Raw genomic sequence first — 114,275 nt, forward strand, 5'->3', positions numbered from 1 at the left:
ACACCCCGACCGGCGCTCAGGACAAGGTCGCCGCCACGATCACCGCCCATCCGGGGGTCAAGCACTGGATCGTCTGGGGCTGCAACGACGAGAACGTCCAAGGCGGCGTCACCGCCCTGCAGAACGCGGGTATCGGCCCGAGCGACATCATCGGCGTCGGCCTCGGCGCCTACCTCGCCTGCAAGGACTGGAAGTCCGGCAAGCCGTCCGGCATGAAGGCGGCGCTGTTCATCAACGGCAAGGACGTCGGCGCCCTCGCCGTCCAGACCATGTACGACCGCCTCAAGCGCGGCAAGGGCTTCCCCGCCGAGGCGTTCGCCCCGACCCGGATGGTCGACGCCACCACGTGGCGGGCCGCTGGCGTCTCCTGCAACTGACGCGCCCCGTCCCGTCCCACCCCTCCGCGCATCAGTGAGGCTCCATGACCACCGTCGCAGCCACCGGCCTGTCCGCCGAGAACGTCTCCAAGCGCTTCGGCGCCGTCCACGCACTCCACGGCGTCACCCTGCACTTCCCGCCCGGGCAGGTCACCGCCCTGATGGGCGAGAACGGTGCCGGCAAGTCCACCCTGCTGCGCATCCTGACCGGCGACCACCGGCCGACCGACGGGCGGGTGCTGCTGGACGGGACGCAGCTCACCCTCGCCTCGCCGATCGACGCCCGCCGGGCCGGGATACGGATCATCCCGCAGGAGCCGGAGATCATCCCGCACGTCTCGGTCGCCGAGAACGTGTACGTCGGCTCGCTGCCCCGCCACGCCGGGCGCCGACTCGACCGGGCAGAGCTGCGCCGCCGGATCACCGCCGACCTGGCGCGGCTCGGCTTCGCCAAGATCCTCGACCCCGACCTGCCCGGCTTCCGGCTGACCGCCGCCCAGAGCCAGTTGGTGGAGATCTTACGAGCCCTCACCGGCGGCACCCCGCCCCGCGCGATCGCCTTCGACGAGCCGACCTCCTCGCTCTCCGAGCACGAGACCGAGGCACTGTTCACCCTGATCGGGCGTCTGCGCGACCAGGGCATCGCCGTCGTCTACGTGTCGCACCGGATGAAGGAGATCTTCCGCCTCGCCGACCGCATCGCCGTCCTGCGCGACGGCCGGGTCGCGGGCGTCGTCGACGCCTCCGCCACCACCGAGGCGGAGGTCGTCCGCCTGATGGTCGGCCGTGACCTGGCCGGCCTGTTCGCCCGGCAGGAGGTCGCCACCGACCGCGTGGTGCTCGACGTCCGGGGCCTCACCACCGAGGACGTCCGCGACGTGAACCTTCAGGTCCGGGCCGGGGAGGTGGTCGCCCTGGCCGGACTGATCGGCGCCGGCCGCTCCGAACTCGCCCTCGCCCTCGCAGGGGACACGCCGATCCGTTCCGGCACCGTCACCCTCGACGGCAGACGGCTGGACCTGCGCAGCCCGCGCGACGCCATCGCCGCGGGAATCGGTCTGGCCCCGGAGGAGCGCAAGGCCCAGGCCCTGTTCCTGCACCGCACCATCCGCGAGAACACCGCGCTGGTCAGCCACCGCCGGCTGCGTCGCCTTCGCTTCGTCAGGAAGTCCCAGGAGCGCGCCCTCGCCCAGGAGTTCGCCGACCGTCTGCGGGTTCGCGCGCCGTCCGTCGAGACCGAGCTTCGCGCACTGTCCGGCGGCAACCAGCAGAAGGTCGTCCTGGCTCGTTGGCTGGCCCGGAGGCCCAACCTGCTGATCCTCGACGAGCCCACCCGTGGCGTGGACATCGGTGCCAAGGCGGAGATCTACCGGATCATCGCCGACCTGGCCCGCGAGGGTATCGCCGTCTTGGTGGTCTCCTCCGAACTGCCCGAGGTGCTCGGCCTCGCCGATCGCGTCCTGGTGCTGCAGAACGGACGCATCACCGGCGAACTCGGCCGGTCCGAGGCCTCCGAGGAGGCGATCCTCGCCCTCGCCATGGCCGACGACCTCACGGCCCTCGCCCCCGGCAGCGCTGACACCGACCCCCCGACCACCGCGACCGGAGCCGCCCGATGAGCGCCACCACCGCCCCGAGCACCCAGCACCCGCCGAACGGGACCGGACGCGGCCCGCTCCCGCGCGCCCCGCGCGCACTCCTCGCCTCGATCGGCGGGCAGAACGTCGGCCTCCTCGGCGCCCTCGCCGTCGTGGTAGCCCTGTTCGGGTGGCTCGACCCCCACTTCCTCGGCTGGGACAACATCCGTGTGATCGGCGAGGCGGCCACCATCGCAGGACTGCTCGCCGTGGTGCAGACCGTTGTCATCATCTGCGGCGGCCTCGACATCTCCGTCGGCTCCCAGACCGGCCTCGCCTCCGTGGTCAGCGCGATGGTCTTCACCGCCACCGGCTCCAGCGCCCCGCTCGGCATCGGCGCCGCCCTGCTCGCCGGCGCCGCCGTCGGCCTGTTCAACGGCACAGTGATCATCCACGGCCGGGTCAACCCCACCATCGCCACCCTGGCCGGCCTCGCCGCGTACAAGGGTCTCGCCCAACTCGTGTCCGACGGCCGGGCACAGGGCTACGTCCTCGACGACTCCGTGTTCGTCTTCCTCAGCCGGGGCAGAATCGCCGGGCTGCCGACCATGGTCTGGATCCTGGCGCTGGTCGCGGCCGCGGTGCACGTCCTGCTCACGTACACCGACATCGGCCGCAACATCTACGCGCTCGGCGGCAACGACACCGCTGCCCGACTGGCAGGCATCAACCTCAACAAGTACCTGATCTCGGTGTACGCGCTGACCGGCATGGTCGCAGCCCTCGCCGGTGTGCTGCTCACCGCGCGCACCGGCTCCGGGCAGCCGGTCTCCGGAAGCGAGGGCCTGGAACTCCAGTCGATCACCGCGGCCGCGCTCGGCGGCTGCGCCCTCAAGGGCGGCAAGGGCACCGTCGGAGGCACCCTGCTCGCGGTCGCCCTGCTCGGCGCCCTCCAGAACGGGCTCACCGTCCAGGGCATCAACAGCTTCTGGCAGAACGTCGCCCAAGGGCTCCTCCTGGTGGCCGCCGTCGTCATCCAGCAGCGCCGCAACCGCGACCGCGCCGTAGGCCTGCCCACGTAGATCCATGCCTGCCGTTCCCCCACCCATGGGAGCCTCTGTGCATCTCTTCAGCCCCACGGCCCGGTTGTCCGCCCGCCGAACCGCCGTCAGGGCGGGCGGCACCCACAGCCCCGGACGCCCACCCCCCAACCGGCGACGGCTACTACACCGTGGCCGGCGCGGCCAGCGGCAAGGCCCGGGACCTGGCCCTACCAGACCACCTGGCCGCCCGGCACCCATGACGCCCCAGTGGTCCAGCAACCCGGCTCCGACACCACCGCCCAGCAGTGGCCGCCGGTCCGGGTCGACTGACCAACCCCCAGACAGGAGAATCGACTTGGCTCTGTCCACACGCGGGATCCGGCATGCCCTCACCGCGACGACCACCTCGCTGGCCATGCTGTTCGGCGGCGGAGCCCTCGCCGTCACGGCCGCCACCGGCCTCCAACTGAGCGCCGCCCCCTCGGCGGCGGCCGCCGACAACACCCTGGCCCGCACGCCCGCCATGGGCTTCAACAACTGGAACTCCACCCACTGCCGTGCCGAGTTCAACGAGTCCATGGTCATGGGCATCGCGGACATCTTCGTCTCCCAGGGCCTCAAGGACGCCGGCTACCAGTACGTCAACCTCGACGACTGCTGGGCCCTGCCGAACCGCGACGCCTCCGGCAACCTGGTGCCGGACCCGGTCCGCTTCCCGAACGGCATCAAGGCGCTGGCCGACTACGTGCACGGCAAGGGCCTGAAGTTCGGCATCTACTCCAGCGCCGGCACCAAGACCTGCGACACCCTCGGCTTTCCCGGCGGTCTCGGCCACGAGCAGCAGGACGCCAACCTGTGGGCGTCCTGGGGCGTCGACTACCTCAAGTACGACAACTGCAACAACCAGGGTGTCGACGCCCGGCAGCGCTACCGGGCGATGGGCGACGCGCTGAAGGCCACCGGCCGCCCCATCCTCTACAGCATCTGCGAGTGGGGCCAGAACGAGCCGTGGACCTGGGCACAGGACCTCGGCAACTCCTGGCGCACCACAGGGGACATCACCGACTCCTGGTCCAGCATGGTCGGCATCGCGCACGCCAACCAGCCGCTCGCCCCGTACGCCGGTCCGGGCGCCTGGAACGACCCGGACATGCTGGAAGTCGGCAACGGCGGCATGACCGACACCGAGTACCGCACCCACTTCAGCCTCTGGGCCCAGATGTCCGCGCCCCTGCTGATCGGCAGCGACCTACGGAGCGCGAGCGCGCAGACGCTGGCCATCCTGAAGAACACCGACGTGATCGCGGTCGACCAGGATCCGCTGGGAGTGCAGGGAACCGTGCTCTCCAGCAGCGGTGGCCTGGTCGTCATGAGCAAGCCGCTGGCCGACGGCAGCCGGGCGATCACCCTGACCAACGAGACCAGCCAGCCCCGGACCGTCACCACCACCGCGGAGGCCGCCGGGATCGGCGGTGCGCCCTCGTACTCGCTCAAGGACCTGTGGTCCAAGCAGACCACCACGTCGACCGGCTCGGTCAGCGCCTCGGTGCCGTCGCACGGGACCGTGATGTACCGGGTGACCCCGAGCGCGCCGATCGCGCTGCCCGCCGGCCTGCACCAGCTCGGCGACCTGGCGTGGACCTCGGCGACCAACGGCTGGGGCCCGGTGGAGCGCAACAGGAGCAACGGCGAGAGGGGTTCCGGCGACGGGCGCGCCCTCACCGTCGGCGGAACCGCGTACGCCAAGGGCCTGGGCACCCACGCGGCCTCCGAGGTCCGCTACCACCTGGGCGGGACGTGCAAGAACCTCACCGTCGACGTCGGAGTCGACGACGAGTCCGGCAACAACGGCTCGGTGGTCTTCCGGGTGTACCGCGACCAGAGCCTGGCCGCTGACAGCGGGGTGCTCCGGGGCAGCGATCCGGCGAAACGCCTCAGCGTCGACCTCACCGCCGCGAACGACCTGCGGCTGGTGGTCACCGACGCCGGCGACGGCAAGGACTACGACCACGCCGACTGGGCGGGTGCGCGCCTCGCCTGCGGCGACGGGCCGGCCGCCGGCAGCCACGCCCTCGGCGACCTGACCTGGACCAGTGCGGTCAACGGCTGGGGCCCGGTGGAGCGCGACCGCAGCAACGGCGAGCAGGCCGCCGGTGACGGCCGTACCCTGACCATCGGCGGTACGCAGTACGCCAAGGGCCTGGGCACCCACGCCGCCTCCACCGTCACGTACTACCTGGGCGGTTCGTGCACCCGCCTGAGCACCGACGTGGGCGTCGACGACGAGGTCGGCAGCCGTGGCTCGGTGGTCTTCCGGGTGTTCGCGGACGGAACGAAGGTGGCCGAGAGCCCCGCTCTGGGCGGCAGCGCAGCCGCCGCCCACCTCGACGCCCCGCTTACCGGCGCCTACGAGCTCACCCTCCAGGTCGCCGACGCCGGCGACGGCAACGGCTACGACCACGCCGACTGGGCCGCCCCCCTCCTCACCTGCGCCTGATCGCGACGCCCCGGCCGCGGGATGTGCTTCGGCTCTCCGCGGTCGGGGCGTTGCGGGCGGTCGGTCGCGGCCGGACCGTGCAGCCACACGATCACGAGGAGGTCGTGCCATGAGGGTTGCGGAGGGCATGCACCAGGAGGGCCTCCGGACCCAGGCTGACCAGCGGTTTCATGCGGCGAGTGACGGCGTACGTGCCGTGATCAATCGTTGTTCGAATGCGGCTGGTGTGAGGTGGCCGAGGGCGGAGTTCCCATGCCCCCGCGCCCCGTGGCCGCATCCTCCCACCGCGACCGGCCGAGACCGCGATCCTCGTCCGTACGCACCCCTGGACGGCTGCCGTCATCCTCAGTATGGCCGCGTGCCCCCAGTTCGGCGTGCTCGGGCGATCAGCCGCGCCTGTCCGTGACGGCTCTCCAACGATGACGGGGGTGCCGTCCCGCGCCCCGTGGCGCATGGCGTCCTGGGGGTGCAGGGCGAGACAGCCGTTCGTGTCGAGCAGGAGGTTGCCGCCGCGCCGGGTCATGCTGCCGGAGTTGCAGGGGGCCCAGCGGCATCCGATGACGAGCGGGAGCGGGTAGCCGGCGTCCTCCGCAGGAACTTCTGGAGGAGGTAGTTCTCCGCGTCGGTGGCCCGGGCGGAGGAGATCTCGGCGACCGCGTCGGGACCGCCGCCCTCGTCGCCCTGGTCCTGCCGGACCGCTCGGCAGTGCGGCCGGCGCGCCGGCACACGCGGTCGCGGCGCCCGCCCCCTGCGGCACCAAGGTGTCCGACTACACCGGCACCGCCCTCGCCGACACCCCGTTCAAGGGCGAGATCACCATCACTGAGCCCGCCTTCAACGACCGCGCTAGCACCCTCACCCCGACCAGCCCGAACTCCACCCTCCCCAACATCGAGATCACCATCTCGGAGACGGAGACCACCTCGGCAACCGGCGACCTCACCCGGAATCGGGCAGCGCCCAGGACCAGGACCACCCCGCTTCCGAGCCGGGTCTCCACGCCGCCCGCATGCGCGGCACGACGATGTGCGGTACTCCTCGGAGGTGAGAGCCGGTGAGCTTCGGCCGTTAGCCGCCGACGTCCACCGTCCGTCCATCCGGAGTCGCACGAGACGGAGACAGTCGCCATGGGGCCAGTCGGCACGATCGGACTCGACGGCTCACCCGAAATCATGGCCGCCGCTCGCTGGGCGGCCGACGAGACCGAGCGCCGCACGCTCACACTGCGCCTGATGCGCTCCTGGCCTGTGCTCGTCCCCGAACCGGCCCACATCCCCTCGGGGATCGATCGGAACCACGGGGCGAAACGCCTCGCGCACCAAGCTCAGACGGAACTCCAGGAGCTCCATGCAGGCCTCGTGATCGTCAGCAGCCCGGCTGCCGACGACGCCGAGCATGCCCTGCAGAAGCCGGCCTCGGAGTTCGAGCCGACAGTGCTCGGATCACTCGGCCGTCCCCATGGCTGAATCGAACCGCCTCGGGGAGGCGATCACGTCAGCGCGTCAGGACGACGCGTCCGTGCTACGGACCGCCGCCTCCGGCACCGGCGCCGACTCGCTTCCGCGGGCGGCGGTGTACGAGACCCACACCGCGGTGGTGTTCTTCGTCGGCGAGCGGGCCTACAAGCTCAAGAAGCCGGTGGACCTGACGTTCCTGGACTACACCACCGTCGAGGCGCGGCGGGTGGCGTGCGAGCGGGAGGTCGCTCTCAACCGTCGCTTCGCCCCCGACGTCTACCTGGGCGTGGGCGAGTTGAGCGTCCCGCACTCGGCATCACCCGAACCTCTCGTGGTGATGCGACGCATGCCGGCGGAGCGCCGCCTGGCCCGGCTCGTACGGGAGGGCGCGGCTGTCGACGATGACCTGCGGGCCGTCGCCCGACTGCTCGCCACCCACCACGCCAAGGCGGTCCGCACGCCGGACGTGGACGCGCAGGGCACGAGGGACGCACTGTCCTCCCGCTGGGAGGCGAGCTTCGCACAGGTCCGTGCACTCGACGCGGATGGCCACGCGCCCGAGGGCGTGGAGGAGATCGAGGGGCTGGTCCGCCGCTACCTCGCCGGCCGCGAGTCGTTGTTCGACATGCGCATCGAGCAGGGCCGGATCGTCGACGGACACGGCGACCTACTTGCCGAGGACATCTTCTGCCTCGACGACGGCCCCCGGGTGCTGGACTGCCTGGAGTTCGACGACCACCTCCGCTACGTCGACGCCCTCGACGACGCCGCCTTCCTCGCCATGGACCTCGAACAGCTCGACGCACCCGAGGCTGCGGCATTCTTCCTCGCCCGCTACAGCGAGTACTCCGGCGACCCCTCGCCCCCCTCACTGCGCCACCACTACGTCGCCTACCGCGCCTTCGTCCGCGCAAAGGTGGCCCTGATCCAGGAACGCCAAGGTGCGCCCGGCGCCGCCCCCGCCGCACGGCACCTCATCACGACGACTCTGCGTCACCTACGCGCCTCCGTCATCGGCCTCACGCTCGTGGGAGGACTCCCCGGCAGCGGCAAATCCACGCTCTCCGGCGCGCTGGCCGACCGCTTGGGCGTCACCTTGCTCAGCAGCGACCGTCTCCGCAAGGAGCTCGCGGGCATCCCTCCCGACCGGCCCGCTCCCGCCCCCTATGGCGAGGGCCTCTACACACCCGAATGGAGCGGCCACACCTACGAGACGCTGCTCGAGCGCGCGTCCGCCCTGCTCGCCCGCGGCGAATCCGTCGTTCTGGATGCCTCCTGGTCGGACGGGAGGCAGCGCGAAGCCGCTCGGCTCGTGGCCGAGCGAACGAGCGCCGACCTCGTGGCCCTGCACTGCCAGGTCCCGTACGACATGATCGCGGCCCGCCTCGACACCCGGACCGCCGGACCGTCCGACGCCGACCTCGGCGTAGCCACCGCCATGGCCGCTCAGGAGCCGCCCTGGGCAGAGGCCGTCGCGATCGACACGAGCGGTCCCCTGGAGGCCGCTGTCACCCAAGCGCTGTCGGCGGTACGCCCGTACGGCTCCAGCCCCTTGGTCTTCCGGCGGCCCTACATGGCGGCGGACTAGGGTGATCACAGTCCTTGGCGTCGGGCACGTCAAGGTCCATCAGCACCGCCCGGTGGCCGGCAAGGTCAAGACCGTCGGCGTCAAGCGCGAGGGCCGCAAGTGGTTCGTCGTCCTGACCGCCGAGCGGGCACAGACTGAGCCGCTGCCCGCCACGGGGTCCGTGATCGGCATCGACATGGGCACAGCCAACTTCCTCACCGACTCCAACGGTGAGCATGTCCCCAACCCCCGCCACGCCCGCTGCGAGCACGACGTCATCGCGCACGAAGCCCTCAAGATCCGCAACATGCGCAAGGCCCCGCCCCCGAACCCGACCCCGAACAGCCGGTCAGCTTCCTGCCCGACGGGGCCGCCGCCAAGGAGAACCGGCCCACACAGGAAGAGTTCCACTGCCTCTCGTGCGGCCACCAGGCACACGCCGACCACCTGGGAGCACTCAACGTTCTACGGGCCGGGCTGGTCCGTCGCAACGCCGACCAGGCATAGCGAGAAGCCCCCTCCTTCAAGAGGGGGAGGAGTCACGTGCGGCAGGGGTGAGCGTCGGTCTCGTAGTCGGCGTCAGTCGGGCGCCGTGGCGCGCAGGTCGGCCAGCAGCTCGGCCTGGCCCGTGAGTACGCCGGAGAGGATCGAGCGTGCCACCGCGAGCAGTTCGGCCACCTGAGGGTCGGTCAGCGAGTAGAAGACGCCCGAGCCTTCGCGGCGCGCTACGACCAGGTTCGAGCGGCGCAGCACCGCGAGCTGTTGGGAGAGGTGCGCGGCCTCGACCCCGATCTCGGTCAGCATCTCGGACACGCCGTGTTCCCGCACGCTGAGCAGCTCCAGGACGCGGATGCGCACGGGATGTCCGAGCGTTTTGAAGAACTCCGCCTTCAGTTGATAGAGCGGCGCGCTCACCGTGCGCACCGCCCGCGCGCGGGGGAGGCCGCTGGGGCGCCGTGGGGCCGCCGCCGTGCCTGCTCCGTAGATCGCTTCCACCCAGAACTCTTCGCCATGGGGACCATCCTCGCGCCTTCCCGTCGGCCTGACGGCCTCGCGAATTGCTAAGATTGGCAATTGCGAAGGAAGCGGCACGGTGGTCCTCGACCTGTCGCAACTCCTGGGCTGGAGTGTGGAAGGGGAGAGGGCGGTGCTCAGTACGGCCGCCAGGCTGAAGAAGGCCGAGCGTTCGCTCGCCGTCTGCGGTGTCGGCCACCTGGACACCGCGGACGTGTGGACGACCCGCAGGGAGGACACGGGCGTGTACGGGGACGTCGAGACGGCGCTGCGCGCCGTGGCCCGGCCACCGGGCTGACGACGGGTGAAACCCGGGCCCCACTCCTTGCCGCACGGACGAGGAGTGGGGCCCAGGGGTCCAGGTTTGGTGACGGACGGTCACCTCTGATGCGGAGCGGGAACGTTCTGTGTGCCGGGCCACTCGTCGCTGCACCACTCCCGCTGTCCCCGGCCTGCACTGTGGTGGGCGGTGAGCGCCGTCTCCAGGTCGCAGTGGACCGGGATGTCGGGGTGGTCGCCGGTGGGTACCAGGGAACCGTCGGCAGGGATCGCGGCGAGTTCCAGGCCGCGCCCTTCGGCCTCCAGGCGCCGGGCGGCGTCCGCGACCGCCAGCTGCCCGCCGGCCGACCAGCCGCGCAGTGCGGTGAGATCGAGGATGACCGGACCGGTCCCGCGGGCGAGGACCCATCCCACGGCACCGTCGAACCGCCCGATCGCGTCCGCACCCAGGAAGCCGGCGAGGGCGAGCACGCCCAGGCCGGGGTGGGTGGTGTAGCGCCATTCGATGGTCATGTCGTTGCCTTCGTCTTCACAGGGGGAGGGTGATCCACACGGCTTTGCCACCGCCGTCGGCGTCCCGGCGCACGACGCAGGTGCCGCCGGACTCCACCATGACCTCGGCGATGGTGGCCAGCCCGCCCGTCCCGCCGGCGGCGAACACACCGGGGTGGTACGGGTGGCGGTCGTGCACGGCGAAGGCGAGCGTGTACTCGCCGGCTGCGAACGTCACGGTGAGGCTGGGGGAGGAGACGGCCGCGTGCCGGACGCTGTTGGTGACCAGCTCGCTCAGGATCAGCAGGGCCGGCGCCACGGTCGGGTGTGAGGCGGTGATGCCCCACTCGTCGAACGTCATCTCGGCCGTCTCGCGCACCAGCCGCACCGACGCCGGCACGGTCGGCGCCGTCAGTACATGCCGCAACGGAAGCACCTCCACGCCCGTACTCACCTCGTCTCCGGGGTGCCCAGGCGGTAGCCGGCCACGGTCTGTGGGGTGATGCGCAGCAAGGTGTCGTGCGGCCCGTACGCCCAGCCGGGAAGGGTGCGCAGGTAGTGGGCGGCCTCGACCGGGTCGCTGACCGGTTCGGCCGGGCCGGTCACGGTCACGCTCCAGCCCGTGCCCGCGGGCAGCCGGACCTCGTCCGCCTGGTAGGTGAGAAGGGGACGGCCGGCGGCCGCCTCCGCCTGCACAGGGGTGCGGACGATCAGCCGTCCGTACTCGAGGACGTGCACGGCCGGGCGGACGACCGCCTGTCCCCGCTGGATGTGGACGAGGCGTCCGTGGGCGGCGCCTTCGAGCAGCCACAGGGCTTCGGCTCCGGAGACCTCGATCATGCGACGAGTGGTCGGAATCGTCATCGAGGGGCCTCCTCGGTGGCGGTGGGAGCGTGCTGCCGGGGCGCGGCGGACAGTATCCCGACGCCTTTCAGATGGGCCCGGGCCCCGGCGATCGCCTCGGGCGTCGTCGCGAACTCGCGCCCCTTGAGGCGCAGTGCGTCCAGCGCCCCGACGGAGGCGAGGGCCTGCCTCTGGCCAGGGCGTATCCCGGACGTCATCACCACGATCCCGCGCCGGTTCAGCTTCTCGACGGCGTCCTTGAGCACGAGCGCTCCGGTGGCGTCGATGGTGGTGATGCGGGACATGCGCAGAATCACGACCCGGACGTCCGCCACCTCGGTCAGTTCGAGCAGGAAGCGGTGGGCGGCGGCGAAGAAGAGCGGTCCGTCGATCCGGTACGCCACGATGTGCTCGGCGAGCAGCGCGTGCTCCTCCTCGCTGTGCTCGCCGGGCAGGTCGGCACGGAAGTCGACCTCGGCCAGGCGGGCCTGCTTGGCCACGGCCCGCAGGGCGAGAGCGCCGGCCACGACGAATCCGATGATCACCGCGTACACGAGGTCGAGTGCGAGGGTGGCGACGGCGGTCAGCACCAGGACGACGGCGTCGGAACGGGTGGCCTTCGCCATCGCGCGCAGCGAGCCGACCTCGACCATGCGGACCGCGGTGGCGAGCAGGACACCGGCGAGTGCCGCGAGCGGGATCTTCGACACCAAAGGGGCGGCCGCGAAGACGATGATCGCGAGGACGGCGGCGTGCGTGAGGGCGGCGAGCCGGGATGAGGCCCCCGTCCGGACGTTCACCGCGGTGCGGGCGATGGCACCGGTCGCGGGGACGCCCCCGAACAGCGGCGCGGCCAGGTTCGCGAGCCCCTGACCGAACAGCTCCCGGTCCGGGTCGTGCTTCTGCCCCACCGTCATCGCGTCGGCGACCTGCGCGGACAGCAGCGATTCCAAAGCGGCGAGCGCCGCAACGGCCACGGCCGGGGCGAGCAGGGTGCCCAGCGCGGACAGGTCGACGAAGCCGAGCGAAGGGGCGGGCAGTCCGGCGGGCAGGTCGCCGATCGGCGCCGCCGCGTCCAGGTGGAAGACCTGCGCGACGGCCGTGGCGGCGATCACCGCGACGATGGAGAACGGGATGGTGGGCCGCCACCGGGCGCCGCCGAGCATGACGGCGGCGACGCCCAGCGCGAGCCCGAGGGCCGTCCAATTCGGGGCCTGGACGAACGCCTCGACGGCGCGCCACGTCACCTCCAGGACCCGGTCGCCCTCGGGTTTGGGGACCCCGAGGGCACTGGGAACCTGCTGGAGTCCGATGACGAGCGCGATCCCCAGGGTGAAGCCCTCCACCACCGAGGCGGGGAGGTATGCCATGTACCTGCCGGCCCGGGCGAGGGCCAGCCCGATCACGATCACACCGGCGATCAGCCCGACCGTGAGGACACCACCGGGGCCGTACTGCGCCACGATCGGAACGAGGACCACGGTCATCGCCCCGGTCGGCCCGGACACCTGGAGGTTCGAACCACCGAACACGGCGGCGAGCGCCCCGGCCACCACGGCGGTCGCGAGCCCGGCCTCGGCCCCAAGGCCGGAGGAGACGCCGAATCCGAGCGCGAGCGGCAGCGCCACGATCGCGACCGTCAGCCCCGCCAGCAGATCACGCCGAGGATTGCGGGTCATGGCGGCGAAGTCGGCACGCACGGGCAACAAGGAGCGCACCCGGCTCACAACCCTGTTCACTGCGCCGCGACCTCGGCCTCGCGCAACTCTTCCAGCAGTTCGTTCTGCCCCGCCAGCATCTCGGTGAGGATGCGCCGCGCCGCCTGCATGAGATCGGCGACGTCGCCCCCCGCGAGCCGGTAGACCACCGTGGAGCCCTCGCGTGTCGAGGTCACGATCCCCGACCGCCGGAGCACTGCCAGCTGCTGGGAAAGCGCGGGCGGCTCGACCTCGATCGCTGCGAGCAGGTCCCGCACCGCCTGAGGCCCGTCCTGGAGGAGCTCGAGGACACGGATGCGCACCGGGTGCCCCAGCATCCGGAAGAACTCGGCCTTGGCCTGGTACAGCGGAACCGACACGGTCGCGCACTCTCCTCATCGCCCCGTGTGAGCGTGGGGCGTCGATGGGTGCTGCGTCCGCGACTACCTGCGGACACAGCCAATCCATCATGTATCGAATTGCCGAATTATGCAATTCATGGATACGTCTGCACGGGGCGCCTTCGGCGCTGGTCAGGCCTTCTTGACCACGCTGGACTTGAGCTGCATGGGTCCGAAGCCATCAACCTTGCAGTCGATGTCGTGCCCGTCGACGCCGTCCACGAGCCGGATGTTGCGGACCTTGGTGCCGGCCTTGATGCCGGACGGGCTGCCCTTGACCTTCAGCGTCTTGACGACGGTGACGGTGTCGCCGTCGGCGAGGACATTACCCACCGAGTCCTTGATCACCTTTTCGCCGGGCGTGGCGGGCTCACTGGTGGCGTCGGACGTGGCCGGCCACTCATGGCCGCATTCGGGACAGACAAGCAGCGCGCCCATCTCGTACGTATAGGCGCTGGAACACTCGGGGCAATGCGGAAGGCTCTCGTTCATGCGCCGATCTTAGGCCGGACCGAGCGGCGACTCCCACGTGCTCCCGGCCTGTGGGCGCACCGGACCCAAGGGCCGGGTGGTGATCCCACGGCCCGCCGACCGTCGCCCGCGAACGCCTCCACCGCGGCGCCTTCTCAGGGAAGAGCGCTGGTCCGGGGCGTCTGCTGGATCCGCCCTGAGGGCTAGGCCGTGTTTTAGAAGTGGGCTTCGCCGTTCGCCCTGCGCCGTGATGATCGCGGTGTGGGGCGAGGGGATCTTTCTGACGAGCAGTGGGCCGTGCTCGAGCCGATGCTGCCGGTCGCGATGCGGGGCAGGCCGGCGGTGGGGCGGAGGAGGCTGATCGATGGGATCCGGTGGCGGGTTCGTACCGGTGCTCCGTGGCGGGATCTGCCGTCGGAGTACGGGCCGTGGCAAACGGTCTACGGACTCTTCCGCCGCTGGCAACGTGATGGCACCTGGCCCGAATTGCTGACCGGACTGCAGGCCCGGGCGGACGCGGGCGGGCTGATCACGTGGGAGGTCAACGTCGACTCCACGATCTGCCGGGCCCATCAGCACGCTGCAGGCGCCCGCCGCGACGGACAGGCCCAGAAGGAACCGCCGGGCGGCACCCGCAGCGAACCCGACGACCACGGCCTGGGCCGGTCCCGGGGAGGCTTCACCACCAAGATCCACCTGGCCTGCGAGCAAGGCCAGCGGCCGCTGTCTCTACTGGTCACCGCAGGTCAGAGTGGTGACAGTCCTCAGTTCGCCGCCGTCCTGGAAGGCATCCGGGTCCCCCGCACCGGACCGGGCCGTCCCCGTGTCCGTCCCCTGCGAGTGCGGGGCGACAAGGCGTATTCGTCCCAGGCCAACCGGGCCTACCTGCGAAAGCGGGGAATCCGGTGCACGATCCCCGAGCCTGCCGACCAGGTGGCCAACCGCAAGCGGCGGGGGAAGGCCGGCGGGCGGCCTCCGGCGTTCGACCGCGAGGACTACAAGGCCCGGCACGCGGTCGAGTGCGGGATCAACCGGCTCAAGCGCAACCGTGCGGTCGCCACCAGGTTCGACAAACTCGCCGTCCGCTTCGAAGCCACCGTCCTGATCGCCGCGATCGGCGAATGGTTATGACCGGTCTGAGCTGTCGGTTCCTCATGCAATGCTGACCGCGACCAGGATCGACAGGGTGAGGGAGAGACAGCGATGGGGGCTCAGTACTACGGCGCCGACAGCGAGAACGGCGACCGCATCGACGACCCCTCCGAGGACGCGCTGTTCATGATGATCAGCGACCTCAACAACTCCGACAACACCTTCGTCGTCGTCCAGCCCGACGAGGACGACCCCGTCTGGTTCGCCTCCGTGGCCGTCCTCGATGAAGGCGGTTACGAGATCGTCCGCCGTGACACCTCCCGCGACGAGCACGAGGTCACCACGGCGACCAGCATCAGCAACATCGCCCGCGACCTCACCATCTGGATGGCCGCCCGCGACTTCCCCGGACGGCCAACCAAGCAGGTCAGCGAGTTCTAAAACACGACCTAGGCCCCGTGGCTCGCCCCAGGGGGCGGCGGCGTGGTGGGACCTTCGGTCCGCATGACTGTGACAGGGTCCGTGAGATCTTGAAGCGGCGGAGGAGAGGAGCCTCATGTCGCAGCACGCCCGACCGAGCGATTCGGGGTGGCGCCGTTTGGTACCTGGCACGCCTGGAATCGCTGTCCTCGCCCACTACGAGCGCTCCTGGCTGCGCGGCGACCTGCTGGCGGGCGTGACCGTCGTGGCGTATCTCGTGCCGCAGGTCATGGCGTACGCGACCGTGGCGGGGCTGCCGCCCGTCGCCGGGCTGTGGGCGATTCTGCCCGCACTGGCGTCGTACGCGCTGCTCGGCTCGTCACGGCTGTTGTCGGTCGGGCCGGAGTCCACGACCGCGCTGATGACCGCTACCGTTGTCGCACCGCTCGCAGCCGGGGATCCAGGGCGATACGCCGTACTGGCGGCCGCGCTGGCCGTCGCGGTCGGGCTGCTGTGCGTGGCGGCGTGGGCGGCCAGGTTCGGCTTCGTCGCCGATCTCCTCTCGCGGCCGGTCCTGGTCGGCTATCTCGCGGGCGTGGCGCTGATCATGATCGTGGATCAGCTGCCGAAGATGACTGGCGTGAGCACCACTGGGTCAGGCTTCTTTCCGCAGCTGGTGTCCTTCGCGCAGAACCTGTCCGAGGCCCAGCCGGCCACCCTCGTCGTCGCAGTCACCGCCCTCGTCCTCCTCTTCACCCTTCCGCTCTTCCTGCACGCGGTGCCTGGGCCGCTTGTGGTGGTCGGGCTCGGAACCGTGGCGGTGGCGGCGTTCGGTATGGAAGAGCATGGCGTCGCCGTGATCGGAGACGTGCCGGCCGGGCTGCCCCACCCGGCTCTGCCGGCCTTCGACGAGCTGTCGCGGTTGATGGTTCCGGCGCTCGGCCTCCTCCTCGTGGGCTACACGGATGTCATCCTCACCGCGCGCGCCTTCGCCACCGGCGACGAGGTCGGGCGCCTGGACGCCAACCAGGAGTTGCTGGCCCTGGGCGCCGCGAACCTCGGCGCGGGCGTCCTGAGCGGGTTCCCGGTGAGCAGCAGTGCCAGCCGCACTGCGCTGGCGCACTCCACGGGCGCGCGAAGTCAGGTGTACGCGCTGACCGCCGGTGCGGCCGTTCTCGCCGTACTGCTGTTCCTCGGACCGCTGCTGAGCCTCACTCCGGTTGCCGTGTTGGGCGCCCTCGTCGTCTACGCCGCCGTCAAGATGATCGACCTGGCGGGCTTCCGGCGGCTGGCCTCCTTCCGCCGCAGGGAACTCCTGCTGGCCGTCGCCTGCCTGTGCGGCGTGCTGTCCCTGGACATTCTCTACGGGGTGCTGGTGGCGGTCGGCCTGTCGGTGGCCGAGCTGCTGACGCGGGTCGCGCGCCCGCATGATGCCGTCCAGGGGTTGGTTCCCGGCGTGGCCGGCATGCACGACGTCGACGACTATCCGGAAGCCCGTACGATTCCTGGGCTGCTCGTCTACCGGTACGACTCGCCGCTGTTCTTCGCCAACGCGGAGGACTTCCGGCGCCGTGCACTCGCCGCCGTCGCGGAACAGTCCGGGCCCGTCCACTGGTTCGTGCTCAATGCCGAGGCCAATGTGGAGGTGGACATCACCGCGCTGGACTCCGTCGATGAGCTGCGTGGGGAACTGGGCGGTCGCGGAATCGTGTTCGCGATGGCACGTGTGAAACAGGACCTGCGCGACGATCTCGACGCCTATGGGCTGACCGAGTCGGTCGGTGCCGATCTGATCTTCCCGACACTGCCCACGGCGGTGGCCGCGTACCGGGACTGGCAGCGCGCCCGCGAAGGCGGTTCTCCTGAGTAGGAGTCACCGCCGTTCAGCCCGGCTACCGCCAGGCGCAGCGAGGCATGTGGGGCGATGCCGCTTCTGCGAGGAGGTCCGGCGCCCCGTCGGGCAGTTCGGGCGCCGAGAGGTGGTCGGCAGGCGCGTTCCGGTCGGACCCGAGGTCGGCTCCGCAGCGCCGTCGGAGGGACGTGACCCGGTCCAGCGTGGTGCGGCAGCCTCGCGGACGTGGCCGACCACCCTGCCGGCTGCCGGTCGTCAGCGCTCGCCGACCCGGTCCGCGAGGGGTGCGCTTCATTCGGTGACGCGGACCGCGAGCGCCGGGCGGATGGCGGCCGCGCGGCGCGCCGGTCCGATCGTAGCCAGGAGGGACGCGGCGAAGGTGGCTGCGGCCAGGACGCAGATGCTGGTCCATTCGACCGGGAAGCCTCCTTCGAGGCCCTCGAACGCGGCGCTGTTGGCGTACATCAGCCAGGTGGTGAGCACGCCCAGGAGGGAGCCGAGCACGATTCCTTCCACGGCGATGAAGGAGCTCTCCCAGAGGAAGGACCGCTGGACCGTCCGTGCCCGGAAGCCGAGGGCCCGCAGGATGCCTATGGTGCGACGGCGTTCGCGTACGGCTCGGACCATGACGACGCCGAGGCCGGTGATGCCCACGCCGAGGCCCAGGGCGAGGAAGCCCTGCATGAGGCGGAAGAAGGCGGTGCTGGAGTCGAACTGTTGGCGGATGTCAGACTCGATGGGTGTGGCGACCAGGCTGGACGAGAGCTGCTCGCCCTGCAGTCGGGTCGCCAGGGCGTCGGGGGAGGTTCCGGTGCTGGTTCTCACCAGTGCGGAGGCGTTCTGTGCCTGGGCGCCGAAGAGCTCGCGCGTCGCCTGCTCGCCCAGCACCACGGGGTAGGTGGTCGAACTGGCGCCGGTGCCCGGGTAGAAGACCAGCCCGTTGCTGAGCACGCCCGCGATGACCTTCTCCTCGCTGCGGCCCGTGCGGGGGTCTGTCAGGGTGAGGGTGTCCCCGGGGTCGTAGTAGTCGCCGGCAGGGCCGCCGGTGCTGCCGAAATAGCCGTCGAGTACGACGTAGCGAGGGTCGGAGGCGAGGGCCTGCCATACGGCGGCGTCGTTGGCCAGTCCGGGCAGTCGCTCCCGGAACGTGATGCCGGTGATCGCTCCGTCGGGAACGCCGACGACGGCGGTGTCCAGCGGTCGAGAGCTGCGGTGTCCCGGGTCGGTGGCCCGTCCTGCAGCGTTGACCAGCGGTGTGACCGTCGCGATCTCGGGGGCGGAGGGGCCGCCGCGCAGGTCGACGAGCAGTCGGTCGCCTGCGACCTGCGGGTTGTAGTCCAGTCGCAGGGAGTATCCGGCGGTGGCGTCGGCGACGACCCCGTCGACGCCGGCGCGGAGGATCCCCGAGATCTCCGTCAGGAGTACCAGGACGAACACGATCAGCGTGTACATCACCAGCGTCGCGCCGGTCCTGAAGCGCTTGGCCAGCGGGTACGCGACGGCGAGCCGCGCCGCCAGGCCGCCTTCCGTCGGGCGTTCGAGGAATCGTCGTACGGGACGCAGCAGCGTCCTCTGGTTGTCGCTGACGAGGACCACTGCGGAGAAGGCGGAGAGTGCGCCTTGGATGACGTAGACGGACATCGAGGGCGTGTCGAAGATCCTGGGGCGGACGACGGGTGCCAGGAGCGTCCACGCGAGGACGGCTCCTGCGACCGAAGTGGTCACGGTGTGACGGGGAAGAACCAGCAGGAGCGCCGGAGTGGCGAAGGCGAGCGCGAGCGCCGGCATGAGGTACGTCGCGTCGGGCTGGCTGCGCGCCACGGCGGGGACGGCCACGAGCGCGCACAGGAATGCCAGGGTGCTGGAGACCGCGAGCAGCCGGCGGCGCGGTCCCTGTCCGGGCGTGGCGGGGAGGTCGCGGATCGCGGCGATGATGTTGAACCTGCTGATGCGTACGCTGGTGGCCAGGATGGCGGCGAAGGCGATGAGCAGGCCCATGGCCAGACCGTTCAGGACGCTCGTGGGAGTGACGGCGAACGCGATGCGGATGCTGCTTCCGCCGACCGACCAGCCCTGGAAGATCTGCGCGGCCACCACGGCGACGCCCCAGCCGACGGCGACCCCGATGGCCACGCCTGGCAGCGCGGACAGCAACGCGTACGTCGCCCCTTCGAGCGTGAACGAACCGACCAGCCGCGAGCGCTTCATCCCCACGGCCCGCACCATGCCCATCTGGGACTTCCGCTCCTCGCCGAGCATCACGAAGATGTTCACCAGGAGCAGCGCGCCCGCGATGATGCTGAAACTGCCGATCATGAGGAACAGTGCGCCGAGGGAGTCCCCGGCCTGCTTCGCGTCGCGCAGGACCGTCTGCTTCGGTGTCTCGATCTCCGTCTGCCCGGCGAGCGGGCCCAGAGCCTGCCGGATGTCGGCTGTCACCTGGTCAGTCAGGGCTTCGCCGCTTTCGACGCCGCCTCGGTTGGAGACGAAGGTGACCGAGCGCGGTTCCGCACCGGCGGCCCGGGCGGCGGAGTCCAGGGTCCCCGGTGCCAGGAACACGTCGCGGTTCATCCGGCCGCCCAGGCCCACACCGGCCAGGCCCTCTTCCGGCACCACACGCTCGACCCGGTACGTACCCGGAACTCCGAACAGGTACAGCGTGACCGGATCCCCGGCCCCCACGTTCAGGGAACGGGCCAGCGGCTCGTTGACCACGACCTGTCCTGGCTCCGGATTCGGTCCGCCGAGACCGGAATCCCCACCTGGCGCGCCGAAGCGCGCCGCCTTGTCGAAGTCCATCTGCCAGGCCAGGACGCGTGGCTCGGCGACCGTGCGGTCGCCGGCACCGCTGACCGCCGATGCCTGGGTGGCCAGGGCGTTCAGCACTCCGTCGATGTCGGGATCGTCTGCCAGAGGGGCCATCCGTTCCACCACGGCACGCCCGGTCGGGCCGGGGGGTGCGACGACCCGCTCGTCCACGGGCCCCAGGGTCCGGTACGCCTCCTGCCGTACGGAGAAGTTCAGGGTGTCGCCGACGACGAGGGCCCCGATGACGATGGCAGTTCCGAGCATCGATCCGCCGATCACCAGCGCCGCCTCGGTGCGCCGGCGAGCGACCTGCCGGAAGGCCAGCCGCCGTGACACCGGCTGCCGGAGGGCGACCAGCACCAGGGCGGCGAGGGCGAGCGCCAAGGCGGCGAGCAGCGGGATGAGGAGATTCGGGTACATGGTCAGCCCAGAGGGGCGTCGGGGATCGGGGCTCGGGCCGTGACGGTCTGGCGGACGTCGTCGACCAGCTGCCCGTCATGCATGCGGATCAGCCGGGGCGCGCGGGCGCCGATGGCGCTGTCGTGGGTGACCAGGACGATCGTCTGGCCCTCGTCCTGGTTGAGCTCGCACAGCAGGTCCATGACCTGGTCGGCCATTGCACTGTCGAGGTTGCCCGTCGGTTCGTCCGCCCACACGATGGCCGGACGTCCGGCCAGGGCGCGGGCGATGGTCACCCGCTGCTGTTCACCCCCGGACATCTCGCTCGGCCGGTGCTCGACGCGGTGGCCGAGACCCACCCGGTCGAGCATGTCCAGCGCCCTGCGACGCGCTTCACGCGTCCGGGTGCCCACGAGCAGGAGGGGCAGTTCGACGTTCTCCACGGCGGAGAAGACGGGGATGAGGTTGAACGCCTGGAAGACGAACCCCATGGTGTGCGCCCGGTGCTCCGTGCGCGCCGCGTCCGACATCGCGAACAGGTCGTGACCGTCGACCTCCACCCGGCCGGCGTCGATGTCGTCGAGCCCGGACAGACAGTTCAGGAGCGTGGTCTTCCCGGAGCCTGACGGTCCCATGACCGCCACCATCTCCCCGTGGCGCACGATGAGGTCCAGGTCGAGCAGGGCCGTGACCTCCACGGAGCCCGTCCGGTAGATCTTCCGGACCCCGGTGGCGACGAGGAGTCCCTGGTCGGCGTTCATGTCTTCCATACCAACCTCCGGAGGGAACCGGCGGCTACGGCCACCCAGGCCCCGGAAACGGGCCGAACGGCCCAATCGCCGGTCATCGGAAGGCCGGGACGAGCGGTTCCCGCCGCCGCGGTCAGGCGTCCGCGGTCGCCCGGGCGCTTCGCCGGACAGCGGTGGCGGCCAGGGTTCCCGCGCCGGTCGCGGTGACGGCGAGGAGGACGAACCCCCACGTGTAGTCGTGTGCGATGCTGTCGACCGCTCCCATCACGAGGGGCGGGAAGAAGCCGCCGAGACCGCCCGCCGCCCCGACCACTCCCGTCACCGAGCCGACCCGCTCGGCCGGAACCAGACGTGCCACGAGCGCGAAGACCGCCCCGGACCCGGCGCCCAGGCCGGCGGCCATGCCGAAGAAGGCCGCCGTTCCCACGGGGACCAGTTCCGCCTCGAACGCCGCGATCAGGGCGGACACCGCAACGAGCCCGTACGAGACCGTCAGTACAGGTACGGGGTGGATACGGTCCGACAGCCAGCCCCCCACCGGCCGCATCGCCACGGCGAGGACGACGAATCCCGCGGTCCGCAGTGCCGCGTCGGAGCGCCCGAGCTCGTACGCCCTGGTGAGATAGGTCGGAAGGTAGACGCTGAACGCGACGAACCCTCCGAAGGAAACGGCGTACAGGAACGCCAGCTGCCAGGTGGCCGGTGTACGCATGGCCAGTGCTGTGCGCGATAACAGCGACCCCGACGCCGTCGCGCGCCCTGGCCTGTCGCGGATCAGGAACCAGGCCACCCCGGCGTACACGGCGAGGAAGGCGGCCACGAGATCGAAGGGGAAGGCACGTCCGACGGCGTCGGTGAGCTGGACGGTGGTGAACGCCGACAGGGCCGTTCCAGCGGTGCCGATGCCGAAGATCCCGAGGGCGAAGCCTCGGCGTGCGGGTGGGTACCAGGCGTTGACGAACGGCACTCCGACGGCGAAGGCCGTTCCCCCGATCCCGAGGAGGAAGCCGCCCGCGAGCACCTCGGCGAACGAGTCGGCCAGGTGACCCAGGTACAGCACGGGGAGGATCGTCAGGGCCGCGACGAGGGGAAAGACCCGGCGCGCACCCCAGCGGTCCGTCAGCGCTCCCGCCGGGATCCGGCCCAGCGCGCCGACCACCACGGGCACGGCGACCACCAGTGACTGCGCGAAGGAACTGAGGCCTAGGTCGTCCCGCAGCCGCGGGCCGAGCGGGCCCAGCAGCGCCCATGCCCAGAAACAGAGGGCGAACCCGACGGTGGCGAGGAACAGCATCTGCCACGGTCGCGGTGCGTCCACGACGGGCGGGATCCCCGAGTTCCGGACCATGGTGGCCTCCCGGCGGTGATCCGCGTCGGCGGGCGCGGGCTTGCTGTTCCCACCCTCCGGCCTTCGGGATCCCGGCTCCAGGGGCCGCTTGTTCCCTTCCGTGCCCGTCCGGCCCCCCGCCAGGGACCGGACGGCCCTGTGCCGGGCCTCCTGGGGCGGCACACGGTGGTGGCGGACGGACCGGATGCAGGGGCGTCCGGTTCCTGCCGGCCCGGCCGTCGGGAGTGTGAGTGGCGATGATGTTCTGGTACGGCGACGGCATGAACGGATGGGGCTGGTTCGCCATGACAGCCGGGATGGTGCTGTTCTGGGGCCTTCTCATCACCGTCGCGGTGATGCTCTTCCGTACCCTGGGCCGTCCCGCGGAACGGCCGTCTGGGTCTCGGCCTGCCACGTCGGCCGAGCAGATCCTGGGCGAGCGACTGGCGCGCGGTGAGATCGACGAGGACGAGTACCGCCGGCGCCTGACCGCCCTGCGCAGCGCGGAACCGTGAACCCCGCGACCGGTCGGGATGCGAGTGGGGACGTGGCCGGTCACGCTGGGATCATGGCGGGTCGGATACCCGGGGAGCCGGGCGGACGCATGGACGCGCTCCGTGAGCTGACCGCACGGCACGGAGGGCGCGGGGGGCTGCTGTCGGCCGGGCTTGAGCGCGCCAGGTCGGGTACCGCCGAAGGGCCCGAGGAATGGGCACCCCAAGCTGCGGAGGCAGCCCTACTCCCGGCCGCCGCAGGACTCGGCCCCGCCACCTTCTTCGCCGATCTCGCCGCCCCACGCGGAGAGCGGCACGTGCGGGTGTGCACCGCCACGGCGTGCTTCGCCGCGCGGGGCGGACGGCACCTGGCGGAGGTCGAATGGGCACTCGGAGTGGTGGCGGGCACGGTCGACGAGGGCGGTTCCACCTCGCTGCAGACTGTGCACTGCGTCGGCTTCTGCTACGCAGGCCCCGCCGCCCTCGACGGCACCCTGCCCCGCACCGGCCCGGACCTGGCCGACCAACTCGCCGGGCGGACGGATCCGCGGGCGCCGGGCATCCCCGCGGCCGACACCACCGGGGCGCCCGTCCTGCTCGCCGGGATCGTGGGAGGGCACTCCGCATGGGACGTGTGGCGCGAGGCGGTGGCCGGGCTGCGGCCCGAGGACGTACGGGAGGAGACCGCCCTCGCCGGACTGCGCGGGCGAGGCGGCGCCGGATTTCCGGTGGCCGACAAGTGGGCCGCAGTCGCGGGGAAGCCCGACACGGTCGTCGTCGCCAACGGGGACGAGGGTGACCCCGGCTCGTACGCCGACCGGCTGCTCATGGAGGAGGACCCCGAGCGCGTCCTCACGGGACTCGCCCTGGCCTGCTTTGCCTGCGGCGCCCGGCGCGGGACGGTCCTGGTCCGCTCCGAGTACCCGAAAGCCACGGCCCGGCTCCGGCACGAGGTGGAGCGCGCGATGGAGGCGGGGGACTTGGCCCCCTCGGTCGAGACAGCCGGCCCACGGCCGTTCGTCGAGATCGTCGAAGGAGCAGGCTCCTACGTCTCCGGCGAGGAGACCGCCCTCATCGCCCGCCTCGAAGGCGCTCGGGGTTGTGCCAGGCCGAGGCCCCCGTACCCCACGGACCACGGCCTGTGGGACGCGCCGACGGTGGTCAACAATGTGGAGACCCTGGCGGCCGCGCCCTGGATCGTCGCCCACGGCGGAGCGTCCTACGTCCGACGCGGCGTAACGGACGAGACCGGCACCAAACTCGTGTGCCTGTCGGAGCGCTTCGCCCGACCCGGTGCCTACGAGGTCGAACTCGGCACTCCTGTGGACGAGATCGTCACCCGGTTCGGCGGTGGCCTCAAGGATGGCCGCGAGCTCGTCGCCCTCCAGATCGGCGGGCCCCTGGGCGGCTTCCTCGCCGGGACCGCTCTCGACGTCCCGCTCACCACGGCAGCGCTCGCCGAGCACGGTGCCGCCCTCGGTCACGCCGGCATGGTCGCCTTCGATGCCGACACCGATCCCTACGAAATCTTGCGGCACGTATGGGAGTTCGCCGCCGACGAGAGCTGTGGAGCCTGCTCGCCCTGTCGGGTCGGCACCCGGCGAGGGCTCGCACTCGCGCAGGGCCTGCGCGGGCCGGGGGAGTCATACGAACCACTGGCACGGCTGATGGGCGAGGCCAGTCTCTGCGCGTTCGGCCGCCGCGTTCCCGCCGCCGTCCGCAGCCTGGCCCGCGCCTACGGGCCGGCCCTGGAAGGATGGGACCGATGACCCGGCTCCAGGTCGACGGCGTGCCGGTCGAACTGCCGGCCGGGTCCTCACTGCTCGACGCGGTACGTGCCACCGGGACCGAACTGCCCACGCTCTGCCACGACGACCGACTCCGGCCGGCAGGTTCCTGCCGGACCTGCCTGGTCCGCGCCGACGGGCGGACCGTCGCCGCATGCGTCACCCCCGCGACGTCAGGCCTCACCGTCGACACCGCCGACGAGGGCGTGCGCAACCTGCGCCGGGACGCGGTCGCCCTGATCGCCTCGGCACTCCCACCGCGCTCGCTCGCCGACAGCGCGCACAGTGAACTGGCCGACGCGTGCCGTACCTTGGGGATTCCCGCGGAAGCGGCGGCCGGTGACACCATGCGCGGGCGGGACGAGAGCCATCCGTACGTCCACCTCGACCGGGACCTGTGCATCGCCTGCGGGCGCTGCGTACGGATGTGCTCCGACGTCCAGGGAACCTTCGCGCTCACTCTCACCGGACGTGGTGCCGACACCGTCGTCGCCCCGGGCACTGGTGGTCCCTGGGCCGGCTCCGACTGCGTGTCCTGCGGCGGCTGTGTCGACACCTGCCCGACGGGGGCGATCGCCCACCCCGGACCCGGTGAGGGCCTCACCTCGCGACAGGCCTCCGCCGACCGCGTGCGCACCACCTGCGGCTACTGCGGAGTCGGCTGCACCCTCGACGTCGTCGTCCGTGAGGACCGTGTTGCCGCCGTGCTGCCCGCCCGGGACGGACCGGTCAACCGGGGGCACGCCTGCGTCAAAGGCCGCTTCGCGTACGGATACCTCAGCTCCGCCGAGCGTCTCACCGAGCCCCTGGTCCGGGAGAACGGCGAACTGCGACCGGCGACCTGGGACGAGGCGGTGACCCGGATCGCCGACGGGCTGCGCGCGGCCGTCCTCGACGGCGGTCCCGACGCGGTCGCCGCGATCTCCTCCGCCCGTGCCACCAACGAGGAGAACTACCTCGTCCAGAAGTTCCTGCGGACCGTCATCGGCACCAACAACGTCGACAACTGCTCCCGCCTCTGCCACGCTCCATCAGCCGCGGGACTCACCGCCTCCTTCGGACGCGCAGGAGGTACCGACCCCTTCGACGACGTCGAGACCGCCGACTGCCTCCTGGTCGTCGGCGCCAACCCCGTCGAAGCCCACCCCGTCGTCGGCGCCCGTCTCCTCCAACGGGCACTCGCAGGGGCCTCCCTGATCGTGGCCGACCCCCGTGCCGTGGGCCTCGCGCACCATTCCGACGTGCACCTGCGTCCGCGCCCCGGTACGAACGTCGCCCTCTTCCACGGCCTCGCCCACGTCCTCGTCGACGAAGGAATGACCGATTCGGGCTTCCTCCGCGATCGCGCCACCGGACTGGATGAACTCTCCGACCTGCTGGCCGGCTACCCGCCCGAGCGGGTAGCCGAGATCACCGGCGTCCCGGCCGACGACATCAGGAAGGCCGCCCGGCTCTACGGTCGCGCGGAGCGGCCCGCCGTCGTGTACGGGCTCGGCGTCACCGAGCACCTGCACGGCACCGACGGCGTACGCACCCTGGCGAACCTCCCCATCCTGCGCGGCGCCGTCGGCGGCACCGGCCGCGGCTTCGGCATCAGCCCCCTGCGCGGCCAGAACAACGTCCAGGGCGCCTCCGACATGGGCGCCCTGCCCGACCTGCTCCCCGGCTACGGCCGTGTCACCGACCCCGAGGCCCGCGCCCGTGCCGAAATGGTGTGGGGCCGACCAGTCCCCGATCGGCCGGGTATGCGCATCCCCGAGATGTTCGCGGCGGCTCGCGAGGGCCGGCTGCGGGCGCTGTGGATCATCGGCGAGGACGTGTGCGCGACCGATCCCGACAGCCGACGGGTCGCGGAGGCCCTCGACGCCTGCCCTCTCGTCGTCGTCAACGAGCTCTTCCTCGGTGCGACCGCCCACCACGCCGATGTCGTCCTGCCCGTGGCCTCCTGGCTGGAGAAGGACGGGACCTTCGTCAACTTCGACCGCCGCTTCCAGCGCGTACGACCAGCGGTGGCTCCGCCCGGAACGGCGCGCTCCGACTTCGACGTCGTGCACGCCGTCGCCGGTGCCCTCGGTGCCGACCTGGACTGCCCGACCCCCGCAGCGGCTCTCGCCGAGTGCGGACGTGTGACACCTCTCTTCGCGGGTCTCTCGTACGAGCGGCTCGACCGGGAGGGGGCGGTGCCCTGGCCCTGCCCCACGCCGGACCGGCCAGGCGAAGCCACTCTGTACGCGGAGGAGTTCGCCACCCGCGACGGGCGCGCACATCTGTCGGCGGCCCCCTATCTACCGCCCGGAGAAGAACCGGACCAGGACTATCCGCTGGTCCTCGTCACCGGGCGCCGATGGGCCCACTACAACTCCGGGAGCATGACCCGGCGCGGCGGCAACCTCCTTCTCGACGCGTCCGACCGCCTGGACCTGCACCCGGAGGACGCCGCCCGGTTCGGCGTGCGGGACGGCACCCCGGTCACCGTCGAGAGCCGACACGGACAGGCGCGACTGGTCGCCCGCGTCGGGACGGACCTCGCTCCCGGGCAGGTCTTCTGCGCGTTCCACTTCCCGGCCAGCGGCGTCAACTCCCTCACCTCGGAGCACGCCGACACCGTGACCTCGTGTCCGGAGTACAAGGTCACGGCGGTACGGCTGAGTCCGACGGCGCCCGAGAACTGACCGGCTGCGATCAGTCGTGGGGAACGAGGGCCACGGGCACCGGGCTGTGGTGCAGGACAGCGTGGGCCACGCTGCCGATGTGTGCGCCGAGCGTCGAATGGCGGGTACGCCGGCCCACCACCACGAGGGAGGCCTCCCGGGCGACCGCCACCAGTTCGAGTCCGGCCGATCCGACCGCCACGCGGGCGACCGCCTCGACGTCGGGATACTTCGCCTGCCAGGGTTCCAGCATGGCCTCCACGGAACGCTTGATCTCCGGCATCATGGAAAGCCTGTAGTCCGGGACCATCGCGGGCCCCATTCCCGCGTGCAGTGGCAGCTGCTGTACGTACACGACGAGGACCTGGGTGTGCCGTCGCGCGGCTTCCTCGAAGGCGAAGCCCAGCACGGAGTCCACGGGCTGCCGCACGTCGGCCCCGACCACGATCGGGCCCCGCGGAGTGCTTCCCGCGCTGACGGCCCGTACCAGTACGACGGGTCGCTCGACGGCACCGGCGACCGTCAGGCCGACCGAGCCGAGCAGGTACCCGGCCACGCTGCCCAGCGCCCGCGAGCCGAGAACGAGCAGATTGCTCTCCTCAGCCGCGGCGACCAGACCCGGAACGGGCCCCGAGGGCAGCACCTGGGAGGTCACCGACAGGCCGGGATGGCGCTCGCGCAGCTCACCGGCGGTGCGCGCCATCATCTCCCTGGCCCACGGCTCCTCGGACTCCCACTTCACGAGCGACAGAGCGGCCTCCGGTACTGGTTCCTTCGCGTGCACCAGATGTACGTCAGTCCCGCGCAGCACCGCCTCCTCGGCCGCCCACTCCGCGGCTGCCTTGGCCTGCTCCGTACCGTCCAGGCCGACCACGATGCTCCGTGTCATGATCGTCCACCTCCTCGTTCGGTGTCATCGACGTCGTACGTGAGACGGGTGCAGGAGACCGAGACCACGCCGTCCACCGTCGCGCACATGCGCTCGATCGCCGGTGCCATGCCCCGGAAGGGCAGCCTCCCGCCAAGCTCCACCCGCCCGTCGTGCACTTCGACGGAGAGGACAGTCGGTTCGAGACGCAGCGTGTCACCGAGCACGTCCTCGACGATCTCCCGGCGGATGTCGTCGTCCTCGCGGAGGAAGACGCCCAAGAGGTCGCGACGGCTCACAATGCCCAGCAAGCGGTCCTCGCCATCGACGACCACGAGCCGCTTGACCCTCTGCACCTCCATGAGCCGCGCCGCCTCCGCCACGGTCCACTCCGGACGGGCACACACCGCGGGGGCGGACATGAGCTCCTCGGCCCGTGTTCCCTCGGCCTTCGCCCGTTCCCACGCCTCCAGGCCCGGAACGGCCGGCAATCCACTCGGTGCGGCGGCCTGGTCGGCGGTCTTGCGCAGCAGATCGCCCTCCGACACCACCCCGACGACCCGGCCGTCCCCGTCCACCACGGGCACAGCGGTCACTTGGTGCTGCGCGAGTGTGCGGGCGACCTCCTTGAACGGGGCGTCGCCGCGGACACTCACCACCTCACGGGTCATCAGCTGGTCGATCCTGCGGTGACGCATCACCCTCTCCTTCCTTGTGCGGACGCACTGGCCTCGCCCACCAGGCGAGCGGCGCAGCCGTCCCACGTGTCGAGGGCCGGATAGTCGTCCTCGCTGAGTTCCGCCCCGCTGAGTTCGGCGAGTGCCTCGACGAACTCGAGGAAGTCCAGCGAATCCATCTCGAACGTGTCCCGCAGGGACACGCCGGGATCGAGCCCCGTGAAGTCGGCGTCGGGGACGACGCGCTGCACGGCTTGCCGGACGAATGCCTTTGCCTGGTCGTGGTTCACAGATCCTCCGGTCGTTGCAGGAGCCGGTCCATGGCGGTCAGGAGACGCGCGCCGGTGGCGCCGTCGGCGGCACGGTGGTCGGCGGACAACGTCGCCGTCACCATGGGACGTACTCCCAGCAGGCCCTTCACGGCCACCGGCCGCTCGACGATCCGGCCGAGGCCGACGAGCGCGACCTGCGGCGGGTAGACGACCCCGAACACGACCTCGACGCCCTGGTCGCCGAGGTTCGTGACCGTGAGGCTGGGGTCGGCGGTCTCGGACGCGCGGAGCCGGCCGCCCCGTGCCCGCGCCACCAGGTCCTTGAGTGCGGCCATCACCTCGACCACGGAGAGCGTGTCGGCGTGGGCGAGGGACGGGGCGGCAAGGCCACCGCCTCGCAGGGAGACGGCGATGCCCAGCCGTACCTCTTCCGCCGGGACGAAGCCGTCGTCGACCCAGTGCCCGTTGAGCTCGGGCACCTTGCGCGCCGCCAGCGCGACGGCCTTGAACAGGAGTGCGGCGGGCACCAGACGGGCGGACAATGGCAGTTCGCGGTTGCGGGCGTGCATCCACTCCAGGGCCGCTGCCATGTCCACGGTCGTGGAGAGGTAGAAGTGCGGGATCTCCCGCTTGGATCGGCTCATGAGCCGGGCGGTCGCCGCCCGTGCCATATCCGGGACGGCCGGCCGCGGTGCGCCCTCGGCGGCCGGGGCGGAACGGACGTCCTCCGCACGGACGGTGCCGCCCCGACCCGTGCCGGTCACCTCGGCGAGGTCGACGCCGAGCTCCGTGGCCAGCCGCCGCGCGAGCGGTGAGGACTTCACGCGCGGAGGAACGGGACGCTCCCCGGTCGAGTCGTCGCTGCGCACCGGCTTCGTCGACCGTGTCGTCGGTGCGGGCTTTGCCTCGGCCCCGGACCCGCTCCGCTTCCGTCGCGCCGGTTCCGTCCCCGGCTGCCGCCTGATCCCGGTGTGAAGGGGCTGTGAGGAGCCGGCGCTCTTGGCGTGCTCCGGTGCTCGTTCAGGTTCCGGTTCCGAGTGCTCCACGTCCGCGCGTGTGATCCTGCCTCCCGGGCCCGAACCATGGACGGCGGCGAGGTCGACGTGCCGGTCCTGGGCGAGTCGGCGGACGAGGGGTGTCGACGGGGGCCGGTCCGTGGTGGGCCGGCTCTCGGCGGACGTGCCGATACGAGCCAGCGGGGTGCCCACCGGCACGGTGGTGCCCTCGTCGACGAGGAGGGCGTCGACCGTACCGCTGTGGAAGCACTCCACCTCGATCGCGGACTTCGCTGTCTCGACCACCGCGACGACGTCGCCCCGCGCCACCTGGTCGCCGGGGTGCACCAGCCACTGGGAGAGCGTGCCCTCGTCCATGTCGGCGCCGAGTGACGGCATCGTGAACTCGGCCATCTCAGCTCACCACCCGACGCGCCGCCGCCACGATTCCGGCCGGCTGGGGGAGTGCCGCCTCCTCCAGCCGACGGGCGTACGGGACGGGGACCTCCGCGCTGCACACCCGCTCGACGGGCGCGTCGAGTTCGAAGAACGCCTGCTCGCAGATGCGCGACTCGATCTCGGCGGACAGACTGCCGCTGCGCCAGCCCTCGTCGACCACGACGGCCCGGTGGGTCCGCCGGACCGATCCGACGAACGTGGCGTCGTCCAGGGGCCGTAGCGTGCGCAGGTCGACCACCTCCGCGCTGATCCCCTCGCCCGCCAGTTCCTCCGCGGCTTCGAGGGCCTTGGACACGCAACCGCCGTACGCGACGACCGTGACGTCGGTGCCCTCGCGCCGGACGGCCGCGCGGTCCAGGTCGACACTTCGGACCGATGGATCCAGAATTCCGGCGGCGTTGTAGAGGCTCCCGTGCTCGAAGAGCAGCACCGGGTCGGGGTCGACCAGCGCGGCCGACAGCACGTGGCGGGCGTCGTCGATCGTGGCCGGCGCCAGGACACGGAGGCCGGGGATGTGCGCGTACCAGCCTTCGAGACTGTGGGAGTGCTGGGCGGCCAGCTGCCGTCCCGCGCCCGTCGTCATGCGGATCACCAGCGGCACGCCGAGCTGTCCGCCGGACATGTGCCGCAGGGTGGCTGCGTTGTTGAGGATCTGGTCGAGGGCCAGCAGGCTGAAGTTGACCGTCATGATCTCCACGACCGGTCGCAGCCCGGCCAGCGCGGCGCCGATCCCGGCTCCGACGAACGCGGACTCCGACAGGGGCGTGTCCCGGACACGATCGGGGCCGAACTCCTCCAGGAGGCCGAGGCTCACCCCGAAGCAACCGCCGTAGCGGCCCACGTCCTCACCCATCAGGAACACTCGGTCGTCCGAGGCCAGGGCCTCGCGCAGCCCCTCGCGCAGGGCCTCCCTGTAGGTGACGCTGTCGTCGTCGGGATGCGCCCGCGGACGTGTACGCGTGCTCATGCCTGAGCCTCCTCGTGTCGGCCAGTGACATGCAGCAGCAGATCCTCGGCCGGCTCCTCGGGGGCCTGTTCGGCCGCCCGGACGGCGTCGTCGATCTCCTCGGCGGCCTGGTGCTCCAAGTCCTCCAGTGCGGCGGCGTCGAGGAGTCCAGCCGTACGCATGCCGTCGGCGAGGCCGGTGACAGGGTCGTGCCGCTTCCACTCCTCGACCTCGTCCTTCGGCCGGTACCGGTCAGGGTCGTACATCGAGTGCGCGCGGAATCGATACGTCCGCATCTCCAGGAAGTGCGGTCCGCTACCGGCGCGGATGGACTCGACCGCCCCGCGCGCCGCTCTCTCCACGGCGTGCACGTCCATGCCGTCGACGGCCCAGGCCGCCATGCCGTACGACGCCGCCCGCATCGCCAGGTCCGTCTGGGCGTGTTCGCGGGCGAGGGCCGTCCCCATCGCGTACAGGTTGTTCTCGCAGACGAAGAGCACGGGCAGTCCCCAGAGCGCCGCCAGATTGGCGGTCTCGTGGAACTCGCCCTCCGCGAAGGCCCCGTCACCGAAGAAGCAGCAGGTCACTCGAGACTCGCCGCGCAACCGGTCGGCGAGCGCCAGGCCCGCCGCGAGCGGCAGTCCGCCGCCCACGATCGCGTTGCCGCCGTAGAAGCGGCGGTCGGCGTCGAAGAGGTGCATGGAACCGCCGCGGCCGTGGCTGCACCCGGTGCTCTTCCCGTACATCTCCGCCATCACGGCCTCGGGCGGTATCCCACGGGCCAGGGCGTGGCCGTGTTCGCGGTACGTGGAGACGACCGCGTCCCGCTCGTCGAGAGCCTGGTGGACGCCGACCGCCACCGCCTCCTCGCCGATGTAGAGGTGCACGAAGCCCCGGATCGCCGCTGCGCTGTACAGCTCGACGCACCGTTCCTCGAACCGCCGGATGAGCAGCATCTGCCGCAGCAGATCCAGGTCGTGGGACGCCGCAGGAGTGCGGGAGGGCGTCGTGGGTCCACGTGCGCGACGGGGGCGCTTCGTCTTCGGTGTTCCGGCGGGCGTACCGCCGTGTGCGGTGGCCATCACGGTTCCTTCTCGGAGAGCTCGGCCGTCCCGGCCGGTTCGGGTGTCTCCAGGGTCGACACGTCGCCCTCGGGCAGGCCCAGTTCGCGGGCCCGCAGCAGGCGGCGCATCACCTTTCCGCTGCGGGTGTGGGGCAGATCCTCGACGAACTCGATCTCCCGGGGGGCCACAGCCGGGCCGAGGCGCCGACGGGCGAATGCCAAGACGTCGCGCCGTAGTTCGGTGTCGGGCGGATACTCGGGGCGCGGCAGCACGAACGCCTTGACGATCGCGCCTGCCAGCGGGTCAGGGCGTCCGATGACACCGGCCTCGGCGACCGCCGGATGCTCCATGAGCGCGCTCTCCACCTCGAACGGCCCGATGAGGTGCCCCGCGGACTTGATGACGTCGTCGGCGCGGCCCACGAACCAGTACCAGCCGTCGGCGTCGCGGCTGACGAGGTCGCCGGTCAGGTACCAGCCGTCCGCGAAGCACGCCTCGTAACGGTGCGGCTCGTGGAGGTAGGCCCGGAACATCGATGGCCAGCCCGCCCGTAGGGCGAGCTCGCCCTGGGCACCGGGTTCTTGGAGGATCTGGACGTGCCCGCCGGTGATGGCCGCCCGGCCGTCCTCGCCGCACGCCAGGACGGCGGCCTCGACACCGGGCAGTGGGCGGCCCATCGAACCGGGCCGCACCGGATCGGCCGCGAAGTTGGCGATCATGATGGCACCGGTCTCGGTCTGCCACCAGGTGTCGTGGACCGGAAGCCCGAGAGCCTCCCGGCCCCAGTGCACGGCCTCGGGATTGAGAGGCTCACCGACACTAGCGATGAACCGGAGCGACGAGAGGTCGTGACGCTCCGCGGGAGTCGGCTCGCCGCGGCGTGGTGCGGCCCGCATGAGCATGCGGAGCGCGGTGGGTGCGGTGTACCAGACGGTGACGTGCTGGTCGGCGAGGATCCGGTACCAGCGAGCGGGGGCGAAGTCCCCTTCGTCGACGACGGTCGTCACGCCGTGGGTGAGCGGGGCGATGATCCCGTACGACATGCCGGTGACCCAGCCGGGGTCGGCCGTGCACCAGAAGACGTCGCCCTCGTGCAGGTCCAGAGCGTAGGCGGCGGTGACGTGATGGGCGAGGACCGCCTCGTGCACGTGTACCGCGCCCTTGGGGGTGCCCGTCGTGCCGCTGGTGAAGTGCAACAGCGCCGGCTCCGCCGGATCGGTCGGGCACACCGTGTACGTGTCCGGCGCGGCGGCCGTGAGAGCGGGGAAGGAGAGGGTGTCCGGGGGCGGGTCGGCCCCGGGGTCGAGAAGCAGGACGTGCCGCAGGTGCGGGAGACGGGACCGTACCGGGGCCACCTTCCGCTCGTACAGCTCCCGGGTCGTGACCAGCGCGCGGGCGTTGCCCAACTCCATGCGCAGTGCGATGGGTTCGGGACCGAAGGCGCTGAAGAGCGGGCACAGGACCCGTCCGGCACGCAGCGTTCCGAGGACGGCGCTGTACAGCTCGAACCGGCGGCCGAGGAGGGTGAACACCCGCCCGCCGCGTTCCACGCCGAGCGTCTCCAGCACGTGCGCGAAGCGGGAGCTCTCGGCTGCGAGACGGGCGAAGGTGACCGTCTGGACGGTTCCGTCGCGGGCGACGCAGCGCAGCGCGACGCGTTCGCCGTGGCCCTCGCGCAGGTGCCGGTCGACGGCCTCGTACCCGATGTTGATGCCGCCGTCCGGCAGCCCGGCGAGCCGGGACCGCTCGCGTCGCCAGGAGAAGGTGGCCCGGGCGCTGTCGTAGTCGGGCATGACCGGTGCCACCCACAGGGCGTTCATCGCGGTGGCTCCACGTCGAGCGCGAGGTTGTCGTAGGCGTACTCGATCGATTCGTGCAGGGCGACGACTCCGTCGCCCGAGCGGCAGAGCCGTGTGGTCACGCGGATGTCGGCACGCTCGTCGACGCGGCCCGTCAGCCTGACGACTCCGTCGTCGACGGTCACACGGATCGTGTCCGGGGCGAGGCGCAGGAAGGGCCGTAGCAGGTCGCTGCGGCTGACGATCCCGACGACTCGACCGGTCTCGTCGGCGACGGGCAGTCCCTTCACGCCCTTGCGGTGCATTGTCCGGGCCGTCTCGACGAGATTCCAGTTCGCCCGTGCCGTGACGGCCGACGAGGTCATCGGCTGGGCGGCCGTCTCCGCATCGGGCAGCCCTCGCTCCTGGGACAGCAGCCGGACGCCCGCCCAACGGCCCTCCAGGTCGGGGAGCTCGGCGGTGGCCCGCAGCAGGTCGGCCTCCGAGACCACGCCGAGCAGGCGTCGGTCGGCGTCGACGACCGGGACCGCCGAGACGTCGTGGTCGGCGAAGAGCCGGGCAATCTGCTTGAACGGGGTCTCCGGGGCGGCGGTGACCACGTCGTGGGGCATCACCTCGAAAACCGTGCGGTGCTGCATGACGGTCCTCCTTCACGGGACGCGGCCGCCCCAGGTCTCACTCTGCTGCGCGAACCGCACCCGGGGCAGTGCCGAATGGTCCCCTTCAGGGACTGTTGGCCCCTATGGCGGTGGGCCCGCCGGGACGCACGGTGGAGAAAGCGAGAGAGCCCGTCTCGGGAAGACCGCGGCCGGGCGCTCGTGCCGGGAGGCGAGAAGCATGACCGGGACCGGAGCACGACAAGGCCAGGAGAAGCCCCGCGCCGGGTTGTGGGCTCGCGTCGGTGACCGGCTGATCGTGGGCGGTGCGACGGTCGGGGACGAGGGGCGAGACGGTGAGATCGTCGGGCTCCACCATCCGGACGGCACTCCGCCCTTCGATGTCCGATGGGCGGACACGGGCCGGGTCACCGAGGTGTTCCCGGGCCCGGACGCGCGCGTCCAGCACTTTCCGCCGCACGGCACGAGAGAGGCCGGACCCGGGAAGGCTGCTACGAGGTCGTGAATTCCGCCGTCGCGGCCACCACACCGGGCACCGCTCGTGTCAGGCGCAGGGCCAGATCCGCCGGAACAGACTGTGGCAGGCGTCCGGCGAGCGTCACCGCGCCGTTCTCGACCCGTACGGTCAGTGCCGCGTCACCTTCGGGGATCAGGTGCGTGAGGAGCTCGTGGCGCACGTCCTCGGCGAGTTCGGAGTCGGAGCGAAGGTAGACCTTGAGCAGATCGCCCCGGCTGACGACACCCACCGGGCGGCCCTCCTCGTCCACCACGGGAAGCCGCTTGAGGTGGCCCTGCGCCATCAGCCGCGCGGCCCCGGCGATCGTGGCATCGCGCGGAACGGTGACGGGCGGAGCCGACATCAGGCTGCCCGCCGTCACCGATCCCGCGTCGTCCCGGGCCTCTCCCGGAACCTTGCCGAGTACGTCCGCCTCGGACACCACGCCGACCACTCGTCCCTGGGCCGACAGCACGGGGACCGCGCTCACGCCCCAGCGCCGCATGGACCGGACGATCTCCTTGACCGGTGCGTCGAACCTGGCGGAGACCACCGCATGGGTCATCACGTCGTCGACGGTACGAGGGTGCTTCATGACCGGCCTCCGGTACGCCTGCGCCCCGAGTCCTGTTGCTGCGAGGGTTCCGCCTTCGGGCGGCTGACGACAAGGGCCGAACGGGGCACGTCGGGACCCGGGCAGCCATGGCGCGGACCGTCTGCCGGTGCTTTCCTGAAAGTGAGGAGGGGGCCCGCCAGAGGGACGCGGGGAAGCGGCTCAGAGCCGCGCACCGCGCGATCAGGATCCGCGAGAAGCGGATGGGCCCCTCCTCCCCAGTGTCTCCGCGCCGCCTCCCTACGCGGACCGGGCGGTCCGGGCCCGGGACCGACCGGCCCTACCTCGTCACTCCAGTGCGGTGCGAGCGTGGCAGCAGGCCACCACACGACCCGGAAAGGCGGTGGCACCATGGAATCGCCCCTGGTGGTAGGAATCGACGGGTCCGACGCCAGTCTCACGGCCTTGGACTGGGCCGTCGACGAAGCGGTACGGCATGGGCTTCCCCTGCGCATCGTCCATGCCTCCCTGTGGGAACGGTACGAGGGTGTCGTGCCGGCCTGGACCACGGACCGGCCCTCGGGACAGGTCCTCGCCGAGAACATCGTCGGCACCGCGGCCGAACGCGCCCGGCGCCGCGCACCCGACCTCCCCCTCACCACGGACGTCCTCGCCGAGGACGCGTCGACCGCGCTGCTCAGGGAGGGCCGGGATGACACGATCCTCGTCGTCGGATCCCGCGGGCGCGGCGAGCTCGCCGACCTTCTGCTCGGATCCGTCAGCCTCATCGTGGCGGCCCGGGCCCACTGCCCGGTCGTCGTCGTAAGGGGGGACCGGCAGGCCCTGGAGGCACGCCACGGGCGCGTCCTGCTCGGCATCGGAGAGCACGACGTGGACTCGCCGGCCGTGCGGTTCGCCTTCCGTGAGGCAGCCGTCCGGGACGCGGTACTCGACGTCGTCGGCACCTGGCGACGGCCGGCCCATGAACCGGCCGACCACCTGCTGATGAGGCGCGCCGGGGCGGCCTACTTCACGGAAGGGGCCTCCGAACTGCTCGACAAGGCCCTTGAGGCCGCGGCGTCCGAACATCCCCAGGTGCGCCTGCGCAGGAGCACGGTCGAGGGCCTCGCCCACAAGGTCCTGACCGAGCGCTCCGCCGCCGCCGACCTGCTGGTCGTCGGCGCGCGACGCCGCGACGGCCTCGTCGGCCTGGAGCTCGGCAGGGTCGCCCACCGCGCCCTGCACCACGCCTCGTGTCCGGTCGCCGTCGTACCCCAGCGGCGTCCGGAGACCACGGAAGGAGACGGGTGATGAACACGGCTGATGGCCGGCACGCGACCAGCGACCTCGGCCGCCGCGTCGCGGCCAGGCGCGCACAACTCGGCCTGTCCTGGGAGGACGTGGCCGAACGGGCCGGCTCGACGCCCAGCTACATCACCTACGTGGAGGAGCAGGTGGCCACCCCGGGGATCGAGTTCCTGGTCCGGCTGGCGAACGCCCTTGAGACCACCGTCCAGGACCTCACCGGGTACACGGCGGACCTCGCGCCAGGAGGAGCCCGCGCCGGGTACCGAGCACGGATGGAGGAGATCGGCGAGGCCGAATGCTGGGAGCTGCTCGACGGCCACGGCGTCGGCCGGGTCGCCGTCGAAGGACGGGACGGACTGACGGTGTTCCCCGTGAACTACCAGGTCGTCGACGGAGACATCGTCTTCATGACGGCCGCGGACTCTTCCCTCGCGCGCGCCTCGGCGTCCGGCGTGGAGGTCGCCTTCGAGCAGGACCACATGGACGACGCCTTCAGCCAGGGCTGGAGCGTGCTTCTTGTCGGTCCTGCGCGCACGGTGTCGGAGGAGACGGAAGTGCGAAGGCTCAAGGACGCTGTCCACTCGGCGCCGTGGGCGGGGGACGGGCGGGACACCGTGGTGACGCTCTCACCGCGCCGGGTGACCGGACGGCGCATCCAGGTGCCGGGCGCGCCCGGCACGCCGTCGGGGTCTGCCGAGTAGGCCGCTCCTCGCGGATCGCCGGACCTGCGCTCCCGGTGGCCGGACCTGACGACCCGTAGCCGCCGTCCGCTCACATCAAGGGGACGACGGCGACAAGGGGACGATGGCGACCGGCGTGGGGCTGTGGTGGATGACCGCGTGGGCGACATGGCCCAGATGCGGGCCGAGAGGGACTGTCCGACTCCGGCGTCCCACGATGACGAGTCGCGCCGTCTGTGACGCCTCGACCAGCTGGTACGCGGGCGAGCCCACCACCGCCTTGGCCGACACTTCCACGCCCGCGTACCGCTTCCGCCACGGTTCCAGCAGGTGGTCCAGCCCCCCGAGAAGGTGGCCGCCCAGCTCCTTGCCGATCCCCGGGTCAATGACGGCTGCGTAGCCGTACGAGGCAGGAAGTGTCCAGCTGTGCAGGAACCGCAGGGGCAGGCCCCTGCGGGCGGCTTCGTTGAAGGAGAACGCGAGCAGGGCTTCGCACGGGTGGTGGATGTCGACGCCCACCACGATCCCGCCTTCGGGAGCCGTTCGGCCGTTCTCCGCGCGCACGAGGACGACCGGCTGTCGCGCCGCGCCGATGACGGCAAGGGAGACCGAGCCGACGATGAAGGCGCGGACGCCACCAAGCCCGCGTGAACCGAGGACCGTCAGATCCGCCTCGTTCGCGGCGGCCGTCAGTTCCTCGGCCGCCCGACCGCGCGCACGCTCCGTGAGCACCTTGAGGCCGGGATGGTCCTTCCGCACACGGGCCGCCTCGTCCCGCAAGAGACTCTCCGCCCGCTCGGCCATGGTGTGGGCGTACGGCAGGGGCACCTCCGGGGTGTTCGGCCACTCGTCCACGTGCACCAGCCGGAGGGGCACCTCGCGCAGCACCGCTTCCGTCGCCGCCCAACGCAGGGCGGCGAGGCTTTCCATCGAGCCGTCGAGACCGACGGTGACCTGGGCTGTCATGACGTGCCTCCTCAGTAGTGTCCGCTCCGTTCCGTCCGTGGTCCGGATCGAGCAACGAGTTCAGACTTCAGGCTGGTGCCCCGTTCCCCACCGGCAGCAGGGCCGGGCAGGTCTCGATCGGGGCCGAACGGCCCATCCCGAGGAGGCCCACCCCGATGCCAGTGTGGGAGATGTCGCCCCTCGGAACGTGCTCGAGCCTCGGGCGTACCCCGGAGGAGGAACCATGACCAGCGAGACCCCCGCCCGACCGGAGCTCGGCAACGTCGTCGTGGGAGTCGACGGGTCCCCCTCCGCGCGCACGGCCGTGCTCTGGGCCGCCGACGAGGCGGACCGACGGCAGAGGCCCCTGCATCTCGTCCACGCCGCCGACACCGACCGCCGGGCCCTCTTCGCCAATGCCGAGACGATCCAAGCGGTGCGTGAAGCGGGTCGCGACCTGCTGACCGAGACCGCGACTGCGGTTCGTGACCTCTTTCCGGACCTTGCCGTCACGAAGGAGCTGAGCCGCCAGGAGCCGGTCGCCGGTCTCCGGGCCGCCGCCGGCCACCGGGGCACGATCGTGGTGGGCAACCGGGGGCTCGGCGGCTTCTCCGCACTCATGCTCGGATCCGTCGGTCTCGGTGTGGCGGGCCGCGCCGAGGTGCCCGTGATCGTGGTCCGTGGTGACGGGGACCGTCCCGTGTCGGGCTCGGTGACAGCAGCAGTGCACGGTGCTTCGGACCTGGGCTGGCTGCTCGTCGCGGCTGCCGAGGCGGAGGCCCGCAAGGCGGCGTTGCGGCTGGTGAGCGTCTGGAACGTGCTCACCCACATCGGCAGCGTCGCCACCATGCTCGACGACCTCGACGAGATCGCGCGGCAGCGCGTTCACGAGATCAAGTCGCTCGCCGACCTCGCCCAGGAGTTCTACCCCACCCTGACCGTCAGCCATCACGTCGAGACGGGCACAAGCACGCCCGGGATCCTGGTCGAGGCGAGCGCCCACACCGATCTTCTGGTGATGGGGAGACAACACCGCGCCCTGGGCGCGGGCCCGTCCCTGGGCCGCGTCGCCCACACCCTGCTCCACCACGCCCACTGCCCGGTGGAGATCGTCCCACCCGCCTTCGCCACCCGGGTCGAGGAGACATGAACGGGATGGTGCTCGGAGGCGACCCCCGGGACCAGCCGGTCCCCGCTCTCGTCCGGGCCGCCGATGAGGCCGTACGAGGAGGACTTGCGCTCCGACTGGTCGTCGCCGTACCGCCTGCCCACGACGGGCTCCTGTACGACGCGCTCGCAGAGCATGTCGCACTCGTCGTCGGCTCGCGTCGTCTCGGCAGGGTGGCCGAGGTGTTCAGCGAGAGCTCCGTGGTCGCCCCGCTCACGGCGCGGGCCGCCTGCCCCGTCGGCGTGGTCCGCGCACCTGAGCACACCACCGTGCACCCACGGACCGTCGTCGTCGGCGTGGACGGAAGCAGGTCCTCACAGGCCGCGGTCGCCTTCGCCGTCAAGAAGGCGAGCATGCGCGAGGCACTGCTGCGGGCCGTCTGGGTCTGGCCCCGGTCCCTGCTCGCCCACGACGACGGTGAAGAAGGTCTGGCCGAGCGGCGTCGGCTCCTCGCCGAATCGGTGGCGGGCTGGGCGGAGAAGTATCCGGATGTCGCCATCTCCCAGGAGGTCCTGCGGGGGCATCCGGTCGAACAACTTGCCCTGACGTCCCAGGAATCCCTCTCTTGTGGTCGGTCGCAGAGGCCGTGGCGGCTACTCCGGCATGCGGTTGGGTTCGACGGTCCACGGCCTGCTGCACCGTGCCCTGTGTCCCGTGATCACCGTCCCCCTCCCGCAGGGCGAGCGGCAGACCGGCCCGTGCCCGCTGCCCCGCTCGGCACTGGGGCGCGACGACCTCCACGCGGGAGGGCGGGGCGAGAGGACGCCCCCGGTCCGTCGGCCGGTTCTGCGGAGAGGTGAGCATCATGCAGCGCATCCGGATCAGCCCCCCTCCCCGCCGTCCCCGCGGGCCCGCGCCCCTCGACCTGCGCACGCCGTCCGGCCGGCCCCTGCCGTACTGAGGAGGCCCGAGAGCCGTGGAGGAGACCATGGGACCGATACGACACGTCATGCCGTTCACGGAACTGGGGCGGCATGACGTCAGCCGAGTGGGTGGCAAGAACGCCTCGCTGGGCGAGATGACCAACCGGCTCGGTGGTGTGGGCATTCGTGTCCCTCCGGGATTCGCCACCACCGCCGAAGCGTACGAGGAACTGCTCGCCTCCCGAGACCTCCGCCGCCGCGTGAAGGCACAGATCGACAGACTGCATGAGGGAGCCCAGCTCGACGAGGTCGGGGCGGCCATCCGTTCCCTCTTCCTCGCGGAGCCGTTGCCCGCCCCCCTGCGGGATGCCGTGCTCGTGGCGTACGAGCGGCTGGCCGAGGAGATCGGCCGGCAGGCGCCCGAGGTGGCCGTGCGCAGCAGCGCGACCGCGGAGGACCTGCCCGAAGCGAGTTTCGCCGGGCAGCAGGAGACGTACCTCAACGTCAGCGGCGCCGAAGCACTCCTGGAGGCGTGCACGCGCTGCTACGCCTCCCTGTTCACCGACCGGGCGATCGACTACCGCGAACGGATGGGCTACGACCACCTGGCCGTCGCCCTCTCCATCGGCGTCCAGGTCATGGTCCGCTCCGATCTCGCAGGCGCCGGGGTCGCGTTCACCCTCGACCCGGAGAGCGGCTTCCCCGAAGTCCTCGTGGTGAGCGCCGCCTGGGGGCTGGGCGAGACCGTCGTCAGCGGCCAGGTCGACCCCGACGAGTACACGATGTTCAAACCGAGCATGAAGGACCCGGCGCTCGACCCCGTCATCGACGTGCGGATCGGCAGCAAGCGGCTGAAGACCGTGTACGCGGACACCGGGCTGACCCGCACGATCGACACCCCCGACAGCGAGCGGAACCAGCGGGTCCTCGACGACGCGGAGATCGGCACGCTCGCCGGGTGGGCTGCGGCCGTCGAGGAGCACTACGGCTGCCCGATGGATCTCGAGTGGGCCAAGGACGGCCTCACGGGAGAACTCTGGATCGTCCAGGCGCGCCCGGAGACGGTGCAATCACGCAGACACACCTCGACCCTGAGTCGCTGCCGGCTGACGGTCACCCCTGGAGAGCCGCTCGTGGAAGGCATCGCCGTCGGCGAGGCGATCGGCCAGGGCCGCGTGGTCGCGCTCGACGCCCCCGTCGACCTCGACCGCTTCCCGCAGGGCGGCGTTCTCGTCACAGGTGTCACCGACCCGGACTGGGAACCCGTCATGAAGCGCGCCGCAGCCATCGTCACCGACCACGGCGGCCGCACCTCGCACGCCGCCATCGTCAGCCGCGAGCTCGGCGTCCCCGCCGTCGTCGGCACCGGCAACGGCACCCGGATCCTGCGTGACGGCCGTCCCGTGACCGTTTCCTGCGCCGAGGGAACGAGCGGACGCGTCTACGACGGGATGCTTCCCTACGAGGAGGTCCTGACGGACCTCGCGGATCTCCCGGCCACCCGGACCCGGGTGATGCTGAACCTCGCCGACCCCTCGGCCGCGTTCCGCTGGTGGCGGCTGCCTGCAGACGGCGTTGGACTGGCCCGCCTGGAGTTCATCGTCGCCCACCAGGTGAAGGTCCATCCCATGGCCCTGCTCCACCCGGAGCGGCTCGACGCCCACGACCGGCATGTCATCGATCGGCTCACCGAGGGCTACCTCGACCGAGGCGACTACTTCGTCGACCGGCTGGCCCACGGCATCGCCCGGATCGCCGCCTCCCGCTGGCCGGCGCCCGTCGTCGTACGCACCAGCGACTTCAAGACCAACGAGTACGCCAAGCTCCTCGGGGGCCGGCCCTTCGAACCGGACGAGGCGAACCCCATGATCGGCTGGCGAGGTGCGAGCCGGTACTACAGCGACGGTTACCGCGAGGGCTTCGCTCTCGAATGCCGTGCGCTGCGCCGGGTTCGCGACACCATGGGACTGACGAACGTGATCGTCATGATCCCCTTCTGTCGCACTCTCGGCGAGGCCGACCGCGTATTGGCTGTGATGGCGGAGGAGGGACTGGTACGTGGCGAGAACGGGCTGCAGGTCTACGTCATGGCGGAGATTCCGGCCAACATCATCCTGGCCCAGGAGTTCGCGGAACGCTTCGACGGCTTCTCCATCGGCAGCAACGACCTCACCCAGCTCACCCTCGGCGTCGACCGCGACTCCGAGGCCCTCGCCCATGTGTTCGACGAGCGGGACCCCGCCGTCGTCCGCAGCATCCAGACCCTCGCCGCCCGCGCCCACGCGGCAGGCCGCCCTGTCGGACTGTGCGGGCAGCGGCCCAGCGACGATCCGGGGTTCACCGCGATCCTGGTCGACGCGGGCCTCGACTCCATATCCGTGGCACCGGACAGCTTCGCGGCGGTCAAACAGCATGTGGCCCACGCGGAGACGACGCTGGCGAGCGGCACCGGACGAAAGGAGGAGTGACCATGCCAGGAAGACACCGCACCGAGTCGCCCGGGACGCCGAGCCGCCGGCCCGGCGTGGTCGACGAGGCGACACGGGAGACGCACGGCCAGGTCGGCCCCGGAGCCATCAGCCGCCCGCCGAGAGGGCGAACGGGCGCCCGTTGCGCCCCGCGCACACCATCAGGGTGTCGACGTTCTTCCTCTGAACCAACGGCTGATCGGCACCAACGGCCGATCGGCAGGATCGCCAGCAGGGGGACCGCAAAGGAGGACGCGGCCATGACGACCGCAAGGGAAATCATGCACGCCGGTGCCAACTGCGTGCAGGAGACCGAGAGCCTGATGGACGCCGCACGTCGCATGAGCGAGCTGAATGTCGGCGCCCTGCCCATCTGCGGCCCGGACGACCGGCTGCACGGCATCATCACCGACCGGGACATCGTGGTGAAGTGCCTCGCCAAGGGCAAGGACCCCCACCGGATGACGGCCGGGCATCTCGCTCAGGGAAAGCCGGTCACCGTGGACGTGGGCGCCGACAGCGAAGAGGTGCTCCGCACGATGCAGGACCACCGAGTCCGCCGCGTGCCCGTGATCGACGATCACCGCCTGGTCGGCATGATCAGCGAGGCGGACCTGGCGCGACATCTGCCGGAGGAACGGGTGGGCCACTTCGTCGAGGAGATCTGCCGCTGACAGTAGCCGAGCCGTGGCGTCATGGGCCGGTCGGTCCCTCCTGGTGCGGCCCGTCCGGCCCCATCAGGCAGCCCCCTTGGACACTGCGCCACGCGACCTCGTGGGTGGAAGAGTGGATGACGGAGTCGGACCGGACTCCACAACCCGATCCACCTCCATTCCGCACCGACTCGGGTCCACGGCGACCGTCCTGGGCCCCGTACACGAGGAGCAGCACCATGGCCGGAGGCAAGGTGGAACGCAGGCACAGCCTCATCCCCGACTTCAACGACTGGTTCAACCGGGAGTTCCCCGGTCTGCCCGGGTGGCGCCCCGCGACGGCCGCCCACTCCATCCCTATCGAGATGACCAGCGGCGACGGCGTGTACGTACTGCGAGCCGAGCTGCCGGGCATCGGCCCGGACGACGACATCGGCATCACCGTCGACGACAACCTCATCACGGTGAGCGCGGAGCACAGCGAGAGCACGGAGGACAAGGAGCACTCGGAGTTCCGTTACGGATCGTTCCGCAGGACCGTGCGCCTCCCGGCCCCGATACCCGCCGACGAGGTCGAGGCGTCGTACACGGACGGCATCCTCACCATCCGCATCCCGATGCCCGACGAGGAGGAGACCACATCGGTTCGGACCGTTCCGGTGAAGCGGACCGCCAAGCCGGGCGAGGGAGCGGAATCATGAATGCCAAACGTGTCCTGGTCGCCTACGGCAGCAAGGCCGGCGCGACCGCCGGTATCGCCGAAGAGATCGGCCAGACGCTCCGGGACGACGGCTTCGACGCCGTCGTCCTGCCGGCCGACACCGTCACCGACGTCAGCGGCTACGACGGAGTCGTCCTCGGCGGAGCCCTCTACGCAGGGCACTGGACCGGCAAGGCACGACGGTGCGCCCGGCGCAACGCCGAACAGCTCAGGCACCGGCCTCTCTGGCTGTTCAGCAGCGGTCCCATCGACAGTTCCGCGGAACAGCGCGACATCCCGCCTGTACGCGGAGTCGCCCGGCGGATGAAGAAGCTCGGCGCTCGCGAGCACATGACCTTCGGTGGCGCCGTGACCGCCGAGACGTCGGACCCGGTCGCCCGGCACATGGTGGCCCGGGGCAAGGGCGGCGACTTCCGCAATCCGGAACGGATCCGGGCCTGGGCCCACCACATCGGAACGGAACTCGGAACGGAACTCGGAACGGAACTCGACGCACCCACTGAAAGCGGCCTCTGACAGGTCGGCGAGGCCACCCCCACGGGAGGTGCGGCATGCTCCACCAGGAGTCGGGGAGCGGGACCACCCCGCCCAGGAGACCCGCACGGAGCGCCGCCCTGGTCTTCGTACTGCTGGTCGCTGTGATCTGCGGTGCTGTGGCCGCCGGGAGCCTCTGGTCGGCGGGATCCGAGACCGACCGTGAACTCGCCGCGCACCGGCGTCAGGTGACCGCGACCACCACCGGGCCGGCGAAGGACTCACCCGCCGCCACCCGGTACGGCACGAAGCCGCAGGCCGTCGCACCGGCGGTGTGGGAACAGCCCGAGCACGTCCGCCGGTCCGGGAACATTCACGTCCCGCCCCGGACGCCGGAGGGACGCGCCGTGACGATCTGGGTGGACGACGCAGGGTCCCCCGCCCGGCCGCCCGGCAGTGCTGCCGACCGCGCCCTGACCTCGATGTCGGGCGGAGTGGCGGCGGCAGGCGTCACGGGGGTGACGGGCGCCGCCGTGGTCCTCCTCGTACGACGGCGGAACGAAGGTCACCGGCTCGCGGCCTGGGAACGCGAGTGGGAGCAGGTGGAACCCGTATGGTCCGGCCGACTCCACCGTGGCAGCGGTGCAGGAGACGACGATGACTGACCGTGTCGGCAGCCGTCCCACCCCGGAGCGAACCGCTTCCTCCACCGAGGCGCCGCCCTTTGACCCCAGTGAACCGCTGCCCCGGCTGCGTCGTGAGCTCGCCACGGGCCCGGACGGTCTCTCGGCCCGCGAGGCCGCCCGGCGCCTCGCCGTCCATGGGCCGAACGAGGTGCGGCGAAGGGTGCGCTCCTCCTTCGTGCGCGAGCTGGTCGGACAGGTGGTCCACCCCCTGGCCCTGTTGCTGTGGGCTGCCGCCGCCCTCGCCTTCGTCGCGGACCTGGCGGTCCTCGGTTGGGCGATCCTCGCGGTCGTCGCCGTCAACGCGGCTTTCGCCCTGCTCCAGGAACGTCAGGCGGAGCGGGCGGTGGAGACACTGGCTCGCTATCTGCCCGAGCACGCCCTCGCCGTACGCGACGGGCAGCCTCACGTGGTGGAGGCCCGTGACCTCGTACCGGGCGATCTGATCCTCCTGGAGGAGGGCGACAAGGTCCCCGCCGACGCGCACGTCACCGAGGGTGGGGTCGAGGTCGACCTGTCGATGCTCACGGGCGAGTCCGTGCCGGTGGAACGGATCGCCTCGGCCGGGATCCTCGGCGCCCCGCTGCTCGAGGAGCCGAACCTCGTCTTCAGCGGGACGACCTGTGTCGAGGGGCAGGCGCGTGCCATCGTGTTCGCCACCGGAAACCAGACCGAACTCGGTCGGATCGCCGCGCTCAGCCAGCGGACGCGGCGTGAGGCGAGCCCTCTGGAACGGCAGGTCAAGCGGGTCGCGTGGCTCATCGCCAGCGTTGCGACCGGCATGGGCGTCGTGTTTCTCGTCCTCGGGGTGGCGGTCGGGCTTCCGGTCACAGACTCCTTGACGTTCGCCATCGGACTGCTCGTCGCCAACGTCCCGGAGGGACTCCTTCCGACCATCACGCTGGCCCTGGCCGTCGGCGTCCGAGCCCTCGCCCGCCGGGGTGCCCTGGTCAAACGGCTCAGCGCCGTGGAGACCCTCGGCTCCACGAGTGTCATCTGCACGGACAAGACCGGCACACTCACCCGCAACAGCATGCGTCTCAGGGCGCTGTGGACGGTCGACCACGGGTCGGAGCCGGGTCCCTGGGCGGAGGAACTGGCGAGGGCAGGAGCCCTGTGCACCACGGTCACGCGAGAAGCCGACGGCGAACTGCACGGCGACCCCACCGAGGCCGCCCTCGTCGCCGGGGCCGCCGACCACGGGGCTCCGCTGGACCTCGGTCGGCGCGACGCGGGGCGGCGGGCGCTGTTCCGCTTCGATCCGCGGCTGCGCCTGATGTCGGTCGTGCAGGGAGGCGAGACGCAGGGCGGGGAGACGCGGGGCCCCATGCGGGTCTTGGTCAAGGGTGCGCCCGAGGCGGTGCTGGACCGCCTCCTGCCGGGAACGGGGGCGGACCCGGCCCGCGCGGCGGCTGAGGAGCTGGCCCGGCAAGGCATGCGGGTCCTGGCCGTCGCCGAACGCGACGTGCCGAGTGGCGCGGAGCCGCCGTCACGCCGTCAGGACGCGGAGTCGGGGTTGGCCCTGCTCGGGCTCGTCGGGCTGTACGACCCGCCGCGCCCCGAGGTGGCGGAGGCCGTCCGCCGCTGCCACGAGGCCGGGATCCGGGTACACGTCGTCACGGGCGACAACGGCGCCACCGCCGCGGCCGTCGCCCGGGAGGTCGGCATCGGAGTACCTCGTCTGCACGTGGTCGCGGCGTCGGAGTCGCTGGGCGACGACGAACTGGACCGCCTTCTCGTGGAAGGCGACGACGAGATCGTCTTCGCCCGCTCCTCGCCCGAGACGAAGCTCAAGGTGGCCGACACCTTGCGGGAGCACGGCCGGATCGTCGCCATGACGGGTGACGGCGTCAACGACGCCCCCGCGCTGCACCGCGCCCACATCGGGGTGGCCATGGGACGCTCCGGCACCGACGTGGCCCGCGAGGCCGCCACCATGGTGCTCACCGACGACGACTTCGCCACCATCGTGACCGCGGTCGAAGCAGGGCGCCGGGTCTACGACAACGTACGCAAGTTCATCGTCTACATCTTCGCCCACGCGACCCCGGAGATCGTGCCCTTCCTCGTCTTCGCGCTCTCCGCCGGCGCGATACCGCTCCCCCTGACCGTGCTGCAGATCCTCGCCATCGACCTCGGCACCGAGACCCTGCCGGCCCTCGCCCTCGGTCGGGAACGCTCCGAGCCCGGCATCATGCAGCGGCCTCCGCGGCCGCGGCACCAAGGCGTGATCTCCCGCGACATGCTCATACGGAGCTGGGGATACCTGGGTCTCACGTCGTCGGTCCTCGTCATGGCGGGCTACTTCTACGTGCTGTGGCGCGCGGGCTGGCAGCCGGGTGACCCCACGGGTACCGGCAGCCCCATGCACCACGCCTACGTGACGGCCACCACGGCCACCTTCGCCGGCATCGTCACCTGCCAGGTCGGCACGGCGTTCGCGGCCCGCACCGACCACGCGGCGCTGCGGGACATCGGAGTGTTCACCAACCCGCTGCTGCTCGCCGGTATCGCCTTCGAGCTCGCGTTCACTGCCGCTCTCGTCTACGCGCCCCCGCTCCAGCATCTCTTCGGCACGGCCGCCCTTCCTCCGGATGTCGTCCTGCTCGTCGCGACGTTCCCGGTGGTGGTGTGGGGCACCGACGAGCTGCGGCGTGCCAGGCGGCGCCGTCAGCGGACGTCGGCCCTCCCCGGATCGTGACCGCCCTGGTCGAGTCGGAAGGGCGGGTAGGCGTCCGTCATGAGGCTCGCGTAGGCGACGACGCGCAGGACCCAGCGGTTCAGTCCGACGATCAGGGCGAACAGGTCACGCGGATACCGGTCGGTGAAGGCCACGGCGAAGCCCGCGATGAGCGCCAGCAGGGTGATCAGGCCGCTGCTCCACCATCCCGCGTGCACGCCGCTGGTGAAGAAGGCGATCACGAGGTACTGGGGGATGGCGAGCAGCCACCACTTGACCAGGACCATCGAGCGCGAGAGCCGCTCCGGGTAGACGATGTCGAGCCGGGCCGGGTAGTCAGGCTCGGGGCCCAGGCTGAAGGGCGGGTAGCGGTCGGTGCCGAGAGCCCCGTACGAGTAGTACGAGACGCGCCAGGACCAGCGGAGCACGCCGAGGTTGAAGTCGAACAGGCCCCGTGGGAAGCGCTCGGTGAAGAGGATGGCGAAGAACGCGATCACCGTCACCACGAAGAAGGCGATCCAGAGGAAGAACAGCACGATGCAGTGCGGGATCACCAGGATCCACTTGACCAGCCACAGCCAGCGGGACAGCCGGCTGTCGAGTTCGGCGGATACCGCCACGGGACGGTGCAGCGCGCCAGGGGTGTCCATGATCGTCACTTCCTCGACAGGTCGTCGTCTTCGCACCTGAGCCGGTCGACGATCCCCACGACACCGTCAACGCTGTTGCAGAGCCTGAGGAGCACCGGCACGAGGCTGCGGCGGCGGAGGCACGGCGGCGTACCAGGTCCGCCTCCGAGACCACGCCCACAGCGGGCGGTTCGACTCGTCCACCACGCGCACCGCGGGTGATGTCGAACTCGTCCAGGCGCCGTGCGATCTCCTTGAACGTCGTGCCCTGACCGACGCTGACCGCCGTGGGCGTCATCAGATCCGCGACGCCGCGGTGCCTCATCGCTCGTCACCTTCTCGCGCGTTCGACCGGCGGCCCCCACGTTCAGGATCGCCCGCTGCCGCCGTCTTGGGGAGGGCCGTCCGGTCCCCGGGGTTGCCCGTGGTCGTCGGCGTAGGCCGCGAAGACCCGCTCGGGCCCCTCGCCCGTGTGCAGGAAGCGCTCGTCGAGCACGACGGCCAGGTCTTCCAGTGCCCTGCGCAGTACCGACGCGGAGAGCCTGACGTCCGGGTGGTGCGCCCCGTCGGCCTGGTCCGTGACGCCGAGGGCGTAGCGGAGCTGCCCGGGCAGGGACGTGTTCTCGTCCCCGTCGTGGAAGTAGTACGACTCGGCGTACTGCAGGAAGTCGACCGTGATGGTGGAGAGGGCCGAGGCGATTCCGTCCAGGAGGGCGGCGCCGCCGTCGGAGTCGAAGGCCTGGGCGGTGGCCCGGCTGCGGCGCACGTGCGACAGCCGCAAGGCCAGCGCTCGGCGCCGGGCCAGCGCGGGGTAGATGCCGAGGATCCAGGCGACGGTCGCCGACAGCAGGACGAAGCCCACGAGGGCCTCCATGGGGGCGAGTACGCGCAGCCATCCGGAGGCCGGCGCGATGTCGCCGAGGCCGAGTGTGGCCAGGGTGACCAGCGAGATGTAGAGGGCGTCGAGCGGGCGCGCGTGTTCGGACGGGTCGAGCCCCGTCGCATACGAGAAGTCCTCCGGCATGTGGGGCCAGTAGATGAGCGCCCATCCCACGGCCACGGTCAGTGCCCACGCGGCGACGACCGTCACCATGCCGAGCGGGCCCGAGAGCCCCGCCGACCGCCGGCGCTTGCCGAGGCGCGGGGACAGCCACCACAGCGACACCATCACGAGCCTGCTCAGACCTCCGTGACGGGTCGGGTGCCAAAGGGTGTGGAACACGTCCCGGAGGATGAACAGCACCAGGACAGCGCCCGCGGGCGTCGTAAGCCAGGTCATCTCGGCAGCTTTCCCACCAGCAGTGACGGCGTCCCGCCCGTCGGCTTCGATCTCAGCCCCCTGGCGGCGCCCGCCCGCCCCTTCGGGCGCAGCCTCCGCTGCCTGCCCGGGTGTTATCGCCCGGCTCGCGTCCGCTCCTCGATCCGGTGTCGTACGACGGTCGTCAGAGCCGACAGCCGGGTCGACGCGACCGGTACCGGTGGCACGGGGTCCTCGATGCGGCCCGCGGTCTCCGGCAGTGCGGCGAGGTCCGAATGGAACCGGGCGCGGGCGGCGGCCAGGGTGCCGGGGGGCTCCGTGCGGAGCCCACCGCGCATCACGGTGCGCAGCAGTGGCTCCGTGCCCTCGGGCGGCTCCTCGTTCGCCAGGCCGATGACGTCGCGGAGGCCGGGGCCGCGGAACACCTGCTTCGGGGCCGGAGCCGTCGCCTTCGCCGACGAGAGCTTCATGACGGGGTGGCCGTCGTACTCGACCAGCTTGTACGCAGCATCCAGATACGGTGCGTCGGCGGCCGTGCCGACCTTCGTCCCCACGGCGAAGACGTCGATGGGCGCCCTGTCCCGTACGAGCGTGGCGACGGCGTACTCGTCGAGGCCGCCGCTCGCGATGATCTGCACGTCTCTCAGCCCCGCCGTGTCGAGTGCGGTACGGGCGCGTCGGGCGAGCGTGCCGAGGTCGCCGCTGTCGAGCCGGATCCCGCACCCCGGGCCGAGCCCCAAGTCGCCGAGGACGCGCGCGGCCGTCGCGACCCCGCGATCGGTGTCATACGTGTCGACCAGGAAGGTCACGGGACCCGGATGGGTGCGGGCGAAGGCGCGGAAGGCGTCCTCCTCCGAGGCGAAGGCCTCGATGTAGGAGTGGGCCATGGTGCCGGAGGCGGGAATGCCGTACCGGGTCGCGGCGGCGACATTGCTGGTGCCCGCGAACCCAACCAGGGCGCAGAGCCGGGCCGCCTGCATGCCGGCCGCAGGTCCGTGGTTCCGGCGCAGGGAGAAGTCCACCAGGGGCCGCCCGGCGGCGGCGAGCACACACCGCGCCGCCTTGGAGGCGACCGTCGTCTGGTGGCAGACGAGGGACAGCAGGTAGGTCTCCACCAGCTGGGCCTGCGGCAGGGGTGCAGTGACTTCCAAGAGCGGCTCGCCTGCGAGGACGAGTCGTCCTTCGGGCACGGCGCGGACCTGGCCGTCGAACGACAGGCCGTGCAGCGGTTCCAGGTCTTCGGCCGGCCGGCGCAGCGCCTCGGCGAACTCCCGGACGTCGGAGCGGCCCACGAGGAAGTGGGAAAGGTAGTCGAGGGCCGGTTCGAGCCCCGCCGCGACGAGAAATCCGCGCCCCGGGGGGAGGTCGCGTACGAAGAGGCTGAAGGTGGCCGGGGCCCGCATGTCCTCCCGCAGGTACGAGAGCGCCATCGTGACCTCGTACAGGTCGGTGCTGGTCACCGGGGACATGCTTCGAACATGTACGGCGGACCCGTGACCTGCACCGGAACGGCCGGACATGGCTATGTCCGGCCTTCGGCGGTGAGCTCGCACCGTACGTCCACCACGCCCTCGACGGCGCGGGCCAGGCGGGCTGCGAGCGGGATGAGCGCGCTGTCGCGGACCTTGCCGGACAGCGTCACGACTCCGGCGTCGACGCGGACCTCGACCCCACGCCGGGAGAGCGGGAAGAGGTGCTCGACGACGTCGCGGCGCACTGCGGCGGCGAGATCCTCGTCGGCGCGGAGGAAGACTTTGAGCAGGTCGGACCGGCTCACGATGCCCTGGATGACGCCGCTCGCGTCGACGACCGGCAGCCGCTTCACGCGATGGGAGGCCATGAGGCGGGCGGCCCGGGGCAGGGAGGCCTCGGGAGCGACGGTGACCGGGGGCGAGGTCATCAGGTCCTCGGCCCGGCGAGAACCGGCCTTGGCGGTGGCGTCGGGCCGTCGCATCTGTTCGACGAGACCGAGGCGGTGGTCGTGGAACTCCTCCTTGAGGAGCAGATCGGCCTCGGACACCACCCCGACGACGCGGCCCTCGCCCTCGACGACTGGTACGGCCGTCACCTTCCACCGCTCCATGGCGGTGACGATCTCCTTGAAGTCCGCGCCGGGCTGGACGGCGACGACCTTCTTGGTCATCACGTCGGCGACGGTGAACGGCTGAGGTGTCATCGCTCTTTCCTTCCCTGAGGGATCGGCGGGCGGGCGCCGGGGCCGGGCAGGTCACAGCCTGGACCGTCGGGCCCCGGTCAGCGGACCAGGACGGCCTCCCCGGAGCGGGGTACGACGGCTGTCCAGCCGAGTTCGCGGTCGATGCGATCGCGGAGCGCCTCGGAGGCGGTCGGCTCGCCGTGGACGAGGTAGGTGGTGTGCGGGGGAGGTGCGCCGCGCAGCCAGTCCACGGTCTGTCCCGCGTCGGCGTGGGCCGAGAAGTGGGGCACGTCGGCGACCTCGGCTCGTACGGGCACGTACTCGCCGAACATCTTGAGCGTCCGGACCCCGTCCACGAGGTCCCGGGCCCGGGTGCCGGCGGCGGCGAAGCCGACCACGACCACGGCGTTGCGCGGGTCGGGCAGCAGCCGGCGGAGGTGGTGCAGGACCCGGCCGCCGGTGGCCATGCCGGCCGAGGAGACGATCACGGAGGGCCCGGTCGTGCTGTTGATGTCGATGGACTCCTGCACGGTGCGCGCCGCGAGGAACGGTTCCGGGCTCAGCGCGCCCTCTCCCTGTGCGAGGATCTCGGGCCGCAGCTCGGCGGAGCGCTCGCGTACGGCGTCCTGGTAGACGTCCAGCGCCGCGAGGGCCATGGGGCTGTCCACGTACACGGGTACCGAGCGGGGCAGGACGCCCGTGTCGCGCAGGCGGCCCAGTTCGTGCAGGACGATCTCGGTCCGGTCGATCGCGAAGGCCGGGATGACGACGGTGCCGTTCCGCGCGAGGGTGCGGGTGATGACGGAGGCGAACTCCGACCGGGCGGACTCCTGGTCATGGTGCCGGTCGCCGTAGGTGGACTCCATGAGGAGCACGTCTGCACCCGTGAACGGCTCCGGCGGCAGCAGCAGCGGGTGACCTGGGCGGCCCAGGTCACCGGAGGTGGCCAGGGTGTGGCCGTCCTCCAGCGTGAGGTGGGCCCATGCCGAGCCGAGGATGTGTCCGCCGTGGTGGAGTGTGAGCCGGGTGCCGGCCATGATCTCCACGTCCTCGCCGACGGCCACGGGGTCGAAGAACGCCAGGGTCTTCTCGACGTCCGAGTCGTCGTAGAGCGGCTTGGCCGGACGGTGCTTGGACCAGCCGTGTGCGTCGGCGTGCCGGGCGGCCTCCATCTGGAGCCGCGCGCTGTCGCGCAGCACGATCCCGGCGAGCCGGGCGGTGTGGGCGCTGGTCAGGATCGGACCCCGGAACCCCTGCCGCACCAGGCGGGGAAGATAGCCGCAGTGGTCCAGGTGGGCATGGGTGACGACTACGGCGTCCACGTCCGCGGCGTCGCGGGCGAACCGCTCCCAGTTGCGGTGCCGCAGCTTCGCGAAACCCTGGAAGAGACCGCAGTCGAGGAGGATCCGCGCATGGTCGCTCTCGACCAGGAACTTGCTGCCGGTGACCGTTCCCACGCCACCCAGGAAACTCAGCAGGGCCGGCCGCGGGGGCGTGGGAGCGGGATTCGGGGCTGCCTCGGACATGGCCGTCCCTCCTTCGGAACGTGTACCGGTCTCCACCCTCGCATCCTGACCCGGCACGCCCCGAGAGTCCGTACGGGCACATCGGGGGACCGACCGGCCCATGCGTCGCCCGGGTACCGGACGCAGCCTGGTGGACGAGGACCACAGCGACGTGCAAGACGAGGACCGCAGCGACGTGCAACAGGAAGGTGGTGGGCGCCATGAAGGCACTCGTCTTCCACGAGCCGGGGCGTATCGCCTGGCAGGACGTACCCGACCCGGTCGTCGAGGATCCCGCGGACGCGATCGTCCGGGTCGACGCCGTCACCATCTGCGGCACGGACCTGCACATCCTGAAGGGGGACGTCCCGGAGGTGACGCCCGGACGGGTCCTCGGACACGAGGCGGTCGGCACGGTGGTGGAGACCGGAGGCGACGTCCGCACGGTACGACCGGGCGACCGCGTCCTGGTCTCCTGCGTCACGGCCTGCGGAAGGTGCCGCTTCTGCCGTGAGAGCCGTTACGGACAGTGCCGGGGCGGAGGCGGCTGGATCCTCGGCCACACCGTCGACGGCACCCAGGCCGAGTACGTCCGGGTGCCCTTCGCCGACCTGTCGGTCCACCCGCTGCCGGAGGCGATCGATGACTTCGACGCCGTCCTGCTCGCCGACATCTTCCCCACCGCGTACGAGGTCGGGGTCCTGAACGGCGCGGTGCACCCCGCCGACACGGTGGTCGTGGTCGGCGCCGGCCCCATCGGCCTCGCCGCCGTCATCACGGCGGGCCTCTACAGTCCCGGCCGCATCGTCGCCGTCGACCTTGCCGAGTCCCGGCTGAGCGCCGCCCGCGCCCTCGGCGCGGACGCCACCGTGAACGCCGGGGAAGGCCCCGAGCAGCTCGTCGCGGATCTGACCGACGGCCTCGGCGCCGACGTCGTCATGGAGGCCGTCGGTGTCCCGGAGGCGTTCGAGATGTGCACACGCATGGTCCGACCAGGCGGCAGGGTGGCCAACATCGGAGTCCACGGCAAGCCCGCGACCCTTCATCTCGAAGACCTGTGGATCAAGGACGTCACGATCACGACGGGCCTCGTGGACACCTCGTCCACACCCATGCTGCTGCGCATGATGGCCGCAGGGCGGCTGCCGTCGGCAGCACTGCTCACCCACCGGTTCGAGCTGGGGGAGATGGAGGAGGCGTACGACGTCTTCGGCCGCGCGGCCGAGACCGGCGCCATCAAGGTCGCGCTGGGCGGCCCGCAGCACACGGTCGTGAGCCTCCCCGACACATCGGCGGCTTGATGAACGGCCGAGGCCCGGACTCTCGGCCCCCGGAGAGCGTCGTCCTCGACACCGACGGTGTACTGCTCGACTCCGCCGTCGTGCACGCGGCGGCGTGGAAGATCGCCTTCGACGCCTGCCTCGACCGCCTGGCGCCCGACGACGGAACACAGCCTCCCTTCGACGCGGACGCCGAATACCGCCGACTGGTCGACGGTAGGTCCCGGTACGACGGCGCCGCGGCCTTCCTCACCGCCCGCGGCCTTCACCTCCCACCGGGAGATTCCCACGACGCCCCCGGCCACGGCACGGTCTGGGCCGTCGCGGCACACAAGGAACGGGCGTTCGTCGATCTGCTGCGTACGAAAGGGGTCACGGCCTTCGCCGACGCAGGGCCCGCCCTCAGGGCTCTGCGCACGGCGGGCGTGCCGTGCGCAGCCGTCTCCGCCTCCCGGCACGCCCGGGCACTGATCCGTGCCGCCGGGCTCGCCGGTCTCCTCACAGTGATCGTGGACGGCGAGGACGCCGCCAGGCTCGGTCTCGCCGGCAAGCCGGACCCCGCGCTCTTCCTGCGGGCGGCCGCCCTGCTGGGCAGCCGCCCCCAGGAGACCGCGGTCGCCGAGGACGCCCTCGCCGGAGTCGAGGCCGCGCGAAGCGGCGGCTTCGGTCTTGTCGTCGGTGTCGACCGCACACCGCTGGGGCGCGCAGCAGCCCTCCTGCGGGATCAGGGTGCCGACCTGGTGGTTCCCGATCTGACCACGCTGGTCCGGAGCGTGTGGGGTGAGCGCGGATGACCACCGGCTGGACGTGGCACTACGACCGGTACGACCCGGAACGCGAGCCGCTGGTCGAAGCGCTCTGCACCCTGGGTAACGGCCGGTTCGCCACTCGGGGCTCTGCTCCCGAGTGCACTGCCGGGGGCGCGCACTACCCGGGCACCTATATGGCCGGCTGTTACGACCGGCTCACCTCGGCGGTCGCAGGGCAGCAGGTCGAGAACGAGGATCTCGTCAACCTTCCGAACTGGACGCTGCTGCGCTATCGCTGCCTGCCGGACGACGGTCCGCCGGGCGACTGGCTCACCCCCGACGCCGGCGAACTGCGCCACTACGACGTGCAGCTCGACCTGCGTGCGGGGGTTCTCACGCGACGTCTGTTCTTCGAGGACGGTCACGGGCGGGGCCTGCGCGTCAGCCACATCCGCCTCGTTCACATGGGGGATCCCGGACTGGCGGCCCAGTGCACCCTCTTCCGCGCCTACGGCTGGAGCGGTTCCGTCGAGGTGCAGTCGGCTCTCGACGGGGCCGTCACCAACGCCGGAATCGAGCGCTATCGGCACCTGGACGGGCGCCATCTCACCGACCACCGGACCGGATTCGAGGCCGACGGCGTGGCCTGGATCTCTTGCCGTACGGTCGCCCCAGGCATCCGGATCGCCATGGCCGTGCGCACGGTCACTCGCCCCGCGCGGTCAGCGCGGGAGGTCGCCACCTCGACCGGCACCGAACAGACGTACCGCCTGCCAGTCGTTCCCCGCCGCTCGGCGATGGTCGTGAAGACCCTGGCGCTGCACACATCGATGGACTGGCCCGCCGCCGACCCGCTCACGGCGGCCACTGACGTGATCGCTCGCACTCCGGCCTTCCCCCGGCTGCTCGCCGCACACAAGGCGGCCTGGAAGCGAGTCTGGGAGGCGGGCGAGCTGCATGTGCCCGGTGAGGCCGGCCGCATCCTGCGGCTGCACATGGTCCACGTGCTGCAGACGCTGTCCCCGCACACGGCGGAACTCGACGTGGGCGTGCCCGCGCGCGGACTGCACGGTGAGGCCTATCGAGGACACGTCTTCTGGGACGAGCTCTTCGTCCTGCCCTATCTCGACCTTCATTTCCCCGAGGTGGCCCGTGCCCTGCTCATGTACCGGCACAGGCGGCTGCCGGCCGCCCGTGAGGCCGCCCGCCGCGCCGGCCAGTCAGGGGCCATGTATCCCTGGCAGAGCGCGAGTTCGGGCCGCGAGGAGACCCAGGTCGTGCACCTCAATCCGCGCTCAGGACGATGGCTGGCGGACCGTTCCCGGCTTCAGCGTCACGTGGGCTCCGCTGTCGCCTTCAACATCTGGAAGTACGCGCAGGCCACCGGCGACCGAGGATTCCTCCATTCCGCCGGCGCGGAGATGCTCCTCGAGGTGGCCCGTTTCTGGGCCGGGGCCGCCACGTTCGACCCGGCGCTCGGCCGCTACCGCATCCGTGGGGTCGTGGGACCGGACGAGTACCACGACGCCTATCCCGATGCCGCGACGCCCGGGATCGACGACAACGCCTACACCAACACGACCGCCGCCTGGGTGCTCGCCCGCGGCCTCGACCTGCTCGGCGAACTGCCCGAGGCTCGCCGTTCGGAACTGGCGGAGCAACTGTCCTTGGACGACGCCGAGCTCACTCGCTGGGAGGACGTCTCGCGCCGCCTGTACGTGCCGTTCCACAGGGGCGTGGTCAGCCAGTTCGACGGGTACGGAGAGCTGGCGGAACTCGACTGGGAGGCGTACCGAGCCCGTTACGGCGACATCCGCAGACTCGACCGGATCCTGGAGGCCGAGGACGACACGGTCAACCGCTACCAGGCCTCGAAGCAGGCCGACACCCTCATGCTCGGCTACCTCTTCCGGCCCGACGAGCTGTACGGCCTGTTCGGCCGGCTCGGCTACGCGCTGGACGACGAGGTGTGGCGCGCCACCGTCTCGTACTACCTGCGGCGCACCAGCCACGGCTCGACGCTCAGCAGCCTCGTCCACGGCTGGGTCCTGGCCCGGCAGAAGGGCCCCGACGCCTGGCGGTACTGCGAGGAGGCCCTGCTCGCCGACGTGGCCGACGTCCAGGGCGGAACCACGGGGGAGGGCATCCACCTCGGTGCGATGGCGGGCACGATCGACCTTGTGGAACGCGGGATCACCGGCCTGGAAACGGGACCGGAAGGGCTCCGAGTCGCTCCGGTGCCAATGGCGGAGATTCCGCGGTTCACCTTCACCCTGTGCGTCGGCCCTCATCGAGGGGTGCGCCTGCGGGTCCTCCCCGGACGGTTGGCCATCCGGGTTCCCGCCTCGCCCGAAGGCCCGCTCTCCGTCACACTCCCCGGCGACCGGCGGGTGACCGTCGCACCCGGACAGGAGTGCTGGTTCCGTCTGTGAGGGGGCGGTTCAGTCGAAGGTGAGCACCTCGGCGACGGGCCGACGCGGCGTGGCCCGCCCCTGGGGACCGTAGCCCAAGCGGAGCACCATGTGGACGAAGGCCGCTGTCGAAGCCGGATCGCGTATGACGGAGCGGAGTTCGGACCACTCCAGGGGTTGTGACATGAGGGAGGTGGACAGACCGTCAAGGGTGGCGCGGAGCAGAACCCGGTGCAGCGCCTGGCCTGCCATCAGCCACTGCCGCGGATTGTCCTCGACCGTGCCGAGGAGGGCGATCTGCGGCCGCTTCTCGAAGCGCGCCGAAGCGCGGTCCGGGACGTGCCGGGGTGAGTCGAAGTCCCGGACCGGAGAGGTGACGTCGTACTGCCGAGGGCCGAAGGCGTACGAAGGGATGCCCTCGGTCTCGGAGTCCTCGCCGGACGCACTCGTGCGCGTCCATGCGGCGATCTCCGCGCGAACCGCCGCGTCAGCGGCCTCGAACCTTTCGGAGTCGTGGACGATCTCAAGGACGGCGTCGGTGTGCCAGTCGCCCGGCACGACCAACTGGCAGCCCTCCAGGAGGGCCGAGGCCCGCAGACCGTCGATCACCTCGGAGGGGATTCGCTCCTCGGTGAAGGGGAACCGACTGGTGTGGCGCCGCGACAGGGCGGCGTGGAGCGCGACGAGACCGCGGTCGACGTCGTCCGCACCATGGAGTTCCACGTCGGCGAAGTGCCAGCGGTCCTCGGGGCGGGGCAGCAGCCGGACCGCGGCATGCGGGCCTCTGTGCGCGGCGGCGACCCGCAGACCGAACAGGGCGGCGCCGCACCCTAGGTGGAGGGCACGGTGGTCCGGGTCCTCCACCGGCATGGCGCGCAACGGATCGCCGTGCAGCTCGATGACGCCGGTGCCCGTCTTGCAGACGAACTTCCACGGCTGTGCGTTGTGCATCGAGGGAGCCGTGACGGCGTCTTCGATCAGCGACGTCACGAGGGATCGGGTCAGAGCGGTGGTAGACACGGTTCGTCCTGTCTGCGCTGAGTCACGAAGAGATGTCGTGCGGAGTCCGGGTGGAGGACTTGAGACGCGTGTCGTTCTCGTGGAAGGACAGGCGGTCCACGACGGCGACGACGCCGTCGACGCTCTGTGCGAGTCCGACGAGCATCAGGGCCTGACTCCGCCGCCGGACGCGGCCCCCCAGCGTCACCACGCCGTCCAGGACGCGCACGTCCACCACGTCTGCGGGAAGGTCCATGGCATCCTTGAGGACGTCCTCATGGATGCGGCGCCGTATCTCCGCGTCCGGGCGGAGGTAGACACAGAGAAGATCGCGGCGGGTCACGATGCCGACCAGTCGTTCCTCCTCGTCGACCACGGGCAGGCGCTCGACTCCGCGGCGCACCATCAGCCGTGCCGCGTCCGCCACCGTCTCCTCGGCGTGGATCGTGACGGCCGGGGTGTTCATGAGCTCCCGCGCGGTCAGTTCGTCGCGGGCCAGGAGATCGCTCTCGGAGACGACTCCGACGACATGGTCATCCTCGTCCACGACGGGAACCCCGCTGATGTCGTGTTCGGCGAGCATCTTCGCCACGTCCCTGAACGACGCCGCAGGGACGGCGGAGACCACCTCGTCGGTCATCAGGCCCCCGACCTTCATGTGCTTCATCACCGCGCCTCCTGTTCGAGGGTCCGGCCGGTGTGCTGTCCCGTGACACCACCCTCCACCGCACGCTCGGGGGCGGCGAGGGCCGAATGGTCCACCCTCAGGCCCGAACGGCTCGCCGTTTCCGGCCCGAGCCCAGCCCCGCCCGTGTAGGACCTTTGGTCCCGTCGTTGGCCCCAGCGGCCCTCCGACCGCTCGGGGCCGGCTGCCAGGGTGGAAGGAGCACCCCGGAGCGCGTGAGGAGGAGCCATGGACGGAACGCCAGCCCGCCCCGCCCCCAGCCGGGTCGTCGTCGGCGTCGACGGATCACCGTCCGCACGCACGGCGGTGAGGTGGGCGGCAGCGGAGGCGGCCCTGCGGGGCAGCACTCTCTTCCTCGTCCATGGAGCCGACACGGACACACAGGCCCCGTTCCTGTCCCATGCGGAGATCGTCAGGAGTCGGCAGGAGGGAAGGGACCTGCTCGACCGGACCGCCGAGGCGATCACGGCGCGCCACCCCGAGCTGACGGTCGTCACGGAACTCACTGATGGCGGGGCCGCCGATGGGCTGCGCGGCGCCGCCGCCCTGACCGGCACGATCGTCGTCGGGCACCGGGGCCTCGGCGGGTTCCCCTCGTTGTTGCTCGGATCCGTCGGCCTTCAGGTCGCGGCCGGCGCCACCACGCCCGTGGTCGTGGTGCGCGGTGCCGCGGAGCCCGTCGAGGCCGGAGTGGTTCTCGCGGCGGTGCGCGACGAGGCCGACGTGGGATGTGCCCGCGTGGGGGCACGCGAAGCCCTGCTGCGCGAGGTGCCCCTGAGGCTCCTGCACATCCGGAGTGCCGGGCTGTCCGCCCGCTCACGGGCCGCGCTGCCCCACGGTGACGACAAGATCGCCCGCGATCACGTACGCGTGCTGTCCTCGCTCTCGGAACGGGTCCGGGAGGAGTTCCCGGGACTCACCGTGCACGCCGACGGACAGAAGGGCCGCAGCGTGCCCCGGTCCCTCGTGGACGCGTCGCACCACGCAGACCTTATGGTCGTCGGTGGCCGGCGTTCGCCCGGATACCTCGGACCCACCCTCGGCCGGACCACGCTCAGCCTGCTCCAGCACGCCCACTGCCCTGTGGAGCTCGTCCCCCGGCAAGGGCCCGGACACGGGAGCACGTCATGACCAGCACCACGGAGCGCCGTGACATCGTCGTCGGCATCGACCCGGTGAAGAACGGGCACATGGCCCTCGCCTGGGCCGCGGACGAGGCTCACCTGCGAGGCGTGGGACTGCGCCTGGTGGTCGCGGTACCCCCGCAGCACGACACCCAACACGTCGACGACACCCCTCGTCACCTGGCACAGCGGCAGGCCGGTACGGAGGCTCTGCGTACGGCACTCGCCTGGGCGCACGCCCGGCAGCCTGACATCGAAGCCACCTCCTCCCTTCTCGACGGGTTTCCGGCGGCATCCCTGGCCGCTCGGTCGAGCCAGGCCGGCCTGATCGTGCTCGGATCACGGCACCTCAGCCGCCCCGCGGAGTTCCTGAGCGCCGGCTCCCTGGTCGTACCGGTCACCGCGAAGGCGCACTGCCCGGTCGTCGTCGTGGGCGACGCGGAGCACGTCACGCAGGAGACGCCCTACCTCGTGGTCGGCGTCGACGGCAGCGAGTCCTCACGGGCCGCCCTGGCCTGGGCCTTCGAGGAGGCGGACCTCCGGCGCTGCGCACTGCGGGCCGTCGCCGTCTGGCAGCCCCCCGTCTTCACCCTGCACGGCGGCGACACGCTGTTCTCCGCCGAACGCCGCCTGCTCTCGGAGACCACCGCCGGCTGGGCGGAGAGACACCCCGACGTCCGGCTCACACACGAGGTGCGCATCGGTTCGCCCGTCGAGACGCTCGCGGACGCCGCCGAACACGCACTGGCCGTCGTCGTCGGCCGCCGGGGCCGGGGCGGGTACTCCGGGATGCGCGTCGGCTCCGTCGTCCACGGGCTGCTCCACCGCGCCCACTGCCCGGTGATCACCGTCCCCGTGGTGTGAGCGGGCCATGACCGCGTCGGCAGCGGACCGGGCACTCGCCTCGGTTCGGGACACCCTGGGGCTCACCGAGGCGGAGGCCGCCCGTCGGCTGGCCGACACCGGCCCCAACGAGGTCACCGCGAGAAGGCCCGTACGGCTCCACAGCAGGGTCCTGGCCCAACTGACCGACCCACTGATCATGGTGCTGGTCGGGGCCGTCGTACTGACCCTCGCGATCGGTGACCATCCCGACGCGATCGTCATCGGACTGGTCGTCCTCGTGAACACGATCGTCGGTGTGGCGCAGGAGATCCGGGCGGACGACGCCGTCGCCGCGCTCTCGGCCCTCACCGCCCCGCACGCGCGCGTGCGGCGAGACGGCATTGTCCGCGACCTCCCGGCAGCAGCGATCGTCCCGGGTGACGTCCTCCTGGTCGGTGAGGGCGACATCGTCGCCGCCGACGCCGCACTCGCAGAGGCCTCCGCCCTCCTGCTGGACGAGTCCATGCTCACGGGGGAGTCCGTGTCCGTGGACAAGGACCCCGGTGCGACGCTGAGCGGGGGCACGGTCGTCGTCCGCGGCCGAGGCGTGGCCGTAGTCGAGGCGACCGGGGCATCGAGCGCGCTCGGCCGCATCGCGGCTCTTCTCGACGAACGCCGCGAGCCGACTCCGCTGCAGCGGCGACTCGCCGCCCTCGGGCGCGTCCTCGCGGCCGTGACGCTCGCCCTGTGCGTCCTGGTCTTCGCCCTCGGCCTGGTGAGGGGGCTCCCGCTGGGCACGATGGCCGTCACCGCCATCAGCCTGGCCGTGGCGGCGGTCCCCGAATCCCTTCCCGCCGTCGTCACCCTGGCCCTGGCGCTCGGAGCCCGGCGCATGGCCGCCCGGCACGCCCTGGTGCGGCGGCTGCCCGCGGTGGAGACACTCGGCTCGGTGTCCGTCCTCGCCACCGACAAGACCGGCACCCTGACCGAGGGCCGCATGGTCGTCCAGCACATCTGGTCACCGCGGGTGAGCGCCGAGCTCACGGGCGTGGGGTACGAACCCGAGGGTGAGGTCCTCGTCGCCGGGAGACCGGCGGAAGCGGACGAGCTCGAACCGCTGTCGGGGCTGCTGACCGTGTCCGCCCTGTGCAACGACGCCACGCTGCGCCCGACGGACGACCGGAGGCCCGACGGCCGCTGGACGGCTCTGGGCGACCCCATGGAGGCCGCCCTGCTGGCGGCCGCTGCCAAGACGGGCTGCCCGGAGCCGGCGGAACTGTCGGTGACCCGCCCCCGGATCGGAGAAGTGCCCTTCGACAGTCTCCGCAGACGCATGACCACGCTCCACAAGACCGGCGGAGACGAGGTGCTCGTCTGCATGAAGGGCGCACCCGAAGCCGTCCTCGACCCGGCAGTCCTGCAAGATCCTCCCGACATGCTCGCGGCGGCCCATCAGGAGGCCGCGCGCCTGGCCGCCCATGGATACCGCGTGCTCGCAGTGGCCTCGGGCGTGCGGAACGACCTCCCGAGCCCGCTCACCGAGGCGGAGTCGGGGCTCGCGCTCCTCGGCCTCGTCGCGCTCAGCGACCCACCCAAACCGCACGCCGCGGCGACCCTCGCCTCCTGCCGGGCAGCCGGCATCACTCCCGTCCTCATCACCGGGGACCATCCGGCGACGGCCCGGGCGGTGGCGTCCCACGTCGCACTCCTGGGTGACGGCGCCGAGACGGAAGGCCACGTCGTCACCGGGGCGGACGTGGCCGCGGGGCGAGTCGCCGACCTCACCTCCGTGCGGGTCTTCGCCCGCACGGACCCCCAGCAGAAGCTCGACATCGTGGAGGCGTGGCGTGCCGGGGGAGCGGTGACCGCGATGACCGGCGACGGAGTCAACGACGGTCCCGCCCTGCACCGGGCCGACATCGGCGTCGCCATGGGCGCACGCGGCACGGAGGTCGCCCGGCAGGCCGCCGACCTGGTCCTGACCGACGACGAGCTCTCGACGGTCGTGGCGGCCGTCGAGGAGGGAAGGCGTGTCTACGACAACATCCGCCGCTTCCTCGTCTACGGGATGGCCGGCGGCGCGGCAGAGATCCTCGTGATGCTCATCGGCCCGCTGCTCGGGATGCCGCTGCCCCTTCGCGCCGGCCAGATCCTGTGGATCAACCTGCTCACACATGGCCTCACGGGCGTCGCCATGGGCGCCGAACCCGCGTCCCCGGGAGCGATGCACCGCCCCCCGCGCCCACCCGACCAGCACATCCTCGGCGGCGGAGCCTGGCAGAGGCTGCTCCTTCTCGCGGCCGTCGTCACGGCGGCCTCCCTCGGCGCAGGCCTCGCCGCCCAGGCACTGGACCTGGCCTGGCAGAGCGTGCTCTTCCTCGCCCTGCTCGCCGCGCAGCTCGGCGTCGCCCTGGGACTGCGCACCCGACTCCTGACCAAGGAGAACCCGTTCCTCCCTCTGTCCGTCCTCGCCTCTGCCCTTCTGGCAGCGGCAGCGCTGTACGTGCCCTTCCTGAACTCGATCCTGGAAACCGAGCCGCTCGGCTGGGCGGGCGCCGGGATCGCTCTCGCGTGCGCGCCGGCCGGATTCGTCACGGCCCGTGTCGTACGGACCGCCTTCCATACAGCGAGCCCGACAGGAAGGCGTGGTTCCTCCGGACTACGGTGAGAGTGCGCGCTTCGGGTAGAGCCCGTGCGCTCGATGCGGCCGGAGGTCTCGATGGGCCGGGAGGACAGCACGCCTGCAGGTACACGGCTGCCACGGCTGCGACTGGACGAGCTGCTCGACGAGGTCCAGGTGCGCATCGACGAGGTGCGGGGTACCAGGGACCGGCTCAACGGGTTGCTCGAGGCCGTCATGTCCGTGGGCCGTGGACTCGACCTGCCGCAGGTGCTGCGCGACATCGTGGAGTCCGCCGTCACTCTGGTGGACGCCGAGTACGGGGCCCTGGGCGTCATTGGTGACGACCGTAAGCTCTCCGAATTCCTCCCCGTCGGCATCGACGACGAACTCCGTGAGCGGATCGGCGCGCTGCCGTCCGGACACGGCATTCTCGGCGAACTGATCCGCAACCCCAAGGCGCTGCGCCTCGCCGAGCTGTCCGAGCACCCGGCCTCGTACGGCTTCCCGGCCCATCATCCGCCGATGCACACGTTCCTGGGCGTCCCCATCCGTGTCCGCGACGAGGTGTTCGGCAACCTCTACCTCACGGAGAAGCGCGGAGGAGCCGACTTCGACGCCGAGGACGAGGCCGTCGTGACGACTCTGGCCGTCGCGGCCGGCATCGCCGTCGCGAACGCCCGCCTCTACGAGGAGGGCCGCCTGCGCCAGCGCTGGCTGGCCGCCAGCTCCGACTTCACCAGTGCCCTCCTGTCCGGAGCGGAGGAGACCGAGGTCCTCGGCGGGATGCTGGAGCAGGCGGTGGACATCGCGGGCGCTGACATGGGGGTCTTCTACCTGGTCGGACCGGGCGGCGAGCTGCGTGGCTCGCTGGCCAGCGGTGAGGGAGCCGAAACGCACCGGGGCGTCGTGCTCCCGAACAGTGAGGGAACCCTGGTCGAGGCCGCCCTCGCGCAGGACGGTCTGGTCAGGGTCGCCGACGTCGAGAGCGAACCGACCATCACGATGCAGACCGAGCGGTGGAAGGGGTACGGACCGGCGGTGGCCGTCGCGGTCGGCACCAAGGAGCAACTCAGAGGGGTGCTGATCCTCGCGCGGTGTCACGGGCGGCCCGTCTTCACGACCGCCGAGGTCACCGCGCTTCCCGGATTCGCGGGCCAGGCGGCACTGGCGCTCGAACTGGCCGACCGCCGTCGTGACGCCGAACAGGTGAGCCTTCTGGAGGACCGCGACCGGATCGCCCGAGACCTCCACGATCTGGCGATCCAGCGCCTCTTCGCCACGGGGATGACGCTCCAGAGCGCCCGGCGCTTCGTCGAGCACCCGGAGGCCGTGGACCGGTTGACCCGGGCCATCGACGACCTGGACGCCACCATCAAGATCATCCGATCGACCATCTTCGGCCTCAGGGAACACGACACCCCGGGAACCGCCCCGACCCTGCGAAAGCGCCTGGTCAAGGCCGTTGATTCGGCGGCGACGACGCTCGGATTCACTCCGGCGCTGCTTATGGAGGGCCTGATCGACACCGACGTACCGACGGAAGTGGCCGAGGAGGTGCTCGCCGTCCTCGGAGAGGCCCTCACCAATGTGGCACGGCACGCCCGGGCCCGAAAGGCGGAGGTGTCGGTCGTGGCCGACGACGGCGTGCTGGCGGTGACGGTGAGTGACGACGGCGTCGGAATACCGCACGGTGGCAGCCGCAGCGGACTGCAGAACCTGTCCGAACGGGCCGAGCGGCTGGGCGGCACGCTTTCGGTCCACGCACGAGCGGCGCCGGGCAACGGCACCGTCCTCGAGTGGAGGATCCCACTCCCGACCGAGCGGGAATGAGGGCCTCTACGTCCCCTCGCGGTCGTGCTCGTGGACCTGCGCGGCGATGACGGCCGCTTGTACGCGGCGTTCCACGCCGAGTTTGCCGAGCAGCCGGGAGATGTGGTTCTTGACGGTCTTCTCCGACAGATAGAGCCGCTTGGCGATCTGCCGGTTGGTGAGACCCTCGCCGATGAGTTCGAGCACCGACCGCTCCCTGTCGGACAGCGCCGCGAGCCGCTCGTCCTCCGGCGGCTTCGCCGCCTCGGGGTCGCGCAGCGAGTGCATCAGCCGCGCGGTGGTGGCCGGATCGAGCATCGACTGCCCGGTGGCCACGGTCCGTACCGCCGCAACCAGATCCGACCCCTTGATCTGCTTCAGGACGTACCCGGCCGCCCCAGCCATGATCGCGTCGAGGAGAGCGTCCTCGTCGTCGAACGACGTCAGCATCAGGCACGCCACGTCAGGCATCCGAGACCGCAGCTCCCGGCACACGGAGATGCCGTCTCCGTCGGGCAGCCGCACGTCGAGGACCGCCACGTCCGGGCGTAGGGCGGGGCCCCTGGCCAGTGCCTGCTCCGCACTCGCCGCCTCGCCCACCACTTCCATGTCGGGTTCGTCGTCGATCAGGTCTCGAAGGCCCCGGCGGACGACCTCGTGGTCGTCGACGAGGAAGACCCGCGTGGGTGTGGCGGCTGCCTGCAGATCGGACATGGCGACCCCTGCGGTCGGTGGGTTCGTCTCCGCCCCCACAAGGATTGTCCGTCATACGGCGCCTTCGTGGGCACCGAGATCCATCCGCACGTCGACGACGCCCTCCACCGCCCGGACGGCGCGGGCGAGCAGCGGAACCAGCGACCGTTCGGCGAGCGCACCGTGAAGGGTGGCCACACCCTCCACTACGGACACCTCAAGCCCTGCCGGGGCAGCCGACTCGCCGAGGACGGAGCGGCGGATCTCCGCCTCGATCTCGCCGTCCGTACGGAGGAACACCTTGAGCAGATCGCTTCGGCTGACGACCCCCTCCAGCATCCCGATCTCGTTCACCACCGGCAGCCGCTTCACCTTCCGGGTGGCCATGATGCGTGCCGCCTCGGCGAGCGTGGCGTCCGGGTGGACGGTGACGGCGGGACTCGACATGAGTTCCCCGGCCCGCAGGGCTCCTGCCTTGGCCGCCTCGGCGAGTTCGTCCGGACGGGGCTCGTCGAGCCGGAACTCCTCCTTCGGCAGGAGATCCGCCTCCGACACGACCCCGACGACACGGCCCTCTCCCTCCAGGACGGGGACGGCGCTCACCTTCCACTGGTCCATGAGGGCGACGATCTCCTTGTAGGGCGCGTCCCGACCGATCGCGACGGCGGTGTGGGTCATGACGTCGCTGACGATGTAGTGCGAGGCAGGCATGGCGTTCTCCGGGAGGTGGACGAGGGTCTACAGGCCGCTGCCGTGCGGGGCGTACAGATCGAGCAGTCGTACTCGGGCGGAGACCAGGCGACGAGCGAGGGTCTGGCCGACGAAATGCCCGAGGGCGGAGCCGAGGGCAGGATCGGAGTCCATCATCATGCGCACAGTCAGTGCATCGAACTCGAATGCCCGCACACGCGTCATGGCCTCCGCACCGAAGTGCCAGCGATACGGAGCGAACAGCCAAGACCATCCGAGCAGCTCACCCGCGTTCACGGTGCCGATCACTGCCGGCTGTGTGCCAGGCACAGCGAAGTCCAAGGTGACCGTGCCCGTCCGGACGATCCAGAAGCGCTGGGCGGGATCGCCCTCCTCGAACAGCCGGGTGCCTTCAGGGAGGTCCACCGGGCGGGCGCACGCCATCAGCCGGTCGTGTTGGTCGGCGGACAGAGCTGTCGTGAGCCGAGGGGAAGGGAGGGAGCTCATCGGGGACCTCCTCGTCGGTGTCCGCCTCCAGTCTCTGCTCCGCATCACGGGGAGAGGGAGGGCCGGATGGCCCCTCTTCGTACCTCTCGGTCGCCTCTCCTCCTATCGACCGGCCGTTTACGTCAACGGGTTTCCGCGGAGGGCGGTCCGGGGAATTCCTCAAGGACGCTCCAGGCGGCCGGGCCATCACCGAATCCACCGCGTCGTTCGCGTCGAGGCCCCCGGCGAGGGCACCCAGTGCGAGGTCGCGGTCGGTGGCGATGCCGCGCCACTGCTTGAGACGGTTGAAGCAGCGTTCCACGACGTTGCGTCGCTTGTAGAGCTCGCGGTCGAAGGCCGGCGGGCGGCCTCCGCGGCTGGCCCGCCGGGCCCGGTTGCGGTCCTGGTCGGCCCGCTCGGGAATCATGTGCGGGATGCCGCGGCGGCGGAGCCGGGTGCGGATCGCTGTCGAGCTGTAGCCGTTGTCGACCAGGACGTGATCGGGCCGGGTGCGAGGCCGTCCCGGTCCGATCCGAGGCACCCGGATCGCTTCCATCACCGCGGTGAACCGGGTGCAGTCGTTGGTGTTGCCGCCCGTCACGACGAAGGCGAGCGGACGGCCCTGACCGTCGCAGGTCAGGTGAATCGTGCTGGTCAGCCCGCCTCTGAACCGGCCCAGGGCCGAGTCGCGGAGCCCCGTCTTCGGGCCCCGGCCGCGTGCTGGTGGGCGCGGACGAGCGTGGAGTCCACCGACACCAGCCAGTCGATGTCGCCCACCGCGTCCGCCTTCGCCTGGGCGGCCCGCAGCATCCCGTCGAACGTTCCGTCCGCCGCCCACCCGCGGAAACGCGTGTGGAGCGTGGCCCACGGACCGTAACGCCCGGGCACCTCCCGCCAGGCCGGCCCGGTCCGGAACTCCCACACGATCCCGTTCAGGACCCTGCGGTCGTCCAGCCGCTTCCGCCCCCGCAACGACACGGGCAGCAACGGCCGGACGACCTGGAGGCGCGAAGGGACGGCGCGTCGCCGTCGCCCTGTGGCGGCCCTCAGTACAGGCGGTTGACCACGTTCTTCACCGTGGTGTTCTTGAAGTGGTCGACTGGCGGGGCGCTCCAGTTGCTCTGCCACTCGATGAGCGTGACCGTGTCGCCGTCCCGGCCTACGCCGAACAGGTAGTTGTGGTAGATGCGGCTGTCCCAGAGCGCCTCTTCGCGCATGCCGAGGATGGCGGCACCCTCCTCCACGTTCACGGTTCCGTAGTCGTACGCGGTGACGATGTTGTTGGGGCCTTCGTAGCTGCGCGGGCAGTCGGCGTACGCCTGGCGGGCGCGGGCCGCGAACGTGATCGCCTCGGCCTCCGTCTCGAAGACGACGGTGTTCTGCACACCGGCCGCAGTCTCGGACGTGGCCACTTCACGACTCCACACGTTCACCTCGGGTGCCTGGCCCTCAGGCCAGAACCCGAAGCAGGCCGTCAGGTTGTTCCAGCCACGCGCGGCCGGTGCCCCGTACCAGGTCGTTCCGTCCTTCGGCATGTCGGACAGGTAGACCATGCCCGGCCGCGGTCGCCACTCCACGGCTGCCGCTTCGGTCCCCGACGCCATCGTCAACAGCGCGGTGGTGACAGCTGCCGTGAGCAGGCCGTGCAAACGCGTACGCAACGCCATGAGTTCCCCCGGTGGATGGTGCTCTTCCGGCCCGCCCCCCCACACTCTCCGGCTGGGCCGCGTATGCAGCCTGACACCCGCTCTGTCCTGCGGTGTGCCGCTGGGGGTGGAATGGCCGGCTCTCCCCGCATCCGCGGCCGGAATGCCACAGGGGCGTCGCCGCACAACCCGAGGGGCGACAACCCGATGCGCGCGGGTGCTCGGGATCGTTGTCCGTCTGCCGGGAACACCGACGCGTGCCGTCGACTTCGTGTTCCCCGCTCTTGCCCGGTGAGTGGGCCCTTACGGAAGGCGGAGAATGACCACACGCAGAAGGTTCCTCGGCGGTACCACCGCGGCCGGTGTCGTGGCGGGCCTCGCGGCCTCACCGGTGGCGGCCGAGGGCGGGAGCGGGGCACGCGCCGGTGACGCGGCCGCTCGGCGCGGTCGGGCCCGCGACGCGATCGTGGCGGTCAACAGCGGTATGCGGTCGCATTACGCCGCGCTCAAGTCGGATCTGATCGCGCAGCTCAGTCCCGTCCTCGTGGTCCAGAACGACGCCAGGGGCGGAAGGTTCACCCTCGTTCACGACGGCAGGCAGGAGTCGCTGCATCCCGTCGGGGAGGTGTTCGAACTGGCGAAGTCCGTCAGTCATGTGCCGCTCGGCGTCTTCTCGATCATCGCGCCCCACCTGAGCGAGAGGGTTCCGAACGTCCCCGGCGCGGACCGCATCGATGCGCACGACCTCGCCATGGTCGCGTTCAAGGACACCGCGACCACCGACTGGATCCCACCGCTCCGGCAGTACGCCGACACGCTGGCCGTGGCCCGGCGCCAGCTCGACCAGGCCGGCATCCCGCCGGAGATGGTGGTCTCGTGCGCGCGGGTGCTCGACGGCGCACTCTCGTTCATCGAAGTCTCCACCGCGGCCCGGTCCTTCGACATCAGGTCGTTCGAGGACTTCTCCCGCGGTGTGTACGCGGGTATCCGCACCAACATGAGGTACGCGGCCGAGGCCCAGATCGCGGGTGTGCAGGGCGTCCTGCGCAAGTGGCGGGCCCGGATCGGTGAGGAGGCGTGGATGGACCTGTACACGGTCGTGCTGTCCCAGTGGGCCACGTCCGAACTGAACCAGAACTCGATCATCATCAGGCCGTGCATGAACCCGGCGAAGGTGGCCACCCATCTGATCGACCTGCCGGCCGCCGAGCCGCTCTCGGACCCGGTCTTCGTGGCCCTGGACAACCTCGCCCGGATCGTGCAGGACAACATCGCGGCCGAGTTGGTCTTTCCTTCGGACCGGGCGGCCGCCGACGCGCTCAAGGGGCCGCAGGACCTGCTCGCCGACGAGATCCTGGAGCAGCTCGGTGCGGCGACGCCGGGCGCGGCGGCCTACTCCGCGCCTGCCGGGGCCGGGAGGGGCGGCGCCTGTCCCGTCACCCGAAGGGGCTCGGCTCCTCAGCAGGGCGGCACGGCGTACGACCTCTGAGGCCGGTGACGTCTCCGGGGCCGCGCCCGCCGGCCGCGGCGCGCGGGTCACAGGGCCGGCCGCTGCCGGTGGCGACGCCGCGGATCGTACGGGACGTCCGGGCACTGCTCGCCGACCCGGCCGTGCCGGACCGGGGGTCGAACGCCTGACCGAGGGGGTGGAGGGGGACGGACCGGGACCTACCAGGGTTGGGGCGAGCACGCCAGTACGCCCCGGTTCATCCCCGCCCGCCCGGCGCGCCACGGCGGCGACGCATGCGCCCCCTCGCGAACCCCTGCGCGCCCTTCCGGCGATCACGGGCAGCGGAAATGATGAACGCACCGCACATGAACCCTCGGTCATCCGCAGTCTGCCCCCGGGCGGGCGGACCCGCGGCGGAAGGAGCTCACGGTGTTGCTTCTCATCTCCCCGGACGGCGTCGAGGAGGCGCTCGACTGCGCCAAGGCGGCCGAGTACCTCGACATCGTCGACGTCAAGAAACCCGACGAGGGCTCGCTGGGCGCGAACTTCCCGTGGGTCATCAGGGAGATACGCGACGCCGTGCCGGCGGAGAAGCCCGTTTCCGCCACCGTCGGAGACGTGCCGTACAAGCCGGGCACGGTGGCCCAGGCGGCGCTCGGAGCGGTCGTCTCGGGGGCGACGTACATCAAGGTCGGGCTGTACGGATGCACGACGCCGGAGCAGGGCATCGACGTGATGCGGGCCGTCGTACGGGCGGTGAAGGACCACTGTCCAGCCGCGCTGGTCGTCGCCTCGGGGTACGCCGACGCCCACCGTGTGGGGTGCGTCAACCCGCTGGCGCTGCCGGACATCGCGGCCCGCTCCGGTGCCGACGCGGCGATGCTCGACACGGCGATCAAGGACGGGACGCGGCTGTTCGACCACGTACCGCCGGAGATCTGCGACGAGTTCGTGCGCAGGAGCCACGATGCCGGTCTGCTCGCCGCCTTGGCGGGCAGCGTCCGGAAGGAGGACCTGGGGCCGCTGACCCGCATGGGGACGGACATCGTGGGCGTCCGCGGAGCGGTCTGCGAAGGCGGCGACCGCAACGCCGGGCGGATCCGGCCGGACCTGGTGGCGGCCTTCCGGGCTGAGATGGACCGCCAGGCCCGGGTGTACGCCAACGGCGCCCGGGGCGCGCACTGACCTCCGGCGCGGGGGCGCCCGCGCCCGGCGGCGGCCCCGACGGCGGGAAGGCGCCGCGCTTCACCGTGGTCGATCCGGCCACCGGGGATGTCGTCGGCGAGGCCTCGGACCTGGGGCCGGATGCTCTGGACGGCGTCGTGGCACGCGCCGCGGACGCGTGGCGGGGGTGGCGCGCCGACTCCGCCGTCCGGTCCGCAGCGCTGCTCCGGGCGGCCGACGTCGTGGAGGCGGCCGGCGACCGACTCGCCCGGCTCCTCACGCGGGAGCAGGGCAAGCCGCTGGCCGAGTCGGCCGCGGAGGTCGCCCGGACCGCAGCTCGGCTGCGGTACTTCGCCGGCCTCGCCCCCCGGACCCGCAGGGTCGACGACGGGCGGCCCGTGCACAGCGAGGTGCGCTGGCGTCCGCTCGGCCCGGTCGCGGCGATCGTGCCGTGGAACTTCCCGCTCCAGCTGGCGGCGGCGAAGTTCGCGCCGGCGCTCGCGGCGGGCAACACGGTAGTCCTCAAGCCGTCCCCGTACACCCCGCTCGCCACCCTGGAGCTCGGGCGGGTCCTCGCCGGGGTGCTGCCGGAGGACGTGCTGACTGTCGTCACCGGGCGCGAGCCGCTCGGTGCCCGGCTGGCGGCCCATCCGGGCATCCGGCACGTGACGTTCACCGGCTCGGTGCCCACCGGGCGGGCCGTCGCCGCGGCGGCGGGTCCGTCGCTGGCACGGATCACGCTGGAGCTGGGCGGCAACGACGCCGCCGTGCTCCTCGACGACGTCGACGTGGAGCGGATCGCGGAGCGCCTGTTCTGGGCGGCGTTTCGCAACTGCGGTCAGGTCTGCATGGCGGTCAAGCGCGTCTACGCCCCCGCCAGGCTGCACGCGCGGGTCGTCGAGGCCCTCGCGCACTACGCGAAGAGCGTCGTCGTCGGGCCGGGACTCGACCCGGGGACCCGCATCGGTCCGCTCAACAACGGCCCGCAGCTCGCCCGGGTCGAGCGGGTCACGGAGCGGGCGCTCGCCGAGGGGGCCAGGGCGGCTGCCGGCGGGCAACGGCTGGATGGGCTGGGGCACTTCTACGCGCCCACCGTCCTCACCGACGTCCCGCCGGGGAGCGCGGTGGTGACCGAGGAGCAGTTCGGACCGGTGCTGCCGGTCTTGCCGTACCGGAGCGTGGACGAGGCCGTCGAGGCGGCCAACGGCACCGGCTTCGGGCTCGGCGGCTCCGTCTGGGGCACCGACCTCGACCGTGCCGAGGAGGTCGCGGACCGGCTCGAATGCGGCACGGTCTGGATCAACCACCACGCCGAGCTGTCCCTCGCCCAGCCCTTTGCCGGCATCAAGGACAGCGGCGTCGGCGTCGCGGGCGGCCCCTGGGGCCTGTACGGCAACCTGCGCCCGTTCGTGGTCCACCGGCCCGAGGAGGGGTGGGCATGAGGTTCCGTGCGGCGGTGCTGCGCGCGTACGAGGAGCCGTTCACCGTTGAGGAGGTCGCACTGCGCGCGGAGCCCGCGCCGGGAGAGGTGCTGGTCGCCGTCGCGGGCGCGGGGATGTGCCGCACCGACCTCGCCGTCCGGCGGTCGGCCGGCCGCAGCCCGCTGCCGGCGGTCCTCGGGCACGAGGGCGCGGGGGTGGTGGTGCGGTCCGGCGGCGGGCCCGACGCGGCGGTCGGCGTGGGCGACCACGTCGTGCTCGCCTTCGACTCCTGCGGCCGCTGCCGGAACTGCCTCGGCGCGGCACCCGCCTACTGCGACTCCTTCGCGTCGCTCAACCTCTTCGGGGGGCGCGGCGAGGAGCCGTCCCGGCTCACCGACGCGGCCGGGAAGGCGCTGGCGCCGCGCTGGTTCGGCCAGTCCTCGTTCGCCGAGTACGCGCTGGTCCCGGCGCGCAACGCCGTCCGTGTCGACCCGGCGCTGCCGATCGAGCTGCTCGGCCCGCTCGGCTGCGGCTTCCTCACCGGCGCCGGAGCCGTCCTGAACACCTTCCGTGCGGGGCCCGGCGACACCCTGGCCGTCCTTGGCGCGGGGGCGGTCGGCCTCGCCGCCGTGATGGCCGCCGCGGCGGCCGGCGTGCGGACCGTGGCCGTCGACCGGCACCCTCGGCGGCTCGACCTGGCCGAACGGTTCGGCGCGGTCCCGCTCGACTCCACGACGGCCGGGCTGACCGAGCGGATTCGCCGCCTCACCGACGGCGGTGCGCAGTACGCCCTGGACACCACCGCCTCCCCCGCGCTCATCAACCACGCGCTGCACGCCCTGCGCCCCACCGGCACCCTCGGCCTCGTCGCGCGCCTCCACGCGCCGCTCGCCCTCGAGACGGGCACGCTCGACCGGGGCCGCGGCATCCGGCACATCTGCGAGGGTGACGCCGTGCCCGCACTCCTGGTGCCCCGGCTGACCGCGCTCTGGCAGGCCGGACGCTTCCCCTTCGACCAGCTCATCCGCACCTACCCGCTGTCCGCCGTCAACGAGGCCGAACGCGACTGCGAGTCCGGCCTCGTGGTCAAGCCCGTGCTGCTACCGGAGCGAAACCCCGGGTGACCGCCCGGCCGGACGCTCCCACCCGTGGCCGGCCGCAGCACGGCAGCCCGCCACCCCGCCAGCCCGCCAGCCGGCCACCCCGCACCCCCATTCCCTGCAACGGAGGACACATGGACACCACCACGGACGCTGCGGCGGAGACGGAGGGCGTGGACGGCGGCGTGGGCCTGACCGCGCTCCTGGTCGCCACGGCGCGGGCGATCGAGACCCACCGCCACGACAGCCTCGCCCAGGATGTCTACGCCGAGCACTTCGTCCGCGCCGCCCCCGCGTGCGCGGGGTGGCCGGTCCGCGCCGAGCAGGTCGCGGGCGGGGACGGCAACCACCTGTGGGGGAGGTTCGCCCGGTATTTCGGGCTGCGGACACGGGTCCTGGACGAGTTCCTGCTGCGATCGGTCCGCGGGGACGCCCGACAGGTGGTGGTGCTGGGCGCGGGCCTGGACACGCGGGCCTTCCGGCTGGACTGGCCGTCGGACCTGGTGGTGTACGAGGTCGACAGGGCGGGCGTGCTCGCCTTCAAGGAGGGGGTGCTCCGGGACCTGTCGGCCGCCCCGCGGGTGAAGCGGGTGACCGTACCGGTCGACCTCCGCGCGGACTGGGTCGCAGCGCTCACCTCGGCCGGGTTCGACCCGGCGGTCCCGAGCGTCTGGCTGGCGGAGGGCCTGCTGTTCTACCTGCCGGGCGCCGCCGAGACGTTCCTCGTCGACTCGGTGCACCGGCTGGCCGCCGACGGCAGCGCCCTCGCCTTCGAGGCCAAGCTGGAGAAGGACCTGATGGCGTATCGCGACAGCCCGATCTACTCGGCGACGCGGGAGCAGATCGGCATCGACCTGCTGCACCTCTTCGACAAGGGGCCGCGGCCGGACTCGGCGGGCACGCTGCGGGCGCGCGGCTGGTCCGCGTCGATGCACACGCCCTTCGAGTTCAGCCGCCGGCACGGCCGCGGACCGCTGCCCGAGCCGAACGACGCACTGGAGGGGAACCGGTGGGTGTTCGCGCACAAGCCCCGGCCGTGACGGAGTGACCGCCGCCCCTGAGGGCGGTCCGGGGAGCCGAGCCGAAACGGCCGGGGCCGTTCTCCCGCACGGCAGACGTGCGGGCGGACGGCCCCGGTCGAGGCGGCGGGCCGGTCAGCCCGCCTGGACGGCGACGAGCTGGTCGCCGGGGATCCCGGCCTTGTCCGCCGCGTAGTAGTCCACGATGCCGGCCTCCCAGGTACCGACGGTGATGCGGTCATCGGCATCCGGGCCGAAGGCGTCGAAGAGGGCGTGGATGTTCTCCTTCCCGAAGCCGATCGCCGTCATCAGCGAGACGAAGAGCGGGCGCTCGATCAGCCCGTCACCGTCGGGGTCGCCGAGCGCGGACAGGGCGCGGGCGAACTCCTTGATCGTGGGGCCGAAACGGTCCGGGTCCAGCACGAACGGGCGGAACTCCTCGACCGTGATCACACCATCGTTGTTCGCGTCGAGCTCCGCGGCCAGGACCGTCCACCAGTGGCGGAACGAGGCCCGGAGCGCCTCCCTGGCCGTGGCGTCCGAGGCGGTCGCCACTTCCAGGACCCGTCCTGTCATGAGATCGAAGTCGCCGGAGTCGATGACCCCGTTTCCGTTCGCATCGAAGAGGGAGAAGACCAGCTCGACCCGCTGGGCGGCCTCAGTTCGCATGTCCGTCACCTGTCTTCAGGGGCCCGAGGGTCCCGGGCCTGGGTCAGTGCGTGCTCCTACGTAACCGCGTCGCGAGGCAGCCGTGACGGCCGTCAGCCCCGCGGTACCGGAAGGGGTGACGGGGGCCCGACCACCAGTACGGGTGCGACGGCGGGACCGCGTCCGGCCGGGAGACGCCCGAGGGCGGGGCTACGGGAGACCGGTGCGGCGCCCGCCCGCCGGGATCGGATGGGGCTGGGACGGATTCAGGCCGTCGGGCGGGACGCGCTGGCGCGCGTCCGTCTGGTCCTGAGCCCCGGCACGTCCGCCTGCCTCCCGGTCATTTCCACGCTACGCCTGCGCCCCCTGCTCCTTGCACCCTGCACCCCACCGAGTCTCAGAGGGCCGGGCGACCACCCGCGCAAGCACCCCGGGCCGGGGATCTGGACCTGGCCGGGGGAGCGCCGAGGGCTCGGAGGACCGTGTCCGGGTGGTACGCCGCGCCCGGCAAGGGCCGGTGGCGAGGCCGGCCGGGAGCCTGCTCGTGAGCCATCGCCGCCATCGCGGGGGCACGCGTCGATGCCCCCGGACGCCACGTACAGTACGGCGCCGACCATGACGGAACCGAAGGACACGATCCCGATCTGAAGGACGATCGGGAGGCCCCGAGGCGGAGACGTTCGACGCCGCGCAACGCGAGTTCATCGCCCGGTTCCGGCCGGCGTCGCTGATCCGGTGCCTTGTCCAGTCGTCCGAGGTCGCCCATCTGATCCTGCTCACAGCTCCGTCCGCGCCTCGGCGACCACGGGCGCGGTCATGAAGGCCGAAGGAGGCACCCTCATCTCCCTCACGCCGTGACGCGAGCCCGGCGCCACCGCCGGCTCAGAGCCCTCCCCAACCGGCCGCCGCCTCGGTAAGCCGCTCGCGCACGACGGTGAGGGCCGGGTTGGCCGGCGCGCCGCGGCGTACCGCGAGGTAGATGGTGTTGAGCGGAGGCGCCTCGGAGCGGTGGAGCTCGGCGATACGGCCTGCGGCCAGGGCGGGTTCGGCCACGTAGCGCGGGAGCGCGGAGATCCCGGCACCCGCTTCGACGGCCGCGAGGACCGCACGCAGGTCGGGGGCGACGAGCGCGACGGGGTTGGCGGGGCGGTGCCCGAACTCGCTGCGCCAGTAACGGCGCAGGATCGGCAGCTCTTCTCCGTAGGTGACCAGCGGCAGTGCGGCCAGGGCGTCGGCCGGGGCGGTGCGCAGCCGGTCGTCGTCCACGGTGCGGGCCATGGACGGCGGGCCGACGAGGAGGAACTCCTCGTCGACCAGGGGGACGGCGAAGAGCTCCTGGTGTGGGGGCCGGATCGCGGAGACGACCAGATCGAGCCGGTCTGCGGCCAGGTCGGTGAGGAGATCCCGGGCCAGGCCGAATGCCGCACGCAGGTGCAGTCCGCGGCCGGTGAGCGGGGCGAGCACGGGCAGTACCCGGAGGGTCATGATCTCGGCCGCGCCACCGATGCGTACCGTCCCGCGCAGCGCCGGCTCGGTCTCCGTGGAGCCGAGGGCGTCGCGGAGGCCGTCCAGGTGCAGGCTCACGCGGGCCGCGAGGGCAGCGGCGCGCGGTGTGGGGGTGACGCCCTTGCGGGAGCGGATGAAGAGCGGCTCCCCGATCTGGTCCTCCAGGCGGGCGAGCTGGCCGGTGACGGCGGGTTGGGTCACGCCCAGCCTCTGCGCCGCCGCGGAGAGGGAGCCTGCCCGGTAGATCTCCAGGAATGTGGCCAGCAGGTCCAGGCTCGGCACGCGTTCTTCCTTCTTTCGTTGCCCGGGGCGCCCGCCACCGGTACGCGAGGTGCGGCAGCTCAGTGTAGGGACGACCTCCCGCTGTCCGTGGCGCGTGTGGGCTGTTGTTCTCGTCAGCGGTGGGCGTCAGATCAGGAAGGTCGGCAGCGGGGCTGCCACGAGAGGAACTGGCGTCTCGATCGCAGGGCGAGCGTGCCGTCAGGCCGCCGAGCCGCGTGCCGTCAGGCCGCAGGACCGGCCGGCAGGGTGTAGCGGACCGCCGGGCGCGGGGATGACCGTCGCGGAAGACGAAGGTGTCCACGCCGTCTTCCACGCGCGCCAGGGCGGCTCCGATGCCCTGCTTGACACCGTCGCGTCCGCGCAGGTCGCAGTCAGGAGTGACGAAGACGGCGTCGGGTGTGAAGTTCGCGGCGATCGCGTCGCGGTCGCCGGAGTCGAGCGCCCGGACGTGGTCACGACAGGCCTCCTGGGGACTGCGGGTCATCGAAGCGTCCTCCGTACGGCTGCGGGTGCGTCAGGGGAGGTAGGCGATGCCGTGGGCGCCTTGCGTGGTGTCGGGGTCGCCCGGGTCGATGTCCAGGACCGTGCCCACGGAGCCATCGGCGAGGTCGACGACGTGCACGGTGCCCGAGCCGAGGTCGGCGACGAACGCGCGGTCGCCGTCCGGGGTGGTGCGGATCGTGATCGGGCCCCGGCCCACGGGCGCGGTGACCAGCGGGGCGAGCCCGCCGGCGGACAGGACGGTCGCGTACAGCGGTCCGCGGTCCGCGGTCCCGGTTGAGGGCGAGCCCGCGCGGCGCCCCTCCGGTGCCAGCGACACCACCCCCACGACCTTGCGCTCGTGAGTCGTCCGTACGGATGGCGATGTGGTCAAGGCCCCGGTTGAGGAGAGGAATTGTCACGGGCTTCTCTCCTTCGCGGGCGGGACTGCCGCTGGGTGCGTGGTGCTGCGGGAACTGATCCGACGGCCGGGAGCGCCGGTGGCTCCACGGCCGTCGGATCGGGCTCGGCGCTCTGGTTCAGGCGGAGAGGGCCTTGAGGACGGACTCGGCCGTGGCCGTGCTCGACTGCGGGTTCTGGCCCGTGACGAGGTTGCCGTCGACGACGACCGTGTTGCTCCAGGCGGCACCCGTGCGCGGGACTGCTCCCCGCTCGCGCAGCCGGGACTCGACGAAGAACGGCGTGTTCTCGCCGAGGCCGCCCTGGCGCTCCTCCTCGTCGGTGAACGAGGTCAGGTCACGGCCGGCGAACGTGAAGCTGCCGTCAGCCTTGGACGCGCTCAGCAGACCGGCGACACCGTGGCACAGCGCGGCCACGGTCTTGCCCTGGGAGTCTGCTTCGTTCAGGAGCCTGCCCAGGTCGGCGTCCCGAGCGAGATCGGCCATCGGGGCGTGCCCGCCCGGGACGTAGATCGCGTCGTAGTCGCCGATGGTGACGTCGGAGAGGGTCAGCGGTGTGGCAAGTTCATTCGCGATGCCGGCGAGGTACGCCTTGAACTCCTCCGCGTCCGTGGCGGAGACGCCGCCCTGCTCGCTGAGGCTGAGCGCGTCGACGGTGGGCCTCACGCCGCCCGGGGTGGCGATGTCCACCTCCACCCCGGCGGCCTTGAGGACGCGGTGGGAGGCGGCGACCTCCTCGGCCCAGAAGCCGGTGGGGTGAGTGGACCCGTCAGCCAGCTGCAGGCTGGTGGCGGCGGAGATGACCATGAGGATCTTCGACATGGATGTGCCTGACCTTGTCGTGGGGAACGGGATGTCACGCGGCGAGCCGCGTGCCGCCGGGTATCCGGCGGCTGTGGGGACAACCCCAGGATCCATCACCAATCATCCAGGCACATCCAGAGCGCTATAAGAATTGTTATGACTGGGTGATGGCCTGTCCAGGCGCCCCGGCTTCGCATGCCCGGATGGCCGGCCCTCCCTCCTTGATCTCGGGTGGGTGAACGGCGAGCCGTTCACCCACCCGAGAGGCCATCCCCCTCACCGCTCCCCGCTTGATGCCGTCGGTCCGTCCGAGCATGTCGCGAAGGTGCCTCCCGGCCCCTACGGCCTTCTGCACCTTCGTGACGACGAGGGCCCGACCCATGAGAACGGGGTACGTGTACCGAGGCTCGCCCGGGTCACGGCCACCGAGCACACGGAGACGCCGCTTTGCCCCGTGCATCCCGATACTCGAGGACCCGTTCGTTGCGGCGTGAGCTGTATGCCTCGTCGCCACCGAGGTGCTCTGGTCGGGCGCGTGGCCGCCCGCCCCGCGGTCGGGGAACGCGGACGCGTTCGAGGACCTCGATCATCTGCGGCGCGTCGCCCCACCGGCCCGGCGTGACGGGGAATGCCGGCGGACGGCATCCGCCTTCACCGGCGAGGTGGAGTGTGCAGGTCAGACCGCCCCGCGACGCCGAGCCCTTCGCCAGGGCGGTGATGCCGGGGCGCCGATCTTCATCCGGGACGGGCGGCTCCTTCTCGCATGCCCCCGCCGCATGCTGATGAGCACGGCAGGACGCCGACTCGACGCTCACCATGTTCCCATCGATCCGGCCCGCGAGCCCGGCGCCGAGACGTCGCCCACGAGCACGGTGACCGCTAATCCTGGGCGAGTTGGTCGAGCCTCGACCAGCTTCATGGCTCTGTTCACGAGCAACCGGTCCACAATCGCGGTTCCTTGAGATGAACGACGCAGGCCCGCCGCGGCGGCGGGCCCGCGCCGATGGACCGCCGGTCAGCCGGCCTGGCCGGTGGGCATGATGGTGACCTGATGGAGGTTCACCCGCGGGGCAGCGTGGCGAACGGTCTCACTTCCCTCCGTCGGTCCACACCGCGGTACCGACTGCGGACCGCTGTGACCCCCACCGAGGGTGATCGTTACTCAGCGAGTCGAGCCGGACCGGGCGCTCTGGGTGCCCGCGGGGAAGAGGGTGTGTGCATGGCGACGTCACGTCAGCCGGCCGTGCCGGTTCCTGAGTCCGTCATCACCATGGGGGCGACACTTGAACTCGCGCGCTCGCGCCATGCCGACCACCCCCAACCAGGCCTCACACCGAGCCTGATCGAGAACACCGGGGTACGGACCCGCCACCTGGTGCAACCGGTCGAGGAGACGCTCGCACACCCGGGCTTCGAAGAGCGCAACCGGCTTTACGCGGCAGAGGCCAAGGCCCGCGTGCCCATGGTCGTACGGCGAGCCCTTGAGGACGCCGGGCTGCGCGCCGCCGATATCGACCTGATCATCCACGTGTCCTGCACCGGGTTCATGATGCCCCCGCTCACCGCCTGGCCCAGCAACACGATGGGTTTCCCCTCCGCCACAGGGCAGTCGCCGATCGCCCAGCTGGGCTGCGCGGGCGGCGGCGCCGCGATCAATCGGGCGCACGACCTCTGCAAGGCCTACCCGGCGGCGAACGCGCTGATCATGGCCTGTGAGTTGTGCTCCCTGTGCTACCAGCCCACCGACGTCAGCGTCGGATCGCTGCTGGACAACGGTCTGTTCGGTGACGGTGTGGCCGCCACAGTGGTCCGCGGGACGGGCGGAGCCGCTATCCACCTGGAGCGAAACGCTTCGTACCTGGTCCCGGACACCGAGGACGAGATCGCGTACGCCGTGCGCGCCACCGGCTTCCACTTCCTGCTCGACGAGCGGGTGCCTGGCACCATGGAGTCGCTCGCCCCCGCGCTGCGCGCCCTCGCCGGACGGACACGGCTGGGACGCCTCCGACCTCGACTTCTCCCTCGTGCACGCTGGGGGCCGCGGATCCTCGACGATCTCAGCCAGGTCCTGGGCGTGCCCCCGGAGGCCTTGCGCTTCAGCCGGGCCGCGCTCACCGAGTACGGAAACGTGGCGAGCGTCGTCGTACCGGACGCGCTGCGCTGCCTGTCCGACGAGGGCGGCGCCGTCGACCAAGCGCGCGGCCTGCTGGCCGGATCCGGTCCGGGCAGCACCGCCGCGCAGCAGGTGACGTTCAAGGTGACCGGCGAACAGTCGCGCACCGCGTCGAGCTGCGAGGTCGTCGTAGCGCCCGGCTTCGACATCGGCGCGCACGTCCACACCCGCGGCGAGGAGCTCCGCTACGTACGCGAAGGGGAAGCCGACGTCCTCGCCTTCCAGCCGCGCGTGCGAACCCCCGACGGCTGGCGCGGGTGGCGGTCCACGCAGGGCGACCGCATGGTCCGCGCCACACCCGGCACGGTCAGCGAGGTCCCGCCGGGCTGCCCCTACGCGTTCGCCCATCCCACCGAAGGCCCGGCGCGGATGTTCTTCCACGCGTCCCCGCCGCCGGACCGCGAGCCGTATTTCGAGGAGCTCATGGACGTCCTGTCCGCGGACGGACCCGCCGACCACACCGCCACCGCGGCACCGCGCCGCCGCTCCGGCATCGAGCAGCTGACCCCGCTGCGCCACGACCGGCCGGCGAGGAGCCACTGATGCGGGACACCGCTCCCCCCGTGTACGAGACCGTCGACCTGGCGGCGCTGGACTTCGACCCGTTCCTCCGCGAGGCACTGCGGGAAGCGCCGGTCGTCCGGGTCCGGCTGCTGCACGGGACTGCTGGCGAGTGCTGGCTGGCGACGCGGCACGACGTGGTCCGGTTCGTCACCTCCGACCCCCGGTTCAGCCGGGACATCGTCGGCCGGCCGCTGCCGAGCATGAACAGGTACCTCGTGCCGCTGGACCGGGCGGTCAGCTTCGTGGATCCCCCAGATCACTCCCGGGTCCGTTCCGTGGTCTCCTCGGCGTTCAACCGCTCGGCCATGGCGACGCTGCGGCCGCGCGCACAGGCCGTACTCGACGGCCTGATCGACCGCATGGTGGCGTCCGGGCCGCCTGCGGACCTCGTACGGCAGGTGACCTCGCCGTTCCCCCTGCACGTCATCGGAGCTGTCCTGGGAGTGCCGGAGGCCGACCGGCAGCGCCTGCGCGTGTGGGCGGACGCCGTGCTGACGAGGGCGACGGACGAGGCAGGCGTCGAGCGGGCCCGACAGGCCAAGGAGACCGCCCGCGCCTACTTCCGCGAGCTGGCCCGGGAGCGCCGGGCCCGGCCGCAGGAGGATCTCACGAGCGCGTTGGCAGCCGCGGTCGCGAGCGGCCGGATCGAAGAGGAGGAGATGCTCGCTCTGGCGGTGCTGATGGGGCTGAACGGCTGGCACGCCGTCCGCAACCACACCTCGAACATGATGTACGTACTCCTCACCGACGACAGCCTGATGAGCCGGCTGCGGTCGGACCCGAAGGCCGTGCCGGCCGCCGTGGAGGAGCTGCTGCGCTGGATTCCGCACAAGCACGGCGTGGGACAGCCACGCGTCGCCACGGAGGACGTCGAGGTGGGCGGGGTCCAGATCCGCCGGGGCGAGGCCGTGTATGTCTCGTACGTGGCGGCCAACTGGGACGACGCGTGCTACCCCGAGCCGGGCCGCATCGACATCGACCGCCAGGGCCCACCCCACCTGGCCTTCGGCTACGGTCCCCACCACTGCGTGGCACCGCTGCTGGCCCGGCTGGAGGCGGAGCTGCTCCTGACCACGCTGATCGAACGACTGCCTGACCTGCGGCTTGCCGTCGACCCCGGCGAGGTGACCTGGCAGAAGGACGTGCTCATCCGCGGGCCGGTGGGACTGCCCGTGACCTGGTAGCCCACGGGACGGAGCCAGGGCCGCAGACCGGGAGTCGGGCAGCGGCCGGCGGGAGAACGTCGGCGCGGTACGGGTCGGCAGGTACCCAACGATCACCGAAGCCGCGCACGCACCGCCCGGACGTACATGCGGCAGGGGAAGGCACAGCCGACCCGCACCGAGCGCGCCGTCCTCTCGGGATTCTGACGCCGCATCGGGGCGGGCGAGGGGTGACCGAGGCCGGTGAAGATCGTTGTCGCAGGTATGAAGAAGAACATGCTGCTGGCGGTGCTGCCCGCGTTCGCGCTGGCCATGGCCGCCCCCGCACAGGCCGATGCCCACGACCCCACCAGCGAAGCCTTCACGGTCGGCGGCATCGAGGCGGCCGGCGACCATGACCACGCCACGTGCGCGTGCCCCGCTCCCGAAACGAGCGCCCAGCAGCTTTCGGGGATGCGCATGCCACGCACTCGGTTCAACGCCCCGGACAGCGGAGCCTTCGGTCGCTGACCCCTCCCCACCCGGCGAGGGCCCGCCCTCTGCCGGACGGGTCGCAGACCGGGACAGCCGACACGCCATAGGCAGACCTGCTGCGCGAGACACCGCTGGTGTTCGTGGGCGAACAGCACAGTTGGGGCCACGGCGGAGCAGGTCCACGCGCAAAGCACACCGTCGGCTGAGGCGCCGGGAGTGCTGTCACCGTGGTGGTGTCTTGGCCCGCTTCGCCCCACCCCACAGCGAGCCCGGGTTCGCTCGGTTCGGGTACAGCGCGAGCATCGCCTCGTACAGTTCGGCCGCGGTCTGGGTCTCGGCGTCGAGCCGGTTGAAGTCCGCCAGGTACTTCTTGGTCTCGGCCAGGATCTTCGGGTCGTCGGGCAGGTCGGGGTTCTTGTGGCCGGCGACGACGTGGGCGGGGTCGAGTGCGGCGAGCGTGTCGGTGGCGCGCATCCACTCCTCGCGTGACGCGGTGGTGGTCTCGCCCATGTACTGGTGGATGCCGTTGTAGGCGACATCGCCGGCCACGACGAGCCTCAGGTCCGGCACCCACAGCGCGGTGCTGCCCTCGCAGTCGGTGAAACCGGTCTCGACCGCTCGCAACGGGTGCCCTTCGAGGGCGAACGTGTCCGCGTCCAGGACCTCCGGGAAGACCTGCGGCAGCGGGACCTGCCCCGGAAAGCGCGAGGTCCAGAACGTATCGACGTAGGGCGGTGTGCCCTCGAACCTCGCCTTGGCCACGGCTGCGGCGGTCGAGACCGCCTTGGCCCCCGGGAATGCCTCAAGGAGCTGCTTCACGCCGAAGCCGTGGTCGCCGTGGCCGTGCGTGATGTAGACGTAGGCCAGATTGCGGTCGTGCGCCTTTACCCAGTCGACGAGCTTTTGGTTCTGCTCGACGGTGAGGTACGTGTCGACGAGTACGGCGTCACGCTCACCGAAGATCAACGTCGCAGTGTTGACCACCCACTGGAGCTCTTCCGGAGTGCCAGGCGGCAGGTCGCGGGTCAGACCCGACCGGCGCATGCACAACGTCTCGTACCGCAGCGCCGATGAGGCTTCCGGCATGTCGTGCCTACCTTCCGCTCTCGTCGAGATCCAGCCGTCGCATGCGCTTGGTCAGTCGCGGATCCCTCGGATCCGAGGCTGGGGACTCGACGAGCCTCCGCCCCGACTTCCAAGACCCATCCTGCGGGCCCACCTCGGATCCGCAACACGACGACAAGCCCGCCGCCATCCGGCCTCCAGGCGCCACGCCCAGCACGCAGGCGAGGCCCATGTGCCGGCGGTGACGTTCAGAGCAACGGCGGCCATCCATGGGGCCCAGGGTGGGAGAGGGTGCCGACGGCCGCGCCGCAAGGCCCAAGGGATGCGCCGACGCCAAACCCGATCAGGCGGCCGAGGCAGTCAGTGGAGCTGTCCGCCGTCCGAGGCCGGCCCGCTCCCCAGGGAGCGGGGATCTACCCGGTACAGCGTGCGCCCGGCCTTCCTGAACTGGGCTTCTGTGAAGGCTTTGCGTTCCGTTTGCACCGAGCCGCCCTGGGTGCAGGCGTTCACTTCGCATGACAGGCAATGGGCTTCTTGCGTGGTCAACCGATGTTCGGCTGGCGGCGCAGCACCAAGCCGGCTGCATGCTTGCTCAGGACCGCCGTCGGCGGATTTCGTCGGGTCGATAGCCCGGCACAGTTCTCCAACTGTCAGCGCGGATCTCGCTCTTCTGCGTGGGCTTCGACGCGGCGACGAGCTGGTCAGAGTGTTCTGCTGCCGGGGACCGTGACGTGGGTGTCGGGCCGAAGCCCGGAGACCGGGGGAGCGGGGAGCTGCGTGGCCGGCGGGATGATGGCGGGGCGGAGTGCCCAGTGCGTTCGGAACTGTTCCAGGATCTTGCGGGCGCTGTGTGGGGACACGGTCATTTCGAGGCGTGCTTCGGCGAGCCGCTGGAGGTCGCCATGCGGCTTTGTCGGGCCGGTGTAGGCGGCTTTGCGGGCGGCGTAGTTGCGGCGTGCGAAGACCTCGAGCAGGGTGCCGATGAAGTGGAGGTGGCAGGAGAATTCTTCCCAGCGTTGGCCGAGCTCGTCAGCCGGATCCGCACTGTCTGCATGAGGGGGGTGGTGCGCCATGTGGGCGAGGTGGATGATGCGCTGCTCGACCTCTGGGTTTGCCCTCGTTGGATCCGCGCTGCGGATCAGGGAGACAAGGGTGTGCAGGTCGTGCACGGTCTGAGCCGATCGGGCGGAGCCTTCCTGGTGGGCCAGCAGCACGCGGAACCCTGACAGCGCTTGCGCGGCTTCTTCCCAAAGCAGTTCGCGCGCCAGGGCCGCCAGGGCGGGCTCGCCGGTTCTACGGTGGATCTCGGTCACCTTACGGGTATAGCGAATGAGGTCACGTGGAATCCCCCCGGACAGTGCGTGGACGAGCGCTACGAAGGGGTCGGTGAAGCCGGGAACCCGGGTCTGCAGCAGCACTCTCGACTCGGGCAGCGTCCGGGGCTCGATGACCATGACGTCTTCGAGGGAACTGTCGATGATGTCGCGTGCGGGTAGGCCACGCCGGATGAAGGCCGCGCCCACGTCTTCCGACACCGACAGGATGAAGTACACGCGCGGTACGTCGAAGATGGCCTTGATCTCGGCGAGGAACCCGCGTGCCTGCTCTGTTGATCCGAGGCGGTCGAGTTCGTCGATCCCGATGAAGACCTTCCAGTTGTCCTGCTGCTCCGCGGCGCTGATACGCGTGAGCAGGGTGCGGAACTCCCAGACCAGCTCCGGGTAGGTGAAGTTGCGTGAAGTGCTGCCGCGGTTGCGGCCGATGCCCAGCGTCAGTCCGCCGCCTGACGCTCCCAGAGACGTTGAGGTGCCGACGGTCTGGATGCGCTGCAGGAGGTCGAGGTAGTTGTGGCAGTCGCGGACCAGGCGCCGTACCGGCCGCCCGCTGTGCCAGCTTTTGACGTCGGCGCGCCACATCAACGCCACTCCCATCGCGCCCAGCACCCCGTGGGTGAGCAAGGGGTAGTCGTGCCACGTGGTCACAGCCCACTCCCATGCATCCGCTCCCCAGCCTGACACTGCGGGCCGAGCGGACCGGTAAGCGCCGTCGGCAAGGTCGCGGACCCTGTCCTGGATTGCCAGCACCACCAGCCCTGCCCCAGCCAGCAGCTGGACCCATCGGCGAGATGACCAGTACAGACGGCGTGGCCAGTGTGCGGTTCGGGCCCGCGAGCGGAACAGGAACGGTGCTCGCGGTTGGCGCCCGTACAGGGCAAGGTAGTTGCGGCACACGGACTGGAACAGGGAGAGCAGGAACTCCTCCGGCCGATAGTTGGCCGGCGTCTGGACAATCACGTGGAAGTGCCGATCGGGATGCCCTTTGAGGATGCCCTGGCAGGCCTTCTTCAACAGAGTGCTCTTGCCGACCCCGCGCGGCCCGCAGATCGCAATCGCCCCACCGCTCATCTGGTCCAGCTTCTGCTGGAGCGCCGCCTCGGCGCGCGTAGAGATCCAGTAGCGCGCATTGCCGGCATCAATGAGCCCCTCGTGGCTGCGAGCCACGAACAACGACTCGTAGTCGGGACCGAGCAGCCTCGTCATCTCACGCTGCATGACCGGAGCGATCACCAGCCCCAGCCTGCGCGTTGCCCACCGCATAAGGCGCATCTCTGCGTCGAACGCACGCACTGCCTGAGCCATGAACAGCGCAGCCGTCTGGACCTGGGCCAGGAGGTTGTTCCGTCCTCCTGCGTCCCGCAGTTCCCGGACGCCGCCGTACCCCGCCACCGTGACAAGGGCACCAACTCCCACCCACCACGGCAACCCGACCCCGACATCGGCGACCCACCAGGACAGAAGGACGACCAGGATCAGAGGCAGGAACAGCGTCATCCGGCATCGATCACGTGCCTGCGCGAGTTGACCGCGCAATGCGTCCGCACGGGCTGCCCTCTGCCGCACACCGGAGTACGTCGTGCTTGCACGCAGCACCTCAGTGATGATGCGAGGGTGATCGAAGGCCTCCCGCAGCCGCTCTCTGGTGACCTGCGGGCGCTGCAGGTCCAGGTACGCACGGATCCCGGGCTGATGAAACGACGCCGCCACGGCGTGTTCGTACCAGCGCCGGACCTGCCGGGGCTCCAGGTGCCAGATTCCGCTGGTCATCCATGCCTTCCCAGGAAGCGACTACCAAGGCCCCCGTGCTCCCCGGGGATCCGGAGGACCGTGCCGCTGACCGGTCGCGGTGGACAGCCGAGGGGCAGCGAGCCAGCATCGTAAGTGGTTCGCTGATCAGCAGGGCGGGATGCGCCGGAAGTTGACTTGTTGTCGCCCATTGAAGCTGTTTCAGGTCATGCGGAGGCGACCCAGCCGCACGTCGCCGACCGCACCGCTATACGCTGCGTCAAGACGCGTGCCTGACCGTATGGCCGGGTCAGTCCTGGACACACGGGCTCGACCAGGAAGCCTCACCGAGGAGGAGGGTGCAATTGGGCGCAGGGCACTCTGCGGACTTGCGTAAGCATGAAGTGGAGGCACTCCTTCACTTGGCCGAGGGCGAACTGGACCAGCTCCTGGAGGAAGTGGAAGACTTCCCCCGCCCAGAGCGAGAGCAGCTCAACGCGTTCCAGCAAGCCCGCGGGCAGAAGGCTCACTGGTACTGGGAAGGCAGTGCGGTCTACGTCTGGGCCGCCACTCACCACCAGTTCTGCGACCGTGGCGCCGTACTGCGTAACCCCGCCTTGAGGTCACGGACTTTCGCCCCCGGCAAGTGGGTCGGCTTCCAGCCCACCTCTCAGGGGCCGGCCATGGACTGGGAGACGGACCTCGGCGTCATACGGATCCTTCACACGACCGGCAGGGCCGCTGCGTCCGCCCTGGCCGAAGAACTTGCCGAGGTCGCCGATGCTCAGGGCGTGGTCACGGTGTGCTCCCTGTACGGCGACATCGGCGCCACCGGACCAGCCCTGATCGCTGCCGACACCGCACAGCCGCAGTTGGAGTACGAGGCCCAGTGGGGCACAGTCACGAAACTCGTCGGGCAACGCCTGCCCTGGTGGCCGGACCTCCTACGACGCGCCGACGTGATCAGCCAATGGTCGCCAGGGGCACCCGTCACTCACGCTGAACTCCTGCCCGACGAGGAGGAAACAATCCTGCGCGAAGCGGCTGACCTCTGGCGCCGCGTCCCGGGAGCTCAGGCAGCCCTCACCGACCTCGCCAACTCCTTGCGCAATCAACGCATCGACAGCATCAACAGCGACATCCGCATCTTCGGCAAGCACGGCACCAGCTCAGACGGTGCCCCACTCCTCATCGCAGCGCACCATCCAGCCGACGGGTGCCCCCTGCCTCGCACGGATGACCGTGACGTGCTCGCTGAGGGATGGCGGGCTCTCGCATCCAGTCAGTCCTTCGAGGCCTATGAGAGCCTGAACATCGCGATGCTCCGCGATCCGACCCTCCTGCCGTTTGGCACCCGCACTGAAGTGAACGACAACAGCCCAGCCGCGCGTCGGTGGGCGACACAGCTTCGCCCATGTGCTCCTTCCGCACTGCACGCGATCCTCGCCGATGACGCGCAGGACGTTACCTTCCATACGGACTACAGCACCGGTATCCCTGCCGTCCGAATCCGATCGACGAGGCAGGGCGTCTGGGTTTTCCTTGCCCCGCTGTGGCTTCCCGATAGCAGGGCTCGGCTCAGGTCCGTAATTTTGGATAGGACCGTTTGGGTGACCACGACGGACAACATGATCTACCCGGCGCCGTGCACCCGTCACGATCACCTCTGGTGGGGGCACGGTTACGGGGACCGCCCCACGGAAGCCGCCTGGGTCATCAGCCAGCTCCTGGACGACCTCGGCGCAGAGATATCGCTCGCCGACCACTGGAGGCAAGCCCCCAAGGGGTTGACCGAACTCCTCAGCCGTCCTCACCCCCCCGGCACCGAAATCTCACGCTCTGCACTTGAGCTTGCCCGGACCCACCAGCACGAAGCCCCGTCCTGACGTCCAGCCCGACGCCACCGCGTTACCTCACGTAGCGCCGCCTGTGAGAGCACACCCCTCCAGGCCGAGAGAAGTGTCCCGCTGCTGGCTGACGGCCTGTCTGCACCAGGACCCTCCACGTGGTGGACACCGTCTGCTGCGCCTTCAACGGAGAGACACACGCACGGAATTCAGCCGTGTATCGGACGGACGGACACGAGAACCACATCGAGGTCGTGTCCGGCGGAGGGGATTCGGCGTGCGGGTGCTCAGGGCGGCCACTCGCTGGCCGATATGAATCGTCCGCGTTCGTCACGGCGCCGTGGGCGGTTCATCAGATGGTGCGTAGTCGTGTTCATCGGACGCGCATGCCGGACGGGCGCGGTTACGGTCGTTCGCGTCGTCCCACGGGGGGCGGCATCGGTCGAGTGCCGCATGCGCCAGGACCGTCCCGGCCTTCCCGCGCCGGTGCGGAGCGCGCCCGGGCGGCTCCCAGGGAGTGGACATGGGTTCTGTGGGTCGTAGGACCGTCGCGGTGATGGCAGCCGCTCTGGCGTCGCTGGGGGCGGGGAGCGGTGTCACCGCGACCGCGACCCCCTCGTCGCCCGCGCCGTGCAGCGGCGCGGAATGCCCCAGCCTGAAACCGGTCAGGCTCACGACCAGCCAGGCCACGTTGAACGTCACCCAGATGCAACTGGAGAACATCCACGCGATGGCCTCCGACGCCATCACGGGAGAGCCCATCCGGGGAGCGAAGGTCGTGTTCGCCACCGTCGGCGGCCGGTCGCTGGGGGCTGCCTACACCGACTACGACGGTGTGGCCTCGATCACCGCCCCGGAGAACCTAGGTCCCGGAACCCTTCAGGAGCTGCTCGGCGGCTACGAAGCCGCGCTCGTCGGCGACGGCGTGCACGCTCCCGTCGGGGCCCACGGGGCGATCACCGTCGGTACCGACCAGGGGCCCGGCGTACCGGGCTCTCCGTGTTCGCTCTGCAGTGACCGCGGGCTCAAGCAGGACGTGGTCCCGGTCGACTGGAGCCGGTGACGATGCGGATCCTCCACCGGCGGGCCCGGGCGGCGGGCCCCGCCTCTCCGGACCCTGACGCGGCAGGTACGCGAGAAGGCGTCGCCGTGGCCCCGGTCGGCGCGGTCAACGGCTTCGCCGTCCTGGAGACAGTCGCCGCGCTGCCGGTCAGCACCTGGCGCTACCTCTGGGAGCCCGAGGACGTCCGTCACCTCGGGCCGATGGCCCAGGACTGGCACGCCGCTTTCGGCTTCAACCGGGACGACACCAGGATCCCCGTCGTCGACGGCCTCGGCGTGGCCCTGGTCTGCATCCAGGCGCTCCAACGCCACGTGGAGGAGCTCAGGGCCGAAGTGGCCAGGCTGCGCGAGGCCGCGGCCATGAACCCGTCCGAGGCGGGGCGATGACGGTGGACGGCCTGTCTCCGGTGTCCACGGACGCGATCTGGCGGCTGCCGGTGACGGTCTGTCGCATCACCGGGTTCCTGGGCGAGCGGACGGCCGGTGTCCTGCTGGAGCGCGCCCTCGCCTCCACGGGCGATCGGCTGAAGCCTTCCATGGTCCGGGACCGGGAGCTGGACCCCGACCTGCGCAGGTCCAGGTCGTACTCGGACTTCGAGGCGCCCGAGCTGATGGCGGCCATCGAGGACGTCCGGGAGGCGGTCGAGCACACGCTGGGAGTCGACTGCCGCCACACCGAGCCCCGTTACGGCCTCAACGTCCACAACGACGGCGACTTCTACGGGCCCCACCAGGACACCAGTGCCGCGTACGCCCCCCGGCGTCTGCTCACGTTCGTGTACTACGTGCACCGCACGCCCCGGCCGTTCGGCGGCGGCGAGCTGCGCGTCTTCGACGCCGCCCTGCCGCTGCACACGGAGACGACCGGCGAGTGGGAGGAACGTACCTGGCGGGACTGGGAGCCCGAGCACGACAGCATCGTGTTCTTCCTACCCACCGCCTGGCACGAGGTACGACCGGTCGAGTGCCCTGGACGACAGCACGCCGACAGCCGCTTCGCCGTCAACGGTTGGTTGTGCGCACCCGACCCGACGCACCGTGAGGGCGACGAGTGCCGGTGAGAAGCGGGCCGGACCCTGGACCGCCGGACAACCCTTGGGCACGAAGCCGTTGGCAGTAGACATGCCGCACCTGACGCTACTCAGGCGTTGGGAATCGCAAAAAGAACGGTTGGACAGACCCTCCCTCGGACTCGGGTTCGGCCTGGACGCCGGGGTCGGCCCTGGTCGGGCCATCGTGTCCAGGCCGAACCCGGCGCTCCTACGTTCCGGCGCAGTTGGTGAACGTCGCCCGGGTGCGGGCGCTGTAGATGCTCGCGCCGCCGTTGACGTCGTACTTGAGGGGCACCGTGATGGTGTCGTCAGCCGTCCACGGGAACCCCTGGACGTCGAAGGTCCAGGTCCCGGTCGCCTTGGTGGCCAGTTCGGACAGTGCGACCCACCCGTACTGGCGCGGGGGCACGCTCACGGTCAGCTTGTTGCCCATGTCCTGCTTGAGGTCGATCGAGGTCGCGCCGTTGACCTCGGCGGTGACTTCGAGCTGGAGCTTGGCCAGACCGATGTCGCCACCGACGGTCAGGGTGCCCCCCATCTTGAAGCCGATGGTGTTGGTCCACCCCGTGGAGGTGTTCAGCGAGAACTCCCACGGGATCGTGGTCGAGGTGTCGTTGAACCAGATCGGCGAGACGCACGCCTCCGGCAGCGTGAACGGCGGTGTCTGGGTGGTCGTGGACCACGAGCAGGTCGAGGTGTCCTTGTTGCACCGGCCGGCCGCGTAGTCCACGGCCATGTTCCAGGCCTTCGAGTAGACCTCGGAGGGCAGCGTCCACTGCTGGTACGGCGTGTTGTCGCAGCGGTAGGTGTACACCCAGTTGTCGCTGGCGGGAGGTATCTGGACGGTCAGGCAGGAGTTGTCGCCGACCTGGCGGATCCTGAACGCCTTCTGCGCCGATCCGTCGATCGGCTGGAAGTACCACTGCTCGGACGCGCGCCCATCGCAGGGCTGCTGCCGCAGCTGGTAGTGGGCCGTGGTCACGTCCATGCACTTGCCGGTGGTGGTGTTGACGATGGCGAACCCCGAGCCGAGGCTGGTGCCCGTGTTGATGCGCCACGTGGTGGCGGACCCCGGCGCCGGATTGACGGAGATGGCCGCGTTGTCGTCGTAGCTGCCGCCCTGGACGTCCAGCAGTTTTCCGTTGCTGACGTTGGTGAACTTCAGCTGGATCAGTGCCGTCGAGCCCGTGACCGTTTCAGGTGCGGCGGCGGCCGGAGCGGCGCCGATCCCCACGGCCGCGCCCACCATCGCGGCGAGGACGGTCGCCGCTCGCCACAGCGATCTTCTCTTCCTGACTCTGGTCCTGGTCATGTGTGTGGTCCTTTCATGTCATGAGGTGTGTTCCGGTCGAACGACAGGCGGCCGGGATCCGGACAGCGTTCCGCTACCTCCGGAACCTCCTGACCACGCCCTTTACCGCGCTTGTCCCCAGTCGGATGGCAAAAGCGCCGGCGACCATCGCCCCGGCAGCGCCGGTGCCGTCATCGTGTGGCTGGACGAGGTTCTTCATCGCGTTCACCGGTGCGCTGGTCCGCTGCCTGGTCGCCTCGGCCCCTACTTTGTGCTCCGCCACGGTGTCGACCGCCTTGCGCTCCCCGGTGCCGTTCAGGCGGCACAGCGGGCACTCCTTGACGGCGTCGTTGCCGTGCAGGGGGCACGCGGCGTTGTGGACCAGGAGGTACGTGGCGCCGGCTAGGACGTGGTAGGTGTGGATGCGGCTGACGCTGAGGTTGTAGACGGTCTGGTCGGCGACCTGACCGCGGTCGTGGATCGTGGTGACCCGCACGGCGCCGGTGCTCGAGGGGTCGCGGACGAGGTCGCCGGTCTTGAGGTCCCCGGCGTCCACCCAGCCGCGGCCCTCGACCCAGAAGGGGTGTCCGGCGGTGGCGGTGATCGTCGCCTGTCGCGAGCCCCCGACACCGATGTCGATCAGGTGTTTGGTGCCGTGGCCGATGATGACTCCCGCGACGGGCTCGCCGACAGTGGCGTCGGTGGCCGGGTCGGTGGCCTTGACCTGGTCGCCTTCCCGGATCTCGCTGATCGGTTTCGTGCTGCCGTCGGCCATCTCCACCAAGGTGTCCGGGGAGAAGGAATTGCACTTCTCGACGGCCGCAGCGGCCTTGCCCAGTGTCGAGGCCTCCCTGGCTGCGCTCTTGGCCACGGTGCTGGCGAGTTTCCCGCCGGGGATCATGCCTAGGGCGTTCGCGGCCGCGGCGGCCTTGTTGCCCTGGGCGAGTTGGCCGGCCGCGGCCAACCCTGAGGACACCGTCCCGATCGGGCCGGGTACGAACGCCACCACCTCTGCCGCGGTGGTCGCCACGCGCACCGCCGACTTCCAGGAGAACGTCCCGGCCAGGTCCAGTCCGTTGACCGGGTCGGCGTTGACGTAGTCGTAGTCGTTGGCCGATCCGCCCGACACGGGGTCCATCTGCAGGAACCGTCCCAGCACCGGCAGGTACACGCGGGCGCCCATCTCGATGGCCTGCTGGCCCGCGAGGTGCTCCACCGGCCGCTCGTGCTGGCCCAGCCACCCGAAGTCCATGCCGCCGGCCGCGGTGGCCGGGATAGGGATGTCGGCGAACGCGCCGGTCGTGGGGTCGATGTTCTGTCCGAACGGGTCGTACAGGTGCAGGGCGCCGGTGCGGGCGGCGGTGCCGTCAGCGGTGAACAGCACGTCGCCGTGGATGTTGGGGTAGGACCAGTTGGTGGTGGCGGTCCTGTCGTAGTTCTTGGTCAGCAGCACCCCGCCGGGCAGTGCCACGATCCGCTGCAGCAGACCGCCGTCCTTGTCCAGGACCAGGTCCGCGTCGTCCTGCTTGGACGTGTAGGAGTAGCGGGTGGTCCCGTTCTTCGACTGGTCGGCGGCTCCGGTGACGGTTCGGCTGGTCAACCGGTCGGCCGGGTCACGGGTGTAGGAGATGGCGGTGCCACCCGCGGTGGTGGTGGAGATGTGGCGCTTGGTGGAGTCGTACCCCAGGGTGTCGCCGCCGATCTTCACGGTGTTACCACGGGTGTCGTAGCCGAACTCCAGCGCGAGGCCGCCGCCGGTCGCGGTCAGCCGGTCCGCGGCGTCGTAGCAGTAGCTGGTGGTGACCGCGGGAGCCCCGTCGCGGCTGTCGGTGGACGCGGTGCGGTTGGTGTTCAGCCCGGTGGTCCTGGCCGGTCCGCACCCGTCGGCCGGATCGAACCGGTAGGTGAGCCGGTGGTGCGGGACGGTCGCGGCGACGAGCCGGCCCACCGTGTCGTAGGTGTAGGAGTAGGTCGCGATGTTCTTGCCGTTCTCGGTCACCACGTCGTCGGTGACGCGGTTGTCCCGGGAGCGTGTGACGGTGTCGACCACGGTGGACTCCACGGTCTTCCACGTCAGCGCCGTGGGCTTGCCGGAGCCGTTGCGCGTCAACGAGTCGAGGCGCGATCCGTTGCCGTAGGCGACGGAGGCCAGTTCGGCCGCGGTGGTCCACGTGGGGGTGGCGACGACGACGCCGTCGACCTTGACCTGGGTCAGCTGGTTGGCGGCGTTCCAGGCGTAGGACACGGTGCTGGACACGCCCTTGACCGTGGTGGTGTCAGTGGTCAACCGGCCGACCTGGTCGTAGGTGGAGACTGAGGTGACGCCGTTGGCGTCCGTGTAGGAAACCTCCTGGCCGAGCAGATCGATCACGGTGGTGATCGACCCGTTCGCGTCACCGGCGCTCGAGACGAGCGGGTCACCGCCGACCGCGTAGTCGTAGCTGACCGTGCGCGCCGGCTTGTCCCCGAAGGCGGGGAAGACCTTCTTGGTCACGCGTCCGCTCGAGTCGTAGCTGGTACAGCTCCACGGCTCGTCGTTGACACGTTCGGCGACGGGCCGGCCGCTCTCGTCGTAGACCGTCTCGCTGGTGAACGCCGTCCCGCCGCCCGGCTTGGGACCGGTGGTCGCCTTGGCCATGCCGCCCTGGTTGGCGGCCGGGGCCTTCGGGTCGCACGGGTTGGCGCGGGTCTCGGTGTCGCCGTAGTAGGTGGTGGTGGCGCTCCTGTCGGGGTTGGTGACGTCGCCTGCCGGCAGCGCTTCGGCCAGCTTGCGCAGGTATCCCGTGCCCGGCCGTTCGTAGATGGTGCGGGCGGTGAGGCCCAGCCCGCCCGGGTCGGCCGTGGCGGACACCTTGAGCCCGTACACCGGATCGATGCCCGCCGCCGGGTCGGAGTAGCTGGTGGCGCCGCGCTTGGACGGCGCGCGTTCCGTGTCGCCGCCGGAGGTGTCGTCGGTGGTCGTTCCCGTCTCCCAGCCGTAGCGGGGTGCGAGGTTCTTCCCGGGCACCGGGACCGGGGCGCTGGTGCCGGGCGGTGTCCAGGTGAAGTCCAGTGCCCCGGTCGTGCCGGAGCGGTTGTAGTAGTCGACGCGTACGCGGTGCCGGCTGCCGGCCGTGGTGTTGGTGTACGTGCCGGTGACCGCGGTGCCGGCCTTGTCGCTCCAGCTGTCGATGGTCAACACGTCGTCCACCCACAGGCGGACGCCGTCGACCGCGGTGAACCCGAGGCCGTAGTCCCCGGCGGCGGGCAACTCGATCTCCCCGGTGAACCGGCCCGACCAGCCACCGGTGTTCGCCACCGGCGGGCTCGCTCCCCATGACCGTGACAGCGCCCCGTCCGCGGCACCGACCCCGGTGGCGAACGACTGGGGCACACCCGCCAGCTCGGGGTTGTCGTAGAAGGCGGCCGACAGCCCCACGAGACCCTCGTCATAGGAGGTGTGGGTGTGCGAAACCTTCGCGGCGCACGCGGCTGTCGGGGTCTGCCCGGCGAAGCAGGACGCTGGCGCGGGCCCGTACTTGTCGACCGGCCGGTCGGCGTGGTCGTAGACCGTGGTGGACCGGCGGCCCGCGCTGTCGACCGCTGCCGTGGCCTGGTCCTTCGTGTTCCACTCCGCCGAGATGCTCGCCCCGGTCAAGTCGGTGGTGACCAGCGCGCGCCCGGCGTCGTCGTACGACACGGTGCGCGAGCGCGTGGAGTCGTACACTCCGGCCAGGGCCACAGTGGCCTGCTTGCGCTCCAGGTAGTACTGGTAGAAGTGCTCGGCGCGCTTGTCGCCGGAGCGGCCGTCCGGGGCGGGGGCCAGTACCTGGACCGCGCGCAGGGCTGGTGGTTCCTGGGGCTGCTCGATCACGGAGTCGTAGCCGATCACCGTGCAGGCGGCGGCGATGTCACCGGTGTTGGTGCACCCGTTCTCGGCGGACGGGGCCTGGTGGGCCACCCAGTCGTAGGCCAGGCTGCCGCGAAGGGTGGTCAGCGGCCCGATGCTGTCCAGGGCCTTCTGCTTCTCCTCCTCGTTGTCGCCCGCCTCGTCGTAGCGCTGCTTGGCCGAGGCCCGGCCCAGGTAGTCGAAGTCCTGCATGTCCGCGCCGGGGTTCTCGATCCGGGCCAGGGTGCCCATCTGGTACCACAGCCGGGTCTCGCTGCCGTCCCAGTAGTGGATCCGGCACAGCATCCCCGGCGGGGCTGGGTCCGAGCCCGGCGGGCGGGACACCCCGCCGTAGCAGCTGTCACTGCCGTCGGTGTTGTAGAAGAGCTGGTGCGACCGGCCGGAGACCGGGTCCTTGATCCGGGTCAGCCGCGGCGGTGTCCCGCTGTAGAGGTACTGCAGGGCGGCCGGCTTCTTGCCGTCCAGTACCGACTCCACCGCCGCCAGCGAGCCGTCGGGGTTGAACACCGACACCGTTTCGCCCTCGGTGAGCGAGATCCGGCCCGCCGTGTCGAAGGCGAGCACGCCGTCCTCGCCCACCGGCGGCGTGTAGCCGCCCGTGGAGGCCTTGGCCCACGTGTGCTTGCCGCCGGCGGAATCCGTGAGTACCACCGAGCCGTCCAGCATATCGGCGTGGCTGTAGCCGCTGGACTGCGCCGACAGCGTCCAACCGGCCGGCAAGGACTGCGAGTCCCCGGAGAACAGCCACTCCGTCGGTACGATCCGCGGTTCGAGGTTGTGGACGCGCTGGTCATCGGGGCCGGTGGTGCTCTTGCCCCACAGCACCATGCGGGGACGCTGGTCGGAGTGGTGGTACAGCTCGACCCGGATCGGCACCAGCTGACCGGCCTTGAGCGCCACGTCCTGGGCCTGGTGCGGGCCGGGCAACAGGAAGTCGTCGCCGGGATCGGCAGGGTCGGGGTTGTCGTAGACCACCTTGTCGCCCAGCCAGATGCGCGCGCCGTCGGCGTGCGCGCCGCCGAACCGGAAGTCACCGGTGACCGGTGCCTTGAACTGGCCCTCCCAGCGCGCGACGAACCAGTTCTTGTCCAGCGCCGGCGGCATCGGGTTGTCCCGCCACGGCAGGTTGTCCGGGTTGCCGGTCCACGCGATGCCCCAGTCCAGATTGACCTGGGACTCGCCGCGCACCATCACCGGGGTCGCGTCCGGGGTACCCGAGTGCCGCGAGTCGTTGAAGTACGAGGCGCGCACACCATGCGGCGCGCCCTGCCTGGAGTTGTAGGCGAAGCTGACCCCGGCGGACCCCCCGACGGTCTGGAACGCCGGCCCGGCGGCCTCGACGTGCGCGTTGCCGTTGAACAGGTTCACCGTCACCGGCCCGAGATGGTCGGTCGGGGCCGGCCCCGGATCGCCCACCCGCTGGTTGACCGTGAAGTGACCGACCCACTGCGGCGGCGTCGCCGTCGTCGCACCGGACATCGCGGTGGCAACCGTCCACGTGTATCGGCCGCCGTCGTGCAACACATGCTTCGGCACGGTCCACTGCGGCTGGTCGAGGCACCCGGAGTCCACCACGCTGCCCGAGCGGCCGTCGAACCCGGTGGAGATCTTGAAGCAGTACAGTACGCCGTCACCGACCGCGGCGACCTCGAGTGCCGGCGTGTCCGTGCCCACCACCGCGCCGTCGACCGGCGAGACCAGGCTGGTCTGCGGCGCCTCGACGGCTTCCCGTGCCGATCTCCGCGCGTCGAAGCGTGGATGCTCGCCGACCGCCAAGGCCCTGAAGTCGGCCTTCGGCTGCCTCTGCTCGGCCTGTGGTTTCTGCCTGGCCGCTGACGACACCGACAGGATGGGCAGATTCCGCGGCACCTCCTTCGGCGTCTTCTTCGGCGGCTTCTTCGCCACCGCTGCCGCGGACACCGCCGGCAAGGCCCCCGCCTGCACCAGCGACACCACCAGTGCCATGGCCAGCGCGAGTCCAATCGTTCGCCACCATGACCGCGCGGATAACCGCGCCTTGCCCTTGCTGGCACCCCCGTACAAGGCCCCTCCAAACACCGTCGACGTCCACAGGAACCGGCGGCCCGGCCGGCCCCGTGTCCTCCTGCTTCCGCGCGCCCGGCCGACTGGCTCGGGCAGCGACTGAGATCTTGCGGGGCCGAAGGGCGCTAAGGAACAGATGCGCCACAGGTTGGCCGGAAACCCCGAGCCATCGCACCTCCGGTGGAACGCTCCCCGCGGACCCGCCGCCATTCACGCCGATGATCTGCCAGGGACATGCTCAACGATGTCCCCTCGGGCGTCTCCATGCGGAGTCACAGGTAACCGCCCGGACCCTCGCCTCACTTGGCCGGAAGTGGGGGAGCTCCCGACGGGCGGGGCGATGCCGGTAGGTCGGGCGTTCCCCCTTGACTGCCGACTACGCGGCCAGGCTCGAGGGACTCAGGAAGTAGCCATCGGGACGGTGCACGGCGGGGAGCAGCCGGACGTCCGGGCGCGACGGGCCGTGGGAGGCCGGCCGCATCCGGGTGACGGCGGTCTCCGTGGGCTTGCGGACCGCCGGCCGAAGAGGACCGGGGTCGCCGGGTTGCGCGGCCTGGCCGTGGACGGCAATACAGCTCGAAAGCGATCCGCACCCGGCTCCGCCGCCGCGGCATCCCGCACATGATTCCCGAGCGGGCCGACCAGGTCCGCAACCGGGCCCGGCGGGCCAGCCGCGGAGGCCGCCCGCCGGCCTTCGACCGCGAGCTCTACAAGCAACGCACCATCGTGGAACGCTGCTTCAACCGTCTCAAGCAGTGGCGCGGCATCGCCACCCGCTACGAGAAGACCGCCGACTCCTATGAGGCAGCCATCACCCTCGCATCACTCCTGATGTGAGCGTGACACTTGACGACAGAACCCAGCACCACCGACCTTGGGAAACCGTCGGGCACCGAGATGCGGCACGGCACCCCACGACCGAGTGGAGGGCCGGCCGTCCGCGCTCGGCGGCCCCTGAGAACAGGTGCTCCTGACCTTCCGTTGTGCCGTACCCCGTCTAGACCAGGGTTGTGGGTGGGCAGGCTTCCTTCATGGCAGACGATGTCGTAGGAAGTCAGGTGGCCGACCTTCAGGCTGAGTGCGCTGAAGAGTCACGGAAGAGCCGTGCACGTCGGCAGTTCTGGCGTCTCGCCCATGCCACGCTCGGGCTGCCGGCCGCTGTGCTGGCTGGTGTCTCGGGGGCAGCCGGGCTGGCTTCAGCAGATGCCCGTGTCCCGGCGGCTGTGCTGGCGCTTGTGAGTGCAGGACTGAGCGCTGCGATCGCATTTCTGAAACCGGAGGTGCATCAGCAGGCGGCACACGCACGTCGAAGGGCCTACCTTGCCCTGGAGGTCGAAGCACGTTTCGTGCTGACGCAGGCAGCGTCCAGTGGTGAACCCGTTCCGCTGCCCGTCTACAGGGACCTGTTGGAACGCAGAAGGATGATCGTCGCGGGCCAGCTCGACGACGTCGTGCAGCGCGTCGCCGTAGGAGGTCCCGAGACCGGAAGCGGTGGATGAGGAGTGTGCTGGTTCGCCACCCATCCGATGTGCCTGAGCGACAGCTCAAGCGCTCGCTCGCCACCTGAAGCCGCGCCTGGTGGCACCTACCGCGTGGCCGTGCGGGCGTTGGGCGGGTTCGGGCGGAGTGCGCCGGATGGAAGCGCGGGCGCGCGCCTCAGAGACCGCCCATTCCAGGCCCAGGATTGGCAAAAGCGTTCGCTTTTCGATCGAGTGCGCGACGCGTGGGAGGCCGTGTGCTGAGCCTGCTGGATGTGATTCCCGACGACTTCACCCGGCTCTCAAAGGTGACCTCACGTGAGGAGGGGATGCAGGTCAGGCGGCTCCTTGACCGAGCTCCTTCGGTCCGGGAACGGCTACTGCGTGAGGGCGAGGGCCCGGGCCAGCTGTGACAGGCGTTGCCGGCGCTTGCCCCGCACGGGCGGCACCGCTTCCAAGAGCGGGATGAGCTGGGCGACGTCGTTGCGGTTCCCGCCGGTCAGCGTGGCAGCGAGTGGGACAGGGCCCGGCGGGCGTTGCCCAAGGACATGAGGTCCGGGATTCCGGGTGGATGGCGGAGTACAGGGCGTCCGGCTGCCAGGGCTCTCCGGCGTCGGGATACAGGCCCGGCAGGCCTGCGGCTTGGGCGGCGAGGAGGCTGATCTGGTGGGCGCGGCGGTGGTCCGGGTGCCCGGTGAGCTGGCCGAGGGCGTCGTGGCCGATGACGAGGTCGGGCCGGACTTCGCGGATGTGTGCGACCAGGCGGCCGACGGCCTCGTCGAGGGGCGCGTCGACGAGGCGTGCCGCGGTCGCGGCACGTCACGCCCCGGCCAGCGGAACACCAGACGGCACAGGCCCTTGCCCAGGACATCACCGGCGGGCAGGAGGCCATCGGGCGTGCCGGCCGGGTAGACCGTGAGTACAGGATCGGCCGGCGTGCTGCTCGGTGTCATCGGCGCGCACGTGGCGATCCCACGCCCGGACCGTGGCCGCCAGCTGATCGGCGAGGTGGGAGCCCTGCTTGCCAAGGCCGTGGACGGTCCACTCCCATTCCTTGTCCTGCGGGCGGCCGCCGTTCTTGGTTTGCAGGTGGGTCAGGTAGGCGAGGGATGCGTCGCCGATGATCGCGGGTGCGTCGCGGCCGATCGCGAGAGAAGAACGTCTCATCTTCGACTCGTGGATCCTGGGCTTCGCCCACGACGGCACCCGGCGGAGACCCTCACCGACCCGGACCTAGCCGGTGCCCGCTCCGAGAAGCTCCTGGAGCAGTGATCCTGCCCCCTGCTGGTGATCGACGGCATCCTGGCTGGGCGGGGCCGTGCGCGAGGAACGGCACTGGCCGTGCTTTTCGCGGTGCGTGGTGCCAGAGGGACAATCGAATGGTGAAACGGTTGGGAGGCTTGGGCCGACTGGTGCCGCCCCGGACGGCGTCGGTCGGTGGGCCGCGAGCGCGTGATCGCCTCGGGGATGCCCTCTTCAGCCGTGTCGCGGGACCGTCCGGTGCGGAGAACCGGGCCAGGATCCACGAGACGCCCGGCCCGAGATGGTTCGCCGCCGAGGACCCGATCCGGCGCGTCCACGGTGACGCGTCGATGTTCGTCGGCGGGCTGAGCGCGCTCCTCCTGCAGTCGCTGCACCCGCGGGCGATGGCCGCCGTGGAGGCCCATTCCGGATACCGGGGAGACCCCTGGGGGCGTCTGCAGCGGACCAGTACCTTTCTGGCGTTCACCACCTACGGGACGGCCGAGGACGCGCAGCTCGCGGTGGACGGCGTACGGGCGGTACACGCGCGCATCAGCGGCCGTACCCCCGACGGTGAGCCGTACCGCGCCGACGATCCGCACCTGCTCGAGTGGGTGCACGTCGCTGAGGTCGACAGCTTCCTGCGAGCCCACCAGCGATTCGGTGCCCGGCCTCTGGAGGCCGGCGAGTGCGACGGGTACGTCGCCTCTGCGGCCCGCGTCGGGCACGCTCTGGGCGTGGTCCGTCCGCCGCGCACAGCGGACGAACTGGCGGAGCGGATCGACGCCTTTCGGCCGGAGCTGCGAGGTACCGACGCGGCCCGTGCCGCGGCCCGCTTCATCTTGCTCAGCCCACCGCTGCCGTGGCCGGCGCGGCTGCCGTACGCGATGTTGGCGGCGGCCGCGGTAGCCCAGCTCCCTGACTGGGCCCGCGCCCCTTTGGATCTTCCGTTGCTACCGCGGACGGAGCGCTGGTGCGCGACTCCCGCCGGCGTCGCGGTGACCGCCGCCATCCGCTGGGCCATGCACCGACCTCCCCCGTCCGGCGTGGAGTGATGGGGCCGTGTTCAGCGTTGGGCCGGCATCGCGGCCGTGGCGCGGTCAGGACGCGCTGCAGGACGGGGACAGGGATCGCCGGGTTGGTGACCGCCGTGGGTGCGGTGTCGCGGTCGTGCAGCAGATCGGCCAGGACGCGGGCTGGCAGCCGCACGTTGCGTATCGCGGCCGCTCGGACGTGGTCCACCGGGTCGTTCAGCAGCCGCACGGCTTCGGCCGGCGTCAGTCGGGGGTCCTCGGCGCGCGGCGACGTACCTCGGCATCTGGGTCACGCGAGAGACGAGCGACGTCGGCCGGCGTACTTGCTGGATCGTCCCGGGCCAGGCGCCGCATCCGGCCAGCGGGGTCGCCCGCGTAGCGCAGCAGGCCTGTGCGGGGGAACTTGGGGTGGCTGCGGGGGCGGTCGGGGTGGCTGAAGCTGCCGTCCCACCAGCTCCAGACTTCCAGCAGCATCTCGGGCGGTGCGTCATCGCACGATTCGGCGAGAAACAGGCGGACTGTGCGGTCCTCGTCCCGTGCCAGACGTTTCACGACGTCCGGTGGAAGATGCCGCGCACGGGCCACGCTTCGGCGGATGAGCGGATGGCACGACCCGGCGAGGCGGCGCATCGCATCGGTGTCCTCGTGCAGGCACTCGACCTCGCCATGGACGACCCTGCTGTACGGCTGTGCTCGCCTTGCAGAGCCGCTACCGGACATCTCCCACTCTTGCGCGGCTTCGCTACTGCGTCGACTGACCGGGCGACGAGCGACGTCGAGATGCCCTTGTTGCTGGCCTGTGCCTCGCGCAGGCCCTTCACACAGGTGCCGGCGCCGACTGGCGGGGAGCGGCGTTCGCACCCTGCGCCATGCGAGCCCGATCGGGAGGCCTCGAGCCCTTCTGCTGCACAGGGACACGGAACTCCGCCGCCGAATGGTCGATCCGCCAACGACCGCGCCCACCCCTTGGATGTACTGCCGGACGACCAACGCGACGCCTGGGCAGACCCTGTGACCTGCGTGAAGGCCCGGTGAATAAGATGATCATGGGCGGATGGGGGCGCTTAGCCTGCCCGAATGAACCCCATGCTCGGGCGAAGAAATCGCCTCGTCCAGTTCGCACTCGGCGCGGCCGTAGCCGCCTCGGTCCTGCTTCCCACCCAGCCCGCCCAGGCTGCGTCGGGTCTGGACCCGTTCACCGCGAACTTCAAGCTCACCCGCGTCGACGGGGACAAGACGGGCCTCATCGACTCCGCCGAGGCCGCCGGCGTCGCCAAGGCGTCCGTCACCGACGTCCTGGGCACCCGCACCGGACGTCCGGGGCTGTGCCACGCCACCGGACTGAACGGCGCCCTCAAGCCCGACGGCTTCTGTTGGGACGACGAGGACGACCGGTCCAACTACGCCGACAGTGGCGGCGGCTGGATGCCGCAGGGCTTCGCGGGTTCGCATGCCGCCACCGACGACGGGCTGTACGCGGGGCGCTCCCTCACCGCCACCGCCTGGTACCACGGCACGTGGGTCGCCGGCCGGAACCCGGAGACCGTCGAGGACTATGCGCGGGTCACGATCACGGAGTCGACCGGCGGCCAGGTCAAGTACGGGCACATCGCGCTCGTCGAGCCGGTCAACGGCAACTTCAAACCCCTCGCGTACACCTCGCACTCGGACGGCGTCGCCTGGTACGGCAACCGGCTGTTCGTCGCCAACGGCGCGGAACTCCAGGTCTTCGACCTGACGCGCATGTGGCGCATGAACGACACCACGAGCGCCCTCACCGGCCTGAATGCGGGCAAGTCCTCCGCCCGGTTCCACCTCTGGGCGATGCCGCTCGTCGCCCGCTACAGCACCATCAGCACGGCCGCGGTCGACAACGTCTCCACCGCCTGGCTCAACAACAGCCCCCGCGCCTGCGGTCCGAGCGTCAACAACGAGCTGTGCCTGAGCAGCCTCAGCGTCGACCGCTCCGGCGCGACGCCGGCCCTTGTCTCGGTGGAGAACCGCGGCGGCGCGGGCGCCCGCATCGTCCGCTGGCCCCTGTCGGCCCTCGGCACCGGCCTGCCCACCACGGTGGCTTCCGAGCCCACGGGCTACTCCTCGCCCGTCTGGGGCATCCAGGGCACGGCCACGGACGGCACCAACTACTACATGAGCGGCACCTGCCCGACGTACTGGCCGGGCGGCACCGATCTCTACTCCTGCATCCACGTGGCCAAGCCCGGCGAAGCGCCCCACGTCCTCACCCAGGCCCCACAGTTGACCCAGGGCCTCTCCTGGGACCCCCTCGCCAAGCGGCTCTGGGGCGCCAACGAGGCGCTCGTGGACTCCAGCGGACCGCGCAGGGTCGTGTTCAACATCGAGCCCGACGCCGGCAAGCCCGTCGACGGCTGGAGCTGGCTCACCAACTTCCACCAGGCCGGCTCCGTCTGCGCGACACCCCAGGGCAACGGCACCGCCAACGGCACGCCGATCACGGTGTGGACCTGCACGGGATCGGACGCCCAACGCTGGAAGTACGAGAACGGCCTGATCGTCCACAAGACGAGCGGCAAGTGCATCACCCCCGAGGCGAACGGCGCGAACACCGACGGCGCGCTCCTGACCCTGTGGACGTGCAACCCCTCGAGCGACGTCCAGCGGTTCGCCCCATCGGCCGACGGCAGCGCAGTGAACGCCTACGGCAAGGCCATCACGCCGAAGGGCAACTCCTTCGGCAACGGCGTCTGGCTGACCCTGTGGACCCAGGGCAGCCCCACCCCTGACGTCCAGGACTGGGTGGTCAAGGGTTTCTAGCCCCGCACCGGGGGCTTCCACACCCACCCACCCACCCACCCGCACCCGCTGCCCAGACACCGACGAGGGGCCGGCCCCGCTCCGGGGCCGGCCCTGGCGTGCTCACGGGATAGGACGCGCAGGCTGAGAGGAGGCGGGACGAGGCCCGTACGGGTTCCTCCGCCGGTCGCCCCGAAGCGTCTGAAAACGCCCGTTGCGCCACCTAGTATCGGCGACACCACCGGCCCCTTCCGGATCTCCCTCGTCGGCTACTGGCTGGTCGGTCTGCCCGCGGGCTACCCGCTCGGCGTCACCGCCGACTGGGGCGTCCAGGGCGTCTGGACCGGCCAGACCATCGGCCTCGCGGCCACCGCCGCCCTCCTCCTGATCGCCCTCCTGCGCCGCGTCGGCCAGCTCCTCCGGGAGAAGACCGGCACTGGCAGGGCGATTTCCCGGTGCCGAACACCGCCGCCGACGGCTACGCGGGCACCGCCCCGGTGAGGTCCTTCTGACCCAACGCTTCGGGCTCTACAACACCGTCGGCAACGTCTGGGAGTGGTGCGCGGACTGGTTCACACCGGGTGAGGAGATCTCACGGGTGATGCGAGGCGGTTCGTACCTGTGGCACGACCCCTACTGCAACCGTTACCGGGTGCCGCGCGCAGCTCCAACACGCCCGACAGTTCGACCGGCAACATCGGGTTCCGGGTGGCCGCCCACCCCGCGTGATCCCGTCCGGCACATGCTGGGAGAGGCCGTCCCGGGAGCGACGCTCCGGAACGGCCTCTCCGGCCTGTGGGCCGGAAGGTTCACTCCACCGTGACGTGGGCCAGGGCCCAGGAGGTGTGGTCGACGGACGTGCGCTTGTCGGCGTCCTCGACCACGAGGCGCAGGACGCGCACCCCGCTGACGTCCAGGTCGACACGGACCGGGCCAGTGGCCGCGGTCAGCGTGGGGGTGGACAGCAGCAGGCGGTCGTCGCCGTGGACCTTGGCGCGGATGGCACCGTTGCTGCTCCGCTTGGCGGAGGAGTCGTCGATGCCGACCAGAGAGGTGAACCGGACGGCAGCAGCGCCGAGGTGGTAGGCGATGTCGCTGGGCACGTGGACACCCAGGCCCTTGGGGTACGCCGTACCGCCGAAGGAGAGATCCGATCAGCCGATGGTGAAGCGCTGGTTCTGGGCGCCTCGGTCACAGCTCGCAGTGCGGTAGCAGCCGTTGTCCTGCTGGCAGAGGCAGCGGCCCGTGCCGACGCTTTGGAGCATGACGGCGCTGCGGGCGGCGGGATGGACGGTGCACCACTTCTTCCCAGCGGTCTTCAGAGGTACCTCCCCAGGAGCCACGAACACCACCGCCTACGCCTAAGGAATGGTGAGCAACCCTCATCGAGACGCTCATGCCGGTCGATCCGGTCCGGGGACGGCGCCGGCCGATCATCCACGCAGGCCTGACTCCATCGCGTGGCAATACCGCACCAACTCGCCCTTGCGGGACGTCCCCGAGGCTCGGACCGTCCCGGCTCCTCCAGGTAGCCGCGTACCACGGGAGTTCGGGGTGATCGGGGCGGCCGACGCGGTTCGTCTTTTCGCGGCAGCCCGATCGCACCCGGCCGAGGCGGTGGGCCCCACTCATGGCGGCGCGAGTCCTTCCAGTGGTGACGGGCGCGCAGCGCCTGGGCGTGGGGTCGCTGCTCCGGTGCGGTGACGGGGCTGTGTGCGTTGGGCGTGTCGGGGGGACCAGGCGGCCTCCCTCCATTTCGCTGTGACGGCCGCAGCGTCGGCCCTGGACCGAACCACGACCGCCCCAGCGAAATGGACATGGTGTGACCAGAAGACACGGGCGTCACGACCGCCTGAGGTACAGCGCTGCTGGAGTGGCGGTAGCCCTCATCTGGGGATGCGCCACCGCTGGGAACGCCCAGCCCTCCGATGCCGCACCCGGCGGCTTCGAGCGGGCGGCCGAGCAGGCGGCGGCAGAGTTCGGTGTGCCGAAGGAAGTACTCCTCGGCGTCAGCTACGAGTCCTCGTGGTGGGAGGCCAACGACGGCCGCCCCAGCACCAAGGGCGGCTATGGGCCCATGCACCTGACGGACACGACGTCCGGGGGAACGTACGACCATCGCCCAGGCGAGGGGCCCGTAGACGCCACGGGCACCGACGACCCGTCCGAGCACACGTTGCAGGCTGCCGCCGCGATGATCGGCGTCTCGTCCTCGACTCTCAAGCGGGACGAGCTGCAGAACCTTCGAGGCGGCGCCGCTCTGCTCGCCTCGTACCAACGTCAGGTCACCAGCGAGATGTCACCCGACCCCGGCAGCTGGTACGGGGCCGTGGCGCGCTACAGCCAGGCCGCCGACACCGCGGATGCGGAACGGTTCGCCGATGGCGTGTTCGCAGTGATCCGCTCCGGCAAGCAGAAGGTGCGCAAGGACGGCCAGAGGATTTCCTTGACGAAGTCGCCGTCCGCCCGTCCGGCGAGGTCGCAGCTCGCGTCCCTGGGGCTGCGGACGTCGGCCGCGGCAGCGGTGCCGGAGTGCCCCGCCGAGCTGAAATGCCGGTTCGTGCCCGCTGCCGCCTCGAACTACCAGGTCTCCACACGGGACTCGAACGGCATGGACGTCGACTTCATCGTCATCCATGACCTCGAAGGGTCCTACGACGGGGGGATCAGCTGGTTCCAGGACCCCGTCAGCGGGGTTTCCGCGCATTACGTGATGAAGGCCGACGGCAGTGCGGCAACGCAGATGGTCGCCACCAAGGACATCGCTTTCCATGCCGGGAACTACTGGATGAACCTGCACGGCATCGGCATCGAGATGGAGGGGTACGCCGCCCAGGGGCCCACCTGGTTCACTCCGGCCCAGTACAAGGCGACTGCCGCGCTGGTGGCCTACCTGGCACGACGCTTCGACGTGCCGCTGGACCGCCGGCACATCATCGGCCACGACAACGTCCTTCCGCCCAGGCCTGCCCGCGCGCCGGACGCGCACTGGGACCCCGGCCCGTACTGGGACTGGGAGAGATTCATGGCTCTCCTCGACGCCGATCAGCGTCACGAGCGCGAGGCCGGGGGAGGGGAGCAGGGCAGGAACGTCGGCGTCGGACAGGCGGTCATGATCGCCCCGACGTTCGGCAAGAACGCGCAGACGGTGACCGTGTGTTCCCCGACGTGCCGGTCCTGGACACAGCCTTCGAACCTTCTCTACGTGCATACGGAGCCCCGCGCCGACGCTCCGCTCGTCTCCGACCTCGCCCTCCGCCCGGACGGGTCGGCGGGAAGCGACCGCATCGACGACTGGGGGTCCACCGTGGTGTGGGGGCAGGAGTTCGTCGTCGCCGACATGCGAGGGGACTGGACGGCCATCTGGTTCGGTGGGCAGAAGGGATGGATCCACAACCCCGCGGGGGTGAACACCCGCCCCGCCCCGAACGCGCGGATCGTCCGTCCCGCGAGCGGGGCGAAGGTCTCGGTCTACACGACGGCCTACCCTCGAACGGACGAGTACCCCCGGGGGCTGCCGGCGTCGGCACAGACGCGGTTCGACATGTACGGGTTTCCCCCGGGGCAGAGCTACGTGGCCACTCGCACACCGCTCGGCGCCGACGACTTCTTCCCCGCCACACCCACGCGCCCGGAGGTCGTGGTCACCGGCGGCCAGAGGTACGACGTGATCCAGTACAACCGGCGCCTGGCTACGGTGAACACCGCGGAGACAGGATGACGGCCCTGGGCCGGCTGTCTTGATCACGAGCGCTGTGACGGCGCCGGGTCTTGACCATGGCGAAGACCTCCGGCGCGGTGGGGGTGTCGAGACTCCGCACCACGCACGGAGGGAGGCAGGTGGCGAGGCCGAGAAAGGCTTCGTGGATGTCGTCGCGTCGTTCCCAGCGGATGCGTAGGCGCCGAAAGCCGTGCAGCCAGGCGATCGTCCGCTCGACGACCCACCGGTGCACTCCGAGGCCGGAGCCGTGCGGGACGCCACCGCGGGCGATGACCGGTTTGATGCCCTGGGCCCAGACCAGTCGGCGGTACGTGTCGTGGGCGTAGCCACGGTCGCCCAGCAGCAGGTCAGGGCGTCGCCGTGGCCGGCCGACCAGGCCGGCCACGGACGGGACCCTTCGCGTCCCCGTCCAGAGACACACCAGTCTGCAGCCCCGGGTACTCGGACTCGAAGAGGTCCAGCCACGCGCCGTCCAGCAGAACGCCGTTCGTCCGCATCGAGACGCGGACCACCGTCGGCTGGGCAGCAAGGTCGCGCAGGATCTCGGCGATGTACTCGCGGCCCGCGGTCAGCGGCTCGCCGCCGTGCAGCTCGATCGCGAGCCGGCGGCCCGGGAAGATCGCGACGAGCCGGCGCACGGCCCGGCGTCGATCCGCGCTCCTCCCGGAGCCTCCTTGCGCTTCTCGTAGCAGTACAGGCAGTCGATGTCGCAGGTCTCCCCACGCACCTTCAAGATCACCGCGACGGCAGCCTCGCCGTCGTCGGTCTCGAGGCCGCGGTACAGCTCGTCGATCGGGCTGTACCGGCTGGGCGGGCTGCGCATCGGCTGCCTCCCTGCACGGGTCGCCGCCGAGCACGGCTACCCGCGGCCGAACGCCTCCGCGCAGTCCTTCCCGTTCGCGCCGACCGACGTGCGCTACGTCAGGGTCACCGGGACGAAGCTGCGCCAGGACCCGCGCGGCAACTTCCACCTCCAACTGGCCGAGATCGAGGCCGCCGGCGAGGAACTGGCCGCCAACCGGCCGGTGAGCACGTCGAGTTCGATCGAGGGCTCGGGCTGGAAGCGCACCGCCGCACCGTCGCCGACGAGCACGGCTACGCGAGGCCCGGCGCCGCCGCCCGGACCTTCTCGTTCGCGCATACCAAGGCCCGCTACGTGAAGATCACCGGCACCAGGCTGGGTGCCGACCAGTTCGGCGACCACTACCTGCAGCTCGGCGAGATCGGCGTCAGCTGACGACACCGGATCCCGCCATGGTCCGGGCCCGGCTCTCCGCCGGGCCCGGGCCGTGCCCTCCGGGCCGCGTGCGGCTTGATCCCCCCGAAGGCGCCGTGTGTCACTCCTCGTACCGAATGCCGTGGGGAGCGGCGATGAGGTTGAGTGCGGCAGGGGTGAAGGAGCCGTCGGGGCCGGTGGCGGGGCCTGCTTCGGTGAGGTCTTCCAGGTAGCACTCCCAGCCACCGGGTGAGGAGACCTGCAGGACGCGGGGCGGTATGTCGGTGACACGGCTGAGCGCGTGCGGAACTCCCTTGGGCAGAAGGACGAATGACCCGGCGGGGACGGTGAGGTCTTCGCCGTCGAAGTGCACGCCGAGCTCGCCCTCCAGGACGTAGATCATCTCGTCCGCCCGGTGATGGGTGTGCCGTGGAATGTCGCGGACCAGGGTGACCTCCAGCAGCGACAGGCGGCCTTCGGTGTCCTCGGTGCGCGCCTTGACCTGGAAGGGCGGGGGCAGGGCCACGCGGCCGGGCCTGCGCTCGCCGGGCAGCAGCTTGATGAATCGCTCGTGCGACATGACGGTTCCCGTCTCTCGGTGTCAGGGAGATGTGTGTGCCGGGTGGTGGTTCATCGGTCGGGGTCGGCGGCCTGCAGGACGTCGGCCAGTCGCGTCAGGGCGGCCACGACCTGCTCACGGTCTTCGCCAAGGCCGGCCAGCAGCTCGGCCTCGCGCTCCAGTAGCCGGGGGAAGAGCGTGTCGATGGCCTGCTCGCCCGCCTCGGTGATGACGACCTCCACCGACCTGCGGTCCGCCGCGCTGGGAGTGCGCCGGATGTAGCCGCGCTCCTCCAGGCGGGCCAGGCTCTTGCTCACCGCCACCCGGGAGATCCCCAGATGCGCGGCCAATCGGCGGGCGATGACCGGCCCGGACGCGTGCCGCAAGGGGATGAGCAGATCCAGCTCCGGCGCCGTCACCGGCGCCGCCTCGTGCAGCGGACGCAACGCCCGCTCATGCAGCAGGTGCACCCGCCGGATCAGCGCGATCACCTCCATCGGGGAGGTGTCCATGCCCGGATGCTGCGACATCCACCGCGCCCGCATGTCCTCTACGGAAGGAAGCACACCCAACCAATCGTTAACCAGTGAACAATTGGTTTCACTATAGTCGCCGGGGACGGCGATCGCGGACCGGGGTGCGGCCTCCTCGCCGGGCCCTTGAAACTCGCTTCGCCGCCAGCTTCGCAGGAGCGATGATCTCCTCGAAGGCTCCTCGAAGGCTCGATGAAGGGCAGGTGATCATGGACGGCCGGCGATCAAGACTGATACTCCTGTGCGGCCTTCCCGGTGCTGGGAAGACCACGGTGGCCAGGAAGGTGGAGCGGGAACTCTCCGCTGTGCGCCTGTGTCCGGACGAGTGGCTTGTGGAGCTGGGCTTCGATCTCTTCGACGGTGAGGCTCGGGACCGCGTCGAGCGTCTCCTGTGGCAGCGCGCGGTGGGTCTGCTGGCCTCTGGAGCCGTTGTGATCCTGGAGAACGGGTTCTGGCAGCGTTCGGAACGCGACGAGATGCGGCTCCGGGCACGCGCACTCGGGGCCGAGGTCGAACTGCGTTACCTCGACGTGCCGATGGCGGAACTGGAGCGGCGCATCGCCCTCCGGAACCAGGAGCCGGGCTCGGTCGTGCTGACGGCCGAGCTGCTCAGGGAGTGCCAGAGCCGGTTCGAGGCCCCTACGCAGGCCGAGCTGGACCTGTTCGATCCGCCCCTGTTGTAGACGACGTGTGGAGAACGCCCGTCACGGCCCCTCTTGGAGGGCCGCTACGAGGATGGTGGCCTCGTAGCGGACCGCCGGTGCCGTACCTGGTGGCCACGGCTCGGTGGACACCGGGCCGATAAATTGCCGTGCGCGGTGCGGAGTCCGCCGTTACGGTCGTTCGTATGTGTTCCGTCATCCACAACTGGCAGGCCCTGCGCACCCGGTCGACGCACTGACCGTGGTGTCGGCCGTCGCCGACACCGGGTCCCACGTCCACCGTTCACCTCTGGATGACGAGGATCTTCACCATGCGCGCAGACTCGCGCACCACTTTCGTATGCGTTCACGGCGGCTCTAGTAACGCTCAGGCCTGGGGTCCGTTGCAGAACGAGCTGGCCTTGCTCGGGTACCGGTCGCACGCCGTCGACCTGCCCGGTCACGGCGCCTTCGCGGACACCCCTGCCGCCTACTACCGGCAACCCCAGGACGTCACGGCACTCGCCGCCGCACCCTCCGCGCTGCGCGGTGTCACGTTGAAGGACAACGTGCGCCACGTGGTGGACACCCTGCGGAAGCTCGCCGCGCCCGGGCCGATCGTCCTGGTCGGCAACAGCCTCGGCGGTCTGACGATCAGCGCCGTCGCCAACGCCGCACCGGAGCTGCTCGACCGGGTGGTCTACCTCTCCGCGCTCTGCCTCAGCGATCCGGCCATGCTCACCGAGGCGTGGGACGTGGCCGACGACAACCTGCTGGACGCCGCAGTGGCCCGGATCGCGGTGCCGGATGTACGCGATCCGGGCGTGGTCCGGCTGAACTGGCGGGCCGCC

General features: G+C 71.1%; 96 protein-coding genes and 13 pseudogenes (2 of these 109 only partly in view). 56 read left to right on the top strand and 53 right to left on the bottom strand.

Annotation, left to right across the window (positions count from 1 at the left end; all coding sequences use genetic code 11):
• From OG309_RS37050 to OG309_RS37090, 8 genes and pseudogenes are all read left to right on the top strand, one after another.
• On the top strand, positions 1-377 hold the 3' end of the coding sequence (locus OG309_RS37050) for a substrate-binding domain-containing protein (RefSeq protein ID WP_329427845.1). 667 nt of this gene lie to the left of the window's left edge; only the last 377 of its 1,044 coding nucleotides appear in the window; its start codon lies off the left edge, out of view; the stop codon is at positions 375-377.
• 44 nt (positions 378-421) lie between these two features.
• Complete coding sequence (locus OG309_RS37055; RefSeq protein WP_329427847.1) at positions 422-1,996, top strand: sugar ABC transporter ATP-binding protein; 1,575 nt, start codon at positions 422-424, stop codon at positions 1,994-1,996.
• Positions 1,993-3,036, top strand: coding sequence for an ABC transporter permease (locus OG309_RS37060; protein WP_329427848.1), 1,044 nt, complete (start codon positions 1,993-1,995; stop codon positions 3,034-3,036). Before OG309_RS37055 ends, OG309_RS37060 begins: the two co-directional genes overlap by 4 nt.
• A 316-nt stretch (positions 3,037-3,352) precedes the next feature.
• Entirely contained in the window at positions 3,353-5,494 is a 2,142-nt protein-coding gene (locus OG309_RS37065) for an NPCBM/NEW2 domain-containing protein (protein WP_443067620.1), read from the top strand.
• 761 nt (positions 5,495-6,255) lie between these two features.
• The gene (locus tag OG309_RS37075; protein WP_329427850.1) at positions 6,256-6,552 is read left to right on the top strand and encodes a hypothetical protein; all 297 of its coding nucleotides are present in this window, start codon (positions 6,256-6,258) and stop codon (positions 6,550-6,552) included.
• 69 nt (positions 6,553-6,621) lie between these two features.
• Entirely contained in the window at positions 6,622-6,960 is a 339-nt protein-coding gene (locus OG309_RS37080; protein WP_329427851.1) for a hypothetical protein, read from the top strand.
• A 106-nt stretch (positions 6,961-7,066) separates the two neighbouring features.
• Positions 7,067-8,539 (top strand): bifunctional aminoglycoside phosphotransferase/ATP-binding protein, encoded by a 1,473-nt coding sequence (locus OG309_RS37085; protein WP_329428740.1) that lies wholly within the window; start codon positions 7,067-7,069, stop codon positions 8,537-8,539.
• A 4-nt stretch (positions 8,540-8,543) separates the two neighbouring features.
• Positions 8,544-9,025, top strand: a pseudogene (locus tag OG309_RS37090) (RNA-guided endonuclease TnpB family protein); the annotation flags it as partial.
• A gap of 72 nt (positions 9,026-9,097) precedes the next feature.
• Here the strand turns inward: OG309_RS37090 and OG309_RS37095 are convergent.
• Positions 9,098-9,433 carry an ArsR/SmtB family transcription factor gene (locus OG309_RS37095; RefSeq protein WP_329427852.1) on the bottom strand — a complete coding sequence of 112 codons (336 nt, stop codon included), beginning with the start codon at positions 9,431-9,433 and terminating at the stop codon, positions 9,098-9,100.
• Positions 9,434-9,611: 178 nt separating this feature from the next.
• Between OG309_RS37095 and OG309_RS37100 the strand changes: the two genes are divergently transcribed.
• On the top strand, positions 9,612-9,830 hold the full coding sequence (locus OG309_RS37100) for a hypothetical protein (protein ID WP_329427854.1): 219 nt from the start codon (positions 9,612-9,614) through the stop codon (positions 9,828-9,830).
• Between the two features lie 80 nt (positions 9,831-9,910).
• Here OG309_RS37100 and OG309_RS37105 read toward each other — a convergent pair whose 3' ends face one another.
• The 6 genes from OG309_RS37105 to OG309_RS37130 all read right to left on the bottom strand — a co-directional run bounded on the left by OG309_RS37105 (position 9,911) and on the right by OG309_RS37130 (position 13,736).
• The gene (locus OG309_RS37105; protein WP_329427855.1) at positions 9,911-10,324 is read right to left on the bottom strand and encodes an anti-sigma factor antagonist; all 414 of its coding nucleotides are present in this window, start codon (positions 10,322-10,324) and stop codon (positions 9,911-9,913) included.
• A gap of 16 nt (positions 10,325-10,340) precedes the next feature.
• On the bottom strand, positions 10,341-10,757 hold the full coding sequence (locus tag OG309_RS37110) for an ATP-binding protein (protein WP_329427857.1): 417 nt from the start codon (positions 10,755-10,757) through the stop codon (positions 10,341-10,343).
• The gene (locus tag OG309_RS37115) at positions 10,754-11,167 is read right to left on the bottom strand and encodes a pyridoxamine 5'-phosphate oxidase family protein (RefSeq protein WP_329427859.1); all 414 of its coding nucleotides are present in this window, start codon (positions 11,165-11,167) and stop codon (positions 10,754-10,756) included. The genes OG309_RS37110 and OG309_RS37115 overlap by 4 nt, the downstream gene beginning before the upstream one ends.
• Positions 11,164-12,825, bottom strand: a complete 1,662-nt coding sequence (locus OG309_RS37120; protein WP_329427861.1) for a SulP family inorganic anion transporter — start codon at positions 12,823-12,825, stop codon at positions 11,164-11,166. The genes OG309_RS37115 and OG309_RS37120 overlap by 4 nt, the downstream gene beginning before the upstream one ends.
• 56 nt (positions 12,826-12,881) lie before the next feature.
• A complete protein-coding gene (locus OG309_RS37125) occupies positions 12,882-13,223 on the bottom strand; it encodes an ArsR/SmtB family transcription factor (protein ID WP_329427862.1) in 342 nt (113 codons plus the stop codon).
• A gap of 153 nt (positions 13,224-13,376) precedes the next feature.
• Positions 13,377-13,736, bottom strand: coding sequence for a zinc ribbon domain-containing protein YjdM (locus tag OG309_RS37130; protein WP_329427863.1), 360 nt, complete (start codon positions 13,734-13,736; stop codon positions 13,377-13,379).
• A 240-nt stretch (positions 13,737-13,976) separates the two neighbouring features.
• On the opposite strand from OG309_RS37130, the gene OG309_RS37135 reads away from it, so the two are divergent.
• The 3 genes from OG309_RS37135 (at position 13,977) to OG309_RS37145 (ending at position 17,097) form a co-directional block, all read left to right on the top strand.
• Entirely contained in the window at positions 13,977-14,846 is an 870-nt protein-coding gene (locus OG309_RS37135) for an IS5 family transposase (RefSeq protein WP_329425337.1), read from the top strand.
• 72 nt (positions 14,847-14,918) lie between these two features.
• Positions 14,919-15,248 (top strand): hypothetical protein, encoded by a 330-nt coding sequence (locus OG309_RS37140; protein ID WP_329425335.1) that lies wholly within the window; start codon positions 14,919-14,921, stop codon positions 15,246-15,248.
• A 115-nt stretch (positions 15,249-15,363) separates the two neighbouring features.
• Complete coding sequence (locus OG309_RS37145; RefSeq protein WP_329427864.1) at positions 15,364-17,097, top strand: SulP family inorganic anion transporter; 1,734 nt, start codon at positions 15,364-15,366, stop codon at positions 17,095-17,097.
• A 273-nt stretch (positions 17,098-17,370) separates the two neighbouring features.
• Here the strand turns inward: OG309_RS37145 and OG309_RS37150 are convergent, their stop codons facing one another.
• From OG309_RS37150 to OG309_RS37160, 3 genes are all read right to left on the bottom strand, one after another.
• Positions 17,371-20,307, bottom strand: a complete 2,937-nt coding sequence (locus OG309_RS37150; protein WP_329427866.1) for an FtsX-like permease family protein — start codon at positions 20,305-20,307, stop codon at positions 17,371-17,373.
• A 2-nt stretch (positions 20,308-20,309) separates the two neighbouring features.
• Positions 20,310-21,056 (bottom strand): ABC transporter ATP-binding protein, encoded by a 747-nt coding sequence (locus tag OG309_RS37155; RefSeq protein ID WP_329427868.1) that lies wholly within the window; start codon positions 21,054-21,056, stop codon positions 20,310-20,312.
• A gap of 112 nt (positions 21,057-21,168) precedes the next feature.
• Positions 21,169-22,383, bottom strand: coding sequence for an MFS transporter (locus tag OG309_RS37160; protein ID WP_329427870.1), 1,215 nt, complete (start codon positions 22,381-22,383; stop codon positions 21,169-21,171).
• Between the two features lie 236 nt (positions 22,384-22,619).
• Between OG309_RS37160 and OG309_RS37165 the strand changes: the two genes are divergently transcribed.
• The 3 genes from OG309_RS37165 to fdhF all read left to right on the top strand — a co-directional run bounded on the left by OG309_RS37165 (position 22,620) and on the right by fdhF (position 27,315).
• Complete coding sequence (locus OG309_RS37165) at positions 22,620-22,877, top strand: SHOCT domain-containing protein (protein ID WP_329428741.1); 258 nt, start codon at positions 22,620-22,622, stop codon at positions 22,875-22,877.
• 89 nt (positions 22,878-22,966) lie between these two features.
• Complete coding sequence (locus OG309_RS37170; protein WP_329427872.1) at positions 22,967-24,625, top strand: NADH-ubiquinone oxidoreductase-F iron-sulfur binding region domain-containing protein; 1,659 nt, start codon at positions 22,967-22,969, stop codon at positions 24,623-24,625.
• Positions 24,622-27,315, top strand: coding sequence for a formate dehydrogenase subunit alpha (gene fdhF / locus OG309_RS37175; RefSeq protein WP_329427874.1), 2,694 nt, complete (start codon positions 24,622-24,624; stop codon positions 27,313-27,315). Before OG309_RS37170 ends, fdhF begins: the two co-directional genes overlap by 4 nt.
• 10 nt (positions 27,316-27,325) lie before the next feature.
• On the opposite strand, the gene OG309_RS37180 is transcribed toward fdhF, so the two are convergent.
• The 8 genes from OG309_RS37180 to OG309_RS37215 are packed head-to-tail and all read right to left on the bottom strand — an operon-like array spanning position 27,326 to position 35,012.
• On the bottom strand, positions 27,326-28,183 hold the full coding sequence (locus OG309_RS37180) for a universal stress protein (RefSeq protein ID WP_329427875.1): 858 nt from the start codon (positions 28,181-28,183) through the stop codon (positions 27,326-27,328).
• A complete protein-coding gene (locus OG309_RS37185) occupies positions 28,180-28,860 on the bottom strand; it encodes a CBS domain-containing protein (RefSeq protein WP_329427877.1) in 681 nt (226 codons plus the stop codon). Before OG309_RS37185 ends, OG309_RS37180 begins: the two co-directional genes overlap by 4 nt.
• Complete coding sequence (locus OG309_RS37190; protein WP_328940988.1) at positions 28,860-29,129, bottom strand: phosphopantetheine-binding protein; 270 nt, start codon at positions 29,127-29,129, stop codon at positions 28,860-28,862. Before OG309_RS37190 ends, OG309_RS37185 begins: the two co-directional genes overlap by 1 nt.
• Positions 29,126-30,520 carry a 2-oxo acid dehydrogenase subunit E2 gene (locus OG309_RS37195; protein ID WP_329427880.1) on the bottom strand — a complete coding sequence of 465 codons (1,395 nt, stop codon included), beginning with the start codon at positions 30,518-30,520 and terminating at the stop codon, positions 29,126-29,128. Before OG309_RS37195 ends, OG309_RS37190 begins: the two co-directional genes overlap by 4 nt.
• Before the next feature lies 1 nt (position 30,521).
• On the bottom strand, positions 30,522-31,532 hold the full coding sequence (locus OG309_RS37200; RefSeq protein ID WP_329427881.1) for an alpha-ketoacid dehydrogenase subunit beta: 1,011 nt from the start codon (positions 31,530-31,532) through the stop codon (positions 30,522-30,524).
• The gene (pdhA, locus tag OG309_RS37205; RefSeq protein WP_329427883.1) at positions 31,529-32,593 is read right to left on the bottom strand and encodes a pyruvate dehydrogenase (acetyl-transferring) E1 component subunit alpha; all 1,065 of its coding nucleotides are present in this window, start codon (positions 32,591-32,593) and stop codon (positions 31,529-31,531) included. The genes OG309_RS37200 and pdhA overlap by 4 nt, the downstream gene beginning before the upstream one ends.
• The gene (acsA, locus tag OG309_RS37210) at positions 32,593-34,395 is read right to left on the bottom strand and encodes an acetate--CoA ligase (RefSeq protein WP_329427884.1); all 1,803 of its coding nucleotides are present in this window, start codon (positions 34,393-34,395) and stop codon (positions 32,593-32,595) included. The genes pdhA and acsA overlap by 1 nt, the downstream gene beginning before the upstream one ends.
• The gene (locus OG309_RS37215; protein WP_329427886.1) at positions 34,392-35,012 is read right to left on the bottom strand and encodes a CBS domain-containing protein; all 621 of its coding nucleotides are present in this window, start codon (positions 35,010-35,012) and stop codon (positions 34,392-34,394) included. The genes acsA and OG309_RS37215 overlap by 4 nt, the downstream gene beginning before the upstream one ends.
• Before the next feature lie 199 nt (positions 35,013-35,211).
• On the opposite strand from OG309_RS37215, the gene OG309_RS38225 reads away from it, so the two are divergent.
• Entirely contained in the window at positions 35,212-35,496 is a 285-nt protein-coding gene (locus tag OG309_RS38225; protein ID WP_323185855.1) for a DUF1918 domain-containing protein, read from the top strand.
• On the opposite strand, the gene OG309_RS37225 is transcribed toward OG309_RS38225, so the two are convergent.
• Entirely contained in the window at positions 35,483-36,082 is a 600-nt protein-coding gene (locus OG309_RS37225; protein WP_329427887.1) for a CBS domain-containing protein, read from the bottom strand. The two genes, OG309_RS38225 and OG309_RS37225, sit on opposite strands and share 14 nt — an antisense overlap.
• A 369-nt stretch (positions 36,083-36,451) precedes the next feature.
• Here OG309_RS37225 and OG309_RS37230 point away from each other — a divergent pair, with 369 nt between their 5' ends.
• Both OG309_RS37230 and OG309_RS37235 read left to right on the top strand, forming a co-directional pair.
• Positions 36,452-37,351, top strand: coding sequence for a universal stress protein (locus OG309_RS37230; RefSeq protein ID WP_329427889.1), 900 nt, complete (start codon positions 36,452-36,454; stop codon positions 37,349-37,351).
• A complete protein-coding gene (locus OG309_RS37235) occupies positions 37,351-38,049 on the top strand; it encodes a helix-turn-helix domain-containing protein (protein ID WP_329427890.1) in 699 nt (232 codons plus the stop codon). The genes OG309_RS37230 and OG309_RS37235 overlap by 1 nt, the downstream gene beginning before the upstream one ends.
• Positions 38,050-38,124: 75 nt before the next feature.
• On the opposite strand, the gene OG309_RS37240 is transcribed toward OG309_RS37235, so the two are convergent.
• A complete protein-coding gene (locus OG309_RS37240; RefSeq protein ID WP_329427892.1) occupies positions 38,125-38,994 on the bottom strand; it encodes a universal stress protein in 870 nt (289 codons plus the stop codon).
• 223 nt (positions 38,995-39,217) lie between these two features.
• Here OG309_RS37240 and OG309_RS37245 point away from each other — a divergent pair, with 223 nt between their 5' ends.
• From OG309_RS37245 to OG309_RS37285, 9 genes and pseudogenes are all read left to right on the top strand, one after another.
• Positions 39,218-40,123, top strand: coding sequence for a universal stress protein (locus OG309_RS37245; protein ID WP_329427894.1), 906 nt, complete (start codon positions 39,218-39,220; stop codon positions 40,121-40,123).
• A 5-nt stretch (positions 40,124-40,128) separates the two neighbouring features.
• Positions 40,129-40,629 (top strand): annotated as a pseudogene (locus tag OG309_RS37250) (universal stress protein); the annotation flags it as partial.
• 115 nt (positions 40,630-40,744) lie between these two features.
• Positions 40,745-41,119, top strand: coding sequence for a hypothetical protein (locus tag OG309_RS37255; RefSeq protein ID WP_329428743.1), 375 nt, complete (start codon positions 40,745-40,747; stop codon positions 41,117-41,119).
• On the top strand, positions 41,070-43,472 hold the full coding sequence (gene ppsA, locus OG309_RS37260) for a phosphoenolpyruvate synthase (protein WP_329427896.1): 2,403 nt from the start codon (positions 41,070-41,072) through the stop codon (positions 43,470-43,472). Before OG309_RS37255 ends, ppsA begins: the two co-directional genes overlap by 50 nt.
• Before the next feature lie 260 nt (positions 43,473-43,732).
• Positions 43,733-44,146, top strand: coding sequence for a CBS domain-containing protein (locus OG309_RS37265; protein ID WP_329427897.1), 414 nt, complete (start codon positions 43,733-43,735; stop codon positions 44,144-44,146).
• Positions 44,147-44,364: 218 nt separating this feature from the next.
• Positions 44,365-44,826, top strand: coding sequence for an Hsp20/alpha crystallin family protein (locus OG309_RS37270; RefSeq protein WP_329427898.1), 462 nt, complete (start codon positions 44,365-44,367; stop codon positions 44,824-44,826).
• Entirely contained in the window at positions 44,823-45,362 is a 540-nt protein-coding gene (locus OG309_RS37275; RefSeq protein WP_329427900.1) for a flavodoxin domain-containing protein, read from the top strand. Before OG309_RS37270 ends, OG309_RS37275 begins: the two co-directional genes overlap by 4 nt.
• A 35-nt stretch (positions 45,363-45,397) precedes the next feature.
• A complete protein-coding gene (locus tag OG309_RS37280; RefSeq protein WP_329427901.1) occupies positions 45,398-45,985 on the top strand; it encodes an Rv1733c family protein in 588 nt (195 codons plus the stop codon).
• Complete coding sequence (locus OG309_RS37285) at positions 45,978-48,704, top strand: cation-translocating P-type ATPase (RefSeq protein ID WP_329427903.1); 2,727 nt, start codon at positions 45,978-45,980, stop codon at positions 48,702-48,704. The genes OG309_RS37280 and OG309_RS37285 overlap by 8 nt, the downstream gene beginning before the upstream one ends.
• Here the strand turns inward: OG309_RS37285 and OG309_RS37290 are convergent.
• The 6 genes and pseudogenes from OG309_RS37290 to OG309_RS37315 all read right to left on the bottom strand — a co-directional run bounded on the left by OG309_RS37290 (position 48,674) and on the right by OG309_RS37315 (position 54,251).
• Complete coding sequence (locus tag OG309_RS37290; RefSeq protein ID WP_329427904.1) at positions 48,674-49,333, bottom strand: DUF4389 domain-containing protein; 660 nt, start codon at positions 49,331-49,333, stop codon at positions 48,674-48,676. The genes OG309_RS37285 and OG309_RS37290 overlap by 31 nt on opposite strands.
• Positions 49,334-49,439: 106 nt before the next feature.
• Positions 49,440-49,637 (bottom strand): annotated as a pseudogene (locus OG309_RS37295) (CBS domain-containing protein); the annotation flags it as partial.
• 42 nt (positions 49,638-49,679) lie between these two features.
• The gene (locus OG309_RS37300; RefSeq protein ID WP_329427906.1) at positions 49,680-50,591 is read right to left on the bottom strand and encodes a potassium channel family protein; all 912 of its coding nucleotides are present in this window, start codon (positions 50,589-50,591) and stop codon (positions 49,680-49,682) included.
• A 113-nt stretch (positions 50,592-50,704) separates the two neighbouring features.
• Positions 50,705-52,039, bottom strand: coding sequence for a nicotinate phosphoribosyltransferase (locus OG309_RS37305; RefSeq protein WP_329427909.1), 1,335 nt, complete (start codon positions 52,037-52,039; stop codon positions 50,705-50,707).
• Positions 52,040-52,092: 53 nt separating this feature from the next.
• Positions 52,093-52,746: a CBS domain-containing protein gene (locus OG309_RS37310; protein ID WP_329427911.1), complete on the bottom strand. Its 654-nt coding sequence runs from the start codon at positions 52,744-52,746 to the stop codon at positions 52,093-52,095.
• A gap of 77 nt (positions 52,747-52,823) precedes the next feature.
• A complete protein-coding gene (locus OG309_RS37315) occupies positions 52,824-54,251 on the bottom strand; it encodes an MBL fold metallo-hydrolase (RefSeq protein WP_329427913.1) in 1,428 nt (475 codons plus the stop codon).
• A gap of 200 nt (positions 54,252-54,451) precedes the next feature.
• Between OG309_RS37315 and OG309_RS37320 the strand changes: the two genes are divergently transcribed.
• The 3 genes from OG309_RS37320 to OG309_RS37330 are packed head-to-tail and all read left to right on the top strand — an operon-like array spanning position 54,452 to position 58,691.
• Entirely contained in the window at positions 54,452-55,531 is a 1,080-nt protein-coding gene (locus tag OG309_RS37320; RefSeq protein ID WP_329427915.1) for a zinc-dependent alcohol dehydrogenase family protein, read from the top strand.
• Complete coding sequence (locus OG309_RS37325) at positions 55,531-56,304, top strand: HAD family hydrolase (RefSeq protein WP_329427916.1); 774 nt, start codon at positions 55,531-55,533, stop codon at positions 56,302-56,304. Before OG309_RS37320 ends, OG309_RS37325 begins: the two co-directional genes overlap by 1 nt.
• Positions 56,301-58,691: a glycoside hydrolase family 65 protein gene (locus tag OG309_RS37330; protein WP_329427918.1), complete on the top strand. Its 2,391-nt coding sequence runs from the start codon at positions 56,301-56,303 to the stop codon at positions 58,689-58,691. The genes OG309_RS37325 and OG309_RS37330 overlap by 4 nt, the downstream gene beginning before the upstream one ends.
• 9 nt (positions 58,692-58,700) lie before the next feature.
• On the opposite strand, the gene OG309_RS37335 is transcribed toward OG309_RS37330, so the two are convergent.
• Both OG309_RS37335 and OG309_RS37340 read right to left on the bottom strand, forming a co-directional pair.
• Entirely contained in the window at positions 58,701-59,690 is a 990-nt protein-coding gene (locus tag OG309_RS37335; RefSeq protein ID WP_329427919.1) for an Acg family FMN-binding oxidoreductase, read from the bottom strand.
• A 22-nt stretch (positions 59,691-59,712) separates the two neighbouring features.
• The gene (locus OG309_RS37340; protein WP_329427921.1) at positions 59,713-60,336 is read right to left on the bottom strand and encodes a CBS domain-containing protein; all 624 of its coding nucleotides are present in this window, start codon (positions 60,334-60,336) and stop codon (positions 59,713-59,715) included.
• Between the two features lie 246 nt (positions 60,337-60,582).
• On the opposite strand from OG309_RS37340, the gene OG309_RS37345 reads away from it, so the two are divergent.
• The 4 genes from OG309_RS37345 to OG309_RS37360 are packed head-to-tail and all read left to right on the top strand — an operon-like array spanning position 60,583 to position 66,756.
• A complete protein-coding gene (locus OG309_RS37345) occupies positions 60,583-61,485 on the top strand; it encodes a universal stress protein (RefSeq protein WP_329427923.1) in 903 nt (300 codons plus the stop codon).
• Positions 61,482-62,342 (top strand): universal stress protein, encoded by an 861-nt coding sequence (locus tag OG309_RS37350; protein ID WP_329427924.1) that lies wholly within the window; start codon positions 61,482-61,484, stop codon positions 62,340-62,342. Before OG309_RS37345 ends, OG309_RS37350 begins: the two co-directional genes overlap by 4 nt.
• Before the next feature lie 7 nt (positions 62,343-62,349).
• Positions 62,350-64,971: a cation-translocating P-type ATPase gene (locus OG309_RS37355; RefSeq protein WP_329427925.1), complete on the top strand. Its 2,622-nt coding sequence runs from the start codon at positions 62,350-62,352 to the stop codon at positions 64,969-64,971.
• 33 nt (positions 64,972-65,004) lie between these two features.
• The gene (locus OG309_RS37360; RefSeq protein WP_402545783.1) at positions 65,005-66,756 is read left to right on the top strand and encodes a sensor histidine kinase; all 1,752 of its coding nucleotides are present in this window, start codon (positions 65,005-65,007) and stop codon (positions 66,754-66,756) included.
• 6 nt (positions 66,757-66,762) lie between these two features.
• Here OG309_RS37360 and OG309_RS37365 read toward each other — a convergent pair whose 3' ends face one another.
• The 5 genes and pseudogenes from OG309_RS37365 to OG309_RS37385 form a co-directional block, all read right to left on the bottom strand.
• Positions 66,763-67,449, bottom strand: a complete 687-nt coding sequence (locus tag OG309_RS37365) for a response regulator transcription factor (RefSeq protein WP_329427926.1) — start codon at positions 67,447-67,449, stop codon at positions 66,763-66,765.
• A gap of 51 nt (positions 67,450-67,500) precedes the next feature.
• Positions 67,501-68,139: a CBS domain-containing protein gene (locus OG309_RS37370; RefSeq protein WP_329427928.1), complete on the bottom strand. Its 639-nt coding sequence runs from the start codon at positions 68,137-68,139 to the stop codon at positions 67,501-67,503.
• 27 nt (positions 68,140-68,166) lie between these two features.
• A complete protein-coding gene (locus tag OG309_RS37375) occupies positions 68,167-68,625 on the bottom strand; it encodes a Crp/Fnr family transcriptional regulator (protein ID WP_329427930.1) in 459 nt (152 codons plus the stop codon).
• Positions 68,626-68,869: 244 nt separating this feature from the next.
• A pseudogene (locus tag OG309_RS37380) lies at positions 68,870-69,654 on the bottom strand (IS5 family transposase); the annotation flags it as partial.
• Entirely contained in the window at positions 69,651-70,265 is a 615-nt protein-coding gene (locus tag OG309_RS37385) for a hypothetical protein (protein ID WP_329427931.1), read from the bottom strand. The pseudogene OG309_RS37380 and the gene OG309_RS37385, both read right to left, overlap by 4 nt.
• 304 nt (positions 70,266-70,569) lie before the next feature.
• On the opposite strand from OG309_RS37385, the gene OG309_RS37390 reads away from it, so the two are divergent.
• The 5 genes from OG309_RS37390 (at position 70,570) to OG309_RS37410 (ending at position 76,425) form a co-directional block, all read left to right on the top strand.
• Positions 70,570-71,739, top strand: a complete 1,170-nt coding sequence (locus OG309_RS37390; protein ID WP_329427933.1) for a twin-arginine translocation signal domain-containing protein — start codon at positions 70,570-70,572, stop codon at positions 71,737-71,739.
• A 390-nt stretch (positions 71,740-72,129) separates the two neighbouring features.
• A complete protein-coding gene (locus OG309_RS37395; protein ID WP_329427935.1) occupies positions 72,130-72,885 on the top strand; it encodes a (5-formylfuran-3-yl)methyl phosphate synthase in 756 nt (251 codons plus the stop codon).
• A gap of 65 nt (positions 72,886-72,950) precedes the next feature.
• Positions 72,951-74,306 (top strand): aldehyde dehydrogenase family protein, encoded by a 1,356-nt coding sequence (locus OG309_RS37400; protein ID WP_329427937.1) that lies wholly within the window; start codon positions 72,951-72,953, stop codon positions 74,304-74,306.
• On the top strand, positions 74,303-75,409 hold the full coding sequence (locus tag OG309_RS37405; RefSeq protein ID WP_329427940.1) for an NAD(P)-dependent alcohol dehydrogenase: 1,107 nt from the start codon (positions 74,303-74,305) through the stop codon (positions 75,407-75,409). The genes OG309_RS37400 and OG309_RS37405 overlap by 4 nt, the downstream gene beginning before the upstream one ends.
• Before the next feature lie 110 nt (positions 75,410-75,519).
• Positions 75,520-76,425, top strand: coding sequence for a class I SAM-dependent methyltransferase (locus tag OG309_RS37410; protein WP_329427941.1), 906 nt, complete (start codon positions 75,520-75,522; stop codon positions 76,423-76,425).
• A 114-nt stretch (positions 76,426-76,539) separates the two neighbouring features.
• Here OG309_RS37410 and OG309_RS37415 read toward each other — a convergent pair whose 3' ends face one another.
• The 5 genes and pseudogenes from OG309_RS37415 to OG309_RS37435 form a co-directional block, all read right to left on the bottom strand.
• A complete protein-coding gene (locus OG309_RS37415; RefSeq protein ID WP_329427942.1) occupies positions 76,540-77,073 on the bottom strand; it encodes an EF-hand domain-containing protein in 534 nt (177 codons plus the stop codon).
• An 861-nt stretch (positions 77,074-77,934) separates the two neighbouring features.
• A complete protein-coding gene (locus OG309_RS37420; protein ID WP_329427944.1) occupies positions 77,935-78,840 on the bottom strand; it encodes a LysR family transcriptional regulator in 906 nt (301 codons plus the stop codon).
• Between the two features lie 364 nt (positions 78,841-79,204).
• Positions 79,205-79,324: pseudogene (locus OG309_RS37425) on the bottom strand (nuclear transport factor 2 family protein); the annotation flags it as partial.
• Positions 79,325-79,354: 30 nt separating this feature from the next.
• On the bottom strand, positions 79,355-79,714 hold the full coding sequence (locus OG309_RS37430; RefSeq protein ID WP_329427945.1) for a hypothetical protein: 360 nt from the start codon (positions 79,712-79,714) through the stop codon (positions 79,355-79,357).
• A gap of 145 nt (positions 79,715-79,859) precedes the next feature.
• Entirely contained in the window at positions 79,860-80,561 is a 702-nt protein-coding gene (locus tag OG309_RS37435; protein WP_329427946.1) for a type 1 glutamine amidotransferase domain-containing protein, read from the bottom strand.
• A gap of 217 nt (positions 80,562-80,778) precedes the next feature.
• On the opposite strand from OG309_RS37435, the pseudogene OG309_RS37440 reads away from it, so the two are divergent.
• Positions 80,779-80,949, top strand: a pseudogene (locus tag OG309_RS37440) (Imm7 family immunity protein); the annotation flags it as partial.
• Between the two features lie 28 nt (positions 80,950-80,977).
• Here the strand turns inward: OG309_RS37440 and OG309_RS37445 are convergent.
• Positions 80,978-81,391, bottom strand: a pseudogene (locus OG309_RS37445) (IS5/IS1182 family transposase); the annotation flags it as partial.
• 371 nt (positions 81,392-81,762) lie between these two features.
• Here OG309_RS37445 and OG309_RS38230 point away from each other — a divergent pair.
• The 3 genes from OG309_RS38230 (at position 81,763) to OG309_RS37465 (ending at position 84,953) form a co-directional block, all read left to right on the top strand.
• Positions 81,763-83,259, top strand: coding sequence for a cupin domain-containing protein (locus OG309_RS38230; protein WP_443067621.1), 1,497 nt, complete (start codon positions 81,763-81,765; stop codon positions 83,257-83,259).
• The gene (locus OG309_RS37460; RefSeq protein ID WP_329427947.1) at positions 83,259-84,464 is read left to right on the top strand and encodes a cytochrome P450; all 1,206 of its coding nucleotides are present in this window, start codon (positions 83,259-83,261) and stop codon (positions 84,462-84,464) included. Before OG309_RS38230 ends, OG309_RS37460 begins: the two co-directional genes overlap by 1 nt.
• 243 nt (positions 84,465-84,707) lie before the next feature.
• Complete coding sequence (locus OG309_RS37465; protein WP_329427949.1) at positions 84,708-84,953, top strand: hypothetical protein; 246 nt, start codon at positions 84,708-84,710, stop codon at positions 84,951-84,953.
• A 186-nt stretch (positions 84,954-85,139) separates the two neighbouring features.
• Here OG309_RS37465 and OG309_RS37470 read toward each other — a convergent pair whose 3' ends face one another.
• Positions 85,140-86,003 carry an MBL fold metallo-hydrolase gene (locus OG309_RS37470; RefSeq protein WP_329427951.1) on the bottom strand — a complete coding sequence of 288 codons (864 nt, stop codon included), beginning with the start codon at positions 86,001-86,003 and terminating at the stop codon, positions 85,140-85,142.
• A gap of 680 nt (positions 86,004-86,683) precedes the next feature.
• Positions 86,684-89,086 carry an ATP-binding protein gene (locus tag OG309_RS37475; protein WP_329427953.1) on the bottom strand — a complete coding sequence of 801 codons (2,403 nt, stop codon included), beginning with the start codon at positions 89,084-89,086 and terminating at the stop codon, positions 86,684-86,686.
• Positions 89,087-89,433: 347 nt separating this feature from the next.
• On the opposite strand from OG309_RS37475, the gene OG309_RS37480 reads away from it, so the two are divergent.
• The 4 genes from OG309_RS37480 (at position 89,434) to OG309_RS37495 (ending at position 93,014) form a co-directional block, all read left to right on the top strand.
• On the top strand, positions 89,434-90,930 hold the full coding sequence (locus OG309_RS37480) for a hypothetical protein (RefSeq protein ID WP_329427955.1): 1,497 nt from the start codon (positions 89,434-89,436) through the stop codon (positions 90,928-90,930).
• 517 nt (positions 90,931-91,447) lie between these two features.
• On the top strand, positions 91,448-91,954 hold the full coding sequence (locus tag OG309_RS37485) for a hypothetical protein (protein WP_329427957.1): 507 nt from the start codon (positions 91,448-91,450) through the stop codon (positions 91,952-91,954).
• Positions 91,955-92,040: 86 nt separating this feature from the next.
• Positions 92,041-92,340, top strand: coding sequence for a tail fiber domain-containing protein (locus OG309_RS37490; RefSeq protein WP_329427959.1), 300 nt, complete (start codon positions 92,041-92,043; stop codon positions 92,338-92,340).
• The gene (locus OG309_RS37495; RefSeq protein WP_329427961.1) at positions 92,337-93,014 is read left to right on the top strand and encodes a 2OG-Fe(II) oxygenase; all 678 of its coding nucleotides are present in this window, start codon (positions 92,337-92,339) and stop codon (positions 93,012-93,014) included. Before OG309_RS37490 ends, OG309_RS37495 begins: the two co-directional genes overlap by 4 nt.
• Positions 93,015-93,213: 199 nt before the next feature.
• Here the strand turns inward: OG309_RS37495 and OG309_RS37500 are convergent, their stop codons facing one another.
• Entirely contained in the window at positions 93,214-94,317 is a 1,104-nt protein-coding gene (locus tag OG309_RS37500; protein WP_329427963.1) for an RICIN domain-containing protein, read from the bottom strand.
• Positions 94,318-94,390: 73 nt separating this feature from the next.
• Positions 94,391-100,150: a PA14 domain-containing protein gene (locus OG309_RS37505; protein WP_329427964.1), complete on the bottom strand. Its 5,760-nt coding sequence runs from the start codon at positions 100,148-100,150 to the stop codon at positions 94,391-94,393.
• A gap of 618 nt (positions 100,151-100,768) precedes the next feature.
• On the opposite strand from OG309_RS37505, the pseudogene OG309_RS37510 reads away from it, so the two are divergent.
• A pseudogene (locus tag OG309_RS37510) lies at positions 100,769-101,065 on the top strand (transposase); the annotation flags it as partial.
• A gap of 194 nt (positions 101,066-101,259) precedes the next feature.
• Positions 101,260-101,727, top strand: a complete 468-nt coding sequence (locus OG309_RS37515) for a hypothetical protein (protein WP_329427966.1) — start codon at positions 101,260-101,262, stop codon at positions 101,725-101,727.
• Positions 101,728-102,131: 404 nt separating this feature from the next.
• Here the strand turns inward: OG309_RS37515 and OG309_RS37520 are convergent.
• From OG309_RS37520 to OG309_RS37530, 3 genes and pseudogenes are all read right to left on the bottom strand, one after another.
• A pseudogene (locus OG309_RS37520) lies at positions 102,132-102,227 on the bottom strand (IS5/IS1182 family transposase); the annotation flags it as partial.
• Between the two features lie 37 nt (positions 102,228-102,264).
• A pseudogene (locus tag OG309_RS37525) lies at positions 102,265-102,510 on the bottom strand (PIG-L family deacetylase); the annotation flags it as partial.
• Positions 102,511-102,576: 66 nt separating this feature from the next.
• The gene (locus OG309_RS37530; RefSeq protein ID WP_329428766.1) at positions 102,577-102,873 is read right to left on the bottom strand and encodes a hypothetical protein; all 297 of its coding nucleotides are present in this window, start codon (positions 102,871-102,873) and stop codon (positions 102,577-102,579) included.
• A 212-nt stretch (positions 102,874-103,085) separates the two neighbouring features.
• Here OG309_RS37530 and OG309_RS37535 point away from each other — a divergent pair, with 212 nt between their 5' ends.
• Positions 103,086-104,003, top strand: a complete 918-nt coding sequence (locus OG309_RS37535) for an oxygenase MpaB family protein (protein ID WP_329427968.1) — start codon at positions 103,086-103,088, stop codon at positions 104,001-104,003.
• 222 nt (positions 104,004-104,225) lie between these two features.
• On the opposite strand, the gene OG309_RS37540 is transcribed toward OG309_RS37535, so the two are convergent.
• Positions 104,226-104,612 (bottom strand): hypothetical protein, encoded by a 387-nt coding sequence (locus OG309_RS37540; RefSeq protein ID WP_329427969.1) that lies wholly within the window; start codon positions 104,610-104,612, stop codon positions 104,226-104,228.
• A gap of 447 nt (positions 104,613-105,059) precedes the next feature.
• On the opposite strand from OG309_RS37540, the gene OG309_RS37545 reads away from it, so the two are divergent.
• Entirely contained in the window at positions 105,060-106,775 is a 1,716-nt protein-coding gene (locus tag OG309_RS37545; protein WP_329427970.1) for an RICIN domain-containing protein, read from the top strand.
• A 416-nt stretch (positions 106,776-107,191) separates the two neighbouring features.
• Positions 107,192-107,483, top strand: a pseudogene (locus OG309_RS37550) (formylglycine-generating enzyme family protein); the annotation flags it as partial.
• Between the two features lie 80 nt (positions 107,484-107,563).
• On the opposite strand, the pseudogene OG309_RS37555 reads toward OG309_RS37550, so the two are convergent.
• Both OG309_RS37555 and OG309_RS37560 read right to left on the bottom strand, forming a co-directional pair.
• A pseudogene (locus OG309_RS37555) lies at positions 107,564-107,890 on the bottom strand (NPCBM/NEW2 domain-containing protein); the annotation flags it as partial.
• Positions 107,891-107,908: 18 nt separating this feature from the next.
• Entirely contained in the window at positions 107,909-108,097 is a 189-nt protein-coding gene (locus OG309_RS37560) for a hypothetical protein (protein ID WP_329427972.1), read from the bottom strand.
• Positions 108,098-108,627: 530 nt separating this feature from the next.
• Between OG309_RS37560 and OG309_RS37565 the strand changes: the two genes are divergently transcribed.
• Positions 108,628-110,475: an N-acetylmuramoyl-L-alanine amidase gene (locus OG309_RS37565; protein ID WP_329427974.1), complete on the top strand. Its 1,848-nt coding sequence runs from the start codon at positions 108,628-108,630 to the stop codon at positions 110,473-110,475.
• A 112-nt stretch (positions 110,476-110,587) separates the two neighbouring features.
• Here OG309_RS37565 and OG309_RS37570 read toward each other — a convergent pair.
• Both OG309_RS37570 and OG309_RS37575 read right to left on the bottom strand, forming a co-directional pair.
• A pseudogene (locus OG309_RS37570) lies at positions 110,588-110,869 on the bottom strand (transposase); the annotation flags it as partial.
• Complete coding sequence (locus OG309_RS37575) at positions 110,823-111,113, bottom strand: hypothetical protein (RefSeq protein ID WP_329427976.1); 291 nt, start codon at positions 111,111-111,113, stop codon at positions 110,823-110,825. The pseudogene OG309_RS37570 and the gene OG309_RS37575, both read right to left, overlap by 47 nt.
• A gap of 66 nt (positions 111,114-111,179) precedes the next feature.
• On the opposite strand from OG309_RS37575, the gene OG309_RS37580 reads away from it, so the two are divergent.
• Positions 111,180-111,635 carry a hypothetical protein gene (locus tag OG309_RS37580; protein WP_329427977.1) on the top strand — a complete coding sequence of 152 codons (456 nt, stop codon included), beginning with the start codon at positions 111,180-111,182 and terminating at the stop codon, positions 111,633-111,635.
• 177 nt (positions 111,636-111,812) lie between these two features.
• Here OG309_RS37580 and OG309_RS37585 read toward each other — a convergent pair whose 3' ends face one another.
• Complete coding sequence (locus OG309_RS37585; RefSeq protein ID WP_329427978.1) at positions 111,813-112,271, bottom strand: cupin domain-containing protein; 459 nt, start codon at positions 112,269-112,271, stop codon at positions 111,813-111,815.
• A 50-nt stretch (positions 112,272-112,321) separates the two neighbouring features.
• Positions 112,322-112,762: a MarR family winged helix-turn-helix transcriptional regulator gene (locus tag OG309_RS37590; protein ID WP_329427980.1), complete on the bottom strand. Its 441-nt coding sequence runs from the start codon at positions 112,760-112,762 to the stop codon at positions 112,322-112,324.
• Positions 112,763-112,944: 182 nt separating this feature from the next.
• Between OG309_RS37590 and OG309_RS37595 the strand changes: the two genes are divergently transcribed.
• Both OG309_RS37595 and OG309_RS37600 read left to right on the top strand, forming a co-directional pair.
• Positions 112,945-113,466: an AAA family ATPase gene (locus OG309_RS37595; RefSeq protein WP_329427981.1), complete on the top strand. Its 522-nt coding sequence runs from the start codon at positions 112,945-112,947 to the stop codon at positions 113,464-113,466.
• Positions 113,467-113,756: 290 nt separating this feature from the next.
• Positions 113,757-114,275 carry the 5' portion of an alpha/beta hydrolase gene (locus tag OG309_RS37600; protein WP_329427982.1) on the top strand. It continues 345 nt past the right edge of the window, so 519 of the gene's 864 nt are visible here — the first part of the coding sequence; the start codon lies at positions 113,757-113,759; its stop codon lies off the right edge, out of view.

Source organism: Streptomyces sp. NBC_01268, from assembly GCF_036240795.1.
In the GTDB taxonomy this organism is placed as follows: Bacteria; Actinomycetota; Actinomycetes; order Streptomycetales; family Streptomycetaceae; genus Streptomyces.

Coding starts and splice junctions, on each gene's coding strand:
- OG309_RS37165 (WP_329428741.1), top strand. CDS start 22,620: ATGATGTTCTGGTACGGCGACGGCATGAACGGATGGGGCTGGTTCGCC.
- OG309_RS37185 (WP_329427877.1), bottom strand. CDS start 28,860: ATGCGTCACCGCAGGATCGACCAGCTGATGACCCGTGAGGTGGTGAGT.
- OG309_RS37270 (WP_329427898.1), top strand. CDS start 44,365: ATGGCCGGAGGCAAGGTGGAACGCAGGCACAGCCTCATCCCCGACTTC.
- OG309_RS37060 (WP_329427848.1), top strand. CDS start 1,993: ATGAGCGCCACCACCGCCCCGAGCACCCAGCACCCGCCGAACGGGACC.
- OG309_RS37140 (WP_329425335.1), top strand. CDS start 14,919: ATGGGGGCTCAGTACTACGGCGCCGACAGCGAGAACGGCGACCGCATC.
- OG309_RS37370 (WP_329427928.1), bottom strand. CDS start 68,139: ATGCCTGCCTCGCACTACATCGTCAGCGACGTCATGACCCACACCGCC.
- OG309_RS37155 (WP_329427868.1), bottom strand. CDS start 21,056: ATGGAAGACATGAACGCCGACCAGGGACTCCTCGTCGCCACCGGGGTC.
- OG309_RS37505 (WP_329427964.1), bottom strand. CDS start 100,150: ATGGCACTGGTGGTGTCGCTGGTGCAGGCGGGGGCCTTGCCGGCGGTG.
- OG309_RS37350 (WP_329427924.1), top strand. CDS start 61,482: ATGACCAGCACCACGGAGCGCCGTGACATCGTCGTCGGCATCGACCCG.
- OG309_RS37105 (WP_329427855.1), bottom strand. CDS start 10,324: ATGACCATCGAATGGCGCTACACCACCCACCCCGGCCTGGGCGTGCTC.
- OG309_RS37415 (WP_329427942.1), bottom strand. CDS start 77,073: ATGCGAACTGAGGCCGCCCAGCGGGTCGAGCTGGTCTTCTCCCTCTTC.
- OG309_RS37495 (WP_329427961.1), top strand. CDS start 92,337: ATGACGGTGGACGGCCTGTCTCCGGTGTCCACGGACGCGATCTGGCGG.
- OG309_RS37275 (WP_329427900.1), top strand. CDS start 44,823: ATGAATGCCAAACGTGTCCTGGTCGCCTACGGCAGCAAGGCCGGCGCG.
- OG309_RS37375 (WP_329427930.1), bottom strand. CDS start 68,625: ATGAGCTCCCTCCCTTCCCCTCGGCTCACGACAGCTCTGTCCGCCGAC.
- OG309_RS37365 (WP_329427926.1), bottom strand. CDS start 67,449: ATGTCCGATCTGCAGGCAGCCGCCACACCCACGCGGGTCTTCCTCGTC.
- OG309_RS37325 (WP_329427916.1), top strand. CDS start 55,531: ATGAACGGCCGAGGCCCGGACTCTCGGCCCCCGGAGAGCGTCGTCCTC.
- OG309_RS37145 (WP_329427864.1), top strand. CDS start 15,364: ATGTCGCAGCACGCCCGACCGAGCGATTCGGGGTGGCGCCGTTTGGTA.
- OG309_RS37170 (WP_329427872.1), top strand. CDS start 22,967: ATGGACGCGCTCCGTGAGCTGACCGCACGGCACGGAGGGCGCGGGGGG.
- OG309_RS37390 (WP_329427933.1), top strand. CDS start 70,570: ATGACCACACGCAGAAGGTTCCTCGGCGGTACCACCGCGGCCGGTGTC.
- OG309_RS37180 (WP_329427875.1), bottom strand. CDS start 28,183: ATGACACGGAGCATCGTGGTCGGCCTGGACGGTACGGAGCAGGCCAAG.
- OG309_RS38230 (WP_443067621.1), top strand. CDS start 81,763: ATGGCGACGTCACGTCAGCCGGCCGTGCCGGTTCCTGAGTCCGTCATC.
- OG309_RS37120 (WP_329427861.1), bottom strand. CDS start 12,825: ATGACCCGCAATCCTCGGCGTGATCTGCTGGCGGGGCTGACGGTCGCG.
- OG309_RS37515 (WP_329427966.1), top strand. CDS start 101,260: ATGGCAGACGATGTCGTAGGAAGTCAGGTGGCCGACCTTCAGGCTGAG.
- OG309_RS37465 (WP_329427949.1), top strand. CDS start 84,708: ATGAAGAAGAACATGCTGCTGGCGGTGCTGCCCGCGTTCGCGCTGGCC.
- OG309_RS37195 (WP_329427880.1), bottom strand. CDS start 30,520: ATGGCCGAGTTCACGATGCCGTCACTCGGCGCCGACATGGACGAGGGC.
- OG309_RS37115 (WP_329427859.1), bottom strand. CDS start 11,167: ATGACGATTCCGACCACTCGTCGCATGATCGAGGTCTCCGGAGCCGAA.
- OG309_RS37240 (WP_329427892.1), bottom strand. CDS start 38,994: ATGACAGCCCAGGTCACCGTCGGTCTCGACGGCTCGATGGAAAGCCTC.
- OG309_RS37585 (WP_329427978.1), bottom strand. CDS start 112,271: ATGTCGCACGAGCGATTCATCAAGCTGCTGCCCGGCGAGCGCAGGCCC.
- OG309_RS37150 (WP_329427866.1), bottom strand. CDS start 20,307: ATGTACCCGAATCTCCTCATCCCGCTGCTCGCCGCCTTGGCGCTCGCC.
- OG309_RS37330 (WP_329427918.1), top strand. CDS start 56,301: ATGACCACCGGCTGGACGTGGCACTACGACCGGTACGACCCGGAACGC.
- OG309_RS37280 (WP_329427901.1), top strand. CDS start 45,398: ATGCTCCACCAGGAGTCGGGGAGCGGGACCACCCCGCCCAGGAGACCC.
- OG309_RS37540 (WP_329427969.1), bottom strand. CDS start 104,612: ATGCGCCGCCTCGCCGGGTCGTGCCATCCGCTCATCCGCCGAAGCGTG.
- OG309_RS37300 (WP_329427906.1), bottom strand. CDS start 50,591: ATGACCTGGCTTACGACGCCCGCGGGCGCTGTCCTGGTGCTGTTCATC.
- OG309_RS37160 (WP_329427870.1), bottom strand. CDS start 22,383: ATGGTCCGGAACTCGGGGATCCCGCCCGTCGTGGACGCACCGCGACCG.
- OG309_RS37340 (WP_329427921.1), bottom strand. CDS start 60,336: ATGAAGCACATGAAGGTCGGGGGCCTGATGACCGACGAGGTGGTCTCC.
- OG309_RS37215 (WP_329427886.1), bottom strand. CDS start 35,012: ATGCAGCACCGCACGGTTTTCGAGGTGATGCCCCACGACGTGGTCACC.
- OG309_RS37200 (WP_329427881.1), bottom strand. CDS start 31,532: ATGAGCACGCGTACACGTCCGCGGGCGCATCCCGACGACGACAGCGTC.
- OG309_RS37460 (WP_329427947.1), top strand. CDS start 83,259: ATGCGGGACACCGCTCCCCCCGTGTACGAGACCGTCGACCTGGCGGCG.
- OG309_RS37500 (WP_329427963.1), bottom strand. CDS start 94,317: ATGACCAGGACCAGAGTCAGGAAGAGAAGATCGCTGTGGCGAGCGGCG.
- OG309_RS37255 (WP_329428743.1), top strand. CDS start 40,745: ATGCGGTTGGGTTCGACGGTCCACGGCCTGCTGCACCGTGCCCTGTGT.
- OG309_RS37080 (WP_329427851.1), top strand. CDS start 6,622: ATGGGGCCAGTCGGCACGATCGGACTCGACGGCTCACCCGAAATCATG.
- OG309_RS37360 (WP_402545783.1), top strand. CDS start 65,005: ATGCGGCCGGAGGTCTCGATGGGCCGGGAGGACAGCACGCCTGCAGGT.
- fdhF (WP_329427874.1), top strand. CDS start 24,622: ATGACCCGGCTCCAGGTCGACGGCGTGCCGGTCGAACTGCCGGCCGGG.
- OG309_RS37485 (WP_329427957.1), top strand. CDS start 91,448: ATGGCAGCCGCTCTGGCGTCGCTGGGGGCGGGGAGCGGTGTCACCGCG.
- OG309_RS37305 (WP_329427909.1), bottom strand. CDS start 52,039: ATGTCCCCGGTGACCAGCACCGACCTGTACGAGGTCACGATGGCGCTC.
- OG309_RS37225 (WP_329427887.1), bottom strand. CDS start 36,082: ATGAAGCACCCTCGTACCGTCGACGACGTGATGACCCATGCGGTGGTC.
- OG309_RS37545 (WP_329427970.1), top strand. CDS start 105,060: ATGAACCCCATGCTCGGGCGAAGAAATCGCCTCGTCCAGTTCGCACTC.
- OG309_RS37410 (WP_329427941.1), top strand. CDS start 75,520: ATGGACACCACCACGGACGCTGCGGCGGAGACGGAGGGCGTGGACGGC.
- pdhA (WP_329427883.1), bottom strand. CDS start 32,593: ATGGCCACCGCACACGGCGGTACGCCCGCCGGAACACCGAAGACGAAG.
- OG309_RS37345 (WP_329427923.1), top strand. CDS start 60,583: ATGGACGGAACGCCAGCCCGCCCCGCCCCCAGCCGGGTCGTCGTCGGC.
- OG309_RS37530 (WP_329428766.1), bottom strand. CDS start 102,873: ATGAGACGTTCTTCTCTCGCGATCGGCCGCGACGCACCCGCGATCATC.
- OG309_RS37355 (WP_329427925.1), top strand. CDS start 62,350: ATGACCGCGTCGGCAGCGGACCGGGCACTCGCCTCGGTTCGGGACACC.
- acsA (WP_329427884.1), bottom strand. CDS start 34,395: ATGAACGCCCTGTGGGTGGCACCGGTCATGCCCGACTACGACAGCGCC.
- OG309_RS38225 (WP_323185855.1), top strand. CDS start 35,212: ATGACCGGGACCGGAGCACGACAAGGCCAGGAGAAGCCCCGCGCCGGG.
- OG309_RS37310 (WP_329427911.1), bottom strand. CDS start 52,746: ATGACACCTCAGCCGTTCACCGTCGCCGACGTGATGACCAAGAAGGTC.
- OG309_RS37580 (WP_329427977.1), top strand. CDS start 111,180: ATGTCGCAGGTCTCCCCACGCACCTTCAAGATCACCGCGACGGCAGCC.
- OG309_RS37535 (WP_329427968.1), top strand. CDS start 103,086: ATGGTGAAACGGTTGGGAGGCTTGGGCCGACTGGTGCCGCCCCGGACG.
- OG309_RS37230 (WP_329427889.1), top strand. CDS start 36,452: ATGGAATCGCCCCTGGTGGTAGGAATCGACGGGTCCGACGCCAGTCTC.
- OG309_RS37235 (WP_329427890.1), top strand. CDS start 37,351: ATGAACACGGCTGATGGCCGGCACGCGACCAGCGACCTCGGCCGCCGC.
- OG309_RS37320 (WP_329427915.1), top strand. CDS start 54,452: ATGAAGGCACTCGTCTTCCACGAGCCGGGGCGTATCGCCTGGCAGGAC.
- OG309_RS37595 (WP_329427981.1), top strand. CDS start 112,945: ATGATCTCCTCGAAGGCTCCTCGAAGGCTCGATGAAGGGCAGGTGATC.
- OG309_RS37245 (WP_329427894.1), top strand. CDS start 39,218: ATGACCAGCGAGACCCCCGCCCGACCGGAGCTCGGCAACGTCGTCGTG.
- OG309_RS37475 (WP_329427953.1), bottom strand. CDS start 89,086: ATGACCAGCGGAATCTGGCACCTGGAGCCCCGGCAGGTCCGGCGCTGG.
- OG309_RS37470 (WP_329427951.1), bottom strand. CDS start 86,003: ATGCCGGAAGCCTCATCGGCGCTGCGGTACGAGACGTTGTGCATGCGC.
- OG309_RS37130 (WP_329427863.1), bottom strand. CDS start 13,736: ATGAACGAGAGCCTTCCGCATTGCCCCGAGTGTTCCAGCGCCTATACG.
- OG309_RS37590 (WP_329427980.1), bottom strand. CDS start 112,762: ATGGACACCTCCCCGATGGAGGTGATCGCGCTGATCCGGCGGGTGCAC.
- OG309_RS37435 (WP_329427946.1), bottom strand. CDS start 80,561: ATGTCGAAGATCCTCATGGTCATCTCCGCCGCCACCAGCCTGCAGCTG.
- OG309_RS37315 (WP_329427913.1), bottom strand. CDS start 54,251: ATGTCCGAGGCAGCCCCGAATCCCGCTCCCACGCCCCCGCGGCCGGCC.
- OG309_RS37055 (WP_329427847.1), top strand. CDS start 422: ATGACCACCGTCGCAGCCACCGGCCTGTCCGCCGAGAACGTCTCCAAG.
- OG309_RS37265 (WP_329427897.1), top strand. CDS start 43,733: ATGACGACCGCAAGGGAAATCATGCACGCCGGTGCCAACTGCGTGCAG.
- OG309_RS37405 (WP_329427940.1), top strand. CDS start 74,303: ATGAGGTTCCGTGCGGCGGTGCTGCGCGCGTACGAGGAGCCGTTCACC.
- OG309_RS37285 (WP_329427903.1), top strand. CDS start 45,978: ATGACTGACCGTGTCGGCAGCCGTCCCACCCCGGAGCGAACCGCTTCC.
- ppsA (WP_329427896.1), top strand. CDS start 41,070: ATGGGACCGATACGACACGTCATGCCGTTCACGGAACTGGGGCGGCAT.
- OG309_RS37290 (WP_329427904.1), bottom strand. CDS start 49,333: ATGGACACCCCTGGCGCGCTGCACCGTCCCGTGGCGGTATCCGCCGAA.